The following is a 109,835-nucleotide window of genomic DNA, read 5'->3' as shown; positions in this document are numbered from 1 at the left end:
TCAAGGCGACAAGGCCATCGACGCACTGGAAGAACTGATTGACGAAGAGACCGCGCGCCTGATTGCCTTGCGTGCACCGACGGCCAGCGATTTGCGGCTGGTTCTGTCCGTTCTGAAGGTTGCGACCAACCTTGAACGGATTGGAGATTACTCCAAGAACATCGCCAAGCGAACGACCGTTCTGGTGAATGCCGGCGAAATCAACGGCAGTGCCGCCGCTCTGCGCCGAATGGCGCGCGAGGTCGAGCGGATGCTGCGCGACGCGCTAGATGCCTATATCCAGCGTGATGCTGAGCTGGCGCAGGACGTGATCGAACGGGATCTGGAAGTGGACCAGATGTATAACGGCCTGTTTCGCGAGTTCCTGACCTTCATGGCGGAGGATCCGCGCAATATCTCATCGTGCATGCACCTGCATTTCATCGCAAAAAATATCGAACGCATGGGCGATCACGTCACCGCCATTGCCGAGCAGGTCGTCTATCTCGTCACCGGCGAGAGACCCAGCGAAGCGCGCCCCAAAGCCGACAACACGTCGCAAACGATCTAGGAGATCTCAGTCATGTCCGCTGATCAACCGACGGTACTGGTTGTTGAGGATGAGTTGGCCCAAAGAGAGGTACTGGCCTATAATCTGGACGCCGAAGGGTTCCGGGTAATCCGTGCCGCTAATGGCGACGAAGCTTTGTTGCTGGTCGAAGAAGACCGCCCGGATATCATCGTTTTGGATTGGATGATGCCCAATCTGAGCGGTATCGAGGTTTGCCGCCGCCTGAAAACGCGGCCCGACACCCGATCAATTCCGATCATCATGCTGTCGGCGCGCTCGGAAGAGGTTGATAAAGTGCGCGGCCTTGAAACCGGTGCCGATGATTATGTGGTTAAGCCTTACTCGGTTGTCGAATTGATGGCGCGTGTACGGACACAATTGCGCAGAGTGCGTCCAGCGACCGTGGGCATCCGGTTGGAGTTTGACGATATCATATTGGACTCTGAGACCCACAAGGTAAGCCGCGACAACAAGCTGTTAAAACTGGGCCCGACCGAGTTCCGGTTGCTGAGCACATTCATGGAAAAGCCCGGCCGGGTCTGGAGCCGAGAGCAGTTGCTTGACCGCGTATGGGGCCGCGATATCTACGTCGACACGCGTACTGTTGATGTTCATATCGGTCGTCTGCGCAAAGCGTTGACTCAACATGGCGGCGAAGATCCGGTGCGAACGGTGCGCGGGGCAGGGTACGCGCTCGGCTAACGTGGCAGTGCTTCTTCGGTCTGGGCCTGAGAAGCAAGCCAGTGTCGAAACTCTCGCAATGATCCGTCATCCGATTTTTCGCGCGGCCAAACCAGATAATATGCCCCCATCGTCTCTATCGCGTCAGGGAAGGCTGCAACCAGCCTACCTGTCGCAAGGTCTTGTTCCACCAGATAGTTTGGCAACAGGGCAACACCCAGGCCGTGCAGCGCGGCTTGGTTGATGGTGTTGAACTGGTCGTGGACGGTGCCGGGCAGGGGATGCGGGTGCGTGACACCCATCTGTTGAAACCAGTCCTGCCAGGCGCGCGGTCGTGTCTGGATATGCAGCAGCGGCAGTTTTAGCAGATCGCGGGGTGAGGTCGGAGTGCCTTTGGGTAAAAGCTCGGGCGCGCAGACGGGCAAAACCCGCTCGACACTTAATAGCAAGCGATCAGTTCCGGGCCAATCAGGTTCCCCAAAATGTAAAGCCGCATCAAAGGGTTCCGAAGCAAAACTAAACGGTCGCAACCGCGTGGTCATGTTGATTGTGATATCCGGATGGCGGCGGGCGAAATCTGGCAGACGCGGTACCAGCCAGCGCATTCCAAATGTCGGCAGAATCGCCAGATTCAATGTCCCACCGACAGGGGAAATGTGCAGTTTCAGCGCCGCCTGCGCGATCTGAGACAAGGCTGGCCGAATTTCTTGTACATAGTCTTGTCCAGCCTTTGTCAGTGACAATCGCTTGCGATCACGGCTGACCAATTCTGCGTCCAAATGCGCTTCAAGCGTCTGCAGTTGCCGACTGACCGCGCTCTGCGTCAGTGCCATTTCATCCGCAACTGCCGAGGCTGACCCAAGGCGATCCAAAGCCTCAAGCGCGCGCAGCGCGGATATAGGCGGCAGGATAGGGCGCTTGGTGTCCATCTATGCGTTTTGATCATGAAACAATGCAAATGTCTCGCTGTTTTTCGAATATTACTCAGATTATAGTTGCGCAAACCTATTCAAGTCGGAGAAGCAAAATGAACGCTCCAGATACAAAGCCTGTCCTGCGCGCAAAAGATGCGCCTGACCTTGGTCGTTTCAACTGGGACGACCCATTTCGCTTGTCGGACCAATTGGAAGAGGATGAACGCCTGATTGCCGACAGCGCGCGCGCTTACGCCCAGGAGAAATTGCAGCCGCGTGTCACCAAGGCTTTTGCAAACGAAGAAACCGATCCGGAGATCTTTCGTGAAATGGGTGAAATGGGCCTGTTGGGCACGACAGTCCCCGAAGAATATGGTGGGATCGGTGCAAGCTACGTATCTTATGGACTTGTGGCGCGGGAAGTTGAACGGGTGGATTCCGGCTATCGCTCGATGATGTCGGTGCAAAGCTCGTTGGTGATGTACCCGATTTTCGCCTATGGCAGCGAAGAACAGCGTCGCAAATATCTGCCGAAACTGGCAAGCGGCGAATGGATTGGGTGTTTTGGCCTGACAGAGCCGGATGCGGGTTCGGACCCGGCGGCGATGAAGACCCGCGCCGAGAAGATTGATGGCGGGTATCGTCTGACCGGCAGCAAGATGTGGATTTCAAACGCACCGATCGCAGATGTCTATGTGGTCTGGGCCAAGTCAGACGCGCATGACGGCAAGATTCGTGGGTTCGTGCTGGATAAAGGCACCAAGGGCCTGAGCGCACCGAAGATCGAGAACAAGCTGAGCCTGCGTACTTCGATCACAGGTGAAATTGTCATGGATGGCGTTGAGGTGGACGAGGGCGCTTTGCTTCCACATGTTCAGGGTCTCAGGGGACCGTTCGGCTGCCTGAACCGCGCACGCTATGGTATCAGCTGGGGTGCGATGGGGGCCGCGGAATGCTGCTGGCACGCAGCGCGTCAATACGGCTTGGATCGTAAACAGTTCAATCGACCACTTGCGCAGACCCAGTTGTTTCAACGCAAACTGGCAGAGATGCAGACCGAAATCTCTTTGGGACTGCAAGCAAGCTTGCGCGTCGGCCGTCTGATGGATCAGGCTGAAGCTGCGCCCGAGATGATCTCGATCATCAAACGTAACAATTGCGGCAAGGCATTGGACATTGCGCGGATGTCGCGTGACATGCACGGCGGCAACGGTATCTCACTTGAGTTCCAGGTGGTGCGTCACATGATCAATCTTGAGACAGTCAACACCTACGAGGGCACGCACGACGTTCATGCATTGATCCTGGGGCGGGCGCAAACCGGACTACAGGCATTTTACTGAGGCTGCATCTGTTATTCGCATAATCGGTATTATGTAAAATACTTAGCAAGCGAGCCACGACTATAGAACACACATTGGTCGTGGCTTGCCAATATGTTACGCTGTGTTTGAGAAGTAAGACACGAGCTATGCAATGGTTCTGATTGGGAAGACCGTCGTCATCACTGGCGCTGCAAATGGCATAGGTAAAGGTCTTGCCAAGCGGTTCTCAGAAGAAGGTGCGCATGTAGTCTGCGCCGATATCGACCTTGCCGGCGCACAGGCCGTGGCGGCGGAAATTGGCGGTGATGCACTCAGCTGTGATGTGTCCAAGGAAAGTGATATACGAAATCTGATTGAGACTGTCGAGGATACGATCGCTCCGATTGATTTATTCTGTGCCAATGCGGGAATACTCACCCTAGGTGGATTTGAAGTGCCGGATGCTGAATGGGACCGCATCTGGCAGATCAACGTTATGTCCCATGTCTGGACCGCGCGGCACCTGATCCCAAGGATGGTTGCGCGTGGTGGTGGTTATTTGATGATCACAGCTTCAGCGGCTGGATTGCTCAATCAACCCGGCGCAGCCCCTTATGGCGTAACCAAACATGCGGCTGTGGGTTTTGCTGAATGGATCGCGATGACCTATGGCGATAAAAGTCTCAGGGTTTCGGTTCTGTGTCCACAGGCCGTTCGGTCCGAGATGATACGTGGACATGAGGATTCGGTCGCCGCGATTGACGGAATAATTGAACCTGATGAGGTCGCCCAAGCCTGTGTCGAGGCGCTGGCGGATGAACGTTTCTTGATTCTTCCGCATCCACAAGTGCTTGACTATATGCGTTTAAAAACAGAAGACTACGACCGATGGTTAGGTGGAATGATGAAGCTTAATCAAAGGTTTGCTGGCAGTTCTTAGCGCAGTTTCCGTCTTCTGAGCAGGCCTTCTTGCGCGACGGATGCAACTAATTCGCCATTCTGCGAAAAGATCGAACCCCGATTGAAGCTGCGCCCCTGCCCTGTCCACGGCGATTCCATCGAATACAGATGCCAGTTTTGAAACTGCACGGGTGCATGAAACCAGATGGCATGGTCCAGACTGGCCCCATCAATTTCACCAGTGAACCAGCTCAGCCCATGGGGCCGCATTCCGGAACTGAGCAAGCTCATATCCGAGGCATAGGCCAATAGAAGATGTTGTGTGACGGTGTCCGCGTGGTTCGCTGCACCCATGCGAAACCAGACGTGGTTCTTGTCATCTGCCTTGGCGGGTGCAAACAGGTCCAGCGGATCAATTTCGCGCACTTCGATCGGGCGCTCGCGCAGCAATTCAGCTTTCAGCTTTTCGGGAACACGATCCAGGTATTTTTCGCGCAATTCGTCACGCGATGGATGGTGCTCGGGCGCTTGAACGTCCGGAATCGGATGCTGATGTTCCCATCCGTCATCCTGCTTGTGGAACGAAGCTGACATGTTCAAAATTTGCTTGCCATGCTGGATCGCAACCACGCGGCGGGTTGTAAAAGAACCTCCATCGCGCGCGCGATCCACTTGATATATAACCGGAATTGACGGATCTCCGGGCCTTATGAAATAGGCGTGCAAGGAATGGCATAAACGATCCTCGACCGTCCTGTACGCTGCCGCAAGCGCTTGCGCGATCACCTGCCCGCCAAAGATACGCGTTGGTGTCTCGCCACCAGAACCGGTCCCGCGAAACAAATCGACCTCAAGCGGTTCGATATTCAGCAGATCAAGCAATATGCGTTCGGCTTCGGTCATTCAGGGCTCTCCGGCGTCTTGGCCTTTTCCGGTATCACTCAAACACCGATCATTCAACGAGCGCCGCGTGAACAAGCGCCTTCAGTTCCGCTCGGGATGGATAAGAGCTGGATGGCGAGAGCTGTGTAAAAAACACTGTTGAAAGCGCGTTGACCGGATCGATCCAGAAATAGGTGGAGGCCATCCCGCCCCAGCCATAGTCGCCAACCGAGCTTGGGGCTCGGGTGCTCGCCGGGTTCAGTACCACCGCGCCTCCGATGCCAAAGCCTGTGCCTTCCATGGGTTGCTCTGCAAAGCTTTGTGGACCCATGGATGCAATATCGTCCGGTAAATGGTTGCGAAACATGAATTCTACAGTCTTCGGCCCGAGCAATCGCGCGCCATTTGCGGTTCCTTTGTTTCGCAACATCTCGGCGAACTTGCTGTAATCGTCGATGGTACTGATCAATCCGCCACCGCCAGAAAAGGTCGTTGCCGCCTCAAACGGGGACTCTCCGGCCCGATCCACCAACCGCAATGTTTCGCCACCCGATTTTGCGGCATTCAGCGCCATGGCATCGCCTTCGAGCGGGGTGTAGAGCGAGGCAAATCGGTCCCCTGCCCCTTCAGGCACTGAAAACGCGGTTTCACTCATCCCAAGTGGTCGAAAGATGTGTTCTGTCAGAAACACGTCCAGCGGTTTGCCTGATACAACTTCTATCACGCGGCCAATCACGTCGATACCGACCGAGTACTCCCAGCGACTGCCTGGCTGAAAAGCCAGCGGCAACCCTGCCAGCACTTTAACCCGATCCGCCAGCGGGCCTTGTTTCGGGGAAAAGATCAGATCGAGCTCATCCATGGCCATTGGCAAAAGGCCGGGATTGAACGGGTAGCTCAGCCCGCTGGTGTGCGTCAGCAATTGATGCAAGCTGGGCGTCGGCGCGTCCTCGGTCTGGTTCAACTGCGTTGCACCCGGGACCAAAGCTTGCATCGTTGCAAACTCTGGCAGGAAATCGGAAACTGGGGCATCTAGATGAAACAACCCTTGTTCCACCAACATCATCAAAGCAACGGACGTCACAGGCTTAGTCATCGAATAGATCCGAACCAGGCTGTCGCGCTGGAACGCGAGGTCGGTTTCAATGCAGCGGCGGCCACATGCGTGAAAGAATGCCTCTTGCCCGTTCTGGTGGATCAGAAGGGCGCTGCCTGCGTATTTCCTCTGCTCCACATATCGGTGCATCCAATTGTGGATGTCGGTCTGCGCGGTCGGATCAAATCCCATGAGGCAACTCCATCTTAATCAGGCCGATCTTGCCTTCGTGAGATCCGAGGCAACAGCGAATTCTGCTGATTTTTGCTGGATTTGTTGAAGGGCGCCGAGAATACTGCCTACGTTTTTTGCAGCGCAGATAATCCGTGTTGGGCGAAGACCGGCACATAGGCACCGAAAGCCTTAGCGCGTGCCGGGTCTGACGCGTTTCCATCCAAGGCCCGCTTGTAGACACCTTGCAGAATGCCGGCCATCCGAAAGAAGTTGAAAGCAAGGTAGAAGCCAAAATTCTCAATCCCCGTTAGGCCGCGGCGCGCGCAATACTCGGCGATGAAGTCCTGATCTGACGGTAGCCCAAGGCTTAACCGATCTACGCCAGCCAACCCCCGACCCTCCTTGCCCGGGGGCAGCTGCCATTGCATGATGACGGCTGCCAGGTCCGCATATGGGTGACCGATGGTCGATAGCTCCCAATCCAGCACTCCGATGCAGGCGGTGCCATGCGCCTCGAACATCAGATTGTCGATTCGGTAGTCCCCATGAACCAGTGTTCTTTGATTGTCATCCTCGGGGATCTGGCGCTCAAGATCGGCGATCAGCTGATCCATCTCTGCGATTTTTTCGGTCTCAGAGGCGCGATATTGTTTGGTCCAGCGAGCAATTTGCCGCTCGAAATAGTTGCCTGGAGGTCCGAAATCCGAAAGACCCACCGCATCGATATCGACCATGTGCAGTTCGGCCAGTACGCGGTTAATCTCTTTCAGCACACCCGTGCGCGTCGCATTGTTTTCGCCTTTCATGACAGGGTCGACAAATGTGCGTCCTTTCAGATGCCCCATCACGTAAAAGGCCGAGCCTATGACGCTGTCATCTTCACAAAGCAGATGTACTTGCGGGACGGGCACTTTGCTTCCAGCCAGCGCCGCTTGTACGCGAAATTCCCGATCCACTGCATGTGCGGATTTCAGCAATATGCCCGGCGGCTTGCGTCTCAGAACATAGGATTTGGCCGGCGTACGCAGCAGATAGGTTGGGTTCGATTGACCCACGGTGAATTTTGTAGCCTCAAGAGGGCCATGATACCCAACAAGATGCGTGTTTAGATAAGCGTCGACGGACTTGATATCCAAAGTGTTTTCAGTGTGTGTCATATATTCAGCCTGCGTATGAACCCACGGCTAAAGGGCATCGGCAAAGATATTGCCACCGGTCTGCACATTTATCCCGCCGGAGACAGGGATGACCGCGCCAGTGACATAGCTGCCTCCGCGACCGCATAGAAACAACATGCAACCAGCGATATCCTCGGCCTGGCCAACCCGGCCCAGTGGAACACCTTTGCCGACGCGCGCGCGCTTGGTTTCGTCTTCGGTGGCAAAGGCCGTCATGCGCGATACGAATGGTCCCGGGGCCAGCGCATTCACCGTTACTCTGTAGGGTGCCAATTCTTTAGCCATGATTTTGGACAGGTGAATAACCGCCGCTTTGGACGCGGAATAGCTGTAGGCCCCGTCACCCATCGGGACCTCACCCATAACCGAACCTACATTGACGACCCGCGCAGGATCCTCGTCGGTTGCGGATTTCATCAGAAGTGGCAGCAATTTTTGGGTCAGATCAAATACGCCTGCGACATTAACCGACATGACTTTGTCCCAAGCGAAATGAGGGAACTGCCCCATCGGCGCGCCCCAAGACACACCTGCATTATTCATTAATATATCAATCGCTTGAGTGCGATTTTTGATTTCATCCACCAACGCATCTACACCCGCCTCACTGCTGATGTCGCCAGCAAACCCTTCTGCCGAACCTGGCGCGTCCAGAGCGTTCAACTCTGTTGCAACCTCCTCGCATGCCTCGCCTTTGCGAGAAGCGATCAGCACATGCGCCCCGGCACGTACCAACGCCTCGGCCGCCATTCGACCGATACCGGTGGCACCCCCCGTTACCAGTGCCGTCTTTCCACTGAGCGAAAACAAAGTCTCGGGCGTCATGTGTACTCCATTCAGGCGATCTGGGATTCTGTCGTGAGGTCTTCTTGACAATACGTCCTGACAATCCAACGATTTCAAAACAGGTGAAGCAAGAGGCAATTGAAAAACATGCAGGCATTACTCAGCGTCACACCAGGCGGCCCCGAGAGTTTGGAACTGACCACCCTGCCCGATCCAACCCCTGAGTCAGATGAAATTGTATTGCGTATCCGCGCCGCCGGGGTGAACTTCCCTGATACGCTGATGATCCGGGACCTCTATCAGATAAAACCACCCCGCCCCTTTGCGCCAGGTGGTGAAATCGCCGGAGAAGTTGTCTCGGTTGGAGAAGTCGTCACAGACTTCGCGCCTGGTGATCGGGTTCTGGCGCTGACAGGGCACGGAGGGTTCGCCACGCATCTGAAGCTTAATCCAGCGACTGCCGTCAAGATACCCGACGTGATGCCGTTTGAAGATGCGGCTAGCTTTGTCTTCACCTACGGCACTTCATACCACGCCCTCAAGGACCGTGCGCTACTTAAGCCCGGCGAAAAAGTACTTGTTCTGGGGGCCGCCGGTGGCGTTGGGTCTGCGGCGATCGAGCTAGCCAAAGCGATGGGGGCACATGTGATCGCGGCGGTCTCGTCTGAAGACAAAGCATTGTTTTGCAGAGATGTTGGCGCAGACCAGACGCTGATCTATCCTCGCGATTTGGACCGCGAAGCGCAAAAGGCCCTGTCCGCCGAGATAAAGGCACTGGCCCGGGGCGAAGGTGTGGATGTGGTCTACGACGCGGTCGGCGGAGACTACGCTGAGCCCGCCTTGCGAAGTATGGCATGGGGTGGGCGTTATCTGGTTGTTGGCTTTCCTGCCGGCATCCCCAGCATTCCGCTGAACCTGACTTTGCTCAAGGGCTGTCAGATCGTCGGGGTGTTCTGGGGCGCGTCCGTATTTCGCGACCCGAAGGGGCATGCACAAAACCTGGCCGAGTTGTTCCGCCTATATGGTTCGGGAAAGATTTCACCCCGTATCAGTGCACGATTTCCGCTAACCCAGGCGGCAGAGGCAATTGGCATGCTCGAAAGGCGCGAGGCTCTCGGTAAAGTTGTGGTCACGATGGAAGATAATTGAATAGAGGATGGGATTGAGCCGATCCAGCAACCTGCATGCGTCAATGAAGCTCTACCCATAAGAGCGAAGGTCGCTGGACGACCTTTAAATTCATGTTTATGAAAAAAGGAAGATGGGGACAGTTTGAATATGCACAATATCCTGGTTCTGAATGGTCCGAACCTGAATTTGCTTGGTACACGGCAACCCGAGGTCTACGGCGCAACGACGTTGCAGATGATCGAGGACCTGTGCGTTGCGCATGGTAAAACGCTGGGTCAAAACATAACCCATCTCCAATCCAATCACGAAGGCGCGCTGATTGATGCGATCCACGCGGCACGCGGCGTTCAGGATGGCATAGTACTGAATGCAGGCGCATTCACGCATACATCGATTGCGCTGATGGATGCGATATCTTCGGCCGAAGTACCCGTGGTTGAAGTTCATTTATCTAACATCCACGCGCGCGAGGCGTTTCGTCACAAATCGCATATCGCACCAGTCGCGATTGGACAGATCTGTGGTTTTGGCGCGCAAAGCTATGTTCTTGCACTGAACGCGATTGCCGCGCATCTGGCTGAGAGGGACACAGGATGACCCTCAAAGAGTATCTGAATTTTCTGAGCTACACGAAAACTCTGGAAGAGCTTTGGGATGCACATTGCCGCCAGATGGAAAAGTATGGCTTCGACCGGTTGTTGTATGGGTATACGCAATACCGAACGGCGACTTCGCTCGGCGATCCAGAAGATTTTGTAATCCTGACCAATCACTGCTCGGATTACTTGGAAGGGTTCCTTCAATCCGGTCTGTATTTTCATGCCCCGATGCTGAAATGGGCCCTGAACAACGAAGGCGCTGCAAGTTGGAGCATGATACAGGACATGATGTCCAGCGGGGTCATGTCGAACGAAGAGCTTCGGGTTTTTGAGTTCAATAAGTCGCGTGATATTACAGTAGGTTATACGGTCAGCTTCAACTCGGTATCGATGCGTTCCAAAGGGGCGATTTCGCTTGCGGCACGTAATCACAGCCAGGAGGAGATGGACGAGGTCTGGAACGAGCACGGCGACGACATCCTTCTGATGAATAATGTTGCCCATCTCAAAATCCTGACCTTGCCATATCATGCCCCGAACCGCGCGCTGACCAAACGCCAGCGCGAAGCTTTGCAATGGGTCGGCGACGGAAAGACCACGCAGGACATCGCGCTATTGATGGGTTTGACTTCGGCAACGGTGGAAAAACACCTGAGACTCGCGCGTGAGGCGCTTTCGGTTGAAACAACTGCTCAGGCCGTATTGAAGGCCGCGTTGCAGAATCAGATGTTTGTGATGGAAGCATGACCCTATTTTGATGCTAATTAGCATCAAATTGACCTAGGGTAAGGAATACATGACTTTCCGAATCTCCCGATAAAATTGCAAATTGATATTGTTCCGTGAGTGGTGGCTTTAGCCAGGGAACGTTTTGATCGGATCTTTGTAATACCAAAGCTCTCTGATCGCTCTGACACCGAGGCGTCTATTCGTCCACGTCTCTTTGTCGGGATTATTGAGGGGCCCTTCCATCCCCATCATGCAGGGCCCCTCAATTCACCAATCTTCGCAAGCATCGGTTCACAGGCTTTTGACATGAAAAGAACCCGGCTGCGCTATGCAACCGGGCTCGGTATTTGTTGCAGCCTCTAACCGAAGCTGCAAAAGATTTTAGCCTTGGGCTGCCTTTGCAACTTCGGCAGCGAAGTCTTCTTTTTCGACCACGATGCCCTCGCCTACTTCCATGCGGACAAAACCGGTGATGGTAGCACCTGCTTCTTTGGCAGCCGCTTCGACGGTCAGATCAGGATTCACAACGAAGTCCTGGTTCAGCAGGGTCGCTTCGGCGACGAATTTCTTCATGCGACCGACGATCATCTTTTCGATCACCTGCTCGGGCTTGCCGGATTCGCGGGCGATGTCCATCTGGACCTGCTTCTCTTTCTCGACAACTTCCGGGTCCATGTCCGCCTCGGACAGGGCCGCTGGGTTCACAGCTGCAATGTGCATTGCAACCTGCTTGCCGAAGCCTTCATCACCGCCGGACAGAGCGACCAGAACGCCGATTTTGCCCATGCCGGTTGTCGCCGCGTTGTGAACGTAGGAAACGACAGTATCGCCCGACAGTTTCGACATGCGGCGGACCGACATGTTTTCACCAATGGTGGCGATCTTGTCGGTCAGAGTATCTGCAACAGACTTGCCGCCCAGATCGGCAGCCAGCAGCGCGTCGACGTCATCAACACCTTCGGCTGCGTAGGTGATCTTGCCGACCATCTCTTGGAATTCGCTGTTTTTCGCAACGAAGTCGGTTTCCGAGTTCACTTCGACTGCAACACCGTTGCCGCCGTTGACGTGAACAGCAACCAGACCTTCGGCTGCAGTACGGCCCGATTTCTTGGCCGCCTTGGCCAGGCCTTTGGTGCGCAGCCAGTCAACGGCTTCGTCCATGTTGCCGCCGGTTTCGGTCAGCGCTTTTTTTGCGTCCATCATGCCTGCGCCGGTCGAGTCGCGCAGTTCTTTTACCATTGCTGCTGTGATTGCCATCTTTTGGCTCTCCTCAATTCAAACGGAATTGGGGCAGGTCTACCCTGCCCCATATGTCATTTACGTGACGGGCAGCTTACGCTTCGGCTTTGACTTCCGGTGCGGCTTCTTCAGCGGGTGCTTCTTCGGCAACCACTTCTTCAACCGGCGCCTCTTCGAACGCACCCAGGTCAACGCCAGCAGCACCCATCTGAGCGGTCATGCCGTCCAGAGCGGCACGTGCGGCCAGATCGCAATACAGAGCGATTGCGCGCGCTGCGTCGTCGTTGCCGGGGATGATGTAGTCAACGCCATCGGGCGAGCAGTTGGTGTCGACAACAGCCACAACCGGGATACCCAGCTTGTTGGCTTCGGCGATAGCCAGTGCTTCTTTCTTGACGTCGATGACGAACAGTAGATCCGGAACGCCACCCATCTCGCGGATACCGCCCAGTGAAGCCTGCAGCTTGGCCTGGTCACGTTCCATGCCCAGACGCTCTTTCTTGGTCAGGCCTTCGGCACCCGACTCCATGGCTTCGTCGATCTGGTTCAGACGGTTGATCGACTGGGAAACGGTTTTCCAGTTGGTCAGCGTGCCGCCCAGCCAGCGGTGGTTCATGTAGTACTGAGCCGATTTTTCAGCGGCATCTGCGATCGGCTGAGCTGCCTGACGCTTGGTGCCTACGAACAGAACGCGGCCACCTTTTGCGACGGTGTCACGGACAGCCTGCAGAGCCTGATCCAGCATCGGAACGGTCTGAGTCAGGTCCATGATGTGGATGCCATTGCGCGAGCCGTAGATGAACGGGCCCATGCGGGGATTCCAACGCTGTGTCTGGTGACCAAAGTGAACGCCAGCTTCCAGCAGCTGACGCATGGTGAACTCGGGAAGAGCCATGCTTTACTTTCCTTTTCCGGTTTACGCCTCGGCGGGGGTGAAAGAAGCGGATGCTCCAACCGGCGGGCCAGATGAGGATGTCTCCCTCAAAAAGCCCAAATCCCGCCTGCGGGTTTGAATGGCGCGCGTATACGGCAGGTTTAGCATCAGTGCAAGGGCCAAATGCCCCTATTTTTCAAGCCGCGCCAGTGAATGCGCATCACGTACCGCGTCTTCGCAATGGGCTGCCAGAGCTTTGCGGTTTTCAAAGTCGCTAACCTTAGCTGGCGCGTGGTAGATCAATTCCACGGTGCCTTGTCGACGTGCCCCCAAAGTCTTAAGCAAATGCGGACCGAAATCCATGTCGCCCCACCAGCCATAAAACCTATCGGGCTGACCTTGGGGAGCGTGAAAGATGACCGAAACCGGTTGAACATACATGAATTCCCGCAGCTCTTCAGTGAAGAACGCGGCAAAGAGTGTTGTTTTAAAGGGTAAAATTCGCTGTCCGTCGGTCGAAGTGCCTTCTGGAAAGAACAACAGCTTGTGCCCGGCTTTCAGACGTTCCTCGAAAATCCGGGTCTGCTCGCGGGCTTTCTTGCGATCACGTTCGATAAAGACCGTACCCGTCGCGCGTGCCAGCCAGCCGATGCCGGGCCATTTTGCAACTTCGGCTTTCGATACGAAATACACGCGCTTACGGGCATTCAGCGCAAAGATATCCAGCCACGACGTATGGTTTGCAACCACAGCGCCGCGTTCCTGCATGAGCGCGCCAGAGGTGCGAAATCTGATCCCGAGAATTCGAAATGCATTGCGACAAACGAACTGAGAAATGAACGGTGTCACCGGCCGTTGAACGCCATAAAGCGGTCGTTCGATGAGACGTATGGCCAATAAGACGAACAGCCCCCCAAAAACCAAAAGGGCCAGCGGCAAACCGCGAAGTATCACCAGGACCCAACCTATGAAACCAAGCTCAATTGGATCAGGCGCGTCTTCACTCTGCCACGATGGGTCGCTCACAGGGTTATGCTCCACCATAAATACGCCGCTGACGCTCATTCATGCGGGCTGTGTCAAGGATCAGACACACATCGGTTGTGTTGAAGGCATGATCGATAAATGCCCCCTCGCCCACGAATCCACCGAGGCGAAGGTAGGCCTTGATGAGAGACGGCACTTGAACCATCGCCGCGCGCCGATCCAGCGCGTTGGGTGCCAAAAGGTCCATTGATTGAAATACCTCTGGCTGGGCCCGAACCCGCAAATCCAGCGGGGCAAGATGGTTGTGATGCAGCATCGACAGCGGCTGCGCCAATTTGCTCACGTCGGTTCCGTGGAAACTCGCGACCCCGAACAAGATCTCAATACCACGCTCAGTGACGTATGCAGCCAGACCATTCCACAGATGATACATCGCCGTGCCACCACGATAATCCGGATGCACGCACGAGCGTCCAAGCTCCAACAGCTTGCGCCCGCTTTGTTTCAGAACGGTGAGATCGTATTCATCCTCGGAGTAGAATTGCCCCAGTTCGGCAGCTCGCTCACCAGGAAGCAGTCGATAGACGCCGATCACCTCTCCAGATGAATCGTCGATGGCGAGCATATGATCGAAGTATGGATCGAACCGATCCTTCTCGAGCCCCGCCTCATGATCCACCATCTCGCCGCCACCGCCCAATTCCTGAACAAACACGTCATAGCGCAGACGTTGGGCCGCCCGCAGTTCAACCTCGGTATTGGCCAATTTGACAGTGAATGAGGGGCCTTCGTCTGGCATCAAGAAAATTCCATCGATCGCGGTTGCGCGCTGATAACGCGATTGCTCGGCCAAAGGCAACTCGCCCGCGTTTTGCCCGAGTTGTTAACCTTTCCTAAACCAGTTTCACGGATCAAAGACCGGCATCAGGGCTATGCGTGTCCCGTCGATCACCACTTTCCCCTGCTCGCGAAAGTTAACGGTGATCTTGCCTCCGATGTTGGACTGCACCTGTCCAACGCCCCAATCGGGGAAATCGGGGTGGCGGACAAACATGCCCGGTGCGAGAATGGCATTCAGATCTGTCATATCGGGCCTCCGGGTCCAAGGCAGATGCAGCAGGAGGTACGCATGGGCGCGTCAGACGTCAACCTGGCCGAATTGATCGGCTCTCGGATCTGTCATGATCTGATCAGCCCCATTGGGGCAATTACCAACGGGCTTGAGCTGTTGGAGATGGTTGGCGCAGTCCAAGGCCCTGAAATGGAGCTGATTTCAGGCAGCGTTGGCAGTGCAGGCGCCCGCATCCGGTTTTTCCGCGTTGCCTTTGGATCAGCAAGCGATCAGCCGTTGGGTCGCACCGAAGTGGTCGAGCTTCTTAAAGATGTGGAAAAGGCCGGGCGCCTGCGGATCAGTTGGAACCTGACCGAACCTGTCCCGCGCAATCAGGTTAAACTCGCGTTTCTGGCTGTGATGTGCTGTGAAAATGCGATGCCCTTCGGCGGCGAAGTGGAAATCGAAACTCAGGGCGACGCATGGACGGTGACTGGCGTTGCTGACAAGCTGAACCTCAATACGGGACTGTGGAAAGGGATTGGCTCGGGGCGATTTACCGAAAAACTAAGCCCGGCGCACGTTCAATTTGCCCTGCTGCCGGACACGGCCTCGACGATGGGGCGCAGGATCACGGCAGAAACGACCGCAACCCGGGTGACACTGCGGTTTTAGTGCCGAGTGGTCCCGTTTCCGCGCACCAGATACTTAAAACTGGTCAACTGAGCGGCACCGACAGGACCGCGCGCGTGCATCTTGCCGGTGGCGATACCAATCTCAGCACCCATGCCAAACTCACCGCCATCCGCGAATTGGGTCGAGGCGTTATGCATCAGGATTGCGCTGTCAAGCCGTTCGAAAAAGTGCTCGGCGGCCACGGAATCCTCGGTAATGATACAATCGGTGTGGCTTGAGCCAAACTGCCGGATATGCGCAATCGCGGCGTCGATATCTGCGACGGGCCGTGCAGCGATGATACTATCTAGGTACTCTTTGCCCCAGTCATCATCCGACGCAGGAATGGTGTTCTCATTGGCCAAAACGCCTTCGGCATGCACTTCAACACCCGCAGCTTGAAGAGCAGCGATTAGATCACGGCCCAGTGTTTCTGCAACGTCTTGATGGATCAGCAAGCATTCTGCCGCGCCACAGATACCGGTGCGCCGAGTTTTGGCATTCAACACAACATCCAGCGTCTTCTGGGGATCGGCGGCTTTATCAACATAAATATGAACGATGCCTTCGAGATGCGCAAAGACGGGCACGCGCGCCTCGCGTTGCACAAGACCCACCAATCCTTTGCCACCTCGAGGAACGATGACGTCGACATAATCAGTCATGGTCAAAAGCTCTTGCACCGCAGCCCGGTCGCGAGTCGGCACCAGTTGAATGGCGTCTTCGGGCAAGCTAGCAGCTGCTAGCCCCTCAACCAGACAGGCGTGGATCGCGGTTGACGAATGAAAGCTCTCAGACCCGCCTCGCAAGATCACGGCGTTCCCGGATTTCAGGCACAATGCACCCGCATCCGCCGTCACGTTGGGACGGCTTTCGTAGATCACGCCGATCACACCCAATGGCGTGCGCACACGCTGAATGTGGAGGCCCGAGGCCATGTCCCATTCGGCCAACACCTCACCCACAGGATCGGTCTGATCGGCGACGGTGCGCAGTCCGTCAACCATGCCCTGAACGCGTGCTTCATCCAGCATCAGGCGGTCCATCATCGCGGGGCTCAAACCCTTTTCTCGCCCGAACTCCAAATCCTTCTTGTTCGCTTCGATAATGTCGGCACGTTTGTGCCAAACGGCGTCTGCGGCTGTGATCAGCGCAGCGTGCTTGCGTTCTGCGGTGGCAAAAGCAAGCTCTTGCGAGGCTGCTTTGGCGCGCGCACCAAGGTCGGCCATCATTGCGGGAATGTTGTCGAAATCCTTCATCTCAAGCGCCTTTCGGTCTCAGTTTATCAAATCACGCCCTTACAGCGCCAGATCGTCCCGGTGGATCAGGGCCGCGCGGCCTGGATAGCCTAGCGTCGCCTCGATTTCAGACGATTTACGTCCTTTGATCGCATCCGCCTCTTGCGCGGTATAGCGACTTAGCCCCTGTGCCAGCCTCCGCGCCTGCGCATCCAGAACAGCGACGGGATCGCCGCGACCAAAATCACCCGTGACCTCGACAATGCCAGCGGGCAACAGGCTTTTGCCATTGGAAAGCGCCCTTGCCGCGCCGTCATCGATCACGATCTCTCCGCGCGGTTTCATCGCCGAAATCCAGCGTTTCCGGGCTGCATGCGGATCGAGCGTGGCCGTGAACCAAGTGCAGCTCGCTCCATTTTCAAGCGTTTTCAGCGGGTTCAGGGGTGATCCTTCAGTTATCGCCATATCGCAGCCAGCTGCGGTTGCCATCTTGGCAGCCAACAGCTTGGTCTTCATGCCGCCCTTTGACAGCCCCGATCCCGCGTCACCTGCCATGGCCTCGATCTCGGGCGTGATCTGTTTGATCACGTCATATCGGGTGGCTGTCGTGTCCTCGTTGGGATTGCCCGAATAGAACCCGTCGACATCTGAAAGCAGGATCAACTGATCCGCGCCGATGGTCACGGCGATTTGCGCTGCCAGCCGGTCATTGTCGCCATACCGGATCTCATCCGTGGCGACTGTATCGTTTTCGTTGACAATCGGAACAACACCCAGGCTCAGCAGCGTTTCCAGCGTTGCACGGGAATTCAGATAACGCCGCCGATCCGCGCTGTCTTCCAACGTGACCAGCACCTGAGCGGTTTTGATCTCATGCGGCGTCAACGCTTCTTCATACGCACGGGCAAGCCGGATTTGTCCAACCGCCGCAGCGGCCTGTGACTGTTCCAGCGGCAGATTCTGCATCGGCAGGCCAAGTACACCTCGACCCAACGCGATTGACCCGGACGAGACCAGAACAACATCTGTCCCCTGCCCTTTCAGCCAAGCCACGTCCTGCGCCAGCGATTTCAGCCAATCCGACCTGAGCAATCCCGTATCCCGGTCGACCAACAAGGCCGATCCGATCTTGACCACCAGGCGGCGGGCATGGGTCAGGGTTGCCAAGGCGTGGCCTCCTCGGCGGGTTTCTGGCGCAGGCGGTTTTCATCGATCTGAGCCCGCAAGGACCGCAGCACCTCGGTCACGCCCAAATGCGCAACGCCTGACATGGTCATGACCGGGCCGCGAACGGCTTCTTCCAGTTCGGCCTTGATCAGTTCGCGTTCCTCATCGTCCAGAGCGTCGATCTTGTTCAAAACGGTGATACGTGGCTTATCCGCCAGCTCTCCGCCATAAGCCTCAAGCTCGGTGATGATTGTGCGATAGTCTTCGACCACAGTTTCCGAGGTGCCGTCGATCAGATGCAAAAGCACAGCGCAGCGTTCCACGTGGCCCAGAAACCGGTCACCGATTCCACGCCCTTCATGCGCGCCTTCGATCAGTCCGGGGATGTCGGCAACGACGAACTCTACATTATCGACACCGACAACGCCCAGATTGGGGTGCAGCGTAGTAAAGGGATAGTCGGCGATTTTGGGCCGTGCATTGGATGTGGCAGCCAAGAAAGTTGATTTCCCGGCGTTGGGCATGCCCAAAAGACCCACATCCGCAATTAGCTTCAGCCGCAGCCAGATGGTGCGGTCGATCCCCGCCTGCCCCGGATTGGCGCGGCGCGGGGCCTGATTGGTCGCGGATTTGAAATGCAGGTTGCCAAAGCCGCCGTTGCCGCCTTTTGCCAGCAAAAACCTCTGACCAACCTCGGTCAGGTCACAAATCACGGTCTCTTCGTCTTCGTCCAGAATCTCGGTTCCGACGGGAACGCGCAGGATGATGTCGTCACCATCCTTACCCGTACGCTGCTGACCGCGACCGGGTTGGCCGTTCTTGGCGAAAAAATGCTGTTGATAGCGAAAGTCGATCAGGGTGTTCAGCCCGTCCACAACCTCGGCCCAAACAGACCCACCCTTACCGCCGTCCCCACCATCGGGTCCGCCGTATTCGATGTACTTTTCACGTCTAAAGCTGACGCAGCCGCCACCTCCGGCCCCGGACCGGATGTAGACCTTTGCAAGATCGAGAAATTTCATAGCTGTCCCCTACTGCAAAGGCCCCATCGGCCACAAGTCAGAGTTTCTTTGTATAGGTCCAGGTGGGCACATTCGCATCGCGCGCCACCGAATAGGTTTCCGCATCGCCAAGATACTGGAACCCGCAATGGGTCAGAACCCGGGCCGAGGCCGGGTTGTCCTGGAACACGCTGGCGAACATGGTCGCGTTTTCCAGCGGATTGGCGTTGACCAGCGTTTCAACGGCCAGCGATGCAATGCCGGTGTTCCAATACACCGGGGCGACCCAATAGCCGACCTCGGACTGGTTGCGATCCAGCCGGGTCAATGAAATCAGTCCGATCAGCTCCGGGCCACCATCCTTTGTGGCATCCATTGCCCAGACATCCTCGTCCCGGTCTTCGGCCATCGCGCGCATCACAAACGCCTCAATCGAGCCGGGCGGCAATGGATGCGGGATCGATGTCGTCATGCGCGCCACACGCTCATCGCCTGCATAGTGCTCAATGAGACCCAAATCCGACCGACGCAGAGGGCGAAGGTCGAACCGCTCGGTTTCAATGACCGGCTGATTTATTATTGCCTCAATTTTCATGAGTGCGTTCCTCCTCCGAACAACACAAAAAGTACGGACGCAACTGTCAAACTGGCTAACGTCCACATCAGATATTTTTCCGCAGGCCGACCTTCAACCGCATGGGCGATCCGATCTCCTGCAAATGTCCAGATCGGGTGCAATACGATCTGGCAGATTAACAAACAGAGAGCGATCGTAAGGGTTGCCTCAAAACTGGGTGTTCCTGTTGCCACAAACCCGGTGAAGCCTGCGATAATCATTGCCCAAGCCTTAGGGTTAAGAGGATGCACTATTAACCCCGCCAGAAAACCGGGCACTTGCTTATCCGATTGACCTCGGGAAAGCCGCAGATTGGCAATTTTCCACGCGAGCCAGCAAATATATGCAGCAGAAGCATATTTGAGTGTCTCGAACACCAACGGCGCCTGATCGGCCACTTGCATCAGGCCAAAACCAACCGGCCAGATGATCAGCTGTTTACCCAGAATGACCCCGCCCACAAAGGGCAGTGCCGACCGAAAGCCAAAACGCGCACCTGTTCCCAGCAGGACCATATTGGCCGGTCCCGGCGTGCCAACCTGCGAAGCGGCAAAAATCAGGAAACTGGTGGTTGCGACTGTCATCGGTTCTGGTGATCACGACTGCGTTAAAACGAAAAAGGGACCGGCACTTTGTGCCGGTCCCCCATGAATTTTTCTTAAACCTTCTGGGTTTCGGCTTACTCTGCGGCCTCCGCCACTGGCAGGACCGAAATAAAGGTGCGGTTTTTAAGTCCCTTATGGAACTTCACGGCGCCATCGACAGTTGCAAAGATGGTATGGTCTTTGCCCATGCCTACGCCTTCGCCCGGCCAGAACTTGGTGCCGCGCTGACGCACGATGATGTTGCCTGCGATGGCGGCCTGGCCACCATACAGTTTCACGCCAAGGCGACGACCAGCTGAGTCGCGACCGTTACGGGAGGAACCGCCAGCTTTCTTATGTGCCATTCTCTCTCTCCTTAGCCCTGAGCCAGCTCTTTGGCTTGCTCAACCCATTCGGGTTTCACTTTGATAGTGTCGATAGCAGCAATCTGCTCGTCCGACAAGGCGGCCAGAGCGGCAAAGCTTTCGATACCGGCTTCAACCAGCTTTTTGGCAGCGGCAGGGCCGACACCGTTAAGGGCTGTCAGATCGTCAGCGGCAGCAGCTGCGGCGGGTGCCTCTGCTTTGGCTTCAGCTTTCTTGGCAGGCTTTTTCGCTACCGGAGCAGCTTCGCCAGCCGGTGCCGAACCGGTTGCAGCTTTGATGCCCGACTTGTCAGCGCCCGACGACAGGATGTCGGTGATTTTGACCAGAGTCAGTTTCTGACGGTGACCAACAGTACGCTTCGAGCTGTGCTTACGACGGCGCTTGACGAACTTGATGACCTTGTCACCTTTGATCTGTTCGATCACTTCGGCCTGTACACCTGCGCCTTCAACGAAAGGTGCACCAACAACCGGTGCGTCGCCGCCCAGCATCAGAACATCGTTGAATTGAACTTTTTCACCTGCGTCGGCAGCCAGCTTTTCAACACGGAGCACATCGCCCGCATGAACCTTGTACTGCTTGCCGCCAGTCTTGAGGACCGCAAACATGCGTCTTTCCTTTGTCTAACCGCGTTCTGTGGTCCCCGATTGGGTGTTACTGGCTTTCGCCACCTCGAACAGCGCGCCCTTTTCGGGCTGTGTGAATGACCTTTGGCACATGCCATCAGGTCAAAGAATAACGATACCCGGCGCGGAAAGCCGGCCGGGATGCGCGCTTATCGAAGCATTCATGAAGAAAGTCAACCAAAAATCCGCAGCTTTGAGATCCGAAAATCTGCGGCTCAGAGATCCGACGCTTTCATGGCTTGCGCAACGGATTGCCCAAGCTGGTAAGAGATGCCGTTTAGCATCTCATCAAAACCCATGAACAAGGCGGAATTCAAGGCCCGACCCGCATCGGTGCGGGAAAAGGCGATGTTCTCTCGCATCTGAGACTCGTTCAACGGCTGATAGGCCAATAAAAGGAACGAGTACATCCATTCAGTTGTCTCTGCCCTGGTGTTCTCATGCTGAGATAGCAGTTCCTGCAACACGGATGCATCGTCGAACAGGGCACTTTGCCCGGAGGCAAGTCCTTGGTAAAAACTATAATCGGCGCTGATGGTGCCTTGCACATTTTTCTCGATCAGGTCGTTGACCTGCACATATTCATCTACAAGACGAAAAAACATGCCCTCGCGATCAGCCTGTTCGTAAGCGCTGCGTGCCATCTCTTCGATCGCGTCATCTGCAATGGCCCGGCGCGCCGAGTTTTCCAGAGAAACGATGCTTTGCCCCAGTTCGCTTTCAAAAAAGATCGAAGCTTGTTCTAGCTGCACATCGGACATCATCTCGCCAACCGACAGCGAAAGTTGTTGGTGCATCGTGCTCGGATCGTACAAATCCTCAACTTGCGCCAAAAAATAGGCTCCTCCTGAGCTGCCCAGCATCGACTCGTTGATTGCATGCCCTTGCGCCACACCTTCTTCACTAAGAATTTTCATAAAATCCAAAATATGCATCGCATGCATCAGTCTTTCAGCACGCTCGCTTGCGGCCATAGGCAGCGCCCAGATCGTCAAACAGAGTGCCGTAGCTAAAACTCGCATCAGATATCCTGCGCCGGGCGCAATTCGGTCATGCGGGCGGCCAATACTTCGAACCGCATCGCCATGATTTCATATTGGATCGCATTCAACAGCTCATAGACCTCCTGCATCAGAGGCTGTTCCAGAGCGTCAACATAGGCGTCGACATCCTCATCCGAGAAATCCTGGTAGGTGTAAGCCGCCCCTGCCAAAGCTGACAGTTGGAGAGATCGACGCAACTCACCTTCATTGCGTTGGATCATCGTACGCAGTTCATCTCCGCTCAGTTGCATGTCGATAATGCCAGACGCACTTGCGGCCAGTAAAAACCGCACCTGAATCTCTTGCAGCGCGCGCAGCGAGGTTCCGCTGGCGTCCACCGCACGGTTCATGCGCTTCAGGCTTTCAACACGAGATGAGCCTTCTTTTATCAACTTCGAGACGATTTCTTGCCCGGCCAGTTGTTTGGCATCATCATCGTCATCCATATGAGCGGCGTTTTCAGCAACGACCAGTCTTTGCCCCAACTCCGAGGCGTAAAACGAGACCGCGTGGACCAGCGCCTCTTCGCTAAGCGTCTGTTCAAGGATCGAGACGGCCGTTTCGTGCATCAAAGCGGTATCAAACACCTCTTCGGTCAGACGCGCCCAATCCGATCCGAAGCCGTCAGGGTCGATACCCAGCATCTGCGGGGCCGAAGCAGAGGCCTGCGCTATGCTTTCCAAGGCAACATCAAACCCTGTCGTGGTCAGAAACGCCTCAATCTGATCCTGACTGGCGGCCTGAGATGGCGAGGCCATGACACCAAGTGAGAAAATTGGAAGGATGAGGCTGATTGCGAACTGGCGTATAAAGTAAGTCATACATATCAGCCTAGGTGTTTTCTTACCTCTGGCAATGGAAAATCCCACTATCGTCAAAATCCGGAACTTTCTGCTTGCACCCCTGCCCGTTCACCACTAAATCCCCCCCTCACAGACCCCCGCGGAGAGGTGCCGGAGTGGTCGAACGGGGCGGTCTCGAAAACCGTTGTGGGTGCAAGCCCACCCAGGGTTCGAATCCCTGTCTCTCCGCCACTATTTTGCTACCAGCAACATTCCTGAATACAGTCTCGATGCCCTACTCACGACCGAGTGCACTTGTCGTTGAGCATCGGATGGGTCCGTTTTCAAATAGATTGAAGTAGTTTTTCATTTGCCTTGCCCCAAAAAAGCTACTGTGCCCGGCGCCCTCTTTCCAATTTGTTATTTTCGGCCGAGCAGTCGTTCAAGAACCATTGCCCAACGGCTGGATCGGGCCAAAAGTATTAGATCTTTTACTCCTTCGGTATTGTCCGCAGTCAATCAATCCGACCCGTAGTAAGACCTATCCACAACAGCTATCCCCCAACTGAATTGGCGGACACGGTACAGTTGCGTAGGAACAAAAGACACAGCAATCGCCTTCTAACGGTTTCAAGACTGCCTTGCATGATTTGCATTCATAAAACCACTGGCACGAGTCAGTTGGCATTCTTTCGGTTTCAATGTGCCCACACTTTGGGCAGGTCAAAGTGCTATTGAGCACCACAGTTTGATTTGTCATTGTCTCACATCTGCATGATTAGATAGTCGTTGATTTGAGCCTCATTGAACACGATGACCCATGCCAACGCGGTAGTCGCCGTGCTTCCGACAAGCCACCATTTCAGATTTGCCAACGCCCCGTTTAGATGCGCTAAGAACCACGAAACCGCGGCCAGCGCTGTTGAGACGGCGAGAACACAGTAGCTTGCCGCCGCTATTTTTCCGAATACTGCCAACCAACTGCCGCCCAAGCCTAACAACATCATGGCCATTGGAAGAACACAGCATGTTGCGACGCCCAGAGCTGAAACCGATCCCAAGTAGCTGAGGTTCAGGTATTTCTTCATCTTTTGCTCCCGAGATGCTCGATTTGATTGTGTTGAAGCACCGGTATTCAGAGCGTATAACTCCTGTAGTAACTACAGGATCAAGTGGAGGCACTTCACATGATTGCGATAGGTGAGGCTTCCCGGCAATCCGGGGTTGGCATAGAAACCATCCGCTACTACGAACGCGAAGGTATCGTACCAAGACCTGTGCGAGCTCTGAACAATCGTCGCCTCTTTTCAGCAAGCGATGTGGGAAGACTTCGATTTTTGAAGAGGTGCCGCGACCTGGGATTTCCTCTCCCAGACGCAAAGGCGCTTTTAGAGCTGTCAGAAGGAAGTGCCGAAGACTGCTGGTCAGTGAAAGAATTGGCCGAGGCGCATATTGCCAGCGTTCGAAGCAAGATTGATGAGCTCAGACGTCTGGAGCGTGCCTTGAGTGAGCTTACCGCCAATTGTGATAGTGGTAACGTTCACTGCCCGATGCTGCAAAGTCTGCGAACGATGGATGATATCTGACTCTGGCCACCGGGCGGAAACTCAGGGTCTGAGATTTAGCCAGATCACCTCAGACCAAGGTCTGTGGTGCGGTAACAGATTGTAGTTCATAGTCGATTTCACGATGAGAGCGAAAGTAACTGACCTGACGATTGGCAATTGGTCGTTGTCGCGAGTCTTTCTTGCGGCAAGTATCTTCGTGATGGGTACTGCTACCGCAATCGTTGGGGTCTGGGTGTCTAATCGAATTCAGAACGCAGTCGTGCAAAACTCCGCCAACTCCGCAGCGCTGTATATGGAAAGCGTAGTTTCCCCGCTCAGCCAGGAATTGGCACATGGCGACCGCCTTTCTGAGCAGGCGAGCCTGGCGCTGGATGAGATATTCATGACCCAGCCAATGCGTGACCGTATCGTTTCCTACAAATTCTGGAAGCAAGGCGGTGTGATTGCGCATGCCTCGGATACAGACATCATAGGAAACCGTTTCAATCCAACGGATGATTTAAGGCGAGCGTGGAACGGTGATATCTCCGGCTCTTTCGAAGAACTTGATCATGCCGAGAGCGCCGCCGAGGCGGCATTGGGGATACCACTGCTGGAAGTTTACAGCCCAATTCGCGAACTCTGGTCCGGCGAAATCATCGCAGTTGCGGAGTTCTACGAAAGAGCTGACCAGCTTGAGTTAGACTTAGCTAAGGCCAGGCGAACAAGTTGGTTGGTCGTCGGCTCCGCATTTCTGGCAAGTACTATTGTTCTGTATTCCATCGTCGCAATTGGCGACAAAACAATTCTACGACAGGGGTCTCTTCTTAAACAGCGGTTGAAAGAAAGTGAGAAGATGGCTGAGCAGAATGCGCTGCTGCGGTCGCGTGTGGTCGAGGCGTCAGAAAGATATACCACGCAAACAGATCGGTTCCTCAAGAATCTTGGAGCTGAGCTACATGATGGCCCTGCGCAATACCTGTCGCTCGCCGCCCTTAGACTGGAGGCGGCGTTTTCCAAAGAGTCGGAAAGGCCTAAAGAGGCAGTGGAAATTCAGCAGTCTTTGCAAAAATCGCTGGCTGAAATTCGTGCAATTTCGCGAGGGCTGTCCGCGCCAGATATCGATAGCCTGTCACTCGTCGATGTTGTCAAGAGAGCCGTAGAGGATCACGCCGAACACAGCCCGTTGCGACCGGATATTTCATTCCTGGGTAGCCAGGCTCCGGAGTTGTCATTGTCCGACAAACTGTGCGTTTTTCGGTTCCTCCAGGAAACGCTTTCCAATGCGGCGAGATATGCTCCAGCTTCCAAGTGCACTGTTATCGCTGAGGCGCAGAACGACCGCATAGTTGTAAAGATCACAGACGACGGACCAGGATTTGACAGGTCAGAAGAAACCGCGTTGCGAGACGATGGTGGCCAGGGGCTTATGGGCTTGCGAGATCGGGTCGAGAGTATTGGTGGCAGGTTCGACGTCGCATCGAGGCCGGGCGAAGGCACCACCATAGCTATGACACTATTTCCCAGAAAGTTAGGCACATCATGACCACATCTGTCGTAATAGCCGATGATCACCCGATATTCAGGGATGGTTTGCAACGCACGTTGGATGAAGCTGATGGCTTCGAAGTTTTAGCCGCTGGGTCCAGTGCTGAAGAGGCAGTATCGCTGGTCGGCGCGCATCAGCCGGACATAGCTATTCTTGACCTCTCGATGCCCGGTGGCGGGATAAGCGCGACACGTAAAATCGCGGCAATGGCAAATCCACCCGTCATTGCAATCTTGACGGTCTCAGAGAACAGCGGCGATGTCGCGGACGCCTTGGAGGCGGGTGCGATTGGGTACATTGTGAAGGGAGTAACCGCGAGCGAACTAACCGCTTCTTTACGCAGCATCGCCGCAGGTGAAGGGTTCGTTTCTCCTGGCTTGGCCTCGCGGGTACTTCTTCAAATCAACGCTGACACCGGCATGTCTGTTAACAGCAGCATTCTAGATGACCTTACACATCGTGAGGAAGAAATACTGAGACGTGTGGCCAAAGGACTGAGTAATCGTGAAATCGCTGACGAGTTAGACCTCCAGGAAAAGACCGTGAAGCACTACATGACCGCAGTTCTGTCCAAGCTTCATGCGCGAAATCGGGTAGAGGCCGCGCTCATTGCACATGATGTTTGGAACAAGGGAGAATAGCTGCGGTCTCTTTGACGACGGTGGCGGCCCCTCACCAAAAAGAAGCCGCCAACGGATTATCGACTGGAATTGCAGCTCAGTTAGCAACCGACTGTAACCTCCGGCGATCAGAGGCCGTTGCGTTTCTTTCAACAACAGTCCGGTTGTAAGGGTCTTTCAACTCGTAACGCCCAAACTCGATCTCCTCTTTCCAACCATTGGCATAATTTACTTCGATATTGTTGCCTTGGCGTTCGATTTTCGTGGGTCGACTTCCAGCAGTGCCGCCTTGCCCAGATGAGCGTACATTGTCGATTGAGATACCATTCGCCAAGGACCGAAGCCTTGAAACGTCAGCGCCTGTCGCGGGGCGTTCCTCAACAGTCCGGTTCTGAGCATTCTTTCTCTCATACCGCCCGTTTTCGATCTCTTCCTTGGTTCCGTCGGCGTAACGCACCTCAATGCCCTTGGCGTTCGTTTCGACCTTTGTTATCCCAGCCGAACCCGACGATTTACCCCCTGAATTAGACTTATCCTTCTTTCCGCTGCCCTTATTGGAGCGTTTGGAGTCATCATCGTCATTATCGTCATCATCATCGTCGTCGCGAGCACTTTTTCCTGATCCCGAATTGTCGTCCCGGTCATCATCTCTGTCGTCGTCTCGATCATCGTCTCTATCGTCATCACGATCATCATCTCGGTCGCCACCACGGCCGCTATTACCCGACCCCGAATTATCATCCCGATCGTCGTCGCGATCATCATCCCTGTCATCGTCACGATCATCATCCCTGTCATCGTCACGATCATCCCCGTCTTTCCCTTTGCCGCTTTTGGCAAAGGCATATGACGGTTCAAAAAGTAGGCGACCATCCTTATCAAAGGTTGGCACATAAGGCGTCGCGGCTATCGACGAAGCCAACGCCGCGGTACTTAGAAGTTGACCCAGCTTTCTTTGAATTTTCATTTTCGCCTCCAATTTTGATCGACACGCTTCGTGACATTGGAGACAGGCTACTACCGGTCCGACTTTCCCACATCGGGCTTAGGTCTGACGAATTTCAAGCCGAACGTCTTAATCAGATCAGTCAAACCAATAGATTTTTTGCAGAACCAAATGAGCAGTTCAGTGGGGATTAACCCCGTCGCCTTTCAACTCGTCATCAGGTTCGAGGTGAATGACAAAGACGGAACCCGGGTACAGACACTCTAGTTCTTCCTCTATGTCGTTACATATATCGTGCGCTGCGCTGACTGGCATTGTGCCGTCCACAACAAGGTGAAACTCTACAAAGATAACATTCGCGGATCTGCGCCCTTTGAGGTCATGATACTCTAAGGCTGCGCCGAGGTTTGCTTCGATTGCATTAGAAACAGTCTGCAAGTCATGTTCCGACAGGCTCACATCCATCAGGCCATCGACGGATGCCCGAATAACTTTCCAACCCTCCCACAAGATGTTCAGCGCAACAAGAATTGCCAGGATCGGGTCAAGGATCAACCAGCCGGTGACAAGCGCTAGTATCAGTCCTACGACGACACCAACAGAAGTCATAACATCCGTAAAAATGTGGCGGGAGCTCGCTTCCAAGGCGGGCGATCCCTCGCGCCTACCTGTCCTAAGCAAGAGGTAGGCCCATGCACCGTTCACACCCGTTGCAACGATATTGACGGCAATTCCAAGCAGCGGCGAATCCTCAAGATGCGGGTTCGGGAGCACCAGTACAGCTTCTCTGATGATCAAGAACGCCGCCAACACAATCAGCGCGCCCTCAACCACGGCTGAAAGATACTCCGCTTTTTTATGACCAAAGGGGTGGTTTTGGTCAGGGGGCTTATTGGCAACCCGAACTGCGAAATACGCCAACAAAGCCGCGACAACATTCACGGTTGATTCCATTGCGTCTGACAACAAAGCCACCGAACCTGTCAGCCACCAAGCCAACAGTTTCAGGGCCAGTACCGCAATGGATATCGGGATAGACCAAAGAGCGATTTTTTGTGTCATTTGGCCGCGACCCTCAGTCAATTATGAACAGAAACTCGGGTGATTGGTGAGCTCCGGTGTTCAAAACGTAAAACAGGTGTTTGGCGAAAAGGGAATAGGTCTTACGGCATCCTATCGGCGACATCATCTGGTCGCCGCTGCGTGGCGCCAAACGACTGTTATTCGGATGAAAGCCCGGTCGACGAAACAGGAACAGCCTTGAGATAGGCGGCAATCGCCAAACGGTCCTCATCCGTCAGCCGTGAGGTGTTCTCGATGACTTCCACCATCTCACCACCCGCACTGTCATAGTCTGGTGTAAAGCCAGATTTTAGGTATTCGGCAATGTCTGCCTCTGACCAATCAAGCTGGTCTGAGGTTAAGCCGGGGATACGACCTTTCCCATTTGGATTTGGTGCACCCGTCAGCCAAAGGTCTCGTTTCAGGCCCCCTAAACCATTTCGCGGGGTATGGCATTCAGCGCAATGACCCAGCGCCTCGACCAAATACCTGCCATGTTTTTGTTGGTCGGTCAGATCACCTTCAACCACCCAGCCTGATGACATGAACAAGAGCTTCCATCCCCCCAATCCGCGCCGAACGCTGAAAGGAAAACCTACGTCATGCGCAACACTTTCCGTTGCGGCCGCTGGCAGCGTGCCGAGGAATGCGTGTAGCGAAACCACGTCTTCGGCCGACATGTTGGCGTAAGAGGTATAGGGAAACGCTGGGAAATAGTGCTGCCCTTCGGGTCCGGTTCCATGGATCAAGGCACTGGCCAGATCCAGGGCAGACCAGGATCCGATACCAGTTTCCGGGTCACTGGAAATGTTGGGGGCAATGAACGTACCGAATTCCGTCTCAAACCGGCGACCACCAGCGAGCACGAGCTTGTCTTCACCGACCGCATCCGGCGCTGAATGACAGGATGCGCATCCCCCCGCGTGGAACACGATTTCACCTCTGGCAAGATCTGGGTTCAAACCGTCGAGTCGTGATTGCTCCATTCGTTGAGGTCGGGTCAGCACCAAACCGGCCAACCCGACCAACACAATGACGATTGCGACAAAGAAAAGAAAGCGCCGCACCGTCAGTGCCCAATCAGTTCTTTGGAGCTCTGTATGCTTTGTGACATGCCGAACAGCTTCCGCCCAGATCGCCCATCGCTGCTTTTAGGGCATCAACATCTTGACCTGCCGCAGCCTGCATCGCAACAGCGGCGTCTGCCATGGCCTGCCCTTTTGCACCCACGTCAGGGAAGTTCTCCCAGATCGCAGGCAGTGCACGGGTGGTCGGATCGGACACATTGTCAGATCCCTGGGGCCACATCGCGGATTGATCGATTTGTGTCAGTACAACAAGATTATTCGCGGCCCGAGTTGCGGCCTCGGCATTATAATCGACCTCTCCCTTAGCCATTCCGCCAAGTGTACCAAGATTGAAGGCATAGAGTTGCATGATTGAGGTACGAGCTTTCACAGCCGGGTTTTCACTTTCTTGGGCGATGGCTGTGCCAATGGCGGCCAATGATAAAAGACCCGCCGCGAATACTGAGAACTTCTTCTTCATGATGTGTCTCCCTGTTTAATGCTCCGAATGTTAGCTTGAACAATTTTTCTTGTAATTGTTTGTTATTGGTCGTCACTTGTTAATTTATGAACAACGAAAACTGGGATGATATTCGGTTCGCGCTCGCCGTAAGCAAATACGGCTCACTCAATGCAGCGGCAGCGGCACTGGGCGTCACGCATGCGACCGTGTTGCGAAGGGTGGCCGCATTCGAAGAGCGCAATAGCTGTGTGATTTTCCAGAAAAGCCCTTCGGGATACTCCGCCCTGCCCGAGGCCAGAGCAGTTCTGTCGGCTATGGAAAGCGTCGAAGATGCGGTGCTATCGGTCGAACGCGCGATTGTCGGTGCAAATCAGTCCCCTACGGGCCATGTGCGAATTACATCTACAGACAGTCTTTGCCAGATTGTTCTACCTTCAATACTAAATGAGATCGCACGGCTTTACCCCGGCCTGAAGCTGACTTTGCTAAGCGGGAATAGTCACCATGATTTGTCCCGGTTAAGCGCAGACATCGCCGTGCGCCCATCGATAAAGCTCGGGGAGGGTCTGATCGGACAGCGTGCCGGAACACTGTCTTTCGGAGTCTTTGACGACGGCTCCCCCAATCGCAAATGGTTGAGGCTAGATGGCGCGTTAAGCCGTTCACTTCCTGCCAAATGGTTAAAAGCGAATGTCAGTGCTGACCAAATGATCAGCGGGGCAGACAGTTTTTTGGTGCTTCAGCAGATGGCAGCCGCAGGAGTCGGCAAAACGTTTTTGCCTACTTTTTTTGGCGACGCGGATTCCAGACTTCGAAAGTCTCACGACATCACTCCAGAAATTCAGGTTCCGCTCTGGGTTGCGGCACTGGACGAAATTGCGAACACACCAAGATTTGCAATCGTTCAACGAGTGTTGGTTGAACGCTTAGCCACTGTTCTTACTGGATGACGCTGTTTTTTTGAAATTAAATGCGAGCATTAGGATGGAACTTCAAGCCGATACACGACGCAGACATTTCAAACCAAAGTCTTACTAACAAGCTGTTAGGACAATGACCTCTTGATGCAGTTTGCCGGTCACTACGATAACCGAATTTGCTATCGTCTAGTTTGCGCTGTGCGGACTTGAGGTAAGGAGTGCTTTCCGCCCTAAGGGACCTAAATGCGCCTTCGATAACTGCCGGCAAAGGTTACTCGACTTTAATCACTATGACGCTTTCCTATGACACCCCCCCCACCCGCTTTTTGTGCCGAAGCCGTCCCTAGTGCTGACCCGAAGCCAACAAAACTACATTTGATAGTGCGGCACGCATTTGAGAAGAGCGGATTGCCACGTCTGAAGAAAAAGATTGCAAAACTTGGAGGCAGATCAAACAACAAGGTCAACTACGCTTGGCCCAAGTTTTTTAGAATTGGACAGTCTGGGCGGTGGTCGCCAGCGCATTCTTCGATCAGATGAGACAGTGTTTCATGCATCGCCTTCAGATCGGAAATCTTATCGTCGATCTCTTTCAGATTCTGTTTTGCAATTTCTTTCACGTCCGCGCTGGCACGTTCTTTGTCCTCGTACAACGCCAGTAGTGAACGACAATCCTCAATGGTAAAGCCCAATGAGCGGGCCCGCCCGATGAAGGCCAGCTTGTGCAGTTCCTTTTCGTCGAAATGGCGATACCCATTGAGGCTCCGCTTGGGTTTGATGAACCCGATATCCTCGTAATAGCGGATGGTTTTGGCAGGCAGACCCGAACGTTCTGCTACATCTCCGATATTCACAGCGGTTCTCCTATACTATCCAGCATGCACTGAACGCAGCGTTTGCTCGGTGTTCTGCGAGATCTGTTCTCGCCCAACTTTGATCGGCTTTACCCAGCGCAACCGCAGCGCATTGGTTAGGACAAATACGCTGGACAGCGCCATGGCACCTGCGGCCAAAACCGGCGACAGCAGCGGGCCGCCAAACGGATAAAGCACCCCTGCCGCAACCGGTATGAGCAGTGTGTTGTAGCCGAACGCCCAGAACAGGTTTTGGCGGATGTTACGCATGGTGCGCTGACTAATATCGAAGGCATTGACCACGCCCGTCAGGTCGCCTGACATCAGAACGACGTCAGCCGCTTCGATGGCAATGTCAGTGCCTGTCCCGATCGCAATTCCTACGTCAGCTGCCGCCAAAGCAGGCGCATCATTGATGCCATCACCCACAAAGGCCAGTTTTCCGCCATTTGAACGCAAATCCTGTAACGCGGATACTTTACCCTCGGGCAGAACTTCAGCCACGACATGATCGATGCCAAGCTGCGCCGCAATGGATTTGGCAGTAGCGGCATTGTCACCGGTGATCATCGCTACTTTCAGGCCCAGCCCGTGCAGAGCTTCGATTGCGTCCGGCGTGGTGGTTTTGATTGGGTCCGCCACAGCGATTACGGCCGCGAGAGCCCCGTCTACGGCAGCATAAAGTGGAGTCTTTCCGTTGATTGCGAGTTCAGCGCCCCGATCAGACAACGCGCCCATTTCTACCCCTTCGCGACTCATCAAGCGGTCGGCCCCGATCAGGATTTTATGGCCTTCGACTGAGGCGCTTACCCCGTAACCGGTGATCGACGTGAAGTCTTCTGGCTTGGAAAGCTCCAGACCACGGGTTTCTGCCGCGCGCACGATGGCTGTGGCGATTGGATGTTCTGAAGTGACCTCAACGGCAGCAACAAGGTGCAGAACCTCGTCTTCGGTCATTCCTTCGGCCACAATCAGGTCGGTCAGCTCCGGACGCCCTTCGGTCAGGGTGCCCGTCTTGTCCACCGCAACAACGGTGGTTTCCTGCAGCATTTGCAAGGCATCGCCCTTTCGGAACAGGACGCCCATCTCGGCAGCGCGGCCAGTGCCGACCATGATGGAAGTAGGTGTGGCCAACCCCATGGCGCAGGGGCAAGCAATGATCAGTACCGCAACCCCGGCCACCAACGCCAGGCTAAGCGCGGGATCGGGTCCGAACAACATCCATACCAGCACTGTCACAACGGCCACTGCGATCACTACCGGCACAAACCACAGCGTGATGCGGTCGACCAGGCCTTGAATCGGAAGCTTGGCACCCTGTGCTTGTTCGACCATCTGAATGATCTGGGCCAACATAGTGTCTGCGCCGATTTTTTCAGCACGGTACGTCAATGCACCCGCGCCATTTACGGTCCCCCCGACCACAGTTGCGCCCTCGGTTTTTTCGACGGGAACCGGCTCTCCGGTGATCATGCTTTCATCGACATATGACGTGCCGGTCATTACGGCACCATCCACCGCGATTTTCTCGCCCGGTCGAACGTGCACAATATCACCTACAACAATCTGCTCAATCGGTAGCTCGACAACCGATCCGTCGCGCTCAATTCGCGCTGTTTTTGCCTGCAGACCGACCAGTTTTCGGATCGCTTCACCAGTTCGACCCTTGGCGCGCGCCTCGAGGAATCGCCCAAGCAATATAAGAACCACGATCACCGCTGCGGCCTCGTAGTAGACATTTGCGGTTCCGACCGGAAGAACACCCGGCGCAAAGGTCGAGATAAGCGAGAACCCATAGGCCGCCGAAGTGCCCAGAGCCACCAGAGAATTCATGTCCGGCGCGCCTCTGACCAAGGAAGGGAATCCCTTGGTGTAGAACTGCAAGCCTGGCCCAAAAAGAACGATCGTGGTCAGAAGGAATTGCAGGTAATAGCTGTTCTGGATGCCGATGGTGCTCGCTATCAGGTGGTGCATGCCCGGAATAACATGCGAGCCCATTTCGAGAATGAATACCGGCAAAGCGAGCAAAGCGGCGAAGCTTGTTCGCCGCGCCAGATGGCTGATCTCTGCCGCTTTGCGGTCTTGTGGTTCGGTCTGCGTTGCGGATCGCAGGCTCGCCGGATAGCCGGCAGATGCCGCAAGCGCCGCGATTGCTTCGGGTGTTGTGACTCCCTCAGCAAAACGCACAGTTGCACTTTCAGTGGCCAGATTGACCGACGCGGACAAGACGCCGCCATCGGCTTCCAGGGCTCGTTCAACGCGCCCTACACAGGATGCGCAGGACATGTTCTGAATATCCAGCGTGACCTCTGCGGTCCGCGCCGGATATCCGGCGCGGTTTAACGCATCAGCAATGGCCGCTTTATCGGCTGGATCGCGGAAATCGACCTGAACGCTTTCACTGGCGAGATTAACCGAAGCGGCATCTACCCCTGGCACATCTTTCAATGCGCGCTCGACGCGCCCAACGCAGGAAGCACAGCTCATACCCTGAACCTGGAACCGCGCATGTGAATTTTCAGTCATATTGCCACCACGTATGTTCTGCTGACGGGCAACATAAGGGTTCCAGCAAGTGGAAGGTCAAGGGATGAGGCTGACTTTCTTTCTCATCATTCATGACGACGCTAAGTATCCCGGATATGAGCTGCGGGCACCGCAAGTCAGCTATAGACAAAGCCATTGACACAGTAAGTTCCTCCGCACAGTTGGACTTTGACATGAAAAACCGCAGGGTACGTGTCTTAAGCACCAATCAACTTGATCATATCCTTGCAGCTCAGAGTCCGAGGGATACGAAGCCACTTTCGCAACAGAAGTTTAGGAGCGCAAATGCTGTCGTCCCTTAGTTCTATCTTGCGTCTCTGACTGCCTCGATTAGCCGGGTCATTTCATCTTCGGCGATCAGACCCGGGGCAAGCGCATCTCCAATCACAAACGAAGGGGTGCCACTGAAGCCAAGCTGCCGGGCCAATTCCATGGACACCTGAATATGCGCGTCGACTTCCGGCGCCTCCATGTCTGCGCGCAATTGATCCTCGTCCAGGCCAAGTTCCCGAACAACTTTCAGGACACTGGCCTCAGTGGCACGACCGTTCAGAGCCATAAGCGCCCAATGAAATTCTTCATATTTTCCCTGATTACGTGAGGCAAGCGCGGCGCGTGCCGCGAAGTCGGAACCTTCTCCGAGTATGGGCCATTCTCGGTAAACAACTCGGACATCGGAATCGCCTGCGATTACGTTTTTCACGACCGGGGCCGCGCGTTTGCAATATGGGCAGTTATAGTCAAAAAACTCGACTACGGTTACATTACCTTCCGGGTTTCCGATGACAGGCGCATTCGGATTCTGTTCCAGCAATTCACGCTGATTTTCCAAGACGTTTCCAATGGCTTCGGCTTTTGCCTGATCTTCGCGCTGTTGAAGCAATTGAATCGCCTGCATGATGATTTCGGGGTTTTCCATTATGGCTTCCAGAGCCAGCCGTTTTACATCGGAGTCAGACAATTCGTCAGCACTCGCCATAGCAGCACCAATCGACATAGTGATGGCAATTAAGCCTGCAAAAAATCGTTTCACGTCAGTTTCCTTCCGTTTGTTCTGCCTCGGTGCGCTGCTCTTGCAGCTTGCGTTCCCGATCCGGCCAACTCTCCTTGATGAAGGCGAGGATGTCCCAGATTTCCTGATCCGACAGAGTGTACTCGAAACCTGGCATACCGCTTTTGACGTCAGTGACACCCATCTGCTTCAAAGTTTGGTACCCGCCAAGTTTTGTATAATCGAACAACAGCTTGTCGCCGTGATGCCAGGTGTGCCCTGTTCGGTCATGCGGGGGAGCTCGCAAGACGCCAACTGGATCAGGTGTCTGCCAATCTGGTTGACCCTCCAAATCTGCCCCGTGGCATGACGCGCAGTTTTCGGCATACAAAACTGCACCACGTGCCGAATCCGCTGATGCACTGTTTTGTGCACGCCCGCTCAGGCCCCAGCCAGCGACCGCGACAATGATCACCACAGCAGCTAGTGACACCCATTTCGCCGCGCTCTTGTTCATCACGCCACGCTCAGCCAGGTCTTCATTCCAGCGGCCTGATGCGACAGCATATGGCAATGAAACAGCCAGTCCCCCGGGTTATCCGCAACGAACGCAATCTCCCGCGTTTCCATCCGGTCAACCAGTATCGTGTCTCGCAACGGTCCCAGGCTCCCGTTCGACAGAACTTCCTGAAAGTGCGTCCCGTGCAAGTGCATGGCGTGCGCAAAGACAGTGTCGTTCTGCATCTGAATAAGGACTATGTCGCCACGCGAAACAGAAGCGAGCGGGTCTTCGGGTAACCCTGCGACTCCGTTGAATGTCCAGATCTGTCCTTCCTGAACCAACTCATTAGCGCTCATGACTTGGCCGTTGTAAGTACCTTGACGCAGTCCGCCCATCGCCCCGCCTTCCATCACCAATGGAACCTTTAAGGCGTCAGAAACATCTTCAAGAAAAGAAACAGGGTTGGGTGGCAGAGCTTCAATCTCACCGCGACTGGCAGATGTACCGCTTCCCGAAACCGGGATCTCAGCGATAACAAATGATTCATCGCGTTCGTGAAGAGTTATTTGAACGGCTTCGTTCGATTCCGCTGTGACGTCGACGATCAAATCTGCTCGCTGCGCAGGTCCGAAAACAAGTGTTTCGAAATCTTCTGGCTGCCTTACAGGCATGCCATCATAAGCGACCAGTTTCCCGTTTGCGCCACCTACTGACACATACATGATCCGATCAGTTGCCACGTTGACCATTCGAATTCGCAATCGCTGGTTCGTCAAAACTTCGGTCATTGGCGATATGCGCGCGTGAACGTAGTTTCCCATCCGACCTGCATGGGTCCAATCATGCATTGCACCAAAATCATCTACTATTTGAGCGTCCTTACCCAACCGCCAATCATCCAGAAGGATCGTGATGTCATGGTCCGTGTCCGGCGGGTCCGTTTCGTCGACGATGAACGCGCCGTAAAGGCCCCTGGCCACTTGTTCCGTTGACTGGTTGTGAGAGTGATACCAGAAGGTCCCCGCGCCCTTCAGAGGCAAGTCATACTGAAATTTGCCGCCGGTTGGTACAGCCTCCTGCGTAAGGCCCGGCACCCCGTCCATATTGTTCGGAACCCGCAATCCGTGCCAATGGATTGCTGTAGGCTGAGGTAGCGAGTTCAGGAGTGTCCGGCGAACCGTTTCGCCTTGCCGGGCACGAATTTCAGGGCCCGGAACACCGCCATCATATCCCCATATCTCGGTCTCCGGATAGTTGTCGGGGGCAACACGTGCCAATCCTGAACGCGCCTCTATTATTCGGGGGGCGGTAGCCGCCCTCCCGATAGTCGGCACTGCGATTAGTGCCGACGTGCCTGCAACGAATTGCCTGCGATTGAGCTTCATTAGGACTTCCTTCCAAAGAATACTTGATCTCTCACTGGATTATCCCCCCTCGTGTACATCCAGCAGATAGGTCGCCATTGCCTTCCGGTCATCGTCTGTCAGAAAACTGGTGCCATAGTTTACGACCTCTCCCATGGCGCCGCCGAAGACATCGCCATCAGGCATGACGCCGGTGCGCAACGCGTAGGCCAGATCATCGACTGTCCACCCACGCATTTGCAGGGTCTCAAAGTCGATGGCCGGTGCCTTGTCACCGCCCGGCAGAGAGTCACTTCCCTTGAAGTGTTCCGTGTCCGAGTTTCTTGCGCCAGCCAGGTTCCTCCCGGTGTGACAGGCGGCACAATGCGTGGCACCTTCAACGAGTAACCGGCCCCGGTTCCATACATCATCATTGCCCGGCACGGGATCGGTCCGCGGCGGTTCCAAAAATACCGCGCGCCACAGCTTCAGACCCCATCTCTGATTGAAGGGGAACGCCATTTCCTGCTCTTTTGATGGTTCCGCTATCGGTGCAACCGTTTGCCAGGCGGCCCAAAGATCGGCGATGTCCTGATCCGTGAAATTGGCATAGAACGGATAAGGAAAGGCCGGGTAATAGGATTCTCCGTCGGGCGACACACCCTGACGTACCGCGCGGGCAAATTCCTCGATGGTCCAATCACCGATCCCGTGATCGGGATCTGTGGTCAGGTTCGGCGAAAAGAGCGTGCCGAACGGGGTATCCAACTCCACCCCACCGGCCAAGGGCTCACCTCCTTTGGCAAAGTCTGTGTGGCAGGCGATACAGCCGCTTGCCCTTGCCAGATACGCCCCGCGGTTAACGTCACCTTGAATGTCGAGAGCTTGTAAGGGCTGGCCAATCGGCCAAGCCATCACAGCAACAAACCCTGCTGACGCCGTAACGGCGGCAGTAAGACCCAACCGTATTAACGGCTTCATGATGCATTCCTATTCCGACCGAAATCGCGTGTGACACGCCGAGCATGTCTGGCTCAGCATCATGAACACACCATCTGCCGGCATTTCAGACAGCTGTGCTAAGTTTGGACTGCCAGCCATCATCCCGCTGCCCATCATGGAACCACCTCCCATCATGGAGCGACCTCCCATCATGGATTTGCCGCCCATCATGCCGGAACCATGACCCGATCCGGACGCCATCAGCCCGTTGTCTGCCGAACGCGCAAGGCCTTCTGAGTAGATTTCCAACTGTCTGGCTATTTCTGTAAAGGAACCCCAATCCTGCCAGATTTGCGATTTGGCCTCCGAGGGTTTGCCATCAGATCCCTCTGGAAACAGCTTAGTCATGCTCTCACCGGCGTGGCTTCCGATTTTCTTGGCTTCGCTTCGTACCGTTTGCGCATTGTAGGGCGTTTTCCCCTGCATCATCGGTGTAAGGACCTTCATGCTGTCCTTCATCGCGGACATGCCGTCCATGCGTTCTTTGACGATGCCGGTTGCGCCATCATGCGCCAGGGCGGCCGCCGCAAATAGTGAAACCAGGGCCACGCCTGTAGTCATTTTTAGAAAGTTCATTTCTTTGTCCTTTTCGTCTGCTTCGACGCGCCCATCTTGAGCGCAATTCGACTCGTCAGATCAGGACACGCGGCGGTGGTGGGTCAAACGCGATAATACTAAGAACCCGGTATTGAGCTCGCGGGATCGAGTATCTTCGTTCCGTGCCTTGGGGACCAGGCGGTGTTGGACCCATCAAAAATAGTCCAACAGCGTTGCAGATCGCTCCGCCATGACAATGCCCGGGATGACCCTGCTTGACATGTTCGACGTCCGCAGAGTCGGTTTGGTCAATCACATGCTGTGAATCACCGCCATGTGCATGAGCAGAATCGGCCGTCACAAGTAGCCCGCCAATAGCCAGCGCAATTGACAGGATGGAGTAACGAATTGCTGTGCTCACTAGACTCGTCACCTTCAGAAAATCCCGTTTTCTTGCTGCAACTCTCTTATGTACGTCACGATGCCTTTCACATCCGCGCGGGTTAAACCATCGACCGGCGGCATGTTACCAAACTTCCAATGATGGGCTCGAACACCGTTCTGGACGGCCACGTAAAATGCCTCGTCCGAATGGTGGCTTGGTTCATAGATTTTATGCACTAATGGTGGTGCAAGGCCTTCCAGACCAGTTGCATTCGCGCCATGGCACGCCGAGCATTTTGCGTCGAATGCCACTTTGCCGACTGATGCAAAATCGCTTAGCTGGTCCGGTAGATTGACGTTTTGGATTGGGTCTCCTGACGCCAGCGTCGACGTATCAGGTGTCGTCATCGAATGGCCAGCTGGTTGCTGATTTAGATTGTAGACGATTGCGACGGCACCTGCGATCGCCACACCGCCTATCATGAGTGTAAGTTTATCCATTTTACTATTTCACGTCGTTGTCAGTTACCGAGCTTAAGCACCTGTCCAGAAAAGCCATCTTGACCATGGTCAGATCAATTTTACCTGCGTGCCCACGGTGGCCAGTTCGAACAAGTCCGCGATCTGCTCATTGTACAAGCCGATGCAGCCATTCGAGGATCTTCTTCCGATCTTGCGTGTGTCGTTGGTGCCGTGGATCCGGTAGTATTGCCAGCTCAAATAAAGTGCGTGTGTCCCCAGAGGATTCTCCGGACCCGGGCCCACATAGTCGGGCCAAGCGGGGTTGCGCTTTTTCATTTCTGGTGTCGGTCGCCAAGATGGCCCCTCAACCTTGCGAGTTACTGTGGTGTAGCCCAGCCTTGTAAGGTCTTCCGTCAGCGGCACGCTGGTTGGATACATCCGATAGACGCTCTCGTCTTCTGACCAATATTGCAGGACCTTGGACTGTGTATCGGACAGGATCACACCATTCTTAAGCGTATCAAAGTGATCCTGCCATTTAGCAACGCGGAATGAAGAAACATTGCGGCGCGTCCCCTCGGTTGTCATCGATTGGGCCCAAACGGCCGGTGCTGGAAAAAGAGTTGTCGCAGCAAACGCGGCAATCACTCCGCGTCGCGTAACAGCCTTTCTATCCCTGTTCGGTTTCATGCCTGCCATCCCAAACGTGTATTCTTGCTTTACGACTCATTTGGGCTGTATGCCCGGTTCCCGCGCTGGAAGGTCAACAAACAACAGGTTATGCGTAAGGGATATTTCATCTGGAATGCCGCCGCCGTGGGCACATGGGGCGGTTTCAAAGGTGGCTTCAGATCGTCAAGCCATTGTGAAGAAGAAACTATTTTTGTGTACTCACACCAAAACAACGTCAATACAGTTAGATAGCAAGCATGGAGCGTTTTCCCGAGCTTCTATCGCCTTTGTTCAGATTGCTGCCCGTTGTCGGTCCAATAACGGTAAAGAGCGCAACACCTGCGAGAGCTTTGACCTGTGTCATGGCATCGATTTCCCAATAACCTGTATGGTCGTTGGCACGCGGCCCAGATTCACTGGACACTATACTCTCGCGTAACGGTCGCCATAATAGCTTTGTCTGGATGCACGGGCAGGCACCACCTCGTTGACTGGATTAGCCTCGGAGCGGAATACTGTTACCGTACTCACCATTAAGTTGATCGCGAGGTTCTTCGCGGAACATTTGATTGAAATGACACAAGAAACGTGTGCCGTCTGGAATGCTTTACTTTCCTAGCCTACTGTTTCGAGCGAAAAAGATTTGGTGTTAGAAAGTCACGCGGAGTGGTTCCAAAAAATTCCGCTTCCGCACTAAGGATCTTCAATGGGCGTTCGGCAACCGCTGACATAGGTCACTCACCATAAATCACTTTAATGCTTTCTTATGACACCCCTGCCCGCTTTCTATGCCGAACCTGCCCATCTTGCCGCCACAAAGCCCTTGTTTCTTAATGCAAGGACTTCTGTTTTGATGTAGAACACGGTCTCGAAAACCGTTGTGGGTGCAAGCCCACCCAGGGTTCGAATCCCTGTCTCTCCGCCATAAATCAATTCATCCTTCAAGGCTGTTTCTTTGCTTGTGTTGCGATTCCTGCAATGGATGGCATGATGTTGCCACTGCCTGCAGTGTCAATCAGCGCAGTGTGGCTCAAACCCGCAATATGCTGCAAACTCACGTGTTTTCCCCTTTGCTTTAACGTACCTTAACCCCATCTGAGCGACACATCATTTGAAGGAGACATCCAATGTCGCGTCTTTTACTTATCGTAGCCATCGCCGTTATCGGCGGAGGCGCTTACTATTTCGCCACAAAACCTGAACCAACCCCTGCCGAGCAGTTGCAATCGGCGGCTGAAGATGCCTCAGAGGCGGTTGGTGAAGCAGCCTCGGCAATACAAGAGGGCGCTGCTGATGCCGTTGAGGCGGCGACTGAACAAGCATCCGAGGCTGCGTCCTCGATTGCGGATCAGGCCTCGGAAGCTGCATCTTCGGTATCGGAACAGGCCAGCGACGCTGCTACATCTTTGACCGAGCAGGCCAATGATGCAGCCTCAGCAGCTGGCGATCAGGTCGCAGCGCTTGCCGGACAGGGACAGGAACTGTTCAACTCGTGGGTTCAGGACGGCATGCTGACCGCGCAGAATTTCGACTATGACGCAATCGTCACGTCAGTTCAGGAAAGCGCCTTGTCTCAGGACATCAAAACACAGGTTATCAAGATCCTCGACGAGATCAAAGCGTCGCCTGAGCTGGTTGTCGCGAAGATACAGGATCTGCGCAATCTGATGACGCAGCAGTGATCAATTCTAGAACCAGCCCCAAGAGGGCTGGTTCACCCGGTCGGGATGCGACTTAATTTGCGTCACTTTACGGCATTACCCAATTGACATAGCTCACCGTGTTTGATTGCTTTCTTGAGATTGTTTTGAAAAAATAAAACCTTTTGTCAGTGTGTTACATTGTGACGATGAAGGCCTCGTGCTGAACTCGCATCAAAGAAGGATCGAACGATGACCACCCTGCCCGACACCATGTTTGCCGTTGTTCAGACGCAGGACGGATATTCCGGCACAGCCACGGGACCGACGCTGGAGAATGCCTCGGACTGGTTAGCGGAGACTGAACTGCCTGTACCTGTCCCAAAGGCGGCACAAGTGTTGATCAAAGTGCGCACTGCCTCGGTGAATCCTTCAGATATCCATTTTATCAAAGGGGAATATGGTCAGCCGCGGGTCAAAGGCGCCGCAGCAGGGTTCGAGGGGTGCGGAGATGTTGTTGCCACCGGTACCGGGGCTGACGCCCTGCTGGATCAGCGCGTGGCCTTTGTGGCAGCAGGCTCTGGTGCCTGGGCCGAGTATGTTGTGACGCAGGCCCAGATGTGTATCCCCTTGCGCCCCGAAATCTCGGATGAAGACGGGGCGGCGCAGATCGTAAACCCGCTAACCGCTATGGCGATGGTGGATATCGCACGGGCTGAGGGCGAGGCTTTTGTGGTCTCTGCCGCCACCAGCCAGCTTGGTAAGTTGATGTGCAGCCTTGGACGGGATCTTGGGTTGAAACCGATCGCTCTGGTGCGGCGCGCCGAAACGGTCGAGATGTTAAAAGGCCTGGGTGCGGCAGAGGTGGTCGTGACCAGCGATACGGATGCGCCGACGCGGTTTGCCACGATCAGTGCAGATCTGAAACCTCGTGTTTTTCTCGACGCGGTTGCCGACCAACTGTCAGAGCAGGTGTTCTGCGCGATGCCCAATGGCGCGCGGTGGATTTGCTATGGGAAACTCAGTACGGAAATGCCGAAGTTGACTCAGATGGGCCAGTTGATCTTCATGAGCAAACGGATCGAGGGCTTCTGGCTGACCCGCTGGATGATGGACACACCCCCGGCTGATCAAATGCGAGTTGTCAGCGAAGTGCAGGCGCGATTTGCAGATGGGCGCTGGCGCACAGATGTTTCCGCACGGCTTTCGCTACGAGAAGTGCTGCCAAATCTGGCGGATGCTCTGAAAAAGAGTGACGGGAAGGTGATAATCACTCCATAGTAGAACAAAGCGCCGGACTTAACCGGCTTAGGGAGGGTGAGATTGGATAACGCACAGCTGCTGATTAGCGGGCTGGCGAATGGTTGTGTCTACGGCCTGATCGCCCTTGGCTTTGTACTGATTTACAAAGCCACCGAGGCAGTGAATTTTGCGCAGGGCGATTTCATGATGCTGGGTGCGTTTGTCACCATTGGCCTTACGAATACGGAATATATGGGGCTGCCCTTCTGGCTGGCGCTACCGATTTCACTGGGGATTATGGGCGCACTTGGGTATCTGATCGATCGGCTGATCATCCGCCGCGTCTTTGGCGAAAGTCAGACTGCCGTGGTGATCCTAACCATCGCCTTGGGCTTTGTGATCAGGTTTGCAGCTGGTCTGATCTGGGGGCACGAGCCGCAAACGCTGCAGAACCCATTGGCTGGTAAGGAAATCCGGTTCGGTGGTCTTGTGCTGGGGATGGAGGACGTGGCCGTGATTGTTGTCACCGTCCTACTGACCTGGGGTCTTTATGTGTTCTTCAGCAAGACCAAGCTGGGGCTTGCCATGCAAGGTGCGTCTCAAAACCAGTTGGCGGCATATTACATGGGGATCCCGGTCAAGCGGGTTCAGGGCTTAATCTGGGCATTGGCCGGAGTTGTCGCTGGGATTGCCGGAATTTTGTTCGCGGCCAAAGGCTCGGTAGATCCCACAACTGGGCTTCTGGGAATCAAGGCATTTGCAGCAGCTGTGATAGGCGGATTCGGCAGCCTGCCCGGCGCTTTGGCCGGCGGGCTAATCGTCGGCGTAATCGAGCCCTTTGCCAGCCGCTATATCGCAGCCGGGTACAGTCAGATCGCGCCTTATGCGCTGTTGCTGGCAGTTCTGATCTTTCGACCGCATGGGCTGTTCAGCCAGGTGCGGGTCAAGAAGGTCTGATCGCATGCGGATTGTTTTCAAAACAAACTATATGCAGGACATTCGCCCGTGGAAGGATGGCTATCAGCTTAGCCTCTATCTGATCCTGTTGGCGGTCGTAGCCGCTGCGCCGTGGTGGCTGGATGATTTCTATCTTGGGGAACTGACTAATGTCCTGATCTGGGCCATCGCGGGTTTGGGCTTGATGATCCTAACCGGCTATACCGGGCAGGCCAGCCTTGGCCATGCCGCCTTTCTGGCCGTTGGGTGCTATGCCAATGTCATCCTGATTGAGGCTGGGGTGCCCTTTCTGCTGGCGTTCCCGTTGGCGGGCCTGTTGACCGGCATCGTCGGAGCAACCGTCGCTATTCCTGCCCTGCGCCTGCATGGCATCTATCTTGCGATCTTCACCCTGGCTCTGTCTGTGCTCATGGACGACATCATCGTTCTGGCCGAACCCGTCACCGGAGGTGTCGCGGGTAAATATCTGGGTGGTGTCGAAATCTTCGGACATCTGGTCGATCGTTGGGCCACCCCGGCCCCGTTTTTCTGGCTGGTGCTGGCCGTCGCCGTTATCGTGACACTGGGCTATGTCAACCTATTGCGCGCGCCCTTGGGCCGCAGCTTCATCGCCGTACGAGACTCTGAGATCTCAGCGCAGGCGATGGGTGTGGATATCGCGCGCACCAAGACAATCTCTTTCGCCCTCTCCTGCGCCGTCACCGGACTAGCAGGCGCATTGATGGGTATGTTCTCTGGGGCGTTCAATAACGAGACATTCAGCGTCGTAATTTCCATCCAATTGCTGATGATGATCGTTATCGGAGGTCTGGGTTCGATCCATGGCGCGTTTTTGGGCGCAGTTGTGATCGGTTTCCTGCCGCAGTTTCTGTCGATTTCAAAGGAATACGCGGCAGCCCTGTTTGGCGGCAATACGGTCGCCATTCCGGGGCTCGAATTCGGCATCTTCGGCATGATCCTGATCGCCTTCATCCTGTTCGAACCGATGGGTCTGTATGGTCGATGGCTAAAAATCCGGACGTGGTTCGAACTGTTCCCCTTCTACCGCAAGGACATGTTCAAACGACAAAAGTCCTATCTCAAGACGGAGCGTCTGAGATGAGCTTGCTGGAGTTTGAAAACGTTACCCTGAAATTCGGCGGTCTGACTGCTGTGGATGATCTGTCCTTCAACGTGCAAGAAGGTGAGGTGTTCGCCATCGTCGGTCCCAACGGCGCCGGCAAATCAACGGTCTTCAACCTGATTTCGCGCTTCTATGATCCTTATGCAGGGGCGATCCACTTTGACGGGCATGATCTGCTGCGTATCAAGCCCTCGGGTGTCGCGGCCTATGGCGTCGCGCGGACATTCCAGAACATTGAACTGTTCGAACATGCGACCGTTTTGCAGAACCTTCTGGTCGGGCGCCACCGGCACCGCAAAACCAATCTGATCTCGGAAATTCTGTTCTCGCCCTCAGCTCGCAGGCAGGAGATCGAGAACCGAGAAAAGGTTGAAGAGATCATCGACTTCCTCGACCTCCAGGCCTTTCGTGACAAGATGATCTCGGGCCTCCCCTATGGCGTGCGTAAGGTGGTCGAAGTCGCCCGAGCGTTGGCCACCGATCCAAAACTCCTGCTGTTGGATGAACCCGCCTCGGGCCTATCGGTGGAAGAGACCACAGATATGCGTTGGTGGATCGATGACATCCGGCGTCAGATGGGCATTACCGTGCTTATGGTAGAGCACGATATGGGTCTGGTCTCGGGCGTGTCCGACCGGGTTCTTGCCATGGCCGACGGAGCGAAGCTTGCCCTTGGAACCCCAACCGAAGTTCAATCTCATCCTGCTGTGGTAGAGGCCTATTTGGGCAAAGCTTCATGAACCAACCGATCCTTAGCATTCGCAATGTTGAAAGCTTTTATGGCCCGATCATGGCCATTCGTGGCGTGTCATTGGACGTGCATCGAGGGCAGGTCGTTTCAATCCTGGGCGCAAATGGCGCGGGCAAGACAACGCTGATGAAAACAATCTCAGGCGTGATGGATCCCGAAAAAGGTTCAATCACATTTGACGGTCAGCAAATACAGGGATCGGAACCTCACAAGGTCGTGCAAAAAGGCATCGTCCATGTGCCCGAGGGACGCGAGGTCTTTCCACTTTTGACCGTCGACGAGAACCTGAACCTTGGGGCTTATACCCTGTCGGATAAAGGACAGATCGATCATGACCGCGATCTGGTGTTTTCCTACTTTCCTGTGCTGAAAGACCGCCGCAATCAGGAGGCTGGCACTCTGTCCGGCGGGCAACAGCAGATGCTGGCGATTGGGCGCGGCCTGATGGCTAACCCGCGTATCATGCTGTTGGATGAGCCTTCGCTGGGCCTATCGCCGCTGCTGGTGCAAGAGATTTTTGGCATTCTCAAACGCCTGAATGACGAACAGAGCATGACAATGATGCTGGTCGAGCAGAACGCTAATGCAGCACTGGAACTCGCCCATCATGGCTATGTAATGGAGATCGGACGGATCGTTATGGATGGTGCGGCTGAAACCTTGCTGCAATCCGAGGACATTCAGAACTTCTATCTGGGCGTTCAGGAAGAAGGCGCGCGAGAAAACCGTCGCTGGAAACGCAAAAAGACGTGGAGGTGAGCTGGATGGACGCAAGCCCCCTGCCCCCTCAGACCAGTATCAACGGTGTGCAGTTCAACGCTACGCCCGGTCAGAGACCCCTGCGAGTCGATGGCTGTGTCACGATATGCGAGCTATTCCAGAAACGCTGTGCCGAACTGGGACAGCGTACGGCGCATCGCGAGAAGGACTTCGGCATCTGGAAATCCTACTCATGGGCCGACTACTGGCAACACGCCAAATGGATCGGGCTGGCCCTGCGCAAGCTGGGTCTGCAACGTGGCGAGGTTGTCTCGATCCTGTCCGAAGACCGCAAGGAATGGGCGTGGTTCGACATGGGCATCCAGTGTGTCGGAGGGATTGCTTCGGGCGTCTACACCACAGATTCGGCCAGCCAGTTAAAATACCTGATCAATGACAGTGGCAGCCGGTTTCTGATCGTTGAAGATGAAGAGCAGTTGGACAAGTTCCTCGAAGTCGAGGCGGATCTGTCCGATCTGCTCAAGGTCATTATCCTTGAGGATGAAGGCCTGCACGACCTGGATCATCCGCGTTGCATGATGATCGAAGACTTGTATGCTCTGGGGCAACAGGCTGAGGTCGATGAACCCGGCGCATTCGAAGCAGAAATCGCTGAAACCACGTCACAAGACACCGCCCTGCTCATATATACGTCAGGTACCACCGGTAATCCCAAAGGCGCCATGCTAAGCCATGAGAACATCATGGCCGCGATAGAGGCAGGGGCGCATTCCCTGCCCTCCCAATCAACCGACGAACAGCTATGCTTTCTGCCGCTCTGTCATATCCTCGAACGCGACGTGTCGATCTACTACCCGCTTGCGATGAAGACTACTGTGAATTTCGCTGAAAGCCCCGAGACAGTGTTCTCCAACCTGCAAGAGGTCTCTCCCGCCACCTTCACTGCCGTCCCGCGCGTGTGGGAGAAGATCTACTCGCAGGTCATGTTCATGGCGAAGGAAGCAACGCCCACAGGACGCTTCGCCTTTGCACAGGCGCTTAAGTCTGGAATGGCGCGCGCTGAATTTATCCTTGCGGGCAAACCTGTTCCAGCACCGATCGCTATGCAGTTCTGGCTTTGGGATCGGCTTGTTCTGCGTAACCTGCGCCGGATGCTGGGCTTAGATCGTCTCCGCCGAGGCGGCTCTGGTGCAGCGCCGATCTCTCCCGATTTGCTCAGGTGGTATTGGGCAATTGGCGTGCCCATTGTCGAGGGCTTCGGTATGACTGAAACCGCCGGCATAGCAGCGCTGAACACGCTTGAGGCCAACAAGATCGGCACCATTGGGAAACCCGTTCCTGGCAACGACCTGCGCATCTCGGAAGACGGAGAAATTCAGGTCAAAGGCCTCAACGTCTTTCAGGGCTACTGGCGCAACAATGCCAAAACAGCCGAAAGCTTCACCTGCGACGGCTGGCTGCGCACCGGGGATATGGGGCATATCGACGAGGAAGGTTTTGTCACCATCACAGGGCGCCTCAAGGACATCATCATCACTGCGGGCGGTAAGAACGTCACGCCCGCAGAGATCGAGAGCGGGTTGAAGTTCAGCCAGTATATCTCGGACGCGGTGATCATCGGGGATCGGCGCAAGTACCTGACGGCGCTAATCATGATCGATCAGGAAAACGTTGAGAAATTCGCACAAGAGCGCAAGATCCCCTTCTCGAACTTTTCTTCCCTTTGTGCTGCGTCCGAAGTGACGGAGCTGATCGGCGAGGAAATCGCAGCGGTCAATAAGGACTTTGCGCGGGTCGAACAGATCAAGGATTTCCGGCTGATCGACGTGTTGCTCACTGCCGAAGATGAGGAGCTGACGGCGACGATGAAACTCAAACGTGGTCTGGTGGAAAAGAAACACGCACATCTCATTGAAGATATGTACAATTAGTTAAGGGGCGACCCAACAGGGAGGAGAAGTATGAAACACTTATTTAAGGGCCTTGCGGCAGCGACGGCATTGACTGCATCCGCCACGATCAGCTGGGCGCAAACACAAGGCGTGACAGATGACGAGATCGTCATTGGCTCAGTCAACGACCTCAGCGGCATCTTCGCTGCCGTGGGCGTTCCGGCCACCAAAGGCGCAAATGTGGTCTTTGATCGCGTCAACGCCGAGGGTGGCGTGCATGGCCGCAAGATCCGCTTTGTCGTCGAGGATAACGGCTATCAGATGCCACGCGCGATGCAGGGCTATAACAAGCTGCTGAACCGTGACAAGGTTTTCGCGATGTTGCAGTCGCTGGGTACGCCGATGAATGTTGCTGGGTTCAAGCTGCTGGACCCGAAAGGTATTCCCAACGTCGCCCCTCTGACCGCCGCGCGGCAAATGCTGCAAGAGCCGATGAAGAACAAGTTCACCTCGTTCTCGACCTATTACGATCAAGCTCGGATTGGGGTGAAGTATCTGAACGGTGAATTTGGATCGCAAACCGTTTGCACCATGTACCTGCCTACTGATTTCGGTGAGGAAATTCTGGAAGGCAGCAAAGCGGGAGCCGAAGAGGCTGGCATCACTTTCGGCGCTGAGACCACCCACAAACCGGACGAGACGGATTTCGTGGGGTCCTTGAGCAAGCTTAAAGAAGAAGGTTGTGACATCGTCACGATGGCGCTCGGCGTGCGTCAGGCAATCACTGTTGTTGGAACGGCCAAGAAAATGGGCCTGACCGACATGAAGTTTCTCGGCACCTCGGCCAGCTTCCTAACCGTGGTCGCACAGGTGCCCGGTGGTGTGACCGACGGTTTCTATGCGGCGGCCTCGTGGCTGGATCTCTGGGCGCGCGCCGAAGAGCCCGCCCCGGCAGCATTTATTGCTGAATACAAAGAAGCTACGGGCGAAGACCCGGTCGGATTTTCAATGCTGGGCTATTCAGCGGCCGAGATGATGGTCAAAGCGCTTGAAGCTGCAGGTCCTGATCTGACGCATGATAGCTTCATTGCCGCGATGGAATCTCTGGATTACATGGATGAGTTGGTCGGCAACCAGATCACATATGGGCCCGATGACCATCAGGGTGCTGACACTGTATTTGTCAGCGTCGTCGAAAATGGTGCGTGGAAACTGGTTTACGAAGAATAAACCGACCAAGAAAAAAGGGCTCGCAGTTGCGAGCCCTTTCCAATTCGGTATCCGCAGCGATTAACGCTTCGAGAACTGGAACGAACGACGCGCTTTGCGCTTACCGTATTTCTTACGTTCCACAACGCGGCTGTCGCGGGTCAGGAAGCCAGCGGCTTTCAGAGCGCCACGCAGGTTGGGATCGTACAGTTGCAGCGCTTTCGAGATGCCGTGCTTGACCGCACCGGCCTGACCGGTCAGGCCGCCGCCTTTGACGGTTGCAACAACGTCGAACTCACCTTCCACACCAGCAACCTGGAACGGCTGGCGCAGGATCAGCTGCAGAACGGGACGCGCAAAATACTTGTCCTGATCCTTGCCGTTCACGGTGACCTTGCCGGAACCCGGCTTGATCCAGACGCGGGCAACAGCGTCTTTACGCTTGCCGGTGGCGTAGGAACGACCCAGCTCGTCACGTACGGGTTCACGTACGATAACTTCTTCGGCCACGGTTTCAACGCCTGCGACGGCGCTCAGCTCTTCGAGAGTATTGATCTGATCAGCCATCGGTCATTAGCTCCGGGTGTTTTTCTTGTTCATGGACTTAACGTCCAGAACTTCGGGCGCTTGCGCCTCATGAGGATGCTCGGCACCAGCATAAACGCGCAGGTTGGTCATCTGCTGACGCGCCAGACGGTTGCCCGGCAGCATGCGCTTGACCGCTTGGGTCACGACGCGCTCGGGGTGTGCACCCTCGAGGATCTGCTGCTTGGTGCGCGACTTGATGCCGCCCGGGTGGCCAGTGTGCCAGTAGAAGTTCTCTTCGCGCTTCTTGCCGGTCATCTGGATTTTGTCAGCGTTGATCACGATGACATTGTCGCCCATGTCCATGTTGGGTGTGAACGACGCTTTGTGCTTGCCACGCAGGCGCATGGCGACGATCGAGGCAAGACGGCCCAGAACAACGCCCTCGGCGTCGATCAGGATCCATTTCTTGTCGATGTCTGCAGGTGTTGCAGAAAAGGTTTTCATGGCAGGATAGTCCTGTTTGATGTGAAAGACCGCCCCTTGGCGGAGCGGCCCGAATTCGATGGAGGGGGTTTAGACCTACTAGTTATGCAGGTCAATACAGGCAAAGTATAATATATCTATCAATAACAATAACTTATAAAATAGGTATTATTTTACCCCAAAATTTCTTCGGCATATCCAATTTTGCGTAGCTTAGTTAAGCTAGACTCAACCAAGATCATCCAATGTCGGAGGTGGCTATGCAAGAATTGGAACAGGTTATCGCTGCCTATGGTGCGGCATGGCAGTCGACCGATCCCGAAAGGCGACTGAGCCTTCTTGAGCAGTGTTTTGCACAAACTGGTCGTTACGTCGATCCAACTGCAGAAGTTTCCGGCAGAGATCAACTCAATGCCCATATCGGAGCGGTTCTGAGTGATACAAAGGGCCGAGTTGAGCTGACCAGTGAGCCGAATTCACACCATGATGTGGTCCACTTCACCTGGCATATGATTGCTTCCGATGGGTCCATTATGGTTACCGGGCATGATTTCATTCGTCTCGATGCCGATGGCAAGATTGCACATTTGGCGGGCTTTTTTGGCGACCCTGCCCCAGTGCAATAGCGGCTAAACGCTTATTTGTTCGGGTGGGTTATCGAGCAGCGCGCGCAGACGCAGCATGGCATCTTCGAACTTCTCGAGCGAGACATGCCCATTCACCGCTATACGAACGGCATTTGGCGCGCGACCATCCCGCAGCGCGAATTCATCGGCCGATCGCAGCTGAATACCTTCCCGCTCGGCCGCCCGGCTGAACGCAGCAGACCGCCAACCGGAAGGCAAATGAAGCCAGACGAAGGGAATCTCCGAATCCCAGTTTAGATCGAAGCCACCCAGGGCGTTTACCGCCACACGTACATATTCGCCCATCTTGGTACGGACGTTTTTTGCAAGTTGCCTCGCCTCTGGATGTCCCAACAGCAACCGCGTCAACTCAGCCAAAGGCTGGGCGAGCCCGAAATACCCGTATTCTGCAGAACGCCGCAGATCGACGCTCTGCTCTTTCGGTGCGATGGCGAAACCTACCCGTAATGCTGGTGTTAGAGTTTTCGAAATTGACGAAACATGCCAGCCCCGTTCGGGTGCCAAAGCACGATAGCTGGGCGCGCGGGCCTCGCCCATGCGATAGCAATCGTCTTCGATGATCTGTAATTCATGCTTTCGCGCAATCTCGACAACTTCTTTGCGCCGCTCCAAAGGTGAATGCCCGCCCGTTGGGTTCTGCACTTCGGGTGAGACGCAGATCGCCTGCGCCTTCGTTTGCCTGAGGATGTGGTCCAGCGCATCGGGGCTTATGCCCCATTTGTCCATTTTTACCCCGACAACCTCGGCGCGCATCAACTCACCTGCCCGTCTGAACCCGGCATAAGACAAGTCCTCAACCAACACGATGGGTTTTGGATCTTTCAGAACGGTCTGGAACACAACGCAAATGCCACTTTGCCCACCATGTGTCAGTACAATGTCATCTGCATTAATTGAGCCCAGAGGAAGATCTGACAACCAGTCGGCCACAACCTGGCGCACGGGTAGGTAGGCATCTCGGGTCGGATAGTTCATAAACATCCGCGGATCGCCTTTTGCAACCTTTTCAAGGCATTCGCGGATTAATGTCACCTGCCCCACATCCGGCAAGCGTGGGCTGAACAGGCTGACATTGGATTCATATTTGTCGTCCCTCAGATGTAGCTGCCGCGACCAGACATCATCCAGAATGGGCGATCTCGGCGGGGCTACAAATGTACCACGCCCGACCTCGGCTTGTAGCAAACCTTCATCGGTCAGGATCGTATAGGCGCGCGCGACAGTGCCTGGTGTAATCTTTAATCGATACGCTAACTCACGCACCGGAGGCAGTTTCTTTCCAACCTCCAGCGTTTTGTTTTCTATCGCTTTTCGGATCGTGTCAGCGACCAGAGTATATTTTGGACCTTTGGATTTCGGTAGCGCCTCTGGCCAAATTGTATCCATTACAATTCTTCCTTTGATTTCGACACAATGCTGAATGTATCAAAGTAGTGTACCGAACATTTTTACTTTGTGTCAATACAATTTGAAAGGATACCCTAGATGACACGCGCAATGCACAACCCCGCCCTCTTGCTGCTGAACGACAGCCCCCGGCTGCCGCTGATCGCCGCGCTGGCCGTGCGGTTTGCGGCGTCGGTCACACAATGGGAACAACGCCGCCGCAGCCGGGTAAACTTAGGTAAGCTGGATGACAGGCTGCTCCGCGATGTCGGGCTGACCCGCCATCGGGCAGATGCAGAAGTCAGCCGCTATTTCTGGATGAAATAGACTATCCCCAGTCCCATCTAAGGGACCTCTTCCTGGCCGGGGTTTATCCCCGGCCTTTTTTACCCAAAGGCAGCAGCGGCTGAGCCTTCTGGAGGAAGCGAATAGGTCATGCTGGCCCGCGCGACGGGTTTGTCAGAGCCTTCCGAGTAAATCAGCACATCCCCGACAGCCAGTGTTCGACCTAATTTCAACAACCTACACTCAGCAATCAGGTCCGCCCCGCCTTCGGGCTTGCGCAAGAAATCCAGAGAACTGTTGGTGGTGACAGCCAGAGATTGCCGACCTTTCCGTGCCAAAACCATTGCATATACACTGACATCGGCCAGCCCGAACATGGACGGACCAGATACTGTGCCTCCGGGGCGCAGGTGACGGTCTTCGACCCTCAGGCGCATGGTGATGTTGGCTTCTGTCAGATCCTCGACCACAAAGTCGCTATGAACCTGTGGAAACACCTGCGCCAGGTATTCCGTCAATTCTTGCTTGTTCAGTGCTAATGACATGCTTCCCCTCGTCGCTCTGCCCGCCTAGAGTTGGCCTGAACGCCAGCGGGAGGGCAAGATGGCAATTCTGGAACGTCACGACACAGGTGCAATTGCACGGCTTCGAATGAACGCGCCTGAGCGGTTGAACGCCCTCAGCGATGAAATGCTGGCGGCCCTGCAGGCAGAGTTCAATGCGCTGCGCGAAGACAAGTCGATTCGTGTTGTTGTTCTTTCCGGTGCGGGGAAAGCCTTTTGCGCGGGGCACGATCTGAAACAGATGACCCAGGGGCGGCAGGCACCCGATGGTGGGCTTTCCTATTTTCAGGATCTGTTCGACCGATGTGCCAAGATGATGATGTCCATTCAGTCCCTGCCCCAACCCGTGATCGCCCAAGCGCACGGGATCGCCACTGCCGCAGGGTGTCAGCTTGTAGCAACCTGTGACCTGGCAATCGCGGCCGAGGGTACACGGTTCGGCGTAAATGGTGTCAATATCGGCTTGTTCTGCTCCACTCCGATGGTGGCTCTCAGCCGGAATATACCGCGGAAACAGGCGTTTGAAATGCTCACGACCGGTGATTTTATCACCGCCGAACGCGCGGCTGAGCTGGGTCTGATCAATCGAGCGGTTCCCGAGAACTTGTTGGAAGATGAAACCAATGCGTTGGCCGAGAAGTTGGCAGGCAAGCTCAGCAGTGCGGTGAAAATCGGTAAAACCGCTTTTTATCAACAGATTACAATGCGGACTGATCAGGCATACGATTATACCGCCGAGGTAATGGCACAGAATATGATGGACCGGAATACTGAGGAAGGAATTAGTGCCTTTATCGAAAAGCGCCCGCCTGATTGGCACCAGTAACGCAATTATTTAATACATTTTTGCCGACTGTTCGCATTTTTTCACTTTTCAAAAGGGCGACACTGTGGCAAAGCTGGGTCAAGGCCAAGGCCTGACCATACTTTTGGGTCGCCGTGGGCGGAAGGTCCCTCCAAGCTGGTTTCTCTCACCGGCGTTGACATTCCCGCAGCGGCGACCCCAAGAATCCCCCTCAGAACTAAAGCGATTACTGCGCATTGCGCATGGCGCTGCTCTGCCCTATTTGGCAGCCCATGACAGAGACATTGCATATCGTGGGCGGCGGCATGGCCGGGTCCGAGGCCGCCTGGCAGGCAGCGGAAATGGGCGTGGATGTTGTGATCCACGAAATGCGTCCTAATGTGGGCACGTTTGCACACCAGACCGGCAATCTGGCCGAGATGGTGTGTTCGAACTCATTCCGATCGGATGATGATGAACAGAATGCAGTCGGCTTGCTGCATTGGGAAATGCGCGCGGCAAACGGGTTGATCATGACGACCGCAGATAGCCATCGCCTGCCTGCGGGTGGCGCGCTTGCGGTTGACCGTGATCCTTTTGCCGAAGCCGTAACTGCCAAGCTGAAGGCCCATCCACGGGTCTCGGTCTCAGCGGAAGAAGTAACCAGTCTACCCCAAGACGGAAAGTGGATCTTTGCAACCGGGCCGTTGACCTCGCCCGCATTGGGGGAAGCCATTCGCGCAGAGACTGGTGCCGAGGCGCTGGCCTTTTTCGACGCGATCGCCCCCATCGTCTATGCAGACAGCATTGATATGAGCAAAGCCTGGATGCAGTCACGCTACGATAAGGGCGAGACTGAGGAAGAGCGCACCGCCTACCTCAACTGTCCGATGGATCGTGACCAGCACGAAGCCTTCATTGATGCGCTGCTGGCTGCAGATAAGACCGAATTCCACGAGGGAGAGACCGCTGGTTATTTCGACGGCTGTCTGCCGATCGAGGTTATGGCCGAGCGCGGTCGTGAAACTTTACGCCATGGCCCGATGAAACCTGTTGGCCTGACAAATCCGCATCAACCGGACGTAAAACCTTATGCCGTCGTCCAATTGCGGCGCGACAATGCCTTGGGCACGTTGTTCAATATCGTCGGCTTTCAAACCAAGATGAAATACGGAGCGCAGACCGAGGTATTTCGTATGATACCGGGTTTGGAAAATGCCAGCTTTGCGCGATTGGGTGGCATTCACCGCAACACTTTCATCAACTCTCCGACTTTGCTGGACGCGCAGATGCGGCTCAAGTCTAGGCCAAATATTCGTTTTGCGGGGCAAATTACGGGGGTGGAAGGGTATGTGGAAAGCGCAGCGATGGGCCTTTTGGCAGGCCGTTTGGCCGCTGCCGAAATACTAGGCCGATCCCTTCCCGACGTACCGCAAGACAGTGCGATGGGCGCATTGATCCACCACATCACGGGCGGCGCCGAAGCCAAGACCTTCCAGCCGATGAACGTGAATTTCGGTCTGTTTCGCCCGGTCGACGGCCTGAAGGGGGGGCGCCGAGGCCGTAAGGACCGCTACAAGGCCTATACCGATCGCGCAAAAGAAGTCTGGAGCGATTGGGTAAAGCAGTGTTGACTGGACGTCGCCCCCAGCCTGCGCCTAACATGTAAGGTATGAGCGATAAGTTTCTGAAAGACACATACAATCTGAATTCTGCCCAGGAAACGCACGATCACTACCAAAAATGGGCGGCCTCATACGATGATGAAGTCGGTGAGCACGGATATGTCACCCCGGACCGTGTTGCGGCAGCATTGAAATCCTTTGTCTCAGATGCTGATGTGCCGGTGCTGGACTACGGATGCGGTACCGGGTTGTCGGGTTTAGCACTTCGCAAGGCGGGTTTTCGTGTCATCGATGGGATGGATCCAACACCAAAGATGCTGGAAGGTGCCGCTGCCAAGGGGGTTTATCGCAACTTGATAAACTTCGAAGTTACTGATCCCAACCCCATTGAGGCCGAGGCTTACTCAGCCATAACATGCATTGGCGTCATCGGTGTTGGTGCCGCGCCGCCTGAAACCTTTGATCTACTTATGAACGCGCTGCCACGTGGCGGATATCTGGCGTTTTCCTTCAACGATCACACTTTGGCTGACCGCACTTACACCGGGCGGCTGAACGACTGGCTGGACATGGGTCACGCAAGGCTGTTATTCCGCGAATACGGTCCGCACCTACCGGGTATGGACATGAAATCTGACGTTTATGTTGTTGAAAAAACGTGACATTCACAACGCGTTTCGCACCATCTCCAACAGGTCCGCTGCATCTAGGGCATGCCTATTCCGCGCTTCTTGCGTTTGATCAGGCACGGGCTGCGGGTGGATCATTTCTTTTGCGGATCGAAGATATTGATCAATCGCGATCCAGGTCTCGTTGGGAAACCCAGATCTACGACGACCTGCACTGGCTTGGACTGCACTGGCCGCACCCGGTGATGCGCCAGTCGGACAGGCTGCCGCGATACAGAGAGGCATTGGAGATTCTCAAAAACACGGGCCTGGTCTACCCTTGCAGCTGCAATCGTGCCGATATCGAATCTGCGGCCGGTGCTCCGCAGGAAGGTGTACCCCAGTTCGGACCTGACGGGCGCATCTATCCAGGCACGTGCCGCGACCGCCCTTTGTCGAATGCTTCAGCTGGTGATGTTCTGCGCCTGAACATGCACAAGGCAATCAAGGCATCCGAACTTCGTGGATTTTGTGAAACTGGTGCGAAGTATTTGGGAACGCATGAGCTTGATGCGCACAACCTCATGAACGCGGTTGGCGATATCATTCTCGTTCGGCGCAATATGGGCAGTTCGTATCACCTGTCCGTTGTGGTTGATGACGCGGACCAGAACATCTCCCATGTGGTCCGGGGCGAGGATTTGTTCGATGCCACGCAGATACATGTCCTTTTACAAGGGCTGCTTGGGTTGCCGACACCTGTTTATCATCATCACCGTCTGATCCGGGACAACAACGGCAAACGCCTCGCAAAACGTGACGACGCACGCGCCATCTCGCTTTATCGCGAACAAGGAGCATCTCCCGCTGAAATCAGAGAGATGGTGGGCATTTGACCTGACCACCATCAGAGGCCCCTCTATTCCATTGGCTTCATGAGTTCGACTTCGGTCCCATCGCGGACGGCCGTGTAGAAACAACTTCGCCGGTTGGTGTGACAGGCTGGCCCCGTTTGGTTCACCACAACCAGCAGGCAATCCCTGTCGCAATCGACGCGAAAATCCACCAGGGCCTGCAAGTGGCCTGAGCTTTCGCCCTTGATCCAGAACGCCTGTCGTGACCGCGACCAATACGTAACCCGTCCGGTTTCCAACGTGTGCTCGATGGATTGGGCATTCATCCAGGCCATCATCAGAACCTCACCCGTCGCTTCGTCCTGTGCGATCGCGGGGATCAAACCCGCCTCGTTGAATTTTAGTGTCGACGGATCGAACAAGACTGCGTCAGCCATCGCAAAAACCTTTTGCATCCCAGAATCCCGCCATTATGTATGGGGAATGGACAACGAGGGAAAGCCATGAGCGGCGAAACCGATCTGATCAAGCTCTATTCCGGACGCATCTTGGCGCTAGCTGCGGATATTCCCCATCTGGATCGCTTGGATAATCCCGATGCGACGGTAAAGAAACGAGCCCCTTTGTGTGGATCGACCGTGACTGTAGACGTCAAGCTCGAAGATGGGCGGATCGTGGACTTTGGGCAAGACGTCAAGGCCTGTGCGTTGGGTCAGGCCTCGGCTTCGGTCGTAGGCAGCGCCGTGATCGGGGCGACGCGGTCGCAGGTCGAAACCGCACGTGATCAGCTTTCCGCAATGCTGAAGAAAGACGGCCCTGCCCCCGAGGCGCCCTTTGACGGGCTCGAAGTTCTGATACCCGCGCGGGACTACAAGAACCGCCACGCGTCAATCCTGCTGGCGCTTGACGCGACCGCCGAGGCGATGGAGCAGGCCGAACAAGCCAACTGCGCCTGATTGGCTTTTCCATACAAAGCCGTATAGGGTGCCCCCAATGATTGGGGGGGCTAACGTGAACAATTTGCTGGAACATTTTGTGACGCTCTGGGTCGTGATCGACCCGATCGGCACCATCCCCGTCTTTATCGCTGTCACTGCTGGGATCGCGACGGGTGCGCGTCGTAAAACTGCTTTACTGGCCGCGTTGGTCAGCGCAGGCATTCTGCTGTTCTTTCTGATCTTTGGGCAACTTGTGATCGAGGCTTTGGATATCGGCCTTAACTCGTTTCAGGTTGCAGGCGGAATTATTCTGTTTCTCTTCGCTCTGACCATGATCTTTGGCGAAAGCAAACAGGTGATCGAGCAGCGCCAGGCCGAAGAAGACCTGGACGACAAAATGCACAAGACCAATCCGGCCATTTTCCCTTTGGCCGTCCCTTCGCTTGCGTCACCAGGCGCGATGCTGGCGATAGTGGTTCTAACGGACAACAACCGATACAGCGTCGCCGATCAGAGCATCACTGCACTGGTTATGTTGGTCGTTATTGCCATAGCGTTTGTGCTGATGCTGCTGGCCGAGCCGATCATCCGGTTGATCGGGCATTCCGGCGCGGCGATCATCAGCCGCGTGATGGGGATGATCCTTGCATCCGTCGCCGTAAATTCAGTTCTATCCGCTACGATCGAAATCATCAAAACCGGACAGCTGTAAAAAGAACCGCCGCACCTTCCGGGCGGAAAGGGCGGCGGCAAGTCATGCGTTTCTCATGTAGGGTCCGGATCACCGCACGGGGCCGAGGCAGGCCCCTTCAAGGGAAATGGGACAGGCAGGTCACCCTTGACTATGACGGGGAGACAAGCGCGGTGTGATCGGCACGAGATCGCAGGCAGAAAGGCTCAGAACCCGGTTGGCAGGTGAAGGGCAACCACCAGCATCACAACCAGTGAAACCGCGCCCGCTGCATCCTGCAAAATCGTGGATTGTGAACGGGTAAAGGCAGTTTTGATCTGGCTCAGCATGGTCTCACCTCCGGTCAGGTTTAATCCTTTGTTGACCTTTTGTTCTCATATTTTAACGAGTCGGTAAAGAACTTTTTGAGAACATTTGTGAACTTAGTGGGATTTTCGGTCTAACCCACTGATATCAAACGGATCGCCTGATCCTGCTTCATAAGCCACAGAAGAACACGCGCAGCCTGCCCCCGATCCGAGGTCAATTTGGGGTCTGCGGACAGCAAAGCGCGCGCATCTGATTGCGCCACCGCCATCAGCCCAGCTTGCCTTTCAAGATCAGCTATCCGGAACTTTGGCAGGCCAGATTGTGCGGTTCCGATCAAGTCACCCGCACCGCGCATCTGCAGATCGGTCTCGGCAATGCGGAAGCCGTCTTCAGTTTCTCGGAGTACCTCCAGCCGTTTGCGACCACCCTCGCTAAGCGGTGGCTGATAAATCAACAAACAGGTTGAGGCATCTTCACCACGTCCAACTCGGCCCCTAAGCTGATGCAACTGCGCCAGACCAAAAATCTCTGCCCGCTCAATCACCATGATCGTGGCGTTCGGCACGTTCACCCCAACCTCGATCACCGTAGTAGCGACAAGGACTTTGGTCTTACCACTCTGAAACGCCGCCATTGCCGCGTCTTTATCGGCGGGCGGCATTTGGCCGTGTACCAGACCCACCACATCGTCCCCCAAGATCGCGCGCAACCGTTTGAAACGCTCCTCAGCCGCAGTCAGGTCCGAGACCTCGGATTCATCGACTAATGGGCACACCCAATAGCATTGTTTGCCTGCATCAATCGCACCGCGCAGATGGGCCACAACTTCATCCATGCGTTGCGTGCTGACGACTGCGGTCTTGATCGGTTTACGACCCGGCGGCTTTTCATCCAGCACCGAAACGTCCATATCGCCGTACTGCGCAAGCGCCAAACTGCGCGGGATGGGCGTAGCGGTCATCACCAGCACATCAGCGCGTTGGCCCTTTTCGGACAGCTCCATGCGTTGGCGGACGCCAAAACGGTGCTGCTCATCAACGATGGCCAGCCTTAGGGCTTTGAATTCAACATCGTCCTGAAACACCGCGTGGGTACCGACCAATATCTGAATATCTCCCTGCTTCAGCGCAGCCAGCTTCGCTCGACGCTCAGCCCCCTTGTCGCGCCCGGTCAGGATTTCCAGCACAACTCCGGCTTCTTCTGCCAATGGTCGCAGCCCTTCAAGATGCTGCCGGGCAAGGATTTCGGTAGGGGCCATCATCACCCCCTGCCCGCCAGCTTCGACGGCTATAAGCAGCGAAACAAATGCTACCAGAGTCTTTCCTGCCCCCACATCGCCCTGAAGCAACCGGTTCATCCGCGTCTCAGCGGTCATATCTGCCGAGATTTCCTCGATCGCGCGTGTCTGCGCTCCGGTTGGTCGATATGGAAGGCTTGCCAGCACCTTGGATTGCAAAGCACCGGTGCCGAGACTGACGATCCCCCGCGCTTTACGCTCACGCTGTCGTGCCAGGGCCAGCGTCAGTTGATGTGCGAGCAGTTCATCGTAAGCCAGACGTTCCCGCGCAGGCGCAAAAGGTGCTACGTCGTCCGCCCCTTGTGGGTGATGCGCCGCGTGAATAGCAGTTGTCCAATCTGGCCAATTCTGTTGTGCCACCTGAGCAGGGTCGGCCCATTCGGCCAGTGCAGGTACTCGCGCCAACGCACTTTGAGCAGCTTTATAGGCAGTTTTTTGCGTCACACCCTGCGTCAGATGATAAACCGGCTCAAACTCGGGCAATTCGCCTGCGTTTTCAGGCGCGACCATATGATCGGGGTGTACCATCTGAGCCATGCCATCGAACAGCTCAAGCTTTCCCGATACCACCCGGCGTGCGCCCTCCGGCAACAGCTTCTTCAGATAGTCCCCTCGGGCATGAAAAAACACCAGTTGGAAATCCGCCTGACTGTCTTCAACATGAATGCGATATGCGCCCCCTTTGTTCCGCGGTGGTCGATGCGTGCCGATCGTCACCTCAACAGTCAGAGTCGTTGGAAGGTCGGCGCCCTGAATCGTATCGCGTCGCCGCCGGTCAATCACCGCATAGGGTAGCGAAAACAATACATCGCGCGGTGAATCGATCCCCAATTGGCCCAAAAGCTGCGCGGTCTTCGGCCCCACACCATCTAGTGTTTCAAGACCCGCAAACAGCGGAAAGAGCTGTTCAGGCCTACCGCTCATAGATCGCCAATCAGTTGAAGCCAGCTATCTTCATCCAAGGTTTCGATGCCCAGATCAGCCGCTTTTTTCGCCTTGGACCCTGCGCCCGGGCCCGCCACGAGCAAATCAGTTTTCTGGCTGACTGAGCCGGATACCTTGGCCCCCAGCGCTTCGGCGCGGGCCTTGGCCTCGGCGCGTGTCATCTTTTCAAGCGTTCCCGTAAACACGACGGTTTTTCCTGCGACCGGACTGTCCGACGCAGGAGCCTCTGGTGGAACAACCGTCAGATGTTTACGCAGATCATCAAATGCTTGGCGTTCCTCCGAATTGGCAAACGCATCAGATAGTGACAACCCGAGCGTGGCGCCGATTCCGTCGATACCAATCAGATCAGCCCAGGCGCTGGCGGCATCTGTCGAAACATCCATTCGCGCGAAAGCCGCATCCCGAACTTCTTTAACTTTCGCGCGTCTCGCTTCTGCAGTAGCCGCGATTCTCTCGGCGTCTTCCGCTTCATCGGCTGCACGCTGCGCAAGCGCGGCAGGCCGGGCCGTATCAATGGAGGCCGCCATTACATCCCATTCCCGATAAAACAACGCCAAATCTCGCGCACCAACTTCGCCCACATGACGAATCCCCAGAGCGAACAACAGACGGGCGAACGGTATGGTCCGCTTATCATCGATCGCTGCGAACAGGTTGCTGGCCGATGTCTCGCCCCAGCCGTCGCGGTTTTTCAACCGAGCCAGGTTTTCGGTGTCGCGATCTTTCAATGTAAATATATCAGCGGGTGTATTTATTGGCAGAAGAGGATCGCCATAAAACATCTCGATTTGTTTTGCGCCAAGCCCTTCGATATCGAACGCCTTGCGCGATACGAAATGTTTGAGTTTTTCAACCGCCTGCGCTGGACATATCAGCCCCCCTGTGCAGCGGCGGACCGCATCCCCCTCTTCCCGGATCGCATCGCTGCCACATTCCGGGCATTTCGTCGGGAAAGCGAAGGGCCGCGCATCATCGGGTCGTTTCGACAGATCAACATCCGAGATTTTCGGGATCACATCCCCGGCCCGATAGACCTGAACCCAATCTCCAACGCGAATATCCTTGCCCTCACGAATGACTCCGCCTTTGGCGTCCCGCCCTGCAATATAATCTTCATTGTGTAGGGTCGCGTTCGAAACAACTACCCCGCCAACGGTTACCGGATGCAGCCGCGCTACCGGGCTAAGCGCGCCCGTACGACCCACCTGAATGTCGATGGCCTCAAGCTGCGTCCAAGCCAGTTCGGCAGGAAACTTGTGCGCAATCGCCCAGCGGGGCGTGGTAGATCGGAAACCCAGCCGGGCCTGCAGACTCAGATCATCGACCTTGTATACGACCCCATCAATGTCATAGCCCAAGGTCGCGCGCTGAGCTTCAATCTGACGGTAATGTTCCAACATCTCATTAGTCGTTGAGCAACGCCTTGTCAGCGCATTTACCTGGAACCCCAAGGTTTTGAGGCGATCAATTGCGCCCATCTGAGTCTCAGCTAGCGGTGCAGACAGTTCACCCCAGGCGTAGGCAAAGAATTTCAGCGGGCGAGATCGTGTTATTTCGGAATCCAGTTGACGGAGCGAACCAGCCGCAGCGTTGCGCGGATTTGCAAAGGTCTTTCCACCTGTTTCGACCTGACGTGCGTTCAAAGCCTCGAAATCATGGTGAGACATGTATACCTCGCCGCGGACCTCGAGAACGTCTGGTGCACCCTCAATTCGGTGTGGAATATCGGAAAGCGTACGCGCATTTGCGGTAACGTTTTCACCGGTCTCACCATCACCACGTGTTGCAGCCTGCATCAGTTCACCCTGCTCATACCGCAGGGATAATGACAGGCCGTCGATTTTGGGCTCAGCTGTATAGGCGAGCGGTGCCTCATCTCCCAGTCCCAGATATTTGCGGATCGAGCGGTCAAAATCGGCAACATCCGTGTCATCAAACGCATTGCCCAGTGACATCATACGCACGGCGTGGGTCACTTTTGCAAATCCATCTGAAACGCGTGCGCCCACTTGTTCAGTAGGGCTGTCGGAGCGTTTCAGTTCGGGGAATCGCGCCTCGATCTCGGCATTGCGACGCTTGAGAGCATCATAGTCGGCATCCGAAATTTCTGGAGCATCTTCAGTGTGATAAAGCTGGTTTGCCCGCAGCAGTTCGTTGGCGAGCCGGGCCAATTCTTCCCGTGCTTCATCTTCTGTCAGATCTGCGATTGCTGTGGTATCGCTCATGGCCCCGCCCTGTCACATCGTCTTGAAAACCAGTGATAGGACGAGGCCATGGTCAGGTCCAGTGTTGTGCTGAAACGCGAGTGGAATTACCGCCCCAGACCAACGACGGCAGCTATCAGATCAGGTCAAGCGCCCACAGCCATGCGGGTTTCACCCATGTTGTTGGCTTGTGGATCCCGCAGGACATATCCACGGCCCCAGACCGTCTCGATATAATTCTCACCGCCGGTCGCATTGCTGAGTTTCTTGCGTAACTTGCAGATGAAGACATCGATAATCTTGAGCTCGGGCTCATCCATGCCGCCGTAGAGATGGTTCAGGAACATTTCTTTGGTCAGTGTTGTTCCTTTCCGCAGGCTCAGAAGTTCCAGCATCTGATATTCCTTGCCTGTCAGGTGTACGGTTTTTCCGTTCACCTCTACGGTTTTGGCATCCAGATTTACGGCGACCTGCCCGGTGTGTATCACGGATTGAGAATGCCCCTTAGAGCGGCGGATAATCGCATGAATGCGCGCCACCAGCTCTTCGCGATGGAAAGGTTTGGTCAGATAATCGTCTGCTCCAAATCCAAATCCCTTGATCTTGCTTTCGGTGTCATCAGCGCCCGACAGGATCAGGATCGGTGTCTCTACCCGTGCTATGCGCAGTTGGCGCAATACTTCATGGCCGTTCATATCCGGCAGGTTCAAGTCCAACAGGATGAGGTCGTAATCATATAGCTTGGCCAGATCGATGCCTTCTTCGCCAAGGTCCGTCGCATACACGTTGAGATTGGCGTGTGTCAGCATCAGTTCGATGCTTTTGGACGTGGTTGGATCATCCTCGACAAGAAGTATGCGCATGTTCACTGCTCCAATTTAGGTCAAATTCTTCAACTGATTTGAGCCTGAATAAAAATGGTTAATCTGACGTTACCGTTGAATCATTTATTCACTTTCACCTTTAAGTTGTCGATATTTTTTTAAGGCCGTCACCTTCAACGCATCGATCCCGTGCTCAGCAACTGCTGAGACCCACGAGTTGAACTCTTCATCGCTGATGCCATAGCGCTTTTTGGCTTCGGACAACGAAATCAACCCATAAAGTACACCACGCACGACGATCACCTTGCGCGACGCCACCCAGCGCCGCGTGTCCGCAGGAGGTAAATCGGCGCGTGTCAGCACGCTCCCGTCCGGCAGGGTGACCGACCTTGGACCTTCCACTTTGTGCAAATACATCTCTCTTACCTTCTACTGCTGCGACAAAGCTGCACCCAGCCTACTTAAAAGGGCGTGAAACCGCCCCTTGAGAGTGTGTAGAATTTTCTTATATTCTGCCGGTCTTTCTTAACCCGGACAGGAACCGCCTATGGCCCTCGATACCGAGACCCCGCTGAACTCGCTTGGCTTTGCCAAACCACCCTCGGAAACGCGGGTTGTCGTGGCCATGTCCGGCGGTGTGGACAGCTCTGTTGTGGCGGCCCATCTCGCTGATCAAGGCTATGATGTCGTAGGTGTTACTCTGCAGCTTTACGATCACGGTGCGGCGTTGGCCAAGAAAGGCGCGTGCTGTGCGGGAATCGACATCCACGATGCGCGTCGCGTGGCGGAAGAACGCGGGTTCCCTCACTACGTCTTGGACTATGAAAATATCTTCAAGGACGCTGTAATCGACGAATTCGCCGACAGCTATCTTGCCGGCGCGACGCCGGTGCCCTGCATCCGTTGCAATGAACGGGTGAAGTTCAAGGACTTGCTTGAGACCGCCAAGGACCTTGAGGCCGACTGCATGGCCACAGGCCATTACATCCAGCGAAAGATGGGCCCCAATGGCGCCGAGCTTCATAGCGCTGAGGATGCAAATCGCGATCAGTCCTATTTCCTATTTTCGACCACACCGGAACAGTTGGATTTCCTGCGTTTCCCGCTTGGCCACCTGCCCTCCAAAGACGCCACGCGCGAGATGGCGGCACAATATGGGCTGGCCGTTGCGGACAAGCCGGATAGTCAGGACATCTGTTTTGTGCCCAACGGAAACTATGCCAGCGTGATCGAAAAACTGCGCCCCGGAGCCGCAGAACCCGGTGAGATCGTACACGCCGATGGCCGCGTTCTAGCGCAGCATAACGGGGTGATTCACTATACGATCGGTCAGCGTCGTGGGCTCGGTATCGGTGGTCTCAGCGAACCTTTGTATGTGGTCAAGCTGGATGTGGACAAGAAACAGGTTGTTGTCGGCCCCAAAGAGATGTTGGCCACAAGAACCGTTCCCGTGCGCGAGATCAATTGGCTGGGAGACGAACCGTTCACGTCAAAGAACGAATGGCATGTTTCGGTCAAAGTCCGCTCGACCCGCCCCCCGCGTGAGGCGATTATTCGCCCCCTTTCGGACACAACAGCCGAGGTTGAATTGCTGACGCCCGAGGAAGGTATCTCTCCGGGTCAGGCTTGTGTGTTCTACGAAACCGATAGCAGCCGTATCTTTGGCGGCGGCTGGATCTGGCGCGGTTACTAAATCGCGTCAGTCCACGAGTTGCTGAGGATATAGATCCCGGCACAAATCATCACGTAAGGCACCAGTTTCTCAAGCCGACGTGCGAAACCGCCGGTCATGATTGGGGATTGTGCACCCCAAAGCCCCAGCATGGTCAGCGTCAGCGCTGCGGCCACCGCGCCGGTGACACCCGCAATCCGATAGCTGGGGGCTGAGTCGGCCAATAGCGGCGCAAGCACAGCGAACGTGTCCATCGACAGACTTATGAACAGCAGCATGGTGACGAATGTTGAGGCACTCGTGGATATTTGGGGGGCCTCGTCGGTTTCTGATCCGCGGAACTGACGGATAACTCCGATCAGCCCGAGGCCAAGTGGTATCACGCCCAGATATCCAGCCCAATGTGGCACCACATCATCGACACCCAAGGCCAACAATAAGGCGGCCGCGATGATTAACATCTGCGCCAGCAGGAAGCCCGCAACGGTCCGGCGCGGACCAGACACCATCATCAACGCTACAAGAGCTGCAAGGTTGTCGAGATTGGTCAAAACCTGCGCCATGAAGGCCGAAGCAGCGAAGATCGTGTGATCCAGCATCACGATTTCATTCTGTCCAAAACGGCCCTTGCCGCACGCAAACCCGGTGCTTCGCCACCGCGACCAAGACGCTCCATCGTCGTCGCCATGGCTTGATGTTGGGCGTTGGGAGTGGCGGCCACCTGTTCCAACGCCGCAGCGATCTTATCCGGTTGGCATTCATCCAGCAGACATTCGGGTACTGCGCGTGTCTCCGAGACCAGATTGACCAGTGTGACGGTGTCCAGCTTAACCATTCGTTTTGCGATCAGCGTGGTCAGCCAGTTGAGGTTATAGGCAATCACCATCGGTGTTGCCTGCGCGGCCAGTTCCAATGAGACCGTGCCGGATGCAGCCAATGCAAGATCAGCTGCGGCAAACGCTGCCCGTTTCTGCGCTTGCGCGTCGTCCGAGGGCAATTCCCGCGGATCGACAACTATCGGATTCCCCGGCCAGTTCCGAACCTGTTCGGCGACCGCATCAACCATATGTGCAACTGCGGGCACGACCACGCGCATATCGGAACGGTCTTTCAGAAATTCCTGCAAAGCAGCGCCAAAGATCGGAGCCAGCCGTTCGACCTCACCCCGCCGAGAGCCGGGCAAAGCCAGCACGATCGGCGCGTCGCCCAGATCGTGAGCCGCGCGGAATCGCTGGATATCCTGATCGGACGCAATGGGTTCGTTCACAACCGGATGGCCGACAAAGTCACACTCCATCCCTGCCCGCTCCATATAAGGCGGTTCAAAGGGTAACAGCGCAAGGACGTGATCGATTACTTTCGCCATCTTGTCTGCGCGCCCCGGCCTCCAGGCCCAGACGCTGGGGGCAACGTAGTGGACAGTGCGAATCTCGCTGGAGGCCTTTACCAGCTTAGCCACACGCAACGAGAAATCCGGGCTGTCGATAGTGATCAGTACATCAGGCTTCGTGTCTAGAACTGCCTGAGCAGTCTCAGCGATACGGCGTTTTAGGTGAAAGAACTTGGGCAGAACCTCGACCAACCCCATAATGCTGAGTTCAGACATGGGAAATCGGCTGGTCAGCCCCTGCGCCTGCATTAGCGGCCCGCCAACCCCATCAAACTGCACCTCTGGCAAAAGGGTGCGCAGACCTTCCATCAACGCGGCCCCTAAACGGTCGCCCGAAGGTTCACCGGCGACCAGAAATACGCGCATCAGACCGTGCGCTCGCGGACATAAAGAAACAGACCAAGGCGATTGCATTCTTCAATCACGCGATCGCGTTGCAAAACGATGACGCCGCCCTTTTCAATGACAATGCCAGACAAGCCCGCAGCGACGGCTGCTGACACGGTGTCGGGTCCGATGGCAGGCAAATCTGCGCGCCGGTCCTGATCCGGCTTTGGACCTTTGTACAGAATGCCACCGCCCGCGTCGGGGCGCTGTGTCAAGGATTGCAGCATCCATGCGGTGCCAAAGATGCCCTCGATCGCCAACGCTTGGGATTTCAGTACTACGCAAGCCTGAGCGATATCCGCCGCCCCCATGTTGCGCAGGATTCCTGCCGCTCGATCTGCGTCGGCGTGATCCGCTTCAGAAGGCTGGGCTTCGGTCAATGAGCCAAGCGGCGGCAGCAAATCCGGCGCGATCTCATGCGCCGCACGGACCGTCAAACCGGCATCCTCAAATATACCAATGACCGCGCGCAATGCGCCGTCGTCACCGGCCATTATGGCCTTTTGCAGGATCGGCACCAGCGGCATCGTTGCCGCATCAATGCGAGCTGGATTGACGGTCGGACGACGCACTGCCCCTGCCATGCAAATCTCGGTCACGCCGCGGGCTTTGAGATCGGCGATGAAGCTACCCAGTTGCTCTAATGGAAAAACTAAGTCGGTGGTCAGTGTATCGGGCTCAAACCCTTCCAGAGCGCAGATTAGCGGGCGGTTTGGCAGATAAGTGACGACCTCGTCTGGTAAAGCGCCAGTTCCTGCGATCAATGCCAGCATTGGCCTACTTCCTCGGGGTCAGGAACGAACGGTCTGTTTGCCCCGTCACAAATTCGACGATCTGGCGCACATATTCGTTGTCAGCATCCTCGCCCAGCCGGGTGGCGCGATCCATGAAGGTGCCGTCTCCTTCTGACAGTTCCTTGAAGGCCGCGCGCAATGCCGAGATATCCTCACGCGTTACACCACGCCGTTTCAAACCGACCAGGTTCAAGCCATCCAGCTCGCCCCGAGGCGCCTGAACAAGCCCATATGGGATCACATCATTCGGGACCATCGTAAGCGCGCCAATGATGGCACCGCGACCTACGCGCACGAACTGATGCAAGCCCGAAATTCCACCAACGATGACGTCATCCTCGATAATACAGTGACCAGCCGCGCCAGCGTGATTCACCAGAATGACCCGGTTGCCGATTTGTACATCATGCGCCACGTGGACACCGGCCATCAGTAAGCAGTCATCGCCAATCCGGGTGATACCACCGCCGCCATCCGTGCCGGTGTTGATGGTCACATGCTCGCGAATGCGATTGCGTTCACCGATTTCAAGGCGTGTGTTCTCACCACCGAATTTCTTATCTTGTGGGATTTCACCGACTACTGCGAAGCTAAAAATCACTGTGTCATCACCAATTGACGTATCGCCGGTGACTACGACATGGGATTTCAATTCGACCCGATCGCCCAGACGGACCTGCGGACCGATATGGCAGAATGGACCAATCGTACAACCCTGCCCGATCTGCGCACCGTCTTCGATAATGGCGCTGGGATGAATACCACTCATGTTGTTTTTTCCATGTCCCAGTCGACATAGGCCGAAAATTCAGCTTCGGCAGCAACCTCGCCCTCGACTGTCGCGCGGCCGCTGAACTTGAAGATCTTGCCACCTTTCTTACCGCGTACAGTTTCGACATGCATTTCGAGAACATCGCCAGGTACGACCTTGCGGCGGAATTTGCATTTGTCGATATTCATGAAATAGATCAGCAACTCGCTGTCGATTACATCCATGCCGACACCCAGCATAACCCCTGCAGTCTGCGCCATCGCCTCGACAATGGTCACGCCAGGCATGATCGGAGTTCCGGGGAAATGGCCCTGAAAGTGCGGCTCGTTCATGGTGACATTCTTGATGCCCACCGCTGATTGATAGCCATCGATATCCACAACCTTGTCGACCAACAAAAACGGATAGCGATGCGGCAATATACGCTGAATCAGCTGAATGTCGGCGCTCTTGGTTTCCGTGGTCATGGTGCGGATGTCCTGTTCTGGATGTCTCTTTCAAGCGTGGTTAGCAATACCCGTACTCAAGGGCAAGCCAGCCTATTCGTTGTTATTGTTTTCAAGTGTAGCGCCGTCGCCGATTGCGGCATCGATCCTGGCGATCGCAGCGTTGGTAATATCTGAGGCGTCCGTGCTTAGAACCACATTGGACCGCTCGATCACAATCGAGGCGCCAAATTCGCGCAGCAATTCGATCAGCACCGGTTGCGCCATTTCAAAAAACTGACCACGCGCCTCTTCGCCGCGCCGCGCCAATGCGTCCAGTTTGGCGCGCTGGCCGTCACGGTGTGATTGAACTTTCTCGTCAAAAGCTTCGGCAAGCGGGCGAAACTCGTCCGCTGAAAGATCTGACCTCTTTTCGGTCAGATCTTTTTCTTCCTTGCTCAACTGCGCCACAATCCGTTCGTTTTCTTCAGCCAAAAGGGTGCTTTCGGCTTCAATCTCGCGAAAGACGCGCTGCCCAAAGGCGGAATCTGCAAACAAACGCTCACTGGAGATTGTCAGAACGTCTGTTTGTGGCACGCCCAATTGCTGCGCACCCAGCGGCATTGCTACAGCTACAAGTACCAAAACGCACAGGGCCCTTAGCGGGCCCTGCAGGATGTTCTTAACTTCGGTGATCATTCGCGATCAGAACCTGGCTTGAACGGTCAGGTCAAAGCTTTGCTCTTTATCGAAGTCCTCTTTCTTGAGGGCCTGCGAGAAGTTGAAGCGAAGCGGACCAAACGGTGTTTCCCACAGTACGGATACCCCTACAACATGCCGGATCGAACCGCTTTCACCAACAATATCAGCGCCAGCGGTGTTGACGTTGTTGAGATTGTAGAGGTTGCCAACATCGTAGAAGACGCCGCCACGCAGCCCCAGTTCTTCGGGCAGCCCCAGCGGGAAGTCCGATTCGAAACGAGCAACCCAGTAGTAGTTGCCGCCGATGGCATCGTCCTGCCCGTTCGAAAGGTCACGCGGCCCGATACCAGCAGGCTCAAACCCGCGGAATGTGCTAGGACCTAGAACAAACCGGTCGAGCGTGCGGCTGAAATCGTCCCCGGTCCAGTTCAGTGCACCCAATTCAAGCGTCGCGCGCAATACGACTTCTTCGTTGAGGACGCGTTTCTGGGCTATCGCCCGTGCCGTGGTTTTGAAGAACTCGTTGTCCCCGCCAAGACCAGCAGCATCCACGCCGACTTCGAACAGGACGCCCGCTGTGGGGTTCAGGCCACCAATACGGCTATCGTATACGTAGGATACACCCAGAGAACTGCTGGTTCGTTTCCCCTGATCGATCTCTGATGAGATGACAGCGCCGTTCCGCTCATTGCTCTGCTGGGTCATTTCGCTGCGATCCCAACCATAGCGAAGACGCAACGCCGACAATTCACCAATCGCGTAGCTCAGCTGTGGGCGGAAGAACACTGTTTTTGTGTCGTAGCTGGCAAAGCTCGAATTGGTGCTGGCCAGACCAAGCCCAAGATCAAAGCGCAGCTTACGGCCCAGCAGATAAGGCTCGGTAAAGTTGATAACGTACTGTTCAGAATCCTGAGCTGTCGACAACGTGATACCCAGGTTTTGCCCGCGGCCGAGGAAGTTCGATTCATTCAATCCGATTGCGATCCCGAAACCGTCCGAGACCGAGTAGCTACCACCCAGGCTCAACGAACCGGTGGGTTGTTCTTCGACATCCACGTCCACGATGACCTGGCTTGGCGACGATCCCTCGCGGGTTTCCACATCAGCGACCGAGAAGAAACCCAAGGCGCGAATACGTTCGGCGCTCTGGCGGATTTCACGGGGATTGAAGGGGTCGCCTTCAACGGTATCGAATTGACGGCGGATCACACGGTCTAGCGTGGTTGTGTTCCCCTCGATATCGATGCGTTCCACAAAGATACGCGGGCCACGGGTTAGCACGAACTGGACATCCAATGTCAGATCGCGGGGATTACGCGTTACCCGGGGCTCGACCCGCAGAAAATCAACGCCGTTTTTCAGCCCCAGACGCTCCATCCGCGCGATCGAGTTCTCAAGCACCGTCGGAGAATAAATTACACCTGGTTTGACTTTCAGAGCCGCCTGATAAGGCGCCGGGTCCACACCCGGGATCTCACTGACGGTCGTAATCTGACCGAACGAGAACCGCTGTCCTTCTGTGACGTTCATAACCAGAAAGAATGCATCCCGTTCGCGGGTGAATTCGACATTGGCACTATTGACGCGAAAATCGATATAACCGCGTGACAGGTAGAAATCACGGATCACCTGTTTGTCGAATTCGATTCTGTCGGCAATGAAGGTGTCGCCGCGAAGGAAGGTCCGCAGAATGTTCGCCTGCTTTGTTTCAAGCACGCGGCGCAGTCGACGGTCCGAAAACGCGCGGTTTCCTACAAAACTGACTCGCTCGACCTCGATTGTCGTTCCCTCGGCGACTTCGAACACCAGATCGACACGGTTATCGCTGCGACGAATGATGCGCGGGATAACCGTCGCGGATACGCGGCCCTGCGCCGAATATACTTCGGCAATCAGGTCAGCGTCCGCTTCGGCCTGTTGAGGCGTGAATACGCGGCGGGTTTGGGACGATATCGCTTCGAGCAGGAGATCATCTTTTACGCGGCGATTGCCCTCGATGCTAATCTGGTTGATGGTCGGGTATTCCTCGACCGCGATGACCAACGTACTGCCACGTGGTGTAAGTTCGACTGTTTCAAAAACACCACTGTCAAGCAAACGCTGGAAGGCATCATTCAATTGTCCTGCCGTAACAGTCTGCCCCGGTTCGATTCCGGTGCGGGCGATAATCGTCGAAGTCTCGATCCGTCGATTGCCCTCAACTTCGAAGCTGTTGATGGTGTAAGATTGCGCCTGTGCGGGCTGCGTCAGAACCAGTAAACCCGGTGTAGCAAAAAGGAAAAAGAACGTTAGTGCCTGCCACAAAATGTTGCTTTTCCGCCCCCGCGAGCCGCAGTATGTGCCCGTGCGCCTGCTGTCAGTCATTTTTATCACTACCCAGAATTTTCAGCCTTTAGCTGCTGAGTAGCCCGATTGTGGGGCCATGTCAAAAGACGAAAAAGCAAAAACGGCCCATAAGGCCGTTTTACGTAAGTCAGACATGTTCAGGAGAATCACAAACCGAGCAGATAACCACCAACAGCTAGGGCCAGTGCGGTCACGGCAAAGCTGAGCAGCATATCCCAGTTCAACTGGAACAGGACGCTGACACTCTGATAGGATTTTTGAAACGCCTTGGTCATTGAACTCAAGCCTACACTTATCGATGCACCCCAATAAGATAGGCTTGAATTGCGGCAATTTTGCGTCGGAACGGTGCCAAGATCGCCTTAATCAGCAGAACAGATCATTACTGACCGAGAAAAGCATCAATGACAGGATCAGTGTGACACCGACCCCCATCAGTACCCTCAGCGCTTTATCACTGGGTGGTCTACCAGACACAGCTTCATAAGCGTAGAATAGCAAATGCCCCCCATCCAAGGCTGGGATCGGGAACAGGTTCAGCAACCCGACCGCCGTTGACAATACGGCGATAAAGAAGATGAAGTTCTGAGCTCCCTGGCTGGCCATAGCACCCGAGGTTTCGGCAATACCGATCGGCCCGGAAATGTTGCAGGTGCTGATCGCTCCGGTGATCATGTGCCACATTCCCGACAGTGAGCCTTCGATGATGCGCCCGGTTTGGACCACGCCACCTTCGATCGAATCCCAAATGCCCGCTGGAACGGTTTCGGGATCGATCATCATGCCGCCGACGATACCGATGCGCCAATGGGTGATGAAACCACCATCCGACGTCGGCTCGTCGGTGCGTCGGGGCGCAAGTGCAAATTCTAAATCCGCCCCGTCGCGCCATACATCCAACAGCAATACGCGCCCGTTCGATCCTTCGACATGTTCCTTAAGTTGCTCGAACGCAAAGATCGGATCACCGTCTACCGCCGTGATTACGTCGCCCTGCTGCAACTGTATGTCCATCGCTGCACTGCGCGGCGTAACCTGTTGGATTAGCGGTGGAAAGAGCCAAGGTGCCACGACATCAGTGGTCTCTCCATCTCGGATAACCGTATAGTCCAGCTCTGGTTCTACAGGCAGCGAATTGATGAAATCGGACCAGTTGCTTGCGTCATCGAAATCCGGTGTTGGAATGCCTGCGATGGCGATAATCTCATCGCCCTCCTGCAGACCCTGAATTGTACCAGGCAACGGCTGCAGTGCGCCAACAGTCAAAGGTTCACGGGAAACACCCTGCGACCAGAAAATCAGGCCAAACACCAATATCGACATCACGAAATTAAAGACCGGCCCTGCCGCAACAGTAGCCGCACGCGCCCAAAGCGGGGCGCCGTGCATGGTGCGGCGCAGCTCTTCCGGGCTTTGTGCAGAGATCTCACTCATCGCGTCTACGTCTTTGCCGGACGCGGCATTGGCATCCCCCAGGAATTTGACATAACCGCCAAATGGCAGCAGCGCGACCTGCCAGCGAGTGCCGCGCTTGTCTACGCGGCTCCATAGAACCGGGCCGAAACCGATCGAGAACACTTCGGCATGAATGCCAGACCACCGACCAACGATGTAGTGGCCGTATTCGTGCACCGCGACAATCACTGAAAGCGCAATAACGAAGGCTATTATCGTGTAGAGCAGATTGCCAAATTGCGGGATCAAAGAGAGTATGTCCAAAAGTTCTATCCTGCTCGTTCCAATACGGTTTCATCGACCCACTGACGTGCGAGATGGTCCGTTTGCTGTACATTATCAAGGGTCAATGGTGCATCAATCAGGCTGTCTGAGGCCTCAAAGCGCTCCAACACGGCCGACACCGTGTCTGCCATATCCAAAAAACGTATCCGGTTTTCTATAAAGTGGTCCAATGCGCGCTCTTTGGCGGCGTTGAAGATCGCACCGGACAAGCCGCCGCGCTGCATCACTTCGCGGGCAAGACGCAAAGCCGGGTAACGCGCTTCATCCGGTGCATGAAATCGCAACTGACCCAGTTGCGCGAGATCCAGACGCGCAACTGGTAAATCGCGTCGTTCGGGCCAATGCAGCGCGTACCCGATGGCATGGCGCATATCCGGAGCCCCCAGATGTGCCATCAAGGCGCCGTCCTGAAATCCGACCAGTGCGTGAACGATGGATTCGGGGTGCACGAGGACTTCGATATTCGATGGGTTAACGCCAAAATATTCTTTGGTTTCTATAACTTCCAATGCCTTGTTGAACATAGATGCGCTGTCGATCGTAATCCGCTGTCCCATGTTCCAGTTCGGATGACTCGATGCCTGTTCAACAGTTGCTTTGGCCAGATCGCCAAGCGGCCAATCCCGGAACGCTCCACCGCTTGCGGTGATAATGATCCGTTCGACGCTAGTCATATCCTCGCCCACAAGCGCCTGAAAAACTGCCGAATGTTCGCTATCCACGGGCAATAGCGTGGCGCCATGCGCCCGAGCCGTTTCCAGAACCAGCGGCCCGGCACAAACCAGCGTTTCCTTGTTGGCAAGCGCGAGTGTCGCCCCTTGTTTCAACGCTTCGATCCCCGGAGCCAGTCCTGCGGAACCGACAATTGCAGACATCACCCAATCCGCCGGTCGCGCCCCGGCCTCGATCAGAGCGGCCTGCCCCGCAGCCGCTCGCACTCTGCTGCCGGCCAATGCGTCACGCAGATCATCGAGTTTGTCATCAAACGCAGTCACCGCCACGTCTGCATCCAGGCGCACCGCATCGCGTGCAAGCTGCGCGACGTTGCGTCCACCGGTCAACGCGACCACGTCATAGGCATTCGGATTTCTTGCGATCAGATCAATCGTATTCTGGCCAATGGAACCAGTCGCGCCAAATATGGATACCCTTCGCATCACATACCTCCGGGCGCGTAAAACAGCCCTGCGAGCAACACAAAGACTGACGCGCCCATCATCCCATCAAACCGATCCAGAAACCCGCCATGGCCGGGTATAAGGTTTGAGCTGTCCTTAACGCCAAAGCCACGTTTTGTCGCGCTTTCAACAATATCACCGATCTGGCTGGCCATAGAGGCAAGAACCGAGACAACGATAAAAGCAATGCCGAAACCGGCATAGTGCGCAAAAACTGTTCCGACCAGCGCGGCGGCAACCCAGCCTCCAACCGTACCGGACCATGTCTTCTTGGGGCTAACTCTGGGCCAAAACTTAGGTCCGCCAAGCGTTTTGCCCACAAAATACCCGGCGACATCCGTGGCCACGACCACAAGGATCAGCCAAACCATCCATCCAAATCCCAGGTTTTCTCGGATCGATATGAATCCCAGCCCCGACATCGCGATCCAAAGGGCAAACAGGACGTATATCCCGCGCGCACGGTTGATCTGTCCTGCTCCTACCAATGCCGGGGCCACCAAACATGGAAGCTTGTATAGCGGTGGTAGATGATAGCTTAGGACCACGGCGAACCCGGTCAGTATCGCCAGCTGAATCGCGACACCCTGACGTTCTGGGTCGATCATCCGGATCAGTTCCCATATCATCAGACCGCAGACGGTGCCGATAAATATCTCAAACCACAGGCCGCCTAGCCAAACTTCGACTGCCGCAATAGTCACAAGAACCGAAGCCGACAAAACCCGGGCAGTCAGATCAGACCATCGGCCATCACTCATGCCGGGACCGCTCCAAACCGCCGTTCACGCGATCCATAGTTGCGGCACAGCCGTTCTAGTTCTGCAGCGGTGAAATCAGGCCACAGAGTATCGATGAATTCGTATTCGGAATAGGCAGACTGCCACAGCAGGAAATTCGAAATCCGCGCTTCACCACTGGTACGGATCACCAAATCGGGGTCAGGCAGAACGCGCGTGTCCAGATATTTGGGCAGAGTTTCCTCGTCCACGTCCTCGGGGCGCAGAATGCCATCGGCCACGTCACGTGCCAAACGTCTGGTCGCGCGCGCCACCTCGTCACGACCGCCATAGTTCAAGGCAACGGTTAGATGAACCAGGTCGTTGTTCTGTGTTTCGCGTTCAAGCGTATCCATCAGCTCGGTCAGCTTGGCATCCAGCCGAACTCTATCCCCAATAAAACGGACCCGAATGCCGTTATCTTTCAAGGTCTTGGTCTCTTTGACGATGTAACGGCGAAACAAGCTCATCAGGCCTGCAACTTCGACCTGAGTGCGTTTCCAGTTTTCAGTCGAAAACGCAAATACTGTCAGATACTTGATCCCTAAACCCGGGCAGGCCTCGACCACCTCACGGACGCGGCGCGCACCTGCATGATGGCCAAACAATCGAGGCCGCCCGCGCGACTGTGCCCAGCGACCGTTGCCGTCCATGATGATAGCAACGTGGCGCGGCCCTGCAATCGGAGAGGTATCGGGATCCTTTGGCATATCCGAGGCTCAGACCTGCATGATCTCGGCTTGTTTGGTCTCGAGCGCATCATCGACGGATTTGATCATGGTATCCGTCAGCTCCTGAACCTCGGTTTCCCAGAATTTCTGATCGTCCTCGGACATGCCGTCTGCCTTGGCCTTTTTGATCTGGTCCATGCCATCACGGCGCACATTCCTGATCGAAACCCGTGCGCTTTCTGCATATTGACCCGCGACCTTGCCGAGCTCGCGACGGCGTTCTTCGTTCAGTTCGGGAATCGGCAGCATGATGATGGTACCATTCAGTTGCGGGTTAATACCCAAACCGCTTTCCCGAATGGCCTTTTCAACTTTGCCGACGAGGCCCTTGTCCCAAACATTCACGGTTACCATGCGCGGTTCAGGGACGTTCACGGTACCAACCTGATTGATCGGAGTCATCGCGCCGTAAGCATCGACCATGACGGGCTCAAGCATTGAAGCCGATGCACGACCGGTCCGCAGCGAAGCGAATTCGGTTCTGAGGTTGGCCATGGCACCGTCCATGCGGCGTTTCAGATCATCGGTATCGAGTTCGAAATCATCAGACATGCTGCTCACTCCCCGTCTTCAGGTGATGTTCGGATGGGTCTTAAGCCATCACAAATGGGATGTATAGCAATCATGGTCACGAAATGTGGCAATGGCCAGAACTGTTTCCGGCATTTCGGCCTCATTCCCGACAATTGGGTCGGCCGGATGCATGCTCCGGCCGATCCGTTGTCTGTTTTGTCTATCAAGCGTTCACGTTTACCACGACGCGCCCTTTTACCTGACCTTGCAGGATGTCCACTCCCAACTGGGGCAGATCAGAAAGGGTTGCTGCATGGACCATCGCCTCAAGTTTATCCATAGGCAAATCGGTCGCGATACGCTTCCAGGCACGGACCCGGTTGTCATATGGCTGCATCACGCTGTCGATGCCCAACAAATTTACACCGCGCAGCAGGAATGGGATCACGGTCGCGGGCAGCGCCGCACCTCCGGCAAGGCCAACCGCAGCTACCGAGGCCCCATACTTCATCTGCCCCAGCACGCGGGCAAGCATCGCTCCGCCCACCGCATCGACACATCCGGACCAAGTTTCACTTTCCAGCGGACGCTTGGTGGTCTCGTTCAACTCGTCACGCGGGACAATTGTGGTTGCACCCAGTGATTTCAGGTATTCTTCGGTTTCAGGACGCCCGGTCACAGCTGCAACCTCATAGCCCAGATGGGCCAAAATGGCCGTCGCGACCGAGCCGACACCTCCTGCGGCACCTGTGACCAACACCGGGCCATGACCCGGCTGCAAACCTTGATCCTCCAGCGCCATGACGGCCAGCATAGCGGTGAACCCGGCAGTGCCAACTGCCATCGCCTGCCGTGTATCCAACCCATCCGGCAACGGCACCAGCCAATCTGCCCGCGCGTTTGCTTTTTGTGAATAGCCGCCCCAATGCGCTTCACCTACGCGCCAACCCGTCAGCACGACCTTGTCGCCAGGTTTGTAGCGTGCATCCGAGGACTGCTCGACCGTGCCCGCATAATCGATGCCCGGAATATGAGGATAGCTACGCACCAGACCACCGCCTTTGGGCGACATGCACAGACCGTCCTTGTAGTTCACCGTTGAATATTCAACGGCGATCGTCACTTCTCCATCCGGCAGCGCATCCAGAGAAATCTGCTTCACCGAAGCGCTTGCGAGGCCACTTTCTTCATCTTTTTCAACGACAAGTGCATTAAACATGAACTTACTCCTTCTATTGCCTCAATCGGCTGTGTTCCTGAAACAAGGGCTTAGCGCCAGAATTTTTCCTGCACTTCGGCCCATCGCATTCCATGTTCGGTCATCAATTCGATCCGCGTACCTGGCGCCCAATGGGACCGGTCGACCATTCCAATGGCTACATTCACTCCAAACTCGGGTGAATACGCAGCCGAAGCCACCTGCCCGACCTGCCGGCCCCCGGCCATCAGCGGCCAAGATTCGGTGCACGGTCCGATCTCACCTTCAATGACAAGCGGACGGATCTGCCGGGGCGGACCGTTTTTCGCCTGATCCGCCAAATCGGCTTTGCCGATATAATCCAGCGGAGAATTGCAGAACCGTGCTAGCCCGCATTCATAGGGCGTATTCTCCCGCCGCATGTCCGACCCGAAACTCAACAGACCGCTTTCAACACGCTCAATCCCGTTTGGGCAACCTGCCCGCACGTTCAGGTCTCGGCCATTAGAAAACAGCGTGTCCCATAGTGGCATGCCATAATCCGTCCCTTCGACGTATATCTCAAACCCGCCTTGTTTCGACCAGCCTGACCGGGCGACGACGAAAGATGTATCTTCAAACGCTAACCGTTTATATCGAAAGAACTTTATATCCCTGACTTCATCACCAAAGACGCGCGTCATCAGCTCGTCCGCCTTGGGGCCTTGTACCGCCAAGGGCGACACATCCGGCTCAGAAATATCGACATCCAGCCCCAGCGCAATCACGATTCCCAGAGCAAATTGCCAAAGGTCACCATCGGCAACCGACAACCAATAGTGATCATCCGCCAGTTTGATCGCAACAGGATCATTCAGCATGCCGCCATTGTGATCTACTATCGGCACATAATAGCACTGGTTCGCCTGCATTTTGTCCATATCGCGCGGGCTGAGCATCTTCATCAGCCGCAACGCATCCGGGCCTTTGATCTGTACCTGCCGCTCACACGAGACATCCCAGACCTGTACATGCTGTTTCAGATGCGCCGCATCAGCCTCGATGCTTTCAAAAACCGTCGCAAGCAGCATGTGATTATAAACGGTATACCCTGTGACGCCTTCGGCCTCGACGCCCGGAGTGAATGGGGTTTTGCGCACGCGCCGGTTCGGTGAGATGACTGCCATGTCAGAAATCCTCTGGCAGAAAGACAAGATCGCTGACAGGTGCCTGCGAACCAGCCTCGGTCAGCATTTGGTGCAATTGTCCGCGATGATGCGTCTGATGATTGAACATATGAATGACGCATTGCCCGTAAGGCTTTGTTACGTCGTTCTCTTTTGCAGCCGAGTACCACGTGAACGAACCGCTCAGGACATCATCCCCCAACGTATTGGCCCATCTCGCAATACGGGCGTCAATCGTATCGCGCAGCGGCAGCCAGTCGGCCATGCCAGTGCAGATCGAGACACTCTTAGGAATGCCACCACCTGGCCCCGGTCCCTTGTCAAACCGGGAAATCCAGATCCAATCCCCCCAAAGCAGATGATTGGCAGTTCCCATGATCGACCCGAAAAAAGCGCCGCGATCCCGTGCCAATTCTTCGTCTGAAAGAGCTTTGAGAAAGCTCTTTAACTGGTTGTTTTGCCAGTGGTTATATCGCGCCATTTCACGGGCATAGGCACCGGTTATCATTACTTAGGCCCGTGCCAGTCAATCGGGCAGATCTCGGCTGACTTGCCGCCGAAGTCCCATACGCGACCATAGTCGCGCAACTTGGATTTCGTGCCTTTTGCTACAATGATGTCCGGCCCCATCCAGTATTTCGAATTTGAAACCATCACCGGGTGCTCTGGGTCTTTGCCCGCCAGCATTTCGATCTCACCCTGAATCTTGCGCCCTATCATGATCCGGCGTTTGGTGCCGTCCCTTTCGATCTGAACCGGTGCACGTTCAGCCCCTATGATCTCGCTGACCAACATAGTGAACAGCCCGGTTGTGCCACCTGCCTGACCGCTGAATATCTGCAACAGTCCATTATAAGCCTTGCCGCTGGCACGTTCATCCACATAAGCCGCGACTTTCCACTGGCCTTCGCCCATGCGTCCGGGGATATCAACCAGCAGACCTACATTCAGACCGGACAAATCTTCGCCTTCGTAATGGCCTTCGTCGATCGCGATACCCATCCACGCGTGGCAATGCCCTTCGGTCGGAGGGTGTGCACCCAGCGAAACCACGCATGGGCAGAATACGTCGCACGAACAATTCAGGATCAGTTCACCCTTAACCGCCCAATCGGTCGGGCTCATCTCACGCCGCTTGGGATTTGGCATCCGGCTGTCAATTCTTTGACTGACCGGCAGCTTGTCTGCATCCGGTTTTCTATTTTTAGCCATCGACTTATCCTCCGTAAACAATGTGATGAGCGAGCAGTGCAAAACCACCCGCAATCAAGACGAATCCCATAGGACGGGTCACGGCGTGCCCGATCTGGGGAAGTTTTTCCAATACCATGAACAGGGTCGCCAGCCCCATCCAGAGCAGGCTCATGACGCCGCCGACAAAGCCCAACGCCATGAAGCCCCAGCAGCAACCGACACAGAACGCACCCAGTCCAACGCCCATGCGTACACCGCCGCCGAATCCGGTTTTCCAGTGGCCCAGAAAATACGTCATCGGTGCATGGCAAACACCGTGGCAGACTTCTTTCGCCCGAGAAAACTGAAAGGCACCCACGGCGATCAACAGGCCGGCGGCCAGATATGGCGATTTAGCGATTCCCAACATATCAACCGCGCCGCCAAACAGCAGCGCCAATTGCAGGCCAGTGATCAGCGCAGCGAAGCCCACCCAAACTATGAAGTATCCGGATAGAACGCCCAGCCACCCTGCCCGCGTACCGTTCGCGCTGCGGATCAGATCATCATAACTGCGCAACGTGGGCACCAAAGTCGGCAGCATCATGGCCGCCATCATGATCGCCCACATCCAGAAAAGTGGGCCGAACTCGGCCATGGGCATATACATGTCCATACGCGGATCCATGGCCGCCATCGCCTGACCCATCGGTCCAGGTCGACCGATCCAGTCCACGTCCATATCGCGGCTCATCGAGACCATCATCCACCACGACCAAAGGATCGTGATGTAGAAGCCCAACCAAAGCGCGCTGCGGAAAATTGAGCGACTCACTTGCTCCTCCCGACTCAACTCTCTTGCTTTTCAAATGTCAGACTTTTAAATGTCAGACAAATAAAAATTACGCATCGCCGAAAACAACCATGAAAATCGACCCTCAGAGTACTGCAGATCTATCCGCTCAAATTGCTCAGGCGATCCGGGACGCAATTATCTCGGGTCGGCTGATCGTAGATGAGCGTCTGCCCTCAGAATCTGAGTTGGCCGATCAGTTCAAAGTATCACGGCCTACGGTTCGCGAAGCACTGAAACGCCTGGCAGCGCAGTCCCTTATCCGCACGCAACGCGGGGCATCGGGTGGTGCGTTTGTGAACCGACTGAGTTTTGAGGACGCCTATTCCCAACAAGTCACAACCTCGACACTGCTGCTGTCGATGAACGCAGTCAGTTTCGACACCGCATGCGAAGCGCGTTATGCGCTCGAACGTGCATGCGCTGCTTTGTCGGCACAACGTCGTACCGCGGATCAACTCGCCACCATGCGGGCCGAGATTTTTCGTCAGGCGCAACCAGGTCTCACAGATGAGGCTTTCTGCGCGTCCGACGTCGCCTTTCATCGCGCGCTTGTGGATGGCGCGGGCAACCCCGTTCTGTCCTACCAATTGGCCGGTGCGGTCGAGGCTATGCAACCTCTGATGAACATGATTACGTTCACGGCTCGATCCCGCGAAGAGATCATCGCCCTCCACAGTGACATCACAGACGCACTGGAAGCGCGTGATGCCGGCCCGGTCGATGCGGCATTGATCAAACTTGAGGCCTATACACGGCAACTGGCGCAGGACGTGGCCGAAAGACGACGCAAACCCGCCTGACCACAGGCAAAAAGGAACGAAGGACGGCGAGGTGCCCGAGCAGGCAGCATGACATCCGGCGTTAAGACCGGAACTTCCAACATGTATTGAAGATCAATGACTTACGGGAGGACGTTATGAACCAAAGACCGGACCCAACCTTTTACCCATCAGCCAAACTGGCGATGGAGGGCCCCACTGAAACGCTTGCATTCACGTTGATGCTAAGCCCTGATTTTTCCCAACCAGACGGTTTGGCCGTCGTGAACGTGGATCCGACTTCGGATGATTACGGAAAAATTGTCCATCAAGTGATCATGCCAGAGAAAGGCGATGAGTTTCACCATTTTGGGTGGAACGCTTGTTCCTCTGCGCTGTCACCGCTTAGTGGCCATGCGTTTCTGGAACGCCGCTACCTCATTGTTCCTGGCATACGATCAAGCCGGATCTACATTATCGACGTCAAGAACCCGCTTGAGGCCAAGATACACAAGATCATCGAACCCGAAGAAGTTTTTGCAAAAACTGGATATTCCCGCCCGCACACGATCCATTGCGGACCGGAGGGGATCTACGTGAGCACGCTTGGAGGCGGTGGCGAAGACGGCACGGACGGTCCTCCGGGCATTTTCATCATGGATTGCGAGAGCTTCGAGATCATCGGGCGCTACGAGATCGAGCGAGGTATCCAAGACAAACACTACGATTTCTGGTGGAACCTGCCACGCGACTATATGGTCAGTTCGGAATGGGGGCTGCCTCCGCAATTCGAAAACGGCATCGTGGCCGAGGATCTGCTTTCGAACAAATACGGGCACAGCATCCATTTCTGGAACCTGCGCAGCCGGACCAATATTCAGACCATCGATCTGGGTGAAAATCACCAGATGGCCCTGGAAATCCGGCCCGCTCACGATCCGGTCAAACAATATGGGTTCTGTGGTGTGGTGGTTGACACGACCAACCTGCAGGGCGCGATCTTTACTTGGTGGCGTAATGATGATGGCACCTTCGAGGCCAAGAAGACCATCACGATCGATCCGCAGCCCGCTGATCCAGATGACTTGCCTGAATTGCTGAAAGGCTTCTCTGCCGTTCCGCCACTGGTCACGGATATCGACCTCAGCCTGGACGATAAATACCTTTATGTGGCCTGTTGGGGTACGGGTGAGATGCATCAATACGATGTCTCTGATCCGATGAACCCGACCCTTGCGGGCAAAGTCGAGATCGGGGGGATCGTCAAGAAAACAAAACATCCCAACGGGCAAGACTTTGGTTACGGGCCGCAGATGGTTGAAATCAGCCGCGACGGAAAGCGGGTATATTGGACCAATTCGCTTTATTCCACTTGGGATGATCAGTTCTATCCCGGTGAACGCGGGGCTGCGATGGTCAAGGCGGATGTTGGCGAAAACGGAGGCCTGACATTGGATCCGAAGTTCTGGGTCGACTTCCCCGACGGATATCGGGCCCACCAAATCCGGCTTGAGGGTGGAGACTGTTCTACCGATAGTTTCTGCTACCCATCGGTCTGAGTTGGAGACTCTGATGACATCAACGGCTGGTCTCTGGCTGGCCGTTGTGCTTAGCGGCGCTTATCATGGCCTGAATCCCGGAATGGGCTGGCCGCTTGCGGTATCTTCGGCGCTGATGGAACAACGGCCATCAGCTTTGTGGCGCGCATTGACCGCCCTGGCTGGTGGTCATTTCGTCGCCATGCTGGGGGTCCTACTGCCATTTGCTATGATGGCAGTTCTGGTTGAATATCAACGCGAAATTCGTATCGGTGCTGCGCTGATTGTGATCACAATGGGTGTTTACATCGCCATAACACGCCGGCATCCCCGGATGTTGTCGCGCGTACCGCCAAGCAAATTGGCACTTTGGTCGTTCCTCGTTGCGCTGGCACACGGCGCGGCGTTGATGTTGGTTCCGATTTATCTTGGATTGTGTGGATCAGACGAGTTGGAAACGGGCCAGATCGCAGTCTCTCAGATCATGGCGAGCAATGGCCTGCTCGTACTGACGGTCGCTGCACTTCACACAGCCGCCATGATCCTTGGCGGGGGCATTCTGGCCTTCGCCGTCTATCGCTGGCTGGGCCTTCAATTTCTGTCACGCAGTTGGTTCAATCTGGAACTTGTCTGGGCTCTCAGCCTGATCGCGGTCGGAGTTATAGGCTTGTGGTCAGCGATTTAGATGCTTTTCTTTACATAGTGCTGCGCTAGACTCTGCGGGCAGAGCAAAAAGGGAAAAAAGTCCATGATCACAGCCCTTAACGTGATTGCCGCCTTGCTGACCATCGGCTTTGGTTTGTTCGGATTTCTGGCCCCGGCCTACACAGCCAACGCGCTGGACCTAGCCCCCACCAAAAGCACCATGGGACTTAGTGAGATGCGAGCCTCGGTTGGCGGGTTGTTCGTGGTGACAGGTGCCGTGGTTCTCTGGCTCAACACACCGATGGCATATGCCATGCTGGGCGTTGTTTATGCAGGGGCGGCGTTGGGCCGGTTTGTGTCTTTGGCGCTGGATAATCCCCCGTTCGTCAAGGCGCTGACTTTTGGTGGAATCGAGCTTGTTCTGGCCCTTTGGCTTATTCTCGCCAACTTGAACAGAGCTGCTTAACTTATTGAATTTGATACAAGTCAACCTTAGCATTCCGGGTTTGCATCCGACCACGTCCTAACCTATATATGAGGGGTCCTTCGGGACTATGGACATAAACGCGCTCGTAATAAGCGGATCGGACCCGGGGGCGGTACCCGGCGGCTCCACCAACATCCTTCGTTTGAGGATCATGGGGCCGAAATAGGATCGACGAACGTCTAAAGGGGTTAGCTTTGTCTCGGCTGTCTGCCACCGTTACCGGCGAAACTAGTACAATTGCAAACGACAATCGTGCTCCGGTTGCAGTTGCTGCGTAAGCAGTAGCAAGACCGAAACTTAAGCCCTTGCGCCTAGCCGCGTAAGGCGGGGTTCGCAGGTACCTGGCAACAGAAACCTGCATTTTACCGATTATGTCTGCTCCATGCCCATAACTCACCTGGGATTCAGGGTTTATTCACTTCTCTGCTTCATCTTCCTGAACAAGCGACAGGAGGGCTGAGATGACGAATTCTGACAGGCTTAGGGCGTGGTATTCAGAGGTCTGGGAACAAGGCAATACCGATGCAATCGATCAGTTTTTTGCCCCGGATACGATGGCCGAAGGGTTGATACCCGAAATGCAGGTTGGCGCGGACGACTTTCGCGATCTGGTCATGGCGTTTCGTCATGTTCTGGGCGAGATCACAGTCGAACTGCCGAAGATCATCGAAAATGGTGATTGGGTCTCGGGTATTCTGCATGTCCGCACTTTCCGGGCCGATAACGGTGCCCCGCTTGAAGTTACCGGACAAGTCATGGCGCGCTTCAAAGGGGACAAAATGGTCGAGGCCTATAATCAGTTTGATTTCATTTCGCTTTTCGAACAACTGGGCCAGTTCCCCCAAGATACCTTGCCGGTTTGCATGACCGGGCAAAGGTTGGACTGGGCCTGATAAACTTGACCGCAAGCTTGACCCATCCCGCATTTGCGCGCTAGCAGAGGATCAAGGGGTAAGCTTGCGAACACCCCGTGAGGCGGCAGCCCAAGTTCGCATGTATCCAAAGCAATAAGGAAACATGCAATGGCTGCCCCCAATGCAATTACACCCCGACAACTCTTGCGCCTGATCGGTACGCCTCAGGCTCCTATCCTGTTTGATGTGCGCACAGATGGGGATTTCGACGATGATCCCTCCCTCATACCCGGCGCATTCCGAATGCCATATCAAAATGTTGATGGCATAAGAAATCATACCGGCGATCATTCTTGCGTAGTAATTTGCCAGAAAGGCAAAAAGCTGAGTCAGGGCGTTGTTTCATGGCTGCAGGCTGAAGGGGTGGTGGCAGAATTTCTGGAAGGTGGAATGTTCGCCTGGCGCGCTATGCCGGGCGCAATGGTCGTGCCTGTGCCTGCCCTTCCTGCAGTTGCAAAAGGCAACACGGTCTGGATGACGCGGCATCGCCCCAAGATTGATCGCATCGCGTGCCCCTGGCTGATCCGCAGGTTTGTCGACAGGCGCGCTCGGTTCCTGTTTGTAGCACCGGATGAAATTCAGGGGGTTGCCGAGCACTTCGGTGCCACACCCTTTGATGTTGAAGGAACTGATTGGAGCCATCGCGGCGACAATTGCACCTTTGATACGATGCTGGATGACTTCAAGCTTCGATCTGAGCCTCTGGACCGCATGGCGACGATCATACGTGCCGCCGATACAAACAGGCACGATCTGGCGCCTGAGGCCGCCGGGTTGCTGGCCCTTTCAGTCGGCTTGTCACGCCAGTATCGGGATGACCAGCAGCAATTGCAGGCTGGATTGCACATCTATGATGCACTCTATCGCTGGGCGCGCGATGGCTCTAGCGAGACGCATGACTGGCCCGCGGGTCACGGCAGATGACCCCTTCATATCACGAGTTGATCAGGGTGTTTGGGCGCATCGGGCTGCTGTCCTTCGGCGGCCCCGCCGCCCAGATCTCGCTGATGCATCAGGAGCTGGTTGAAAGGCGCCCCTGGCTGGACGAACAGACCTATCTGCGCGCGCTTTCCTTATGCATGCTGTTGCCGGGTCCCGAGGCCATGCAGCTTGCCACTTATGCAGGATGGCGGCTGCGCGGAGTGGCCGGTGGGTTAATCGCAGGAAGTTTGTTTGTACTACCGGGTGCTCTGGTGATCGCGCTGCTGGTTTTGCTTTATGCGGCCTATGGTACATTGCCTTTGGTTCAAGCCGGATTCTTGGGCATCAAGGCCACGGTGATCATCATCGTCCTGCAAGCATTACGGAACCTATCGAAGAAAGCGCTTACAGACGTCGAGCACCGGGTTATCGCAGGCCTCGCCTTTTTGGGGATCTTTGTCTTCAACCTGCCCTTCCCGCTAATCATCCTGTGCGCTGCCGTTTGGGGATTCGTGACTTCGAAAGACGACAAGCCCGTTGCCGTTCAAGCCAGCCCAACACTTGCCAATCCTGTTCGCACAGCGGTTTTCTGGCTTATCCTTTGGCTGGGGCCGTTGTTTGTGCTGTCTTTGAGCGGTCAGGAACTGCTCAGCGATCTGGGCTGGTTCTTTGCCCGCCTTGCGGTTGTAACTTTTGGCGGTGCCTATGCGGTGCTGGCCTATATGACCCAGACCGTGGTCGAAACCTACCAATGGATCAGCACGGACCAGATGATCGACGCGCTAGGTCTGGCCGAAACCACGCCTGGGCCACTGATTCTGGTGACTCAGTTTGTGGCCATGCTTAGCGGTCAGATTGCCGGAGGCGCCTCGCTGGCGTTGGCGGCGGGCATTGTCGCTTTATGGGCGACGTTTGTACCGTGTTTTCTGTGGATTTTTCTTGCAGCCCCGCATCTGGACAGAATCGCCGAGCGTCCGCGTCTTGGGGCCGCGATGCACGGAATCACAGCTGCGGTCGTCGGAGTGATTCTCAACCTCTCCGTGTGGTTCGGGCTAAACGTCTTGTTCACCTCAATTCCGGGGTGGCATTGGGGACCAGTTTCTCTCCCCCTACCCGACCCTTCGTCGCTTGAATTCAGCGCACTTGTGCTGACCGTTCTGGCTGGCCTGTTGATTTTTCGTATGAAATCCGGTTTAGCAACCACACTTGGTATCATGGTTCTGGCCGGACTAGGCATGCAGATTTTGTAATCAATACAGCCCAGCACAGCCTTTCGTTTCCGTCCGAATGAACTATGCTGGGATTAACCACTTTCGAGGATCAACCATGTCGCAAGACATCGACTACGGGAATCTGATGCACACGGCCATGCGAGGCCTGATCAAGACCGTCCTGACCGACGTGTCCGAAACCGGCCTGCCCGGTTCGCATCATTTCTTTATCACTTTTGATACACGGCATGAGGGCGTTGAGTTGGCTGATTGGCTGCGTGAGCGCTATCCAGGCGAGATGACGATTGTCATGCAGCACTGGTTCGAAAACCTCGAAGTCGGTGACGATGGCTTTTCGATTACGCTGAATTTCGGGGATGCGCCGGAACCGCTTTACATCCCCTATCTGGCGATCAAGACCTTCGTGGATCCTTCGGTTGAGTTTGGCTTGCGCTTTGAAAGCCCGGAAGACGAGGACGAAGAGATCCATGTGACGGAAGAGGCCCCGATTGAGCTTGAGGCCGAAGAGGCAGAACCGCAGCATGATGCGGACGTGGTCTCGCTGGACAGCTTCCGGAAATGACCAGAAAACCCCGCTTGATGCGGGGTTTATTCTTTTTGAAGGAATGTCTCGACCGAGCGCGACTTAACCCCATCGCGAAACCGGGAAAATGACAGGTCGAGCCCACCATCAGCTAGTGTCCGGTCAAATTGCTGAAGCTCATAGCCACCGTTTTCGGCTATGAACAACGAAAACACCGTCAGAGTATCTCCTTCGATCCGCCCCCAAACAAAGGGTTCCCCTTTCATCGGGTCAAGCGGCACCTCGTGGCCAAACACATTACGCTTCATGGCCGCAGAATAAACATCGGGCCGATCCGAGCTTTGAAAATCAACCGAGTATTTCTCATCCTTGATGCGACCGTCGGCTTTGTAAGTCGTGGTGGTCCAACTCACGTTGAAGCCCCCTTTAATTTCCTGAATCGAAACGCTCATATCCCGAGGGGTCGCCGTACCATCCGCATCAACAACGTCGGCCGAACCGGTATAGTCGCCCACGAACGGCTCGATTCCCGTCGCCTGAGCGTGTTGCACAAATACTGCCAGCCAAAAACTCGCGGCAAACAATAACGCAAGCGTATACAAAGGGCTTTTGAGAAGTGACACGCGCATGGTTGCCTCCGTCAGGGTTATTGTCCCATCTTAACTTTAGCCCGCCGACGTACAATGGCACTGTTTTCGCTAACAGAAATTATTTGTAGCTGTGCCGCGTCTATACCTTTGCGCGGCCCAAGTTTAAGGTGCGCTCAACTGGCCGATTGCGCCACAGCCTTGCTGCGGGTAAACGGCATACGACTGCATACCAGACCGGAGCGACCGATGTCTCAAACCCGCACTGAATCCGACAGCTTTGGCCCGCTTGAGGTGCCTGCCGATAAGTACTGGGGCGCGCAAACGCAGCGTTCGATCATGAACTTCCCCATCGGCTGGGAAAAGCAGCCCGTCGCCATCGTGCGCGCGTTGGGTGTGATCAAAAAGGCCTGTGCAATTGAAAACAAAGCCATCGGCAAGCTGGACGCCAAGATCGCCGACGCGATCATACAAGCGGCCGGTGAAGTGTTCGAAGGCAAGTTTGACGACAACTTTCCTCTGGTCGTATGGCAAACCGGCTCGGGCACGCAATCCAATATGAACTCGAACGAGGTCATTGCGAACCGCGCGATTGAGATTATGGGTGGCGAGATTGGCTCGAAAGATCCCGTTCACCCGAATGATCACTGCAATATGGGTCAATCCTCGAACGATACTTTCCCCACCGCGATGCACATCGCCACAGCGATGAGTGTGCGAGATGTGTTGATGCCCGGGCTTGAGAAGTTCGCCTCGGCGCTGGAAGCCAAGGCAAAAGAGTTTGCCGGTATCATCAAGATCGGCCGCACCCATACGCAGGATGCCACGCCGTTGACGTTGGAACAGGAATTCGGCGGGTATGCGCACCAAATCCGTCAGGGTATTGCGCGCGTAGAAGCTGCAATGCCCGGTATCTATGAACTGGCTCAAGGCGGTACTGCTGTGGGTACCGGTTTGAACACGCATGGCGGCTGGGATGAGGCTGTCGCCAAGAATATGGCCGATATCACCGGCCTGCCCTTTGTGACCGCGCCGAACAAATTCGAAGCGCTGGCCGCACATGATGCCATGGTCTTCCTGTCGGGCGCGTTGGCCACGATCGCCGGTTCCTGCTACAAAATTGCCAACGATATCCGTCTGTTGGGTTCGGGGCCCCGCTCAGGATTGGGTGAGCTTATTCTGCCCGAAAACGAGCCCGGTTCGTCCATCATGCCAGGCAAGGTGAACCCGACACAGGCCGAGGCGCTGACTCAGGTGGCCGCACATGTGATGGGCAACGACGCAGCAATGAAGTTTGCAGGCTCGCAGGGCCATTTCCAGTTGAACGTCTACAACCCGATGATGTCCTATAATCTGCTGCAGTCGATCCAGCTGCTCGGCGATGCAGCCGACAGCTTTACCGAGCGGATGCTGTTGGGCATCAAAGCCAACGAGCCACGCATCGACAAGCTGATGAAGGAATCCCTGATGCTGGTGACTGCTCTGGCACCGACAATCGGGTATGACAACGCCACGACCGTCGCCAAAACAGCGCACAAGAACGGCACAACACTTAAGGAAGAAGCGATTGCGTTGGGCTTTGTGGATGAGGCGACGTTTGATGCGGTTGTGCGGCCCGAGCATATGATTGGACCCAAGGGCTGATGGGTAAACCGGTTAACCTGAACCGGTTTCGAAAAGAAAAAGCGCGGGCTGAAAAAAAGGCCCGCGCGGATGCAAACGCTGCGAAACACGGGCAATCCAAAGCCGACAGGACCGTTGTAAAGCTGCAGCAAGACCGGCAGCGCCGGGACCTTGACGGTCACAAGGTCGACGAATGAGTGGACGTCCTGTCAAACGCTCCCTGACCTTGCAAGGTCATCGAACATCCGTTTCGCTTGAGGATGAGTTCTGGCAAGCCTTTCGTGACATCGCGCGGAAAAAAGATATCCCAATCAATGTCCTGGCGGCAAATATTGATGCAGAGCGAGACCCGGAAACCGGACTGGCTTCGGCCATTCGTGTCTTCATTCTGAATTGGTATCGTCAAACCGATTGAGTGCTTGATTTCAAACAATCGCGTCGCTTATCCTCGCGGAGAACAAAAAGGGTACATTCATGAACGATTTGGCAACGGGCCCAGATGGAAAACCTCGGTGTTCGTGGTGCAACGCCGCCCCCGAATTCTTTGACTATCATGATAACGAATGGGGATATCCGGTTTCCGATGACAGACGACTGTTTGAGAAACTCTGCCTCGAGAGCTTTCAGTCAGGCTTGAGTTGGCGCACCATTCTGTCAAAACGCGAGAACTTCAGGGCAGCGTTTAGAAATTTTGATTTCAACAAGATAGCAGAATTTTCTGATGCAGATATCAATCGACTTCTGGACGATAAAGGCATCGTGCGACACCGCGGCAAGATTGAAGCCGTGATCAACAACGCCCGCCGCGTGCAGGACCTAATCGCTGACGAGGGATCATTGGCCGCTTATGTCTGGAGGTACGAGCCTACGGCGCCACCCGCCCCGCAAAGCGCTTCCACATCGACAGAATCCATTGCGATGTCGAAAGATCTGAAGGAACGCGGTTGGAAATTCGTAGGCCCCACCACGATCTTTGCCTTTATGCAGGCCATGGGGTTGATCAATGATCACGCCAACGGATGTGGCTTGCGCGAAAAAGCGGCGCAATTGCGCCGCGATTTCATCAAGCCCGAATAGATTACCCCACTATCAGACCGAGGCGCGGAAGATATTGTCGATATTCCCGCCGAGCGCTGCGTTAAATTCTGCGTCAGATTGCTGTTTGGACAGCCCTTCGGTCAGTGCGCGCGAAAACGACGCGATCATCTTGCTGTTTTGGCCAAGCAGGTCGCAGGCCTGCTCGGTCGAGTATCCGCCGGACAGCGCCACAACACGCAGGACGCGCGGGTGATCCGCTACCTCATCATAAAGGTTGGCCTGGCTGGGTATGGTCAGCTTCAGCATCACTTCCTGACCCTCGGCCAATTGATCCAGGTTCTTCAGGATTTCTGAATTCAGAATATCCTCAGCTTCGGCCTTGGTTTCCGAGTGGATGTTTACCTCAGGCTCGACAATTGGGACCATTCCCGCATCAGTGACCACGCGTGCGACCTGGAACTGCTGCGCGACAACGTCGGCAATGCCCTGAGCATTTGCTTCGTGGATAACTGAGCGTTCCTTGGTGCCAAAAACACCATCCGCCTTGGCCAACGTCTCAGCCAGCCCCGGAATTGGCTTCATCATCTGAACACCGTTGGCCTGATCCTCAAGTCCTTTGTCGATTTTCAGGAACGGCACGATGCCTTTTTCGGACCAAAGGTAATCCGCAACCTTCTTGCCGTCGATTTCTTCACCCAAAGTCCGTTCGAACAGGATCGCGCCAATCACTTTATCCTTGGTGAAATCGTCAGCCAGAATGATCCGCGCGCGCATCTTCTGAATCTCGCCGAACATCTCTTCGTCTGATCCGTAATCCGATGCTTCAACACCATACAAAGCCAGCGCTTTGGGGGTTGAACCGCCGCTTTGGTCCAGTGCTGCGATAAATCCTGCGCCTTCGGACATCTGCGCGCGCTGTTCTGCTTTCGACATAACTCAATCCCGTTCAATATGATTCCGCATTTTCAATCCGCATACAGCATGCCGAAGAGCGATGGTAGTTTGTTAGCGCTCAACCAAGCGCAACCAAATTCCGTCTTTCGATCTGACGGTCAAATGCGCGACCGGTACCGGCGTTTCGTCTGGTATTGTTTCGAATCGGTAACGACGCAAGAGCATCGATAAGATCAAAGGACCTTCTACCATCGCGAACCCTGCGCCCGTGCAGACCCGGGGGCCAGCCGAAAAGGGAATATAGGCCTCGCGCTGGCATTTCTTTCCGTTTTCCGTCGTCCATCGCGTGGGGTCGAAATCGTCCGGCCGGTCCCAAAGCCTTTCGTGCCGATGCAAGTGCCAGGGGCTTACAACGATCTGAGAACCCTGCGAAATATCCCGATCACGGAAGCGTTCAGGACATGTCGCCTCGCGCACCATCATTGGAACTGGTGGATACAGGCGCAAAGCTTCACGAAACACATCGCGGCTAAGTTTCAATTGGGACATGGTAGAAAACTTGGGCATGTCCAGAGCTTTCGCTTCCTCAGCCAGCTTTTCCTGCCAGTCCGGATGCATCGCCATCAGGTAGAGCGTCCAAGCCAGTGCAGACGCGCTGGTTTCATGCCCCGCCAAAAAGAAGATGGCGACCTGATCGACCATTTCCTGCGCATCAAACCGGTCTCCGGTTTCCGGGTCTGTTGTCGTCATTATCTTGGTGGCCAGATCATCGGGGGCCGACCCGTTTTCGATTGCTATAGCGCGTTCATCCGTCAATCGGCTGATCAGATCCCGAATCTCGCTGGCGGTTTGGCGAGTTTTGCGAGAATGAAATCGGGGCGTCCAGCTTGGAACCGGAACGAATGCGGCCAGGTTCAGCAAGGGCTGTTCGCGCTGATAGATTCTAAATTTATCGAAGACCTGCGCGGCAACCTCATTTTCGATGGGAACCGAAAACAGGGTGCGGAAAATCACATCCGCCGCGACATGGCTTGTGATTTCTTCACATTCCACCTTCTGCCCAACCCTGCCAGAAAGCCGATCCGCACAAGCCTGCGCCGCATTTAACATTGCGGGAAACGTATCTTTCAAACGTCCGCCTTCAAAGGCGGGATCAATGATCCTGCGCTGCCGTTTCCAGACTTCGCCATTGGTCAGGAACACCGACCGACCCAACAAGGGGCTTAAGCCTTCGCTGATGCGATTTGATTTTGGAAACGCATCCGGGCGCTCTTTCAGAACTGCGCGGATCAGATTGGGTTGGTTGACCATATACGAGTGAAAGAACGGCGTTCGGAATTCAGCCATCCACGCTCGATATAGACGCTGGGGCTGAGCAGACAGCAAGTCTTGACGAAACAGACGCAGATACCGCCACAGCGAGACTTTATCCGGTCGTGCTTCGGGCTTTGGGGGCGTCATGCTTCCACCGCAATGTATTTCGAAACCGCCCGTTCAATGCGCGACCGAGATGGCGCGCGCCCTTCAAACCGCTGCTTCAATGTTTCAGGACCTGCGGTGATGCGGAAATAGTCATAAAGTCCAGGTTGATCGAACGCACAAAGATATTGAAAGTGCAGGCGAAAAAAGCGCCAACGCAATTGCTGCCATCGCGCGGGGGACAGTGTTTGGGTGAAGGCCGCAGAAAGAACCAGCGGCCCGCACTTTTTGGGGCCAGCGACGCCGCTGACCGCGACCGGATCGCACAACGCAAACGCGCAGCCATCCCCCGGTGCAGAGACATCGATCCAAGTCATATCCGCGCGTTCGGATAGATATTTAAGATCAGCGCGAAGCGAGTGTGCCTGCGGTAGAAACGAAACCATTGGCACCACCTGTCCCAAGGTCAGAAAGGATACGACTGGCTTATCCAGTACACCGCCCCGTCGTCGTAAAACATCTGCCAACACTGACACACCAAGATGGGCGCCAGAGCTGTGACCTACGACCAGCACCTCATCGGTGTCTGTGTCCAGCGTCTCGGTGATCAGGTCAGAAAACTCCCGCAGCCTCGATTGCAGATCTTGCGAATACGCGCCGTATAGCTTCGCCGAGTGGGCATAGTCATGCATAAGGTAATAAGCGAACAGACGATTATCGATCTTTCGGAACCATTGCATCAGAGCATAGATTGCTCCGGCAGCAGGTACCAAAGACCACCACCCAACGAGTGGTTTCAATACAGCGACTAAACCCCAAGCAATCAACAACGATGCCAAAAGCTGCAGCAGCAGCATTGCCACCGGGTATAGAGCCGCAATTACGGGCCCCTTGCGCAGCTGCATCAGCCGCCAAAGCGTACCGGTCGAGATATATATCCAGGCGGTTCTCGCCAGTTGCAGATAGGTTGCCGGGATCGATTGAGCCATGCTGTCACGCACGATATCGGACCAGACCAGAACCTGAACATCTGCATCAACAGGACTGCCGTCCTGCTGAGAAGTCACCTGCCAGCCGTAGGGACCTTCGCCCGCCCTAGCGCTAATATCGATCTGGTATCCCGATATCTCAGCCTGGGCGTGCCCCTCTTTGCGGTAGAGCTCTCGATATCGGCGCGGATGAATCGGGTCGTAGCCGGGAATGTAAAACACCCGGCGTTTGCGCACCTGCGGTTTGGATTGCTGACTGCTCATTACCCGGCCCTCTGCGCCAAAGATTAGCGCAGCGTTGACGCCAAGGTAAGACCTGGCGTCTATCCATCCGCGTTTAAAGCCAGAGGGTTAACCGAGGTTTGCCAAAGCCGGGAATGTTTCCAACAGCCACCAGCTGAATTCGGTGAACAAACCGGTGACAAGCATGATGCCAACAAACAGCAGCAGCCCGCCCATCACCTTCTCGATTGTGCCCATATGCGGTTTGATGCGGTTCATAACCGCCATCGAGCGGTTCAGGAACATCGCAGCCAGCAAGAATGGAATGCCCAAGCCTGCCGCATATACGCCAAGCAATACGGTGCCACGCGTGACTGATGCTTCGGAGGCGGCAAGCGACAAGATTGCACCTAATTGTGGGCCGATGCACGGCGTCCAACCGAAGGCGAAGGCCAGTCCCAGAATATATGCCCCGAACACAGATCCGCTGGAGTCACCCGTATCAACGCGTGCCTCACGATCCAACAAAGGAATACGGAACACGTTCAGAAAGTGCAGGCCAAAGACAATGACGACAGCACCCGAGAGTTTGGCGAAAAGCACTTGGTTCTGAAGGACAAACGCCCCAAAGACCGAGGCTGTGAAGCCTAGCAGCAGGAACACTGTCGATAGACCCAAAACAAAAAACAGTGCCGCCAGGGTCGCCTTGCGCCGCGCGCGCGCCTCATCCTGCATCTCGTTGATAGTTACACCGCTCATATACGCGAGGTACGGTGGCACAATCGGCAGCACGCAGGGAGACAGAAAACTTATCAACCCGCCCAGCATGGCGATAAACATGGCAGGCAGAAGGCCCGCGTCTATGATCTCAATTCCGAACATGACTCAGCACATAAGTTATCGCGCGGGTTTCGTCACGAGGCCATTCGGTCACATCCTCGTGGTTGCGCGCTGGACAGTATGGCTCGTTAGAAATATCTCAGCCCCATGACCAATGAGATTGAAACACTGGATGCGTTGGGATTGTTGTGCCCCCTGCCTGTTTTGAAGGCTCGGAAGCGCCTGAAATCCTTGCCTGCGGGGGGTATGCTGCGCGTGCTGGCCGATGATCCAGCCGCGATTATCGACGTACCGCATTTCTGCACCGAATCTGGCCACACACTTGTCTCGCAAGAAACAGTGGATGGTCATCAGATATATGTGATCCAAAAATCGGCCTGAGGTTTCTTTGGAACGCACGCTAATGAAAAAAGGCGGGCCAGTTGGCCCGCCTATTTCTTACTGTCCCAATGACCACCACCCTCGGCGCTTTGGCTTGGTCGGCGCGGGTTCGGGTTCGTCTGCCACTGCCTCCAAGACTGGCTCTGGGGTGGCAGCCTCAATGACTTCGGGTTCTGCTGCCACGGTCGATTCTTCGGCTTCTTCGGCAACCAGTTCAGGCGCTTCAGCAGGTTCCTCTGGCACTTCTTCAGCGACTTCAGAAGCCGACGTTGCTTCGGCTATCTCAAGTTCTGATGGTGCATCAGTACTATCGGGCTCAGCGGCTGGTTCGATGCTTTCAGACTCATCGGCTGGCTCTTGCTGTTCAGCCTCGTCGGCCTCAGCATTGACCGGCTCTTTCTCCTGATCGGAGTTCGCATTATCCGCTTCGGTCTGCGTCTCGCTTGCTTCGGCTGTGGCCTCAGTATCCTTTTTGCGTCGACGCGGTGCCCGGCGCTTTTTCGGTTTGGTCGCTTTCTCGGCATCTTCCTCAGCAACAGGCTCCGCCTCGGTCTGTTTGGCTTCGACGCTCTCAGCTTCGTTGCTCGAGTCGGTTACACTGTCTGCGTCAGACTCGTCCGCATTGCCATCCGGCGCGTCACCATTGCCCGAACTCTTCTTGCGCCGGCGCCGACGCCGTTTACGCTTGGGCTTGGTCTCTTCCTCGCTCTGAACCGCAGTTTCTTCTTCGGTTTCGTCCTCATCCGTGGCGTCGACCATATCCATCAGCGACGCATCAACCGATACCACCGGCGCAGTTGCTTCAGGAACAACGCGGCTCGCGGTCTTGAACTTCTCCATCGAGAAGTCGGGACTGACCAAATGAACGTCCCCTTCGATCCGAACCGACAAACCATACCGCGCTTCGATCTGCGCGATATGTTCGCGTTTCTGGTTCATCAGGAAGTTGGCGATGCTAACCGGGCAACGCACCAATACCTCACGCGAACGGCGGCGAGTGCCTTCCTCTTCAATCTGGCGAAGGATTGACAGTGCCATATTGTCGTCCGACCGGATCAGGCCGGTACCATGGCAAGACGGGCATGGCTGGGTCGTCGCCTCGAGCATTCCAGGACGCAGACGCTGACGGCTCATTTCGAGCAGTCCAAAGCCCGAAATCCGGCCCACCTGAATACGGGCACGATCCGTTTTCAGCTTATCCTTCAGTCGCTTCTCAACGGCCGAGTTGTTTTTGCGCTCGTCCATATCGATGAAATCGATCACAATCAGACCGGCCAGATCGCGCAGACGCAATTGGCGCGCCACTTCTTCGGCGGCCTCCAGATTGGTCTTCAACGCGGTTTCCTCGATCGAACCTTCTTTGGTCGCCCGACCCGAGTTCACATCGATCGCCACCAGCGCTTCGGTCACCCCGATCACGATATAGCCACCGGATTTCAGCTGAACCGTCGGGTTGAACATCCCGGCCAGATAGCTTTCCACCTGATATCGCGCGAATAGCGGCAGCGCGTCTTCGTATCGCTTCACGTTCTTGGCGTGCGACGGCATGATCATCTTCATGAAGTCTTTGGCGATGCGATACCCGCCCTCGCCTTCAACCAGAACCTCATCGATGTCGCGATTATACAAGTCGCGGATCGAGCGTTTGATTAGGTCGCCTTCTTCATAAATTTTCGCAGGCGCAATGGATTGCAACGTCAGCTCGCGGATCTGCTCCCACAGTCGTTGCAGGTATTCATAGTCGCGCTTGATCTCTGATTTGGTCCGCTTGGCTCCCGCCGTACGAACGATCAGACCCGCGCCCGTGGGCACGTCGATTTCAGCGGCAATGTCTTTCAGTTTCTTCCGGTCAGCGGCATTGGTGATCTTGCGGCTAATTCCGCCGCCCCGTGCGGTATTGGGCATCAGTACGCAGTACCGACCCGCCAAAGACAGATACGTGGTAAGTGCCGCACCCTTGTTGCCGCGCTCTTCCTTGACCACCTGCACCAGCAGGACCTGACGCACCTTGATAACTTCTTGAATCTTGTAGCGGCGCGGGCGTGGCTTGCGCGGAGGACGGATATCCTCGCTATCGTCTTCGTCTGCGACCGACTCGATGGTATCGTCTTTCGAAGCCGCGTCAGCGCTTTTGCTTTCTGTCTCGCCATCCACCTCGGGCTCATCGCCAGAAGCTTCCGCCTCTTCTTCGTCAGACTTGGCTTCGACCTCATCCGAAGGTTCTTCTTGGTCGGTATCAGTTGCTTCGACAGGCGCGTCTTCCGCTACCTCAGCAGTCTCTTCTGGCGCTTCCGCCTGCTGATCTACATCTTCGGACTTGGCTTCTTCGGTCGGAGCTTCTTCAGCAACAGGCTCGGCGGCATCCTCTGGCTCTTCCACCGGCGTCTCGGCAACGATTTCCATCGGAGACGTCCCTTCGGGCACCTCCGTCTCTTCACCGTCATCCAGATCGATGGTTTCCATTCCGGTCGGCTCTGAGGAAACCTCCAGCGTCTCAACCGGATCGTCCGTCTTGACGTCAGCGGCCTTCGAGCGCGAACGCGACCGGCGCTTCTTGGGCTTTGTTTCCTCGGCCTCATCCCGCGCCTTCATCGCCTCGGCATAGGCGCGCTCTTCCTCCATCAGCGCCTCACGGTCGGCGACGGGGATCTGGTAATAGTCGGGATGTATTTCAGAAAACGCCAGAAACCCGTGCCGGTTCCCGCCGTAGTCCACAAATGCCGCCTGTAGCGACGGCTCAACCCGTGTTACTTTTGCAAGATAGATGTTGCCAGCAAGCTGGCGTTTGTTTTCGGATTCAAAGTCAAATTCCTCAACCTTGTTTCCGTCGACCACCACAACGCGGGTTTCCTCCGCGTGGGTGGCATCGATAAGCATTTTCTTAGCCATGTGTCCTTGGTGCACCGCGCCAAACGCGTTGTCCTGACCCGTCCAGGCGGACAGGCGCTTTTGGGGAGGTGTCTTGTACGGGCGATATCGGACGGCGCGCGGCAGGGTCTGGCGCTTTGGCCCCCTGCCCGTATACTCAATCGTTGCGCGCGCGTCATCGCGGTTCTTCTCCGACAGGCGCGTCTAAATGCGGCCCGCCCATTTATTCCTTTCACCCGCATAGACGGGTTCAGGCGTTCATCTGCCCCATTGGGGCATAATCGGTCTGCCGCGCCGCGCGGGATCTATCCTCACCATCAGCTCAGCAGCGAAACTCAAAACACGGGGCTTGCAGGCACAAAATACCCGGCCCGTTCGATCACAATAAAAGCAGTCCTGTGGAAAAGACAATGGGCAAACTGCATCGCGACCCAAGAACGCGCCGAAGAGTCCCTTCATCTGTTCAGAAATATCCAGGGGTTGAATTGAACCGCAAGCTCAAGAGGGGGCTGGCCCCCTCCTCCGCTTTCACAGGTAATCCGAACGCTGCAACCCGTACTTCGCCATCTTTTCGTTCAGTGTCCGGCGTGGCAGGCAGAGTTCTTCCATCACCGAGGCGATCGATCCCTTGTGACGGCGCATCGTATTGTCGATCAGCATCCGCTCGAAGGCTTCAACATATTCCTTCAGCGGCTTGCCTTCAGTTGTCATCACTGGCTGCATCTCTTCGTGATCCGACATCAGCAGCGAAGCAATTGTCCCCGACCCGCGCCGCGACTGCAGCACCGCACGCTCAGCAATGTTGATCAACTGCCTCACATTCCCGGGCCACGGGGCCTGAAGCAGCTGAGCCGCTTCCTGCGCACTGACCTGAGGCGCGTCGCAGCCATATTCCTCTGCGAACTGTTCGCTCAGACGGGTGAACAGCGTCAGGATGTCCTCACCCCGCTGTCGCAGCGGAGGCATGGTGATGCGCAGCGCCGCCAACCGATAGAACAGATCGGGACGCAATACATCTTCTGAGGTTTTGCCCGCTTCCTGCAGGTTCGAAATTGCAACGATCCGCGTTTCCGCAGGGGTGCCCTGCTCATTCATAACGCTCAATAGACGGGCCTGCAGCGTATCACTCAGGGCTTCGACATCCTCGAGAACCAGCGTACCGCCGCGGGCCTCTTCGATGGCGGGCAACTGCGTGTCCTCGGGCAACATCGGGCCAAACAGGCGTTTCGACAGCGCTTCTTCCTCAAGTGCTGCGCAAGAAACCAGGACGAATTTCTTACCCGCCCGGCTACCAACCGCGTGCAATGCATGCGCCACCAAAGTCTTTCCGGTTCCGGTTTCCCCATCGATCAGGACATGACCATCCGCCTGCCCCAGATCCAGAATATCTTCACGCAACCGCTCCATGACGGGGCTGGCACCGATCAGCTTGTTCATGATCTGCGTACCGCCAGACAGCTCACGCCGCAGGGCTCGGTTGTCGAGCGTCAGACGACGCGCATTGCTGGCGCGTTTGGCCAGTTCGGACATACGATCGGGGTTAAACGGCTTTTCAAGGAAATCGAACGCCCCGACACGCATCGCCTCTACGGCCATTGGCACGTCACCATGTCCCGTGATCATGATCACCGGTAGCGTGCTATCGGCCCCCATCAGCTTTTTCAGCAGTTGAATGCCATCCATTCCAGGCATCTTAATGTCAGAGATCACGATCCCGGGATATTCTGGCCCCAAGACCTTGAGCGCATCCTCGGCGCTTGAAAAGGTTTCGGTGTCGTACCCCGACAAAGCCAGCCACTGGCTGATCGACTGGCGCATGTCCTGTTCATCATCCACGATGGCGATTTTCATGGCCTGTGCCATAGTCACTTCCTCTATTCCGCGGCCTCAAGGCCGTCGCTTCCCAATATGGGCAATTGCATCTCAAACACCGCGCCACCCTGTTGGCCGTTGCGCGCGGTCAGCCGTCCGCCATGGTCGTTCACGATCCCGGACGAGATGGCAAGCCCCAGACCAACGCCGTCCCCCGGGCGTTTGGTCGTATAAAACGGCTCGAACAGGTTTTCGATATCCTCGATCCCGTGGCCATTGTCCCGCACGGTCAGTACCGCAGTTTCACCTGCAGCGAGAATGATCTCGACATCCGGCTCATCCACAGACTTGGTCGCATCCAGCGCATTGCGCAAGAGATTGACCATAACCTGTTCGATCCGCATCCGATCACCCATCACTATAACAGGTTCTTCGGGCAAAATCTGGGTTATCTTCACATGCCGCTGACGCAGCTGCGGTTCCATCATCGACAGGGACGAGGCCAGCGCTTCGCCAAGATTTACAGGCGAAAACGCATCTGCACCTTTGCGCGCATAGGATTTGAGTTGGCGCGTGATCGCTCCCATCCGCTCGATCAATCCGTCGATCCGCCCAAAGCTGGCCAACGCCTCTTCGGGTCGGTTTCGACGCAAAAGCAGACGCGCGCCGGCCAGATAAGTTTTCATCGCAGCCAGAGGTTGATTTAACTCGTGACTGACTGCCGCAGACATCTCTCCAAGTGCTGCCAGTTTTGAGCTCTGGGCAAGGGTTTGTTCGGCAACTTCCAGCGTCTTTTCAACACGTTCACGCTCAGCGATTTCCCGCTGCAGCCTTACGTTCAATGCGCGAAGCTCCGCCGACTCGCGCTGGAACAAGGTCATGCGCAACGTCGCTCTGCGGCTGAGCGCATAGAAGGTCAGCGCCAGAAGAATCGCAAAGGCCATGATCTCAAGCGCCAGAACGCTGTTCACCCGCTCGCGGATCGACGAATAGGTGGTGAACGAGGTCATTTGCCAGCCCCGGAACGGAATGCGGGTCTCCATCCGCATCACAGCCTCGCCCTGAAGATAGGCATCGGGGGGCAAAGCGCTCCAATCGGTTGTGGCCCGGATTGCGCGCTGAATCGCGTTCTGAGGGGGTTGGCGCAACATGGCACCGCTTTCATCCAGACCTCGCCACTGAGGCTCGGTCGAGAGGATGATCGTACCGGTGCTGTCGGTGACCATCACCGCATCAGAAATACCTGCCCAGGCGCGTTCAAATTTCTGCAAATCAACTTCGACTACGATCACGCCAAGGATCTCTGCATTCGCCTCGATTCGCCGCGAGTAGACAAAGCTGTAACCGCCGGATTCACGTGGAATGACCGAGAATATAGTGGCATTCGACCGGATAGCATCGATGAAGTAAGGCGAGTTCCGGTGGCTTTCCTGCAACCGGTTCCGGTCGGTTGCAGCACGTGTCAGGCCATCCCCATCCAGCAAAACCAGCGAGGCCGCTCCGATTTCTTCAACAAAAGAGATCAGGCGCTGGCTCGACAGCGTGTAATCGCTGGATTGCAGGGCCGAAATCAGGGTGGGGTCACGGGCAAGCAACTGCGGCACGATGGCGTTGCGTCGCAACTCACTCAGCAGGTTGCCGGAATACAAGGCTAACCGCAGTTCGGCCCGGTTTCTGGTCGATTCGGTGAAGCGACTTGTTAGCAGACTGTTGGTGATCCACACTGTGGCGACGGTAGCAAGCAGCAACAAAAACACGGCAAGCCGCAGCCGCCAGCCCATAGGCGCGCCGCGAAACCGGTTCAGAAACCCTTTGCTGTCTGCTTGATCTTCCGCGCTCATGTACTGACGCTACGCGTCCCGACTGATGACCTCAAGTCACGCGGGCGTCAGCACCCCGGCCAATGCGCGGAAGAGCGCCGTCCCGTCAGTGCCTCCGTGGCCTGAATCCGCCGCTCGTTCTGGGTGGGGCATCATGCCTAACACGCGCCGGTTGTGCGATAAAATCCCTGCAATATCGTCGCGCGAACCATTGGGATTTTCGGCATATGTGAAGGCAATGCGATCCTGATCCTTCAACTCGGCCAAGGTCTCATCGTCTGCGAAATAATTGCCATCGTGATGCGCAATCGGGATATCGATCACATCCCCGGCATTGTACCCTTCAGTAAAGGCGCTATCGCTGGTTTCGACCTTCAGTCCGATCGTTTTGCAGATGTATTTCAGACCGGCATTGCGCAACAGAGCGCCAGGCAGAATTCCGGTTTCGGTCAGAACCTGAAAACCGTTGCAGATACCGACGGCATAGCCACCACGCTCGGTATGCGCGGCCAGCGCTTTGCAAATGGGCGACTGGGCCGCAATCGCGCCGCAGCGCAGATAGTCACCGTAAGAAAACCCACCCGGCACACCGACGATATCTATACCCTCGGGCAGCGCGGCATCCTTGTGCCAGACCATATCGACGGAAAAACCGGCCTGCTCGAAGGCAACGGCAAGATCACGATCGCAGTTGGAACCGGGGAAAACAATGACGGCTGCGCGCATGGCGGACCCTCCTAGGTCGGAAAACTCAGAGCAGTTCGATCTCGAAGCGTTCGATGACCGTGTTGGCCAACAGCTTTTCGCACATCTTGGTTACGTCCGCCTCGGTCGCGCCGTCTGCCAGTTCCAGATCGATCACCTTGCCCTGACGGACACCTTCGACCTGATCAAAGCCCATCGCACCCAATGCGTGACGCACAGCCTCACCCTGCGGGTCCAGAACCCCGTTCTTGAGCATCACATGCACACGTGCTTTCATTTTCGAGAACTCCACTGATGGACCGCGCATCGATCCGTTTCGTTGGGCGCGGGATACCCCGCTTGGGTTTGTCGGACAACCCTGTCGATATGAGACAGGATCAGTTGATCAGCGTTGGTTTTGTGACATTGCTTTTGGGCAGAACGCCAAGACGGCGGGCGACCTCAGAATATGCATCAGTCAGACTACCCAGATCACGGCGGAACACATCCTTGTCCAGCTTCTGACCGGTTTCGATATCCCATAGACGGCAGCTATCGGGGCTGATTTCGTCCGCAATGATCAGTCGTTGGAAATCGCCTTCGAACACGCGCCCGATCTCGATTTTGAAATCGACCAGACGAATACCAACCGCCAGCATCACGCCGCTCATGAAATCATTAACGCGCAGTGCAAGGCTCAGGATATCGTCCATATCCTGCTGGCTCGCCCAGCCGAATGCTGCAATGTGCTCTTCGGTCACCAACGGATCACCCAGCGCATCGTCCTTGTAGCAGTATTCAACAATCGGGCGCGGCAGTTGAGTACCCTCGGCGATACCGAGGCGTTTGGACATCGATCCGGCGGCATAGTTGCGGACGATCACTTCCAGTGGAATGATCTCACAATTCCGCACAAGTTGCTCCCGCATGTTCAGACGGCGAATAAAGTGCGTCGGAACTCCGATCTGGGCCAGACCGGTCATGAAGAATTCGCTCAACCGATTGTTCAGAACGCCTTTTCCATCGATCACGTCTTTCTTCTCGGCGTTGAAAGCTGTGGCGTCATCCTTGAAGTACTGCACGATGGTGCCCGGCTCGGGACCTTCATACAGGATCTTGGCTTTACCTTCGTAAATCTTCTTGCGACGCGCCATGAGCGACCTTTCCAGTCTGGGGAAAGGGAATGAGTCCCTTCACGTTGGCGCCCTCATAGTGCAAGCCCCGCTTTCCCGCAAGTTCGCAACCCCGAGAGGCTTTGACGCAGCGCAAATACCTTGCGCACAGGGCGTCGTATAGTCATATCATCAGAAAAGAACATCTAACCCAAGAGGTCCCCAACCAATGACCACATTCGACGAACGTGAAGCCGCGTTTGAAAACAAATTCGCTCATGACGAAAAGATGCAGTTCATCGCTCGGATGCGCCGCAACCGATTTATGGCTGTATGGGCCTCGGCGCTGAAAGGCGAGACTGTGGAACAGGCGCGTAAATACGGGCAGGAACTGGTCCACACGGACCTGCAAAATGTCAGCGAAGACGATGTTGTCGAGGCGGTCAAAGGATACCTCGGTGATCTCGCCGATGAGGCTAAAATCCGCGAGAAGATGGTCGAACTTCTGGTCGAAGCCAAAGAGCAGGTGATGGCAGAAGCCGAGTCCTGATGCCTGAGCTGCAAAACTCATGATCTTCATGAGTTTTATGAATTTGATTTGACGCCCCGGTCGTGAGACACGGGGCGTCTCATATTTTGACGGGCTGTGGCCCCAATTTTGGAATACTCCAATGACAAACGCGCTCAGCAACCTTCTGGAAACCGTAGACGTCATTCTGGCGGATGGCGCAACCGGGACGAACCTGTTCAACATGGGCCTGCAATCAGGCGATGCGCCGGAATTGTGGAACGTCGATGCGCCTGACAAGATTCGTGCTCTGTATCAGGGCTCGGTCGATGCCGGCAGTGATCTGTTTTTGACAAACACATTTGGTGGAACAGCCGCGCGTTTGAAGTTACACGACGCCCAGAACCGCGTGGCCGAGCTGAACCGTACTGGCGCTGAACTGGGTCGCGAAGTCGCTGACAAGGCAGGTCGCCCGATCATCGTGGCCGGCTCTGTTGGCCCGACCGGCGAGATCATGGAACCTGTCGGCAGCCTTTCGCACGCCGAAGCCGTCGAGATGTTTCATGAACAGGCTGAAGCGCTAAAGGCTGGAGGCGCAGATGTTCTGTGGCTTGAGACCATAAGCGCACCGGAAGAATTCCGGGCTGCGGCAGAAGCGTTCGCTCTGGCAGATATGCCGTGGTGCGGCACCATGAGTTTTGACACGGCTGGCCGCACAATGATGGGTGTTACATCTTCTGATCTGGCAATGATCGTGGAAACTCTGCCCAATCCTCCGGTTGCGTTCGGGGCGAATTGCGGCACTGGTGCCTCGGATATACTGCGGACGGTGCTTGGGTTCGCTGCCCAAGGAAACGAACGTCCACTGATTTCCAAGGGCAACGCAGGGATCCCGAAATATGTGGACGGTCATATCCATTATGACGGAACGCCTGAACTGATGGGCCAGTACGCCGCCATGGCGCGCGATGCAGGTGCAACGATCATTGGCGGTTGCTGTGGCACTATGCCTGCGCATTTGCGCAAAATGCGCGAGGCGTTAGATAACGGTCCGCGCGGCGAGCGCCCGACCCTGGATCAGATCGTATCGGCGCTTGGTCCGTTTACCTCAGCCTCAGATGGCACTGGGGACGAGGCCGTTCCCGAACGGCGCACTCGTCGCCGCCGCCGGGCCTGATTGAATGATCAGCGCCCTTCGAATTTCGCAGGGCGCTTTTCCAGAAAGGCTACGACGCCTTCGGCAAAGTCTCGGGTACGTCCGCATTCGCCCTGCAGGTGGGCTTCGGCTGCAAGTTGCTGAGGTAATGTTCTATCGTAAGTTCCCCGGATCGCTTGTTTGATCGCGCGAAACCCGGAGGTTGGACCATTCGCCAAATACGCAGCTCTCTTGCGCCAATGAGCGTCGAACTCATCATCTGCAACCGCTTCCCAGATCAATCCCCATTCATCCGCCTGGCGCGCGCTGATCTTGTCTGCAAACAACGCTGCACCCATCGCTTTGGCAAACCCCATCTGACGCGGCATGAACCAGGTGCCGCCTGCATCAGGCAGCAGACCGATCCGAGCGAAAGCTTGCAGGAAATAGGCACTCTCGGTTGCTATCACCACATCGGCACAAAGTGCCAGGTTAGCCCCCGCCCCCGCCGCAGGCCCGTTAACAGCCGCTATTGTTGGCACGGGGCAATCATAGACCGCCTCAAGCATCGGTTCATATTCGTCGCGAAGCGCGCGTTCGAGGTCGATCTTTCCTGTGCTCGACGCGTCACCCAAATCCTGACCTGAACAAAAGGCAGGTCCAGCACCGGTCAAGACGATCGCGCGAGCGTGTTGCGCGGCATCTTTCATTGCGTAGGTGATCTCGGCCCGCATCTGCGTCGTCAACGCATTCATCTTATCCGGCCGGTTCAATGTCAAAACCGCCAAATTATCAGTAATGTCCAGAAGGACCGCTTCGTATTCCATGCAAAACCTCAGCTGCGCAGCGTTCTGCAAAACACTGACGCAAATGCGGAAAAAGGAAAAGAAGAACCGCGCGTCAGTCTTCCAGAATTCGGCGCAGACGCTCTTGTTCTTCCTCACTAAGGCCTTCTGAATGCGCTACTTCCTGATGCTGCGCACGCTTGCGCAAAAAGTTCCACCCCATGCCGGCCGCTATCAGCAGCATGACAGGAGCCGACAGCCATAACAACAGATTAGCGCCGGTCGCGGTAGGTTTCAGCAGCACATATTCGCCATAGCGATCAACGATGAAGTCCACAACCTCTTGATCAGTATCCCCCGCAACCAGACGTTCTCGCACCAAGATACGCAGATCACGCGCAAGTTCGGCATTGCTTTCGTCAATGCTTTCGTTCCTGCACACCAAGCAGCGCAGACCGGTACTAATATCCCGCGCTCGTGTCTCGAGCGCCGGGTCGTCAAGCACTTCATCCGGCTGAATAGCCATGATCGGGGATGCAATCAGCAGCAGGATAACAAGCAGGCGCTTCATTCGGCAGGAACCCCGCTTGCAGGCGTTTTCCGTGCACCGGCTGCAACACGGAAACGGCGATCCGACAGGCTGAGCACACCGCCCAGAGCCATGAGGATACATCCGCCCCAAATCCAGTTGGCCAGAGGTTTGATATAGGTTCGCATCACCCAGCCGCCATCAGCTTGTTGATCCCCGATCACAACATATAGATCGCGCAGAAAGCGATAGTCGATTGCAGCCTCAGTTGTCGGCATCCGTGCCACAGGGTAGTCGCGCTTTTCCGGGTTAAGAGTCGCGATATAGCGCCCGTCCTTCTCAACAAGCACATCCGCCATGGTTGAGAAATAGTTCGGCCCCTGTACCTGACGCACATCTTGCAACGTCAACGTAAACTGCCCCACTTCAAAAGGCTGACCCGGTTGAGCGACACGAATATCCTCGACTTCCCAAGCGGTTAGGCCTGCGATGGCAAACATGGTGACACCCAAACCACAATGGGCCACCGCCTTACCCCAGTCTGCGCCGGGCAGTCGAAACAGGCGTCCAAAACTGCCTT

Annotated in this window: 120 protein-coding genes, 1 tRNA gene, 1 other RNA gene and 1 pseudogene (2 of these 123 only partly in view); 46 read left to right on the top strand and 77 right to left on the bottom strand. The window is 55.5% G+C overall.

All coding sequences use genetic code 11. From position 1 onward, the window contains the following. Together phoU and phoB are read left to right on the top strand one after the other, a co-directional pair. Window positions 1-550: the 3' portion of a phosphate signaling complex protein PhoU gene (phoU, locus tag ACR0I1_RS02580; protein WP_170393065.1), read on the top strand. It extends 152 nt beyond the left edge of the window; 550 of the gene's 702 nt are visible here — the last part of the coding sequence; the start codon falls outside the window, past its left edge; it ends in the stop codon at window positions 548-550. Between the two features lie 12 nt (window positions 551-562). After that, the gene (gene phoB, locus ACR0I1_RS02575; RefSeq protein WP_170393066.1) at window positions 563-1,252 is read left to right on the top strand and encodes a phosphate regulon transcriptional regulator PhoB; all 690 of its coding nucleotides are present in this window, start codon (window positions 563-565) and stop codon (window positions 1,250-1,252) included. Here phoB and ACR0I1_RS02570 read toward each other — a convergent pair. Continuing rightward, on the bottom strand, window positions 1,249-2,160 hold the full coding sequence (locus tag ACR0I1_RS02570) for a LysR substrate-binding domain-containing protein (RefSeq protein ID WP_480613540.1): 912 nt from the start codon (window positions 2,158-2,160) through the stop codon (window positions 1,249-1,251). The genes phoB and ACR0I1_RS02570 overlap by 4 nt on opposite strands. Window positions 2,161-2,258: 98 nt before the next feature. Here ACR0I1_RS02570 and ACR0I1_RS02565 point away from each other — a divergent pair, with 98 nt between their 5' ends. After that, a complete protein-coding gene (locus tag ACR0I1_RS02565) occupies window positions 2,259-3,488 on the top strand; it encodes an acyl-CoA dehydrogenase (protein ID WP_480704841.1) in 1,230 nt (409 codons plus the stop codon). Window positions 3,489-3,621: 133 nt separating this feature from the next. Continuing rightward, window positions 3,622-4,389, top strand: a complete 768-nt coding sequence (locus tag ACR0I1_RS02560) for an SDR family oxidoreductase (protein ID WP_480704839.1) — start codon at window positions 3,622-3,624, stop codon at window positions 4,387-4,389. Here ACR0I1_RS02560 and ACR0I1_RS02555 read toward each other — a convergent pair. The 4 genes from ACR0I1_RS02555 to ACR0I1_RS02540 all read right to left on the bottom strand — a co-directional run bounded on the left by ACR0I1_RS02555 (window position 4,386) and on the right by ACR0I1_RS02540 (window position 8,504). After that, the gene (locus ACR0I1_RS02555) at window positions 4,386-5,252 is read right to left on the bottom strand and encodes an acyl-CoA thioesterase (protein WP_480704837.1); all 867 of its coding nucleotides are present in this window, start codon (window positions 5,250-5,252) and stop codon (window positions 4,386-4,388) included. The two genes, ACR0I1_RS02560 and ACR0I1_RS02555, sit on opposite strands and share 4 nt — an antisense overlap. Before the next feature lie 49 nt (window positions 5,253-5,301). After that, window positions 5,302-6,519 carry a serine hydrolase domain-containing protein gene (locus ACR0I1_RS02550; protein ID WP_480704835.1) on the bottom strand — a complete coding sequence of 406 codons (1,218 nt, stop codon included), beginning with the start codon at window positions 6,517-6,519 and terminating at the stop codon, window positions 5,302-5,304. 107 nt (window positions 6,520-6,626) lie between these two features. Beyond that, on the bottom strand, window positions 6,627-7,658 hold the full coding sequence (locus ACR0I1_RS02545) for a phosphotransferase family protein (RefSeq protein ID WP_480704833.1): 1,032 nt from the start codon (window positions 7,656-7,658) through the stop codon (window positions 6,627-6,629). A gap of 27 nt (window positions 7,659-7,685) precedes the next feature. After that, the gene (locus tag ACR0I1_RS02540; protein WP_480704831.1) at window positions 7,686-8,504 is read right to left on the bottom strand and encodes an SDR family NAD(P)-dependent oxidoreductase; all 819 of its coding nucleotides are present in this window, start codon (window positions 8,502-8,504) and stop codon (window positions 7,686-7,688) included. A 108-nt stretch (window positions 8,505-8,612) separates the two neighbouring features. Between ACR0I1_RS02540 and ACR0I1_RS02535 the strand changes: the two genes are divergently transcribed. The 3 genes from ACR0I1_RS02535 to ACR0I1_RS02525 all read left to right on the top strand — a co-directional run bounded on the left by ACR0I1_RS02535 (window position 8,613) and on the right by ACR0I1_RS02525 (window position 10,942). Next, window positions 8,613-9,614, top strand: a complete 1,002-nt coding sequence (locus ACR0I1_RS02535; RefSeq protein ID WP_480704829.1) for an NADPH:quinone oxidoreductase family protein — start codon at window positions 8,613-8,615, stop codon at window positions 9,612-9,614. Window positions 9,615-9,743: 129 nt separating this feature from the next. Further along, window positions 9,744-10,193: a type II 3-dehydroquinate dehydratase gene (gene aroQ, locus ACR0I1_RS02530; RefSeq protein WP_170562752.1), complete on the top strand. Its 450-nt coding sequence runs from the start codon at window positions 9,744-9,746 to the stop codon at window positions 10,191-10,193. Beyond that, window positions 10,190-10,942, top strand: a complete 753-nt coding sequence (locus ACR0I1_RS02525; protein WP_170393076.1) for an autoinducer binding domain-containing protein — start codon at window positions 10,190-10,192, stop codon at window positions 10,940-10,942. Before aroQ ends, ACR0I1_RS02525 begins: the two co-directional genes overlap by 4 nt. Before the next feature lie 363 nt (window positions 10,943-11,305). Here ACR0I1_RS02525 and tsf read toward each other — a convergent pair whose 3' ends face one another. The 5 genes from tsf to ACR0I1_RS02500 all read right to left on the bottom strand — a co-directional run bounded on the left by tsf (window position 11,306) and on the right by ACR0I1_RS02500 (window position 15,111). Then, window positions 11,306-12,181: a translation elongation factor Ts gene (gene tsf, locus ACR0I1_RS02520; RefSeq protein ID WP_170509912.1), complete on the bottom strand. Its 876-nt coding sequence runs from the start codon at window positions 12,179-12,181 to the stop codon at window positions 11,306-11,308. 76 nt (window positions 12,182-12,257) lie between these two features. Next, on the bottom strand, window positions 12,258-13,058 hold the full coding sequence (rpsB, locus tag ACR0I1_RS02515) for a 30S ribosomal protein S2 (RefSeq protein ID WP_170405761.1): 801 nt from the start codon (window positions 13,056-13,058) through the stop codon (window positions 12,258-12,260). Between the two features lie 168 nt (window positions 13,059-13,226). Next, window positions 13,227-14,081, bottom strand: coding sequence for a lyso-ornithine lipid O-acyltransferase (olsA, locus tag ACR0I1_RS02510; RefSeq protein WP_480705724.1), 855 nt, complete (start codon window positions 14,079-14,081; stop codon window positions 13,227-13,229). Continuing rightward, window positions 14,068-14,823: an L-ornithine N(alpha)-acyltransferase gene (olsB, locus tag ACR0I1_RS02505; protein ID WP_480569703.1), complete on the bottom strand. Its 756-nt coding sequence runs from the start codon at window positions 14,821-14,823 to the stop codon at window positions 14,068-14,070. The genes olsA and olsB overlap by 14 nt, the downstream gene beginning before the upstream one ends. Window positions 14,824-14,928: 105 nt before the next feature. Beyond that, window positions 14,929-15,111, bottom strand: coding sequence for a DUF3553 domain-containing protein (locus ACR0I1_RS02500; RefSeq protein ID WP_170393080.1), 183 nt, complete (start codon window positions 15,109-15,111; stop codon window positions 14,929-14,931). Window positions 15,112-15,153: 42 nt separating this feature from the next. Here ACR0I1_RS02500 and ACR0I1_RS02495 point away from each other — a divergent pair, with 42 nt between their 5' ends. Further along, window positions 15,154-15,750, top strand: a complete 597-nt coding sequence (locus tag ACR0I1_RS02495) for a histidine phosphotransferase family protein (protein WP_480704826.1) — start codon at window positions 15,154-15,156, stop codon at window positions 15,748-15,750. Here ACR0I1_RS02495 and ACR0I1_RS02490 read toward each other — a convergent pair. The 9 genes from ACR0I1_RS02490 to ACR0I1_RS02450 all read right to left on the bottom strand — a co-directional run bounded on the left by ACR0I1_RS02490 (window position 15,747) and on the right by ACR0I1_RS02450 (window position 23,232). Next, the gene (locus ACR0I1_RS02490) at window positions 15,747-17,009 is read right to left on the bottom strand and encodes a glutamate-5-semialdehyde dehydrogenase (protein ID WP_480704824.1); all 1,263 of its coding nucleotides are present in this window, start codon (window positions 17,007-17,009) and stop codon (window positions 15,747-15,749) included. The genes ACR0I1_RS02495 and ACR0I1_RS02490 overlap by 4 nt on opposite strands. Before the next feature lie 39 nt (window positions 17,010-17,048). Next, complete coding sequence (proB, locus tag ACR0I1_RS02485; RefSeq protein WP_170393083.1) at window positions 17,049-18,155, bottom strand: glutamate 5-kinase; 1,107 nt, start codon at window positions 18,153-18,155, stop codon at window positions 17,049-17,051. Further along, complete coding sequence (gene obgE / locus ACR0I1_RS02480; RefSeq protein ID WP_480569695.1) at window positions 18,143-19,177, bottom strand: GTPase ObgE; 1,035 nt, start codon at window positions 19,175-19,177, stop codon at window positions 18,143-18,145. Before obgE ends, proB begins: the two co-directional genes overlap by 13 nt. Window positions 19,178-19,214: 37 nt before the next feature. Further along, window positions 19,215-19,751 carry a GNAT family N-acetyltransferase gene (locus tag ACR0I1_RS02475; RefSeq protein ID WP_170393085.1) on the bottom strand — a complete coding sequence of 179 codons (537 nt, stop codon included), beginning with the start codon at window positions 19,749-19,751 and terminating at the stop codon, window positions 19,215-19,217. Further along, on the bottom strand, window positions 19,748-20,356 hold the full coding sequence (locus ACR0I1_RS02470; protein WP_170509934.1) for a LysE family translocator: 609 nt from the start codon (window positions 20,354-20,356) through the stop codon (window positions 19,748-19,750). Before ACR0I1_RS02470 ends, ACR0I1_RS02475 begins: the two co-directional genes overlap by 4 nt. 95 nt (window positions 20,357-20,451) lie before the next feature. Next, complete coding sequence (gene rpmA / locus ACR0I1_RS02465) at window positions 20,452-20,721, bottom strand: 50S ribosomal protein L27 (protein ID WP_010440093.1); 270 nt, start codon at window positions 20,719-20,721, stop codon at window positions 20,452-20,454. A gap of 11 nt (window positions 20,722-20,732) precedes the next feature. Further along, on the bottom strand, window positions 20,733-21,350 hold the full coding sequence (locus ACR0I1_RS02460) for a 50S ribosomal protein L21 (RefSeq protein WP_170405742.1): 618 nt from the start codon (window positions 21,348-21,350) through the stop codon (window positions 20,733-20,735). Between the two features lie 233 nt (window positions 21,351-21,583). Further along, window positions 21,584-22,390 (bottom strand): DUF2059 domain-containing protein, encoded by an 807-nt coding sequence (locus ACR0I1_RS02455; RefSeq protein WP_480704821.1) that lies wholly within the window; start codon window positions 22,388-22,390, stop codon window positions 21,584-21,586. After that, window positions 22,390-23,232: a DUF2059 domain-containing protein gene (locus ACR0I1_RS02450; RefSeq protein ID WP_480704819.1), complete on the bottom strand. Its 843-nt coding sequence runs from the start codon at window positions 23,230-23,232 to the stop codon at window positions 22,390-22,392. The genes ACR0I1_RS02455 and ACR0I1_RS02450 overlap by 1 nt, the downstream gene beginning before the upstream one ends. 123 nt (window positions 23,233-23,355) lie before the next feature. Between ACR0I1_RS02450 and ACR0I1_RS02445 the strand changes: the two genes are divergently transcribed. Next, window positions 23,356-23,445, top strand: a tRNA-Ser gene (locus tag ACR0I1_RS02445). A 289-nt stretch (window positions 23,446-23,734) separates the two neighbouring features. Here ACR0I1_RS02445 and ACR0I1_RS02440 read toward each other — a convergent pair. Further along, window positions 23,735-23,953, bottom strand: a complete 219-nt coding sequence (locus ACR0I1_RS02440; RefSeq protein WP_480704817.1) for a GDCCVxC domain-containing (seleno)protein — start codon at window positions 23,951-23,953, stop codon at window positions 23,735-23,737. Window positions 23,954-23,957: 4 nt separating this feature from the next. Further along, complete coding sequence (locus tag ACR0I1_RS02435) at window positions 23,958-24,281, bottom strand: hypothetical protein (protein WP_480704815.1); 324 nt, start codon at window positions 24,279-24,281, stop codon at window positions 23,958-23,960. A 99-nt stretch (window positions 24,282-24,380) separates the two neighbouring features. On the opposite strand from ACR0I1_RS02435, the gene ACR0I1_RS02430 reads away from it, so the two are divergent. The 3 genes from ACR0I1_RS02430 (at window position 24,381) to ACR0I1_RS02420 (ending at window position 26,930) form a co-directional block, all read left to right on the top strand. Next, window positions 24,381-24,779, top strand: coding sequence for a MerR family transcriptional regulator (locus ACR0I1_RS02430; protein ID WP_170392759.1), 399 nt, complete (start codon window positions 24,381-24,383; stop codon window positions 24,777-24,779). A 103-nt stretch (window positions 24,780-24,882) separates the two neighbouring features. Continuing rightward, window positions 24,883-26,286, top strand: coding sequence for a sensor histidine kinase (locus tag ACR0I1_RS02425; RefSeq protein WP_480704813.1), 1,404 nt, complete (start codon window positions 24,883-24,885; stop codon window positions 26,284-26,286). Then, the gene (locus tag ACR0I1_RS02420) at window positions 26,283-26,930 is read left to right on the top strand and encodes a response regulator (RefSeq protein WP_480704811.1); all 648 of its coding nucleotides are present in this window, start codon (window positions 26,283-26,285) and stop codon (window positions 26,928-26,930) included. Before ACR0I1_RS02425 ends, ACR0I1_RS02420 begins: the two co-directional genes overlap by 4 nt. Window positions 26,931-27,006: 76 nt before the next feature. Here the strand turns inward: ACR0I1_RS02420 and ACR0I1_RS02415 are convergent, their stop codons facing one another. The 4 genes from ACR0I1_RS02415 to ACR0I1_RS02400 form a co-directional block, all read right to left on the bottom strand. Beyond that, window positions 27,007-27,888, bottom strand: coding sequence for a hypothetical protein (locus ACR0I1_RS02415; RefSeq protein WP_480704809.1), 882 nt, complete (start codon window positions 27,886-27,888; stop codon window positions 27,007-27,009). A 147-nt stretch (window positions 27,889-28,035) separates the two neighbouring features. Further along, window positions 28,036-28,917, bottom strand: coding sequence for a cation diffusion facilitator family transporter (locus ACR0I1_RS02410; protein WP_480704807.1), 882 nt, complete (start codon window positions 28,915-28,917; stop codon window positions 28,036-28,038). A gap of 158 nt (window positions 28,918-29,075) precedes the next feature. Further along, complete coding sequence (locus ACR0I1_RS02405) at window positions 29,076-29,984, bottom strand: c-type cytochrome (RefSeq protein ID WP_480704805.1); 909 nt, start codon at window positions 29,982-29,984, stop codon at window positions 29,076-29,078. A gap of 13 nt (window positions 29,985-29,997) precedes the next feature. Beyond that, window positions 29,998-30,465: a cytochrome c gene (locus ACR0I1_RS02400; RefSeq protein WP_170392763.1), complete on the bottom strand. Its 468-nt coding sequence runs from the start codon at window positions 30,463-30,465 to the stop codon at window positions 29,998-30,000. A gap of 86 nt (window positions 30,466-30,551) precedes the next feature. On the opposite strand from ACR0I1_RS02400, the gene ACR0I1_RS02395 reads away from it, so the two are divergent. Continuing rightward, a complete protein-coding gene (locus ACR0I1_RS02395) occupies window positions 30,552-31,397 on the top strand; it encodes a LysR family transcriptional regulator (RefSeq protein WP_480704802.1) in 846 nt (281 codons plus the stop codon). A 437-nt stretch (window positions 31,398-31,834) separates the two neighbouring features. Here ACR0I1_RS02395 and cueR read toward each other — a convergent pair whose 3' ends face one another. The 10 genes from cueR to ACR0I1_RS02345 form a co-directional block, all read right to left on the bottom strand. Further along, window positions 31,835-32,221, bottom strand: coding sequence for a Cu(I)-responsive transcriptional regulator (cueR, locus tag ACR0I1_RS02390; protein WP_170392471.1), 387 nt, complete (start codon window positions 32,219-32,221; stop codon window positions 31,835-31,837). A gap of 15 nt (window positions 32,222-32,236) precedes the next feature. Further along, window positions 32,237-34,747: a heavy metal translocating P-type ATPase gene (locus tag ACR0I1_RS02385; RefSeq protein WP_480704800.1), complete on the bottom strand. Its 2,511-nt coding sequence runs from the start codon at window positions 34,745-34,747 to the stop codon at window positions 32,237-32,239. Between the two features lie 325 nt (window positions 34,748-35,072). Then, window positions 35,073-35,801 carry a DsbA family protein gene (locus ACR0I1_RS02380; protein WP_480704798.1) on the bottom strand — a complete coding sequence of 243 codons (729 nt, stop codon included), beginning with the start codon at window positions 35,799-35,801 and terminating at the stop codon, window positions 35,073-35,075. Window position 35,802: 1 nt separating this feature from the next. Continuing rightward, window positions 35,803-36,276: a c-type cytochrome gene (locus ACR0I1_RS02375; RefSeq protein WP_480704796.1), complete on the bottom strand. Its 474-nt coding sequence runs from the start codon at window positions 36,274-36,276 to the stop codon at window positions 35,803-35,805. After that, on the bottom strand, window positions 36,276-37,538 hold the full coding sequence (locus ACR0I1_RS02370; RefSeq protein WP_480704794.1) for a multicopper oxidase family protein: 1,263 nt from the start codon (window positions 37,536-37,538) through the stop codon (window positions 36,276-36,278). Before ACR0I1_RS02370 ends, ACR0I1_RS02375 begins: the two co-directional genes overlap by 1 nt. A 147-nt stretch (window positions 37,539-37,685) precedes the next feature. Beyond that, complete coding sequence (locus ACR0I1_RS02365) at window positions 37,686-38,585, bottom strand: c-type cytochrome (RefSeq protein ID WP_480704792.1); 900 nt, start codon at window positions 38,583-38,585, stop codon at window positions 37,686-37,688. Window positions 38,586-38,594: 9 nt separating this feature from the next. Beyond that, the gene (locus ACR0I1_RS02360) at window positions 38,595-39,182 is read right to left on the bottom strand and encodes a c-type cytochrome (RefSeq protein ID WP_480704790.1); all 588 of its coding nucleotides are present in this window, start codon (window positions 39,180-39,182) and stop codon (window positions 38,595-38,597) included. A gap of 396 nt (window positions 39,183-39,578) precedes the next feature. Continuing rightward, a complete protein-coding gene (locus ACR0I1_RS02355) occupies window positions 39,579-40,028 on the bottom strand; it encodes a c-type cytochrome (protein WP_170635707.1) in 450 nt (149 codons plus the stop codon). A 69-nt stretch (window positions 40,029-40,097) separates the two neighbouring features. Continuing rightward, window positions 40,098-40,688: a L,D-transpeptidase gene (locus tag ACR0I1_RS02350; RefSeq protein WP_170635706.1), complete on the bottom strand. Its 591-nt coding sequence runs from the start codon at window positions 40,686-40,688 to the stop codon at window positions 40,098-40,100. 759 nt (window positions 40,689-41,447) lie between these two features. Next, window positions 41,448-41,606, bottom strand: coding sequence for a hypothetical protein (locus tag ACR0I1_RS02345; protein ID WP_170635705.1), 159 nt, complete (start codon window positions 41,604-41,606; stop codon window positions 41,448-41,450). A 182-nt stretch (window positions 41,607-41,788) separates the two neighbouring features. Between ACR0I1_RS02345 and ACR0I1_RS02340 the strand changes: the two genes are divergently transcribed. The 8 genes from ACR0I1_RS02340 to ACR0I1_RS02305 all read left to right on the top strand — a co-directional run bounded on the left by ACR0I1_RS02340 (window position 41,789) and on the right by ACR0I1_RS02305 (window position 50,216). Further along, complete coding sequence (locus ACR0I1_RS02340) at window positions 41,789-42,343, top strand: hypothetical protein (RefSeq protein WP_170635704.1); 555 nt, start codon at window positions 41,789-41,791, stop codon at window positions 42,341-42,343. A 210-nt stretch (window positions 42,344-42,553) separates the two neighbouring features. Continuing rightward, window positions 42,554-43,582, top strand: coding sequence for an alcohol dehydrogenase catalytic domain-containing protein (locus ACR0I1_RS02335; protein WP_480704786.1), 1,029 nt, complete (start codon window positions 42,554-42,556; stop codon window positions 43,580-43,582). 42 nt (window positions 43,583-43,624) lie between these two features. Continuing rightward, a complete protein-coding gene (locus ACR0I1_RS02330) occupies window positions 43,625-44,500 on the top strand; it encodes a branched-chain amino acid ABC transporter permease (protein WP_170393104.1) in 876 nt (291 codons plus the stop codon). A 4-nt stretch (window positions 44,501-44,504) separates the two neighbouring features. Further along, the gene (locus ACR0I1_RS02325) at window positions 44,505-45,602 is read left to right on the top strand and encodes a branched-chain amino acid ABC transporter permease (protein WP_480704784.1); all 1,098 of its coding nucleotides are present in this window, start codon (window positions 44,505-44,507) and stop codon (window positions 45,600-45,602) included. Next, on the top strand, window positions 45,599-46,363 hold the full coding sequence (locus tag ACR0I1_RS02320) for an ABC transporter ATP-binding protein (protein WP_480704782.1): 765 nt from the start codon (window positions 45,599-45,601) through the stop codon (window positions 46,361-46,363). Before ACR0I1_RS02325 ends, ACR0I1_RS02320 begins: the two co-directional genes overlap by 4 nt. Further along, entirely contained in the window at window positions 46,360-47,133 is a 774-nt protein-coding gene (locus tag ACR0I1_RS02315; RefSeq protein ID WP_170405694.1) for an ABC transporter ATP-binding protein, read from the top strand. Before ACR0I1_RS02320 ends, ACR0I1_RS02315 begins: the two co-directional genes overlap by 4 nt. Window positions 47,134-47,138: 5 nt before the next feature. Further along, entirely contained in the window at window positions 47,139-49,025 is a 1,887-nt protein-coding gene (locus ACR0I1_RS02310; protein ID WP_480704780.1) for an AMP-dependent synthetase/ligase, read from the top strand. A gap of 30 nt (window positions 49,026-49,055) precedes the next feature. Continuing rightward, entirely contained in the window at window positions 49,056-50,216 is a 1,161-nt protein-coding gene (locus tag ACR0I1_RS02305) for an ABC transporter substrate-binding protein (protein ID WP_170595653.1), read from the top strand. Window positions 50,217-50,276: 60 nt separating this feature from the next. Here ACR0I1_RS02305 and rpsI read toward each other — a convergent pair whose 3' ends face one another. Both rpsI and rplM read right to left on the bottom strand, forming a co-directional pair. Continuing rightward, a complete protein-coding gene (gene rpsI, locus ACR0I1_RS02300) occupies window positions 50,277-50,762 on the bottom strand; it encodes a 30S ribosomal protein S9 (protein ID WP_010440030.1) in 486 nt (161 codons plus the stop codon). Between the two features lie 6 nt (window positions 50,763-50,768). Further along, window positions 50,769-51,227, bottom strand: a complete 459-nt coding sequence (gene rplM / locus ACR0I1_RS02295) for a 50S ribosomal protein L13 (protein WP_039536983.1) — start codon at window positions 51,225-51,227, stop codon at window positions 50,769-50,771. A 239-nt stretch (window positions 51,228-51,466) separates the two neighbouring features. On the opposite strand from rplM, the gene ACR0I1_RS02290 reads away from it, so the two are divergent. Further along, complete coding sequence (locus ACR0I1_RS02290; protein WP_170421555.1) at window positions 51,467-51,832, top strand: nuclear transport factor 2 family protein; 366 nt, start codon at window positions 51,467-51,469, stop codon at window positions 51,830-51,832. Window positions 51,833-51,835: 3 nt separating this feature from the next. Here the strand turns inward: ACR0I1_RS02290 and ACR0I1_RS02285 are convergent, their stop codons facing one another. After that, window positions 51,836-53,239, bottom strand: a complete 1,404-nt coding sequence (locus tag ACR0I1_RS02285; protein ID WP_170421552.1) for an aminotransferase-like domain-containing protein — start codon at window positions 53,237-53,239, stop codon at window positions 51,836-51,838. A 99-nt stretch (window positions 53,240-53,338) separates the two neighbouring features. Here ACR0I1_RS02285 and ACR0I1_RS02280 point away from each other — a divergent pair, with 99 nt between their 5' ends. Beyond that, on the top strand, window positions 53,339-53,566 hold the full coding sequence (locus ACR0I1_RS02280; RefSeq protein ID WP_170393113.1) for a YjiS-like domain-containing protein: 228 nt from the start codon (window positions 53,339-53,341) through the stop codon (window positions 53,564-53,566). A 59-nt stretch (window positions 53,567-53,625) separates the two neighbouring features. On the opposite strand, the gene ACR0I1_RS02275 is transcribed toward ACR0I1_RS02280, so the two are convergent. Beyond that, entirely contained in the window at window positions 53,626-54,069 is a 444-nt protein-coding gene (locus ACR0I1_RS02275) for a PaaI family thioesterase (protein WP_480704777.1), read from the bottom strand. A 49-nt stretch (window positions 54,070-54,118) separates the two neighbouring features. On the opposite strand from ACR0I1_RS02275, the pseudogene ACR0I1_RS02270 reads away from it, so the two are divergent. From ACR0I1_RS02270 to gluQRS, 4 genes and pseudogenes are all read left to right on the top strand, one after another. Beyond that, a pseudogene (locus ACR0I1_RS02270) lies at window positions 54,119-54,913 on the top strand (enoyl-CoA hydratase); the annotation flags it as partial. Window positions 54,914-55,164: 251 nt separating this feature from the next. Next, entirely contained in the window at window positions 55,165-56,505 is a 1,341-nt protein-coding gene (gene trmFO, locus ACR0I1_RS02265; protein ID WP_170405674.1) for a methylenetetrahydrofolate--tRNA-(uracil(54)-C(5))-methyltransferase (FADH(2)-oxidizing) TrmFO, read from the top strand. A gap of 38 nt (window positions 56,506-56,543) precedes the next feature. Then, window positions 56,544-57,158: a class I SAM-dependent methyltransferase gene (locus ACR0I1_RS02260; protein ID WP_170595665.1), complete on the top strand. Its 615-nt coding sequence runs from the start codon at window positions 56,544-56,546 to the stop codon at window positions 57,156-57,158. After that, complete coding sequence (gene gluQRS / locus ACR0I1_RS02255; RefSeq protein WP_480704775.1) at window positions 57,155-58,000, top strand: tRNA glutamyl-Q(34) synthetase GluQRS; 846 nt, start codon at window positions 57,155-57,157, stop codon at window positions 57,998-58,000. Before ACR0I1_RS02260 ends, gluQRS begins: the two co-directional genes overlap by 4 nt. Window positions 58,001-58,023: 23 nt before the next feature. Here gluQRS and hisI read toward each other — a convergent pair whose 3' ends face one another. Continuing rightward, window positions 58,024-58,413: a phosphoribosyl-AMP cyclohydrolase gene (gene hisI, locus ACR0I1_RS02250; protein WP_170421534.1), complete on the bottom strand. Its 390-nt coding sequence runs from the start codon at window positions 58,411-58,413 to the stop codon at window positions 58,024-58,026. A 48-nt stretch (window positions 58,414-58,461) separates the two neighbouring features. On the opposite strand from hisI, the gene ACR0I1_RS02245 reads away from it, so the two are divergent. Together ACR0I1_RS02245 and ACR0I1_RS02240 are read left to right on the top strand one after the other, a co-directional pair. Next, window positions 58,462-58,914: an iron-sulfur cluster assembly scaffold protein gene (locus ACR0I1_RS02245; RefSeq protein WP_480704773.1), complete on the top strand. Its 453-nt coding sequence runs from the start codon at window positions 58,462-58,464 to the stop codon at window positions 58,912-58,914. A gap of 55 nt (window positions 58,915-58,969) precedes the next feature. Next, window positions 58,970-59,608, top strand: a complete 639-nt coding sequence (locus ACR0I1_RS02240; protein WP_170393121.1) for a MarC family protein — start codon at window positions 58,970-58,972, stop codon at window positions 59,606-59,608. A 185-nt stretch (window positions 59,609-59,793) separates the two neighbouring features. Here the strand turns inward: ACR0I1_RS02240 and ACR0I1_RS02235 are convergent, their stop codons facing one another. The 5 genes from ACR0I1_RS02235 to sciP all read right to left on the bottom strand — a co-directional run bounded on the left by ACR0I1_RS02235 (window position 59,794) and on the right by sciP (window position 65,586). Beyond that, window positions 59,794-59,916 (bottom strand): hypothetical protein, encoded by a 123-nt coding sequence (locus tag ACR0I1_RS02235; protein WP_255612104.1) that lies wholly within the window; start codon window positions 59,914-59,916, stop codon window positions 59,794-59,796. A 110-nt stretch (window positions 59,917-60,026) separates the two neighbouring features. Next, on the bottom strand, window positions 60,027-62,117 hold the full coding sequence (gene recG, locus ACR0I1_RS02230; RefSeq protein WP_480704771.1) for an ATP-dependent DNA helicase RecG: 2,091 nt from the start codon (window positions 62,115-62,117) through the stop codon (window positions 60,027-60,029). Then, window positions 62,114-64,366 (bottom strand): NAD-dependent DNA ligase LigA, encoded by a 2,253-nt coding sequence (gene ligA, locus ACR0I1_RS02225; RefSeq protein ID WP_480704769.1) that lies wholly within the window; start codon window positions 64,364-64,366, stop codon window positions 62,114-62,116. Before ligA ends, recG begins: the two co-directional genes overlap by 4 nt. 125 nt (window positions 64,367-64,491) lie before the next feature. After that, the gene (gene ctrA / locus ACR0I1_RS02220) at window positions 64,492-65,208 is read right to left on the bottom strand and encodes a response regulator transcription factor CtrA (protein WP_170393124.1); all 717 of its coding nucleotides are present in this window, start codon (window positions 65,206-65,208) and stop codon (window positions 64,492-64,494) included. 84 nt (window positions 65,209-65,292) lie between these two features. Beyond that, complete coding sequence (sciP, locus tag ACR0I1_RS02215; protein WP_170393125.1) at window positions 65,293-65,586, bottom strand: CtrA inhibitor SciP; 294 nt, start codon at window positions 65,584-65,586, stop codon at window positions 65,293-65,295. Between the two features lie 130 nt (window positions 65,587-65,716). On the opposite strand from sciP, the gene mnmA reads away from it, so the two are divergent. Then, on the top strand, window positions 65,717-66,862 hold the full coding sequence (gene mnmA / locus ACR0I1_RS02210) for a tRNA 2-thiouridine(34) synthase MnmA (RefSeq protein ID WP_170405650.1): 1,146 nt from the start codon (window positions 65,717-65,719) through the stop codon (window positions 66,860-66,862). Here mnmA and ACR0I1_RS02205 read toward each other — a convergent pair. The 18 genes from ACR0I1_RS02205 to ACR0I1_RS02120 form a co-directional block, all read right to left on the bottom strand. Further along, window positions 66,859-67,440, bottom strand: a complete 582-nt coding sequence (locus ACR0I1_RS02205) for a cadmium resistance transporter (RefSeq protein WP_170625932.1) — start codon at window positions 67,438-67,440, stop codon at window positions 66,859-66,861. The genes mnmA and ACR0I1_RS02205 overlap by 4 nt on opposite strands. Then, window positions 67,440-68,597, bottom strand: a complete 1,158-nt coding sequence (lpxB, locus tag ACR0I1_RS02200; protein WP_480704767.1) for a lipid-A-disaccharide synthase — start codon at window positions 68,595-68,597, stop codon at window positions 67,440-67,442. The genes ACR0I1_RS02205 and lpxB overlap by 1 nt, the downstream gene beginning before the upstream one ends. Continuing rightward, a complete protein-coding gene (locus ACR0I1_RS02195) occupies window positions 68,597-69,391 on the bottom strand; it encodes an LpxI family protein (protein WP_480704765.1) in 795 nt (264 codons plus the stop codon). The genes lpxB and ACR0I1_RS02195 overlap by 1 nt, the downstream gene beginning before the upstream one ends. 4 nt (window positions 69,392-69,395) lie before the next feature. After that, window positions 69,396-70,181, bottom strand: coding sequence for an acyl-ACP--UDP-N-acetylglucosamine O-acyltransferase (lpxA, locus tag ACR0I1_RS02190; protein ID WP_170405636.1), 786 nt, complete (start codon window positions 70,179-70,181; stop codon window positions 69,396-69,398). Further along, window positions 70,178-70,651, bottom strand: coding sequence for a 3-hydroxyacyl-ACP dehydratase FabZ (gene fabZ / locus ACR0I1_RS02185; RefSeq protein WP_170393131.1), 474 nt, complete (start codon window positions 70,649-70,651; stop codon window positions 70,178-70,180). Before fabZ ends, lpxA begins: the two co-directional genes overlap by 4 nt. A 72-nt stretch (window positions 70,652-70,723) precedes the next feature. Further along, on the bottom strand, window positions 70,724-71,308 hold the full coding sequence (locus tag ACR0I1_RS02180; RefSeq protein WP_170393132.1) for an OmpH family outer membrane protein: 585 nt from the start codon (window positions 71,306-71,308) through the stop codon (window positions 70,724-70,726). A gap of 6 nt (window positions 71,309-71,314) precedes the next feature. Further along, a complete protein-coding gene (gene bamA, locus ACR0I1_RS02175; protein ID WP_170393133.1) occupies window positions 71,315-73,675 on the bottom strand; it encodes an outer membrane protein assembly factor BamA in 2,361 nt (786 codons plus the stop codon). A 128-nt stretch (window positions 73,676-73,803) separates the two neighbouring features. After that, entirely contained in the window at window positions 73,804-73,932 is a 129-nt protein-coding gene (locus tag ACR0I1_RS02170; protein WP_255612105.1) for a hypothetical protein, read from the bottom strand. Window positions 73,933-74,023: 91 nt separating this feature from the next. After that, window positions 74,024-75,376 carry an RIP metalloprotease RseP gene (gene rseP, locus ACR0I1_RS02165; RefSeq protein WP_170595683.1) on the bottom strand — a complete coding sequence of 451 codons (1,353 nt, stop codon included), beginning with the start codon at window positions 75,374-75,376 and terminating at the stop codon, window positions 74,024-74,026. A gap of 5 nt (window positions 75,377-75,381) precedes the next feature. Continuing rightward, the gene (dxr, locus tag ACR0I1_RS02160; protein ID WP_170405627.1) at window positions 75,382-76,554 is read right to left on the bottom strand and encodes a 1-deoxy-D-xylulose-5-phosphate reductoisomerase; all 1,173 of its coding nucleotides are present in this window, start codon (window positions 76,552-76,554) and stop codon (window positions 75,382-75,384) included. Continuing rightward, window positions 76,554-77,336, bottom strand: coding sequence for a phosphatidate cytidylyltransferase (locus ACR0I1_RS02155; RefSeq protein ID WP_170393136.1), 783 nt, complete (start codon window positions 77,334-77,336; stop codon window positions 76,554-76,556). Before ACR0I1_RS02155 ends, dxr begins: the two co-directional genes overlap by 1 nt. Next, the gene (locus tag ACR0I1_RS02150) at window positions 77,333-78,064 is read right to left on the bottom strand and encodes an isoprenyl transferase (RefSeq protein ID WP_170421502.1); all 732 of its coding nucleotides are present in this window, start codon (window positions 78,062-78,064) and stop codon (window positions 77,333-77,335) included. The genes ACR0I1_RS02155 and ACR0I1_RS02150 overlap by 4 nt, the downstream gene beginning before the upstream one ends. A gap of 9 nt (window positions 78,065-78,073) precedes the next feature. Beyond that, the gene (frr, locus tag ACR0I1_RS02145; RefSeq protein WP_170393138.1) at window positions 78,074-78,637 is read right to left on the bottom strand and encodes a ribosome recycling factor; all 564 of its coding nucleotides are present in this window, start codon (window positions 78,635-78,637) and stop codon (window positions 78,074-78,076) included. 184 nt (window positions 78,638-78,821) lie between these two features. Beyond that, window positions 78,822-79,817 (bottom strand): acryloyl-CoA reductase, encoded by a 996-nt coding sequence (gene acuI / locus ACR0I1_RS02140; protein WP_480704762.1) that lies wholly within the window; start codon window positions 79,815-79,817, stop codon window positions 78,822-78,824. Window positions 79,818-79,867: 50 nt separating this feature from the next. Then, complete coding sequence (locus ACR0I1_RS02135; protein WP_170510029.1) at window positions 79,868-80,962, bottom strand: dimethylsulfoniopropionate demethylase; 1,095 nt, start codon at window positions 80,960-80,962, stop codon at window positions 79,868-79,870. Between the two features lies 1 nt (window position 80,963). Continuing rightward, on the bottom strand, window positions 80,964-81,470 hold the full coding sequence (locus ACR0I1_RS02130) for a DinB family protein (protein WP_480704760.1): 507 nt from the start codon (window positions 81,468-81,470) through the stop codon (window positions 80,964-80,966). Further along, complete coding sequence (locus tag ACR0I1_RS02125; RefSeq protein ID WP_480704758.1) at window positions 81,470-82,174, bottom strand: DUF1326 domain-containing protein; 705 nt, start codon at window positions 82,172-82,174, stop codon at window positions 81,470-81,472. The genes ACR0I1_RS02130 and ACR0I1_RS02125 overlap by 1 nt, the downstream gene beginning before the upstream one ends. 4 nt (window positions 82,175-82,178) lie before the next feature. Next, window positions 82,179-82,970, bottom strand: a complete 792-nt coding sequence (locus ACR0I1_RS02120; protein WP_170562820.1) for a DUF2182 domain-containing protein — start codon at window positions 82,968-82,970, stop codon at window positions 82,179-82,181. An 89-nt stretch (window positions 82,971-83,059) separates the two neighbouring features. On the opposite strand from ACR0I1_RS02120, the gene ACR0I1_RS02115 reads away from it, so the two are divergent. The 9 genes from ACR0I1_RS02115 (at window position 83,060) to ACR0I1_RS02075 (ending at window position 90,048) form a co-directional block, all read left to right on the top strand. Next, entirely contained in the window at window positions 83,060-83,791 is a 732-nt protein-coding gene (locus ACR0I1_RS02115; protein ID WP_170732135.1) for a FadR/GntR family transcriptional regulator, read from the top strand. Between the two features lie 116 nt (window positions 83,792-83,907). Next, window positions 83,908-85,308 carry a selenium-binding protein SBP56-related protein gene (locus ACR0I1_RS02110; RefSeq protein ID WP_170393145.1) on the top strand — a complete coding sequence of 467 codons (1,401 nt, stop codon included), beginning with the start codon at window positions 83,908-83,910 and terminating at the stop codon, window positions 85,306-85,308. 13 nt (window positions 85,309-85,321) lie between these two features. Continuing rightward, window positions 85,322-85,972, top strand: coding sequence for a hypothetical protein (locus ACR0I1_RS02105; protein WP_170421484.1), 651 nt, complete (start codon window positions 85,322-85,324; stop codon window positions 85,970-85,972). 63 nt (window positions 85,973-86,035) lie between these two features. Continuing rightward, window positions 86,036-86,398 carry a DUF4345 family protein gene (locus ACR0I1_RS02100; protein WP_170625938.1) on the top strand — a complete coding sequence of 121 codons (363 nt, stop codon included), beginning with the start codon at window positions 86,036-86,038 and terminating at the stop codon, window positions 86,396-86,398. A gap of 36 nt (window positions 86,399-86,434) precedes the next feature. Beyond that, window positions 86,435-86,781, top strand: a transfer-messenger RNA (tmRNA) gene (gene ssrA / locus ACR0I1_RS02095). A 99-nt stretch (window positions 86,782-86,880) separates the two neighbouring features. Next, on the top strand, window positions 86,881-87,312 hold the full coding sequence (locus ACR0I1_RS02090) for an ester cyclase (RefSeq protein ID WP_480704756.1): 432 nt from the start codon (window positions 86,881-86,883) through the stop codon (window positions 87,310-87,312). Window positions 87,313-87,441: 129 nt separating this feature from the next. Beyond that, on the top strand, window positions 87,442-88,257 hold the full coding sequence (locus tag ACR0I1_RS02085; RefSeq protein WP_480704754.1) for a chromate resistance protein ChrB domain-containing protein: 816 nt from the start codon (window positions 87,442-87,444) through the stop codon (window positions 88,255-88,257). Continuing rightward, entirely contained in the window at window positions 88,254-89,504 is a 1,251-nt protein-coding gene (gene chrA, locus ACR0I1_RS02080) for a chromate efflux transporter (RefSeq protein WP_480704752.1), read from the top strand. The genes ACR0I1_RS02085 and chrA overlap by 4 nt, the downstream gene beginning before the upstream one ends. A 76-nt stretch (window positions 89,505-89,580) precedes the next feature. Continuing rightward, window positions 89,581-90,048: an SspB family protein gene (locus ACR0I1_RS02075; RefSeq protein ID WP_170393151.1), complete on the top strand. Its 468-nt coding sequence runs from the start codon at window positions 89,581-89,583 to the stop codon at window positions 90,046-90,048. Between the two features lie 26 nt (window positions 90,049-90,074). Here ACR0I1_RS02075 and ACR0I1_RS02070 read toward each other — a convergent pair whose 3' ends face one another. Continuing rightward, window positions 90,075-90,638 carry a hypothetical protein gene (locus ACR0I1_RS02070; protein ID WP_170421470.1) on the bottom strand — a complete coding sequence of 188 codons (564 nt, stop codon included), beginning with the start codon at window positions 90,636-90,638 and terminating at the stop codon, window positions 90,075-90,077. A 207-nt stretch (window positions 90,639-90,845) separates the two neighbouring features. On the opposite strand from ACR0I1_RS02070, the gene fumC reads away from it, so the two are divergent. Genes fumC through ACR0I1_RS02050 form a run of 4 tightly spaced genes read left to right on the top strand, consistent with a single transcriptional unit; the run spans window position 90,846 to window position 93,296 of the window. Beyond that, on the top strand, window positions 90,846-92,240 hold the full coding sequence (fumC, locus tag ACR0I1_RS02065; protein ID WP_480704750.1) for a class II fumarate hydratase: 1,395 nt from the start codon (window positions 90,846-90,848) through the stop codon (window positions 92,238-92,240). Then, complete coding sequence (locus ACR0I1_RS02060; RefSeq protein WP_170393154.1) at window positions 92,240-92,416, top strand: DUF4169 family protein; 177 nt, start codon at window positions 92,240-92,242, stop codon at window positions 92,414-92,416. Before fumC ends, ACR0I1_RS02060 begins: the two co-directional genes overlap by 1 nt. Then, window positions 92,413-92,634, top strand: a complete 222-nt coding sequence (locus ACR0I1_RS02055; RefSeq protein ID WP_170405591.1) for a ribbon-helix-helix domain-containing protein — start codon at window positions 92,413-92,415, stop codon at window positions 92,632-92,634. The genes ACR0I1_RS02060 and ACR0I1_RS02055 overlap by 4 nt, the downstream gene beginning before the upstream one ends. Before the next feature lie 59 nt (window positions 92,635-92,693). Continuing rightward, complete coding sequence (locus tag ACR0I1_RS02050) at window positions 92,694-93,296, top strand: DNA-3-methyladenine glycosylase I (RefSeq protein ID WP_480704748.1); 603 nt, start codon at window positions 92,694-92,696, stop codon at window positions 93,294-93,296. Window positions 93,297-93,308: 12 nt separating this feature from the next. On the opposite strand, the gene ACR0I1_RS02045 is transcribed toward ACR0I1_RS02050, so the two are convergent. The 4 genes from ACR0I1_RS02045 to ACR0I1_RS02030 all read right to left on the bottom strand — a co-directional run bounded on the left by ACR0I1_RS02045 (window position 93,309) and on the right by ACR0I1_RS02030 (window position 97,663). Continuing rightward, entirely contained in the window at window positions 93,309-94,190 is an 882-nt protein-coding gene (locus ACR0I1_RS02045) for a fructose bisphosphate aldolase (protein WP_480704746.1), read from the bottom strand. A 72-nt stretch (window positions 94,191-94,262) separates the two neighbouring features. Further along, window positions 94,263-95,612 (bottom strand): cytochrome P450, encoded by a 1,350-nt coding sequence (locus ACR0I1_RS02040; RefSeq protein ID WP_480704744.1) that lies wholly within the window; start codon window positions 95,610-95,612, stop codon window positions 94,263-94,265. After that, complete coding sequence (locus ACR0I1_RS02035) at window positions 95,609-96,823, bottom strand: hypothetical protein (protein ID WP_480704742.1); 1,215 nt, start codon at window positions 96,821-96,823, stop codon at window positions 95,609-95,611. Before ACR0I1_RS02035 ends, ACR0I1_RS02040 begins: the two co-directional genes overlap by 4 nt. Before the next feature lie 87 nt (window positions 96,824-96,910). Continuing rightward, window positions 96,911-97,663 (bottom strand): cytochrome c biogenesis CcdA family protein, encoded by a 753-nt coding sequence (locus ACR0I1_RS02030; protein WP_170393160.1) that lies wholly within the window; start codon window positions 97,661-97,663, stop codon window positions 96,911-96,913. A gap of 105 nt (window positions 97,664-97,768) precedes the next feature. Between ACR0I1_RS02030 and ACR0I1_RS02025 the strand changes: the two genes are divergently transcribed. Then, window positions 97,769-98,002, top strand: coding sequence for a sulfurtransferase TusA family protein (locus tag ACR0I1_RS02025; protein ID WP_480613598.1), 234 nt, complete (start codon window positions 97,769-97,771; stop codon window positions 98,000-98,002). Window positions 98,003-98,059: 57 nt separating this feature from the next. On the opposite strand, the gene ACR0I1_RS02020 is transcribed toward ACR0I1_RS02025, so the two are convergent. The 6 genes from ACR0I1_RS02020 to purC all read right to left on the bottom strand — a co-directional run bounded on the left by ACR0I1_RS02020 (window position 98,060) and on the right by purC (window position 106,340). Next, entirely contained in the window at window positions 98,060-100,891 is a 2,832-nt protein-coding gene (locus ACR0I1_RS02020) for a ribonuclease E/G (protein WP_480704740.1), read from the bottom strand. 507 nt (window positions 100,892-101,398) lie between these two features. After that, window positions 101,399-102,733, bottom strand: coding sequence for a sigma-54-dependent transcriptional regulator (locus ACR0I1_RS02015; protein WP_170393162.1), 1,335 nt, complete (start codon window positions 102,731-102,733; stop codon window positions 101,399-101,401). Window positions 102,734-102,744: 11 nt separating this feature from the next. Continuing rightward, window positions 102,745-104,523 carry a sensor histidine kinase gene (locus tag ACR0I1_RS02010; RefSeq protein WP_370644429.1) on the bottom strand — a complete coding sequence of 593 codons (1,779 nt, stop codon included), beginning with the start codon at window positions 104,521-104,523 and terminating at the stop codon, window positions 102,745-102,747. A gap of 36 nt (window positions 104,524-104,559) precedes the next feature. Continuing rightward, entirely contained in the window at window positions 104,560-105,228 is a 669-nt protein-coding gene (gene purQ / locus ACR0I1_RS02005) for a phosphoribosylformylglycinamidine synthase subunit PurQ (RefSeq protein ID WP_170393163.1), read from the bottom strand. 25 nt (window positions 105,229-105,253) lie between these two features. Then, window positions 105,254-105,484 (bottom strand): phosphoribosylformylglycinamidine synthase subunit PurS, encoded by a 231-nt coding sequence (purS, locus tag ACR0I1_RS02000; protein WP_010439914.1) that lies wholly within the window; start codon window positions 105,482-105,484, stop codon window positions 105,254-105,256. Window positions 105,485-105,584: 100 nt separating this feature from the next. Beyond that, the gene (purC, locus tag ACR0I1_RS01995; RefSeq protein WP_170393164.1) at window positions 105,585-106,340 is read right to left on the bottom strand and encodes a phosphoribosylaminoimidazolesuccinocarboxamide synthase; all 756 of its coding nucleotides are present in this window, start codon (window positions 106,338-106,340) and stop codon (window positions 105,585-105,587) included. A 187-nt stretch (window positions 106,341-106,527) separates the two neighbouring features. Between purC and ACR0I1_RS01990 the strand changes: the two genes are divergently transcribed. Both ACR0I1_RS01990 and bmt read left to right on the top strand, forming a co-directional pair. Further along, window positions 106,528-106,848: a DUF1476 domain-containing protein gene (locus ACR0I1_RS01990; protein WP_170393165.1), complete on the top strand. Its 321-nt coding sequence runs from the start codon at window positions 106,528-106,530 to the stop codon at window positions 106,846-106,848. Window positions 106,849-106,969: 121 nt separating this feature from the next. After that, complete coding sequence (gene bmt, locus ACR0I1_RS01985; protein ID WP_170510072.1) at window positions 106,970-107,983, top strand: betaine--homocysteine S-methyltransferase; 1,014 nt, start codon at window positions 106,970-106,972, stop codon at window positions 107,981-107,983. Window positions 107,984-107,991: 8 nt separating this feature from the next. Here bmt and ACR0I1_RS01980 read toward each other — a convergent pair whose 3' ends face one another. The 3 genes from ACR0I1_RS01980 to ACR0I1_RS01970 all read right to left on the bottom strand — a co-directional run. Further along, window positions 107,992-108,768 carry an enoyl-CoA hydratase-related protein gene (locus ACR0I1_RS01980; RefSeq protein ID WP_170393167.1) on the bottom strand — a complete coding sequence of 259 codons (777 nt, stop codon included), beginning with the start codon at window positions 108,766-108,768 and terminating at the stop codon, window positions 107,992-107,994. Window positions 108,769-108,841: 73 nt separating this feature from the next. Continuing rightward, the gene (locus ACR0I1_RS01975; protein WP_170405571.1) at window positions 108,842-109,297 is read right to left on the bottom strand and encodes a cytochrome c-type biogenesis protein; all 456 of its coding nucleotides are present in this window, start codon (window positions 109,295-109,297) and stop codon (window positions 108,842-108,844) included. Beyond that, on the bottom strand, window positions 109,294-109,835 hold the final stretch of the coding sequence (locus ACR0I1_RS01970) for a heme lyase CcmF/NrfE family subunit (protein WP_480561847.1). The gene runs 1,423 nt beyond the window's last position; 542 of the gene's 1,965 nt are visible here — the last part of the coding sequence; the start codon falls outside the window, past its right edge; it ends in the stop codon at window positions 109,294-109,296. The genes ACR0I1_RS01975 and ACR0I1_RS01970 overlap by 4 nt, the downstream gene beginning before the upstream one ends.

The sequence above is a fragment of the Ruegeria sp. B11 genome (assembly GCF_056539785.1).
Note: the sequence above shows the minus strand (reverse complement) of the source record. Positions and strands in the feature narration are given on the sequence as shown.

What these genes read in the sequence shown, in the direction of transcription:
- phoB (WP_170393066.1), top strand. Translation starts at nt 563, where the DNA reads ATGTCCGCTGATCAACCGACGGTACTGGTTGTTGAGGATGAGTTGGCC.
- ACR0I1_RS02570 (WP_480613540.1), bottom strand. Translation starts at nt 2,160, where the DNA reads ATGGACACCAAGCGCCCTATCCTGCCGCCTATATCCGCGCTGCGCGCG.
- ACR0I1_RS02565 (WP_480704841.1), top strand. Translation starts at nt 2,259, where the DNA reads ATGAACGCTCCAGATACAAAGCCTGTCCTGCGCGCAAAAGATGCGCCT.
- ACR0I1_RS02560 (WP_480704839.1), top strand. Translation starts at nt 3,622, where the DNA reads ATGGTTCTGATTGGGAAGACCGTCGTCATCACTGGCGCTGCAAATGGC.
- ACR0I1_RS02555 (WP_480704837.1), bottom strand. Translation starts at nt 5,252, where the DNA reads ATGACCGAAGCCGAACGCATATTGCTTGATCTGCTGAATATCGAACCG.
- ACR0I1_RS02550 (WP_480704835.1), bottom strand. Translation starts at nt 6,519, where the DNA reads ATGGGATTTGATCCGACCGCGCAGACCGACATCCACAATTGGATGCAC.
- ACR0I1_RS02545 (WP_480704833.1), bottom strand. Translation starts at nt 7,658, where the DNA reads ATGACACACACTGAAAACACTTTGGATATCAAGTCCGTCGACGCTTAT.
- ACR0I1_RS02540 (WP_480704831.1), bottom strand. Translation starts at nt 8,504, where the DNA reads ATGACGCCCGAGACTTTGTTTTCGCTCAGTGGAAAGACGGCACTGGTA.
- ACR0I1_RS02535 (WP_480704829.1), top strand. Translation starts at nt 8,613, where the DNA reads ATGCAGGCATTACTCAGCGTCACACCAGGCGGCCCCGAGAGTTTGGAA.
- aroQ (WP_170562752.1), top strand. Translation starts at nt 9,744, where the DNA reads ATGCACAATATCCTGGTTCTGAATGGTCCGAACCTGAATTTGCTTGGT.
- ACR0I1_RS02525 (WP_170393076.1), top strand. Translation starts at nt 10,190, where the DNA reads ATGACCCTCAAAGAGTATCTGAATTTTCTGAGCTACACGAAAACTCTG.
- tsf (WP_170509912.1), bottom strand. Translation starts at nt 12,181, where the DNA reads ATGGCAATCACAGCAGCAATGGTAAAAGAACTGCGCGACTCGACCGGC.
- rpsB (WP_170405761.1), bottom strand. Translation starts at nt 13,058, where the DNA reads ATGGCTCTTCCCGAGTTCACCATGCGTCAGCTGCTGGAAGCTGGCGTT.
- olsA (WP_480705724.1), bottom strand. Translation starts at nt 14,081, where the DNA reads ATGGTGGAGCATAACCCTGTGAGCGACCCATCGTGGCAGAGTGAAGAC.
- olsB (WP_480569703.1), bottom strand. Translation starts at nt 14,823, where the DNA reads ATGCCAGACGAAGGCCCCTCATTCACTGTCAAATTGGCCAATACCGAG.
- ACR0I1_RS02500 (WP_170393080.1), bottom strand. Translation starts at nt 15,111, where the DNA reads ATGACAGATCTGAATGCCATTCTCGCACCGGGCATGTTTGTCCGCCAC.
- ACR0I1_RS02495 (WP_480704826.1), top strand. Translation starts at nt 15,154, where the DNA reads ATGGGCGCGTCAGACGTCAACCTGGCCGAATTGATCGGCTCTCGGATC.
- ACR0I1_RS02490 (WP_480704824.1), bottom strand. Translation starts at nt 17,009, where the DNA reads ATGAAGGATTTCGACAACATTCCCGCAATGATGGCCGACCTTGGTGCG.
- obgE (WP_480569695.1), bottom strand. Translation starts at nt 19,177, where the DNA reads ATGAAATTTCTCGATCTTGCAAAGGTCTACATCCGGTCCGGGGCCGGA.
- ACR0I1_RS02475 (WP_170393085.1), bottom strand. Translation starts at nt 19,751, where the DNA reads ATGAAAATTGAGGCAATAATAAATCAGCCGGTCATTGAAACCGAGCGG.
- ACR0I1_RS02470 (WP_170509934.1), bottom strand. Translation starts at nt 20,356, where the DNA reads ATGACAGTCGCAACCACCAGTTTCCTGATTTTTGCCGCTTCGCAGGTT.
- rpmA (WP_010440093.1), bottom strand. Translation starts at nt 20,721, where the DNA reads ATGGCACATAAGAAAGCTGGCGGTTCCTCCCGTAACGGTCGCGACTCA.
- ACR0I1_RS02460 (WP_170405742.1), bottom strand. Translation starts at nt 21,350, where the DNA reads ATGTTTGCGGTCCTCAAGACTGGCGGCAAGCAGTACAAGGTTCATGCG.
- ACR0I1_RS02455 (WP_480704821.1), bottom strand. Translation starts at nt 22,390, where the DNA reads ATGCGAGTTTTAGCTACGGCACTCTGTTTGACGATCTGGGCGCTGCCT.
- ACR0I1_RS02450 (WP_480704819.1), bottom strand. Translation starts at nt 23,232, where the DNA reads ATGACTTACTTTATACGCCAGTTCGCAATCAGCCTCATCCTTCCAATT.
- ACR0I1_RS02440 (WP_480704817.1), bottom strand. Translation starts at nt 23,953, where the DNA reads ATGACAAATCAAACTGTGGTGCTCAATAGCACTTTGACCTGCCCAAAG.
- ACR0I1_RS02435 (WP_480704815.1), bottom strand. Translation starts at nt 24,281, where the DNA reads ATGAAGAAATACCTGAACCTCAGCTACTTGGGATCGGTTTCAGCTCTG.
- ACR0I1_RS02430 (WP_170392759.1), top strand. Translation starts at nt 24,381, where the DNA reads ATGATTGCGATAGGTGAGGCTTCCCGGCAATCCGGGGTTGGCATAGAA.
- ACR0I1_RS02425 (WP_480704813.1), top strand. Translation starts at nt 24,883, where the DNA reads ATGAGAGCGAAAGTAACTGACCTGACGATTGGCAATTGGTCGTTGTCG.
- ACR0I1_RS02420 (WP_480704811.1), top strand. Translation starts at nt 26,283, where the DNA reads ATGACCACATCTGTCGTAATAGCCGATGATCACCCGATATTCAGGGAT.
- ACR0I1_RS02410 (WP_480704807.1), bottom strand. Translation starts at nt 28,917, where the DNA reads ATGACACAAAAAATCGCTCTTTGGTCTATCCCGATATCCATTGCGGTA.
- ACR0I1_RS02400 (WP_170392763.1), bottom strand. Translation starts at nt 30,465, where the DNA reads ATGAAGAAGAAGTTCTCAGTATTCGCGGCGGGTCTTTTATCATTGGCC.
- ACR0I1_RS02395 (WP_480704802.1), top strand. Translation starts at nt 30,552, where the DNA reads ATGAACAACGAAAACTGGGATGATATTCGGTTCGCGCTCGCCGTAAGC.
- ACR0I1_RS02385 (WP_480704800.1), bottom strand. Translation starts at nt 34,747, where the DNA reads ATGACTGAAAATTCACATGCGCGGTTCCAGGTTCAGGGTATGAGCTGT.
- ACR0I1_RS02375 (WP_480704796.1), bottom strand. Translation starts at nt 36,276, where the DNA reads ATGAACAAGAGCGCGGCGAAATGGGTGTCACTAGCTGCTGTGGTGATC.
- ACR0I1_RS02365 (WP_480704792.1), bottom strand. Translation starts at nt 38,585, where the DNA reads ATGAAGCCGTTAATACGGTTGGGTCTTACTGCCGCCGTTACGGCGTCA.
- ACR0I1_RS02360 (WP_480704790.1), bottom strand. Translation starts at nt 39,182, where the DNA reads ATGAACTTTCTAAAAATGACTACAGGCGTGGCCCTGGTTTCACTATTT.
- ACR0I1_RS02355 (WP_170635707.1), bottom strand. Translation starts at nt 40,028, where the DNA reads ATGGATAAACTTACACTCATGATAGGCGGTGTGGCGATCGCAGGTGCC.
- ACR0I1_RS02350 (WP_170635706.1), bottom strand. Translation starts at nt 40,688, where the DNA reads ATGGCAGGCATGAAACCGAACAGGGATAGAAAGGCTGTTACGCGACGC.
- ACR0I1_RS02340 (WP_170635704.1), top strand. Translation starts at nt 41,789, where the DNA reads ATGTCGCGTCTTTTACTTATCGTAGCCATCGCCGTTATCGGCGGAGGC.
- ACR0I1_RS02335 (WP_480704786.1), top strand. Translation starts at nt 42,554, where the DNA reads ATGACCACCCTGCCCGACACCATGTTTGCCGTTGTTCAGACGCAGGAC.
- ACR0I1_RS02325 (WP_480704784.1), top strand. Translation starts at nt 44,505, where the DNA reads ATGCGGATTGTTTTCAAAACAAACTATATGCAGGACATTCGCCCGTGG.
- ACR0I1_RS02320 (WP_480704782.1), top strand. Translation starts at nt 45,599, where the DNA reads ATGAGCTTGCTGGAGTTTGAAAACGTTACCCTGAAATTCGGCGGTCTG.
- ACR0I1_RS02315 (WP_170405694.1), top strand. Translation starts at nt 46,360, where the DNA reads ATGAACCAACCGATCCTTAGCATTCGCAATGTTGAAAGCTTTTATGGC.
- ACR0I1_RS02310 (WP_480704780.1), top strand. Translation starts at nt 47,139, where the DNA reads ATGGACGCAAGCCCCCTGCCCCCTCAGACCAGTATCAACGGTGTGCAG.
- ACR0I1_RS02305 (WP_170595653.1), top strand. Translation starts at nt 49,056, where the DNA reads ATGAAACACTTATTTAAGGGCCTTGCGGCAGCGACGGCATTGACTGCA.
- rpsI (WP_010440030.1), bottom strand. Translation starts at nt 50,762, where the DNA reads ATGGCTGATCAGATCAATACTCTCGAAGAGCTGAGCGCCGTCGCAGGC.
- rplM (WP_039536983.1), bottom strand. Translation starts at nt 51,227, where the DNA reads ATGAAAACCTTTTCTGCAACACCTGCAGACATCGACAAGAAATGGATC.
- ACR0I1_RS02290 (WP_170421555.1), top strand. Translation starts at nt 51,467, where the DNA reads ATGCAAGAATTGGAACAGGTTATCGCTGCCTATGGTGCGGCATGGCAG.
- ACR0I1_RS02285 (WP_170421552.1), bottom strand. Translation starts at nt 53,239, where the DNA reads ATGGATACAATTTGGCCAGAGGCGCTACCGAAATCCAAAGGTCCAAAA.
- ACR0I1_RS02280 (WP_170393113.1), top strand. Translation starts at nt 53,339, where the DNA reads ATGACACGCGCAATGCACAACCCCGCCCTCTTGCTGCTGAACGACAGC.
- ACR0I1_RS02275 (WP_480704777.1), bottom strand. Translation starts at nt 54,069, where the DNA reads ATGTCATTAGCACTGAACAAGCAAGAATTGACGGAATACCTGGCGCAG.
- trmFO (WP_170405674.1), top strand. Translation starts at nt 55,165, where the DNA reads ATGACAGAGACATTGCATATCGTGGGCGGCGGCATGGCCGGGTCCGAG.
- ACR0I1_RS02260 (WP_170595665.1), top strand. Translation starts at nt 56,544, where the DNA reads ATGAGCGATAAGTTTCTGAAAGACACATACAATCTGAATTCTGCCCAG.
- hisI (WP_170421534.1), bottom strand. Translation starts at nt 58,413, where the DNA reads ATGCAAAAGGTTTTTGCGATGGCTGACGCAGTCTTGTTCGATCCGTCG.
- ACR0I1_RS02245 (WP_480704773.1), top strand. Translation starts at nt 58,462, where the DNA reads ATGAGCGGCGAAACCGATCTGATCAAGCTCTATTCCGGACGCATCTTG.
- ACR0I1_RS02235 (WP_255612104.1), bottom strand. Translation starts at nt 59,916, where the DNA reads ATGCTGAGCCAGATCAAAACTGCCTTTACCCGTTCACAATCCACGATT.
- recG (WP_480704771.1), bottom strand. Translation starts at nt 62,117, where the DNA reads ATGAGCGGTAGGCCTGAACAGCTCTTTCCGCTGTTTGCGGGTCTTGAA.
- ligA (WP_480704769.1), bottom strand. Translation starts at nt 64,366, where the DNA reads ATGAGCGATACCACAGCAATCGCAGATCTGACAGAAGATGAAGCACGG.
- ctrA (WP_170393124.1), bottom strand. Translation starts at nt 65,208, where the DNA reads ATGCGCATACTTCTTGTCGAGGATGATCCAACCACGTCCAAAAGCATC.
- sciP (WP_170393125.1), bottom strand. Translation starts at nt 65,586, where the DNA reads ATGTATTTGCACAAAGTGGAAGGTCCAAGGTCGGTCACCCTGCCGGAC.
- mnmA (WP_170405650.1), top strand. Translation starts at nt 65,717, where the DNA reads ATGGCCCTCGATACCGAGACCCCGCTGAACTCGCTTGGCTTTGCCAAA.
- ACR0I1_RS02205 (WP_170625932.1), bottom strand. Translation starts at nt 67,440, where the DNA reads ATGCTGGATCACACGATCTTCGCTGCTTCGGCCTTCATGGCGCAGGTT.
- lpxB (WP_480704767.1), bottom strand. Translation starts at nt 68,597, where the DNA reads ATGCGCGTATTTCTGGTCGCCGGTGAACCTTCGGGCGACCGTTTAGGG.
- ACR0I1_RS02195 (WP_480704765.1), bottom strand. Translation starts at nt 69,391, where the DNA reads ATGCTGGCATTGATCGCAGGAACTGGCGCTTTACCAGACGAGGTCGTC.
- lpxA (WP_170405636.1), bottom strand. Translation starts at nt 70,181, where the DNA reads ATGAGTGGTATTCATCCCAGCGCCATTATCGAAGACGGTGCGCAGATC.
- fabZ (WP_170393131.1), bottom strand. Translation starts at nt 70,651, where the DNA reads ATGACCACGGAAACCAAGAGCGCCGACATTCAGCTGATTCAGCGTATA.
- ACR0I1_RS02180 (WP_170393132.1), bottom strand. Translation starts at nt 71,308, where the DNA reads ATGATCACCGAAGTTAAGAACATCCTGCAGGGCCCGCTAAGGGCCCTG.
- bamA (WP_170393133.1), bottom strand. Translation starts at nt 73,675, where the DNA reads ATGACTGACAGCAGGCGCACGGGCACATACTGCGGCTCGCGGGGGCGG.
- ACR0I1_RS02170 (WP_255612105.1), bottom strand. Translation starts at nt 73,932, where the DNA reads ATGACCAAGGCGTTTCAAAAATCCTATCAGAGTGTCAGCGTCCTGTTC.
- dxr (WP_170405627.1), bottom strand. Translation starts at nt 76,554, where the DNA reads ATGCGAAGGGTATCCATATTTGGCGCGACTGGTTCCATTGGCCAGAAT.
- ACR0I1_RS02155 (WP_170393136.1), bottom strand. Translation starts at nt 77,336, where the DNA reads ATGAGTGATGGCCGATGGTCTGATCTGACTGCCCGGGTTTTGTCGGCT.
- ACR0I1_RS02150 (WP_170421502.1), bottom strand. Translation starts at nt 78,064, where the DNA reads ATGCCAAAGGATCCCGATACCTCTCCGATTGCAGGGCCGCGCCACGTT.
- frr (WP_170393138.1), bottom strand. Translation starts at nt 78,637, where the DNA reads ATGTCTGATGATTTCGAACTCGATACCGATGATCTGAAACGCCGCATG.
- acuI (WP_480704762.1), bottom strand. Translation starts at nt 79,817, where the DNA reads ATGTTTAATGCACTTGTCGTTGAAAAAGATGAAGAAAGTGGCCTCGCA.
- ACR0I1_RS02135 (WP_170510029.1), bottom strand. Translation starts at nt 80,962, where the DNA reads ATGGCAGTCATCTCACCGAACCGGCGCGTGCGCAAAACCCCATTCACT.
- ACR0I1_RS02130 (WP_480704760.1), bottom strand. Translation starts at nt 81,470, where the DNA reads ATGATAACCGGTGCCTATGCCCGTGAAATGGCGCGATATAACCACTGG.
- ACR0I1_RS02125 (WP_480704758.1), bottom strand. Translation starts at nt 82,174, where the DNA reads ATGGCTAAAAATAGAAAACCGGATGCAGACAAGCTGCCGGTCAGTCAA.
- ACR0I1_RS02115 (WP_170732135.1), top strand. Translation starts at nt 83,060, where the DNA reads ATGAAAATCGACCCTCAGAGTACTGCAGATCTATCCGCTCAAATTGCT.
- ACR0I1_RS02110 (WP_170393145.1), top strand. Translation starts at nt 83,908, where the DNA reads ATGAACCAAAGACCGGACCCAACCTTTTACCCATCAGCCAAACTGGCG.
- ACR0I1_RS02105 (WP_170421484.1), top strand. Translation starts at nt 85,322, where the DNA reads ATGACATCAACGGCTGGTCTCTGGCTGGCCGTTGTGCTTAGCGGCGCT.
- ACR0I1_RS02100 (WP_170625938.1), top strand. Translation starts at nt 86,036, where the DNA reads ATGATCACAGCCCTTAACGTGATTGCCGCCTTGCTGACCATCGGCTTT.
- ACR0I1_RS02090 (WP_480704756.1), top strand. Translation starts at nt 86,881, where the DNA reads ATGACGAATTCTGACAGGCTTAGGGCGTGGTATTCAGAGGTCTGGGAA.
- ACR0I1_RS02085 (WP_480704754.1), top strand. Translation starts at nt 87,442, where the DNA reads ATGGCTGCCCCCAATGCAATTACACCCCGACAACTCTTGCGCCTGATC.
- chrA (WP_480704752.1), top strand. Translation starts at nt 88,254, where the DNA reads ATGACCCCTTCATATCACGAGTTGATCAGGGTGTTTGGGCGCATCGGG.
- ACR0I1_RS02075 (WP_170393151.1), top strand. Translation starts at nt 89,581, where the DNA reads ATGTCGCAAGACATCGACTACGGGAATCTGATGCACACGGCCATGCGA.
- ACR0I1_RS02070 (WP_170421470.1), bottom strand. Translation starts at nt 90,638, where the DNA reads ATGCGCGTGTCACTTCTCAAAAGCCCTTTGTATACGCTTGCGTTATTG.
- fumC (WP_480704750.1), top strand. Translation starts at nt 90,846, where the DNA reads ATGTCTCAAACCCGCACTGAATCCGACAGCTTTGGCCCGCTTGAGGTG.
- ACR0I1_RS02060 (WP_170393154.1), top strand. Translation starts at nt 92,240, where the DNA reads ATGGGTAAACCGGTTAACCTGAACCGGTTTCGAAAAGAAAAAGCGCGG.
- ACR0I1_RS02055 (WP_170405591.1), top strand. Translation starts at nt 92,413, where the DNA reads ATGAGTGGACGTCCTGTCAAACGCTCCCTGACCTTGCAAGGTCATCGA.
- ACR0I1_RS02050 (WP_480704748.1), top strand. Translation starts at nt 92,694, where the DNA reads ATGAACGATTTGGCAACGGGCCCAGATGGAAAACCTCGGTGTTCGTGG.
- ACR0I1_RS02045 (WP_480704746.1), bottom strand. Translation starts at nt 94,190, where the DNA reads ATGTCGAAAGCAGAACAGCGCGCGCAGATGTCCGAAGGCGCAGGATTT.
- ACR0I1_RS02040 (WP_480704744.1), bottom strand. Translation starts at nt 95,612, where the DNA reads ATGACGCCCCCAAAGCCCGAAGCACGACCGGATAAAGTCTCGCTGTGG.
- ACR0I1_RS02035 (WP_480704742.1), bottom strand. Translation starts at nt 96,823, where the DNA reads ATGAGCAGTCAGCAATCCAAACCGCAGGTGCGCAAACGCCGGGTGTTT.
- ACR0I1_RS02030 (WP_170393160.1), bottom strand. Translation starts at nt 97,663, where the DNA reads ATGTTCGGAATTGAGATCATAGACGCGGGCCTTCTGCCTGCCATGTTT.
- ACR0I1_RS02025 (WP_480613598.1), top strand. Translation starts at nt 97,769, where the DNA reads ATGACCAATGAGATTGAAACACTGGATGCGTTGGGATTGTTGTGCCCC.
- ACR0I1_RS02020 (WP_480704740.1), bottom strand. Translation starts at nt 100,891, where the DNA reads ATGGCTAAGAAAATGCTTATCGATGCCACCCACGCGGAGGAAACCCGC.
- ACR0I1_RS02015 (WP_170393162.1), bottom strand. Translation starts at nt 102,733, where the DNA reads ATGGCACAGGCCATGAAAATCGCCATCGTGGATGATGAACAGGACATG.
- ACR0I1_RS02010 (WP_370644429.1), bottom strand. Translation starts at nt 104,523, where the DNA reads ATGAGCGCGGAAGATCAAGCAGACAGCAAAGGGTTTCTGAACCGGTTT.
- purQ (WP_170393163.1), bottom strand. Translation starts at nt 105,228, where the DNA reads ATGCGCGCAGCCGTCATTGTTTTCCCCGGTTCCAACTGCGATCGTGAT.
- purS (WP_010439914.1), bottom strand. Translation starts at nt 105,484, where the DNA reads ATGAAAGCACGTGTGCATGTGATGCTCAAGAACGGGGTTCTGGACCCG.
- purC (WP_170393164.1), bottom strand. Translation starts at nt 106,340, where the DNA reads ATGGCGCGTCGCAAGAAGATTTACGAAGGTAAAGCCAAGATCCTGTAT.
- ACR0I1_RS01990 (WP_170393165.1), top strand. Translation starts at nt 106,528, where the DNA reads ATGACCACATTCGACGAACGTGAAGCCGCGTTTGAAAACAAATTCGCT.
- bmt (WP_170510072.1), top strand. Translation starts at nt 106,970, where the DNA reads ATGACAAACGCGCTCAGCAACCTTCTGGAAACCGTAGACGTCATTCTG.
- ACR0I1_RS01980 (WP_170393167.1), bottom strand. Translation starts at nt 108,768, where the DNA reads ATGGAATACGAAGCGGTCCTTCTGGACATTACTGATAATTTGGCGGTT.
- ACR0I1_RS01975 (WP_170405571.1), bottom strand. Translation starts at nt 109,297, where the DNA reads ATGAAGCGCCTGCTTGTTATCCTGCTGCTGATTGCATCCCCGATCATG.